The organism is Nonomuraea polychroma (assembly GCF_004011505.1).
Classification (GTDB): Bacteria; Actinomycetota; Actinomycetes; order Streptosporangiales; family Streptosporangiaceae; genus Nonomuraea; species Nonomuraea polychroma.
This window is the reverse complement of sequence record NZ_SAUN01000001.1, coordinates 1,999,396-2,114,738: the sequence shown is the minus strand read 5'-3', so window position 1 is coordinate 2,114,738 and position 115,343 is coordinate 1,999,396. Positions and strand designations below refer to the sequence as shown.

102 protein-coding genes, 3 pseudogenes and 1 riboswitch (2 of these 106 only partly in view) are annotated in these 115,343 nt (G+C 71.2%); of the genes and pseudogenes, 28 read left to right on the top strand and 77 right to left on the bottom strand.

Annotation, left to right across the window (positions count from 1 at the left end):
- Nucleotides 1–862: the 3' portion of a trypsin-like serine peptidase gene (locus EDD27_RS09370; RefSeq protein ID WP_127932041.1), read on the top strand. The gene continues 566 nt to the left of window position 1, outside the view; only the last 862 of its 1,428 coding nucleotides appear in the window; the start codon falls outside the window, past its left edge; the stop codon is at nt 860–862.
- Between the two features lie 63 nt (nt 863–925).
- Here EDD27_RS09370 and EDD27_RS09365 read toward each other — a convergent pair whose 3' ends face one another.
- A complete protein-coding gene (locus tag EDD27_RS09365; RefSeq protein ID WP_241563938.1) occupies nt 926–2,053 on the bottom strand; it encodes an MFS transporter in 1,128 nt (375 codons plus the stop codon).
- Nucleotides 2,054–2,106: 53 nt separating this feature from the next.
- Here EDD27_RS09365 and EDD27_RS09360 point away from each other — a divergent pair, with 53 nt between their 5' ends.
- The 3 genes from EDD27_RS09360 (at nt 2,107) to EDD27_RS09350 (ending at nt 4,909) form a co-directional block, all read left to right on the top strand.
- A complete protein-coding gene (locus EDD27_RS09360) occupies nt 2,107–2,901 on the top strand; it encodes an AraC family transcriptional regulator (RefSeq protein WP_127932040.1) in 795 nt (264 codons plus the stop codon).
- 62 nt (nt 2,902–2,963) lie between these two features.
- On the top strand, nt 2,964–3,419 hold the full coding sequence (ybaK, locus tag EDD27_RS09355; protein ID WP_127940580.1) for a Cys-tRNA(Pro) deacylase: 456 nt from the start codon (nt 2,964–2,966) through the stop codon (nt 3,417–3,419).
- Between the two features lie 119 nt (nt 3,420–3,538).
- Nucleotides 3,539–4,909, top strand: a complete 1,371-nt coding sequence (locus EDD27_RS09350) for an amidase (protein WP_127932039.1) — start codon at nt 3,539–3,541, stop codon at nt 4,907–4,909.
- On the opposite strand, the gene EDD27_RS09345 is transcribed toward EDD27_RS09350, so the two are convergent.
- Nucleotides 4,906–5,367: a hypothetical protein gene (locus EDD27_RS09345; protein ID WP_241563937.1), complete on the bottom strand. Its 462-nt coding sequence runs from the start codon at nt 5,365–5,367 to the stop codon at nt 4,906–4,908. The two genes, EDD27_RS09350 and EDD27_RS09345, sit on opposite strands and share 4 nt — an antisense overlap.
- A gap of 117 nt (nt 5,368–5,484) precedes the next feature.
- On the opposite strand from EDD27_RS09345, the gene murA reads away from it, so the two are divergent.
- A complete protein-coding gene (gene murA, locus EDD27_RS09340; RefSeq protein WP_127940579.1) occupies nt 5,485–6,792 on the top strand; it encodes a UDP-N-acetylglucosamine 1-carboxyvinyltransferase in 1,308 nt (435 codons plus the stop codon).
- Between the two features lie 52 nt (nt 6,793–6,844).
- Nucleotides 6,845–9,067: a transglycosylase domain-containing protein gene (locus tag EDD27_RS09335; protein ID WP_241563936.1), complete on the top strand. Its 2,223-nt coding sequence runs from the start codon at nt 6,845–6,847 to the stop codon at nt 9,065–9,067.
- 93 nt (nt 9,068–9,160) lie between these two features.
- Here the strand turns inward: EDD27_RS09335 and dnaE are convergent, their stop codons facing one another.
- On the bottom strand, nt 9,161–12,685 hold the full coding sequence (dnaE, locus tag EDD27_RS09330) for a DNA polymerase III subunit alpha (protein WP_127932037.1): 3,525 nt from the start codon (nt 12,683–12,685) through the stop codon (nt 9,161–9,163).
- Between the two features lie 171 nt (nt 12,686–12,856).
- On the opposite strand from dnaE, the gene EDD27_RS09325 reads away from it, so the two are divergent.
- Both EDD27_RS09325 and EDD27_RS09320 read left to right on the top strand, forming a co-directional pair.
- Complete coding sequence (locus EDD27_RS09325) at nt 12,857–14,209, top strand: amino acid permease (RefSeq protein ID WP_127932036.1); 1,353 nt, start codon at nt 12,857–12,859, stop codon at nt 14,207–14,209.
- A complete protein-coding gene (locus EDD27_RS09320; protein ID WP_127932035.1) occupies nt 14,206–15,306 on the top strand; it encodes an SGNH/GDSL hydrolase family protein in 1,101 nt (366 codons plus the stop codon). Before EDD27_RS09325 ends, EDD27_RS09320 begins: the two co-directional genes overlap by 4 nt.
- 14 nt (nt 15,307–15,320) lie before the next feature.
- Here EDD27_RS09320 and EDD27_RS09315 read toward each other — a convergent pair whose 3' ends face one another.
- Both EDD27_RS09315 and EDD27_RS58250 read right to left on the bottom strand, forming a co-directional pair.
- A complete protein-coding gene (locus EDD27_RS09315) occupies nt 15,321–15,833 on the bottom strand; it encodes a type II toxin-antitoxin system PemK/MazF family toxin (RefSeq protein ID WP_127940577.1) in 513 nt (170 codons plus the stop codon).
- A gap of 15 nt (nt 15,834–15,848) precedes the next feature.
- The gene (locus tag EDD27_RS58250) at nt 15,849–16,745 is read right to left on the bottom strand and encodes a chorismate mutase (RefSeq protein WP_127932034.1); all 897 of its coding nucleotides are present in this window, start codon (nt 16,743–16,745) and stop codon (nt 15,849–15,851) included.
- Nucleotides 16,746–17,033: 288 nt separating this feature from the next.
- Here EDD27_RS58250 and EDD27_RS09305 point away from each other — a divergent pair, with 288 nt between their 5' ends.
- Genes EDD27_RS09305 through EDD27_RS09280 form a run of 6 tightly spaced genes read left to right on the top strand, consistent with a single transcriptional unit; the run spans nt 17,034 to nt 23,642 of the window.
- A complete protein-coding gene (locus tag EDD27_RS09305; protein WP_127932033.1) occupies nt 17,034–18,863 on the top strand; it encodes a serine/threonine-protein kinase in 1,830 nt (609 codons plus the stop codon).
- Nucleotides 18,864–18,872: 9 nt separating this feature from the next.
- Nucleotides 18,873–20,483, top strand: a complete 1,611-nt coding sequence (locus tag EDD27_RS09300) for a serine/threonine-protein kinase (protein ID WP_127932032.1) — start codon at nt 18,873–18,875, stop codon at nt 20,481–20,483.
- Nucleotides 20,480–21,322, top strand: coding sequence for an AraC family transcriptional regulator (locus tag EDD27_RS09295; protein WP_241563935.1), 843 nt, complete (start codon nt 20,480–20,482; stop codon nt 21,320–21,322). Before EDD27_RS09300 ends, EDD27_RS09295 begins: the two co-directional genes overlap by 4 nt.
- A gap of 11 nt (nt 21,323–21,333) precedes the next feature.
- Entirely contained in the window at nt 21,334–21,996 is a 663-nt protein-coding gene (locus EDD27_RS09290; RefSeq protein WP_127932031.1) for an AzlC family ABC transporter permease, read from the top strand.
- Nucleotides 21,993–22,304 carry an AzlD domain-containing protein gene (locus EDD27_RS09285; protein ID WP_127932030.1) on the top strand — a complete coding sequence of 104 codons (312 nt, stop codon included), beginning with the start codon at nt 21,993–21,995 and terminating at the stop codon, nt 22,302–22,304. The genes EDD27_RS09290 and EDD27_RS09285 overlap by 4 nt, the downstream gene beginning before the upstream one ends.
- 9 nt (nt 22,305–22,313) lie before the next feature.
- A complete protein-coding gene (locus tag EDD27_RS09280) occupies nt 22,314–23,642 on the top strand; it encodes a serine/threonine-protein kinase (protein WP_127932029.1) in 1,329 nt (442 codons plus the stop codon).
- Nucleotides 23,643–23,663: 21 nt separating this feature from the next.
- Here the strand turns inward: EDD27_RS09280 and EDD27_RS09275 are convergent, their stop codons facing one another.
- The 3 genes from EDD27_RS09275 to EDD27_RS09265 are packed head-to-tail and all read right to left on the bottom strand — an operon-like array spanning nt 23,664 to nt 25,529.
- On the bottom strand, nt 23,664–24,593 hold the full coding sequence (locus EDD27_RS09275; RefSeq protein WP_127932028.1) for an RluA family pseudouridine synthase: 930 nt from the start codon (nt 24,591–24,593) through the stop codon (nt 23,664–23,666).
- The gene (lspA, locus tag EDD27_RS09270) at nt 24,586–25,104 is read right to left on the bottom strand and encodes a signal peptidase II (RefSeq protein WP_206641321.1); all 519 of its coding nucleotides are present in this window, start codon (nt 25,102–25,104) and stop codon (nt 24,586–24,588) included. The genes EDD27_RS09275 and lspA overlap by 8 nt, the downstream gene beginning before the upstream one ends.
- Before the next feature lie 35 nt (nt 25,105–25,139).
- Nucleotides 25,140–25,529, bottom strand: coding sequence for a TraR/DksA family transcriptional regulator (locus EDD27_RS09265; protein ID WP_127932027.1), 390 nt, complete (start codon nt 25,527–25,529; stop codon nt 25,140–25,142).
- A gap of 480 nt (nt 25,530–26,009) precedes the next feature.
- Between EDD27_RS09265 and ileS the strand changes: the two genes are divergently transcribed.
- Nucleotides 26,010–29,156: an isoleucine--tRNA ligase gene (gene ileS, locus EDD27_RS09260; RefSeq protein WP_127932026.1), complete on the top strand. Its 3,147-nt coding sequence runs from the start codon at nt 26,010–26,012 to the stop codon at nt 29,154–29,156.
- Nucleotides 29,157–29,314: 158 nt separating this feature from the next.
- Here the strand turns inward: ileS and EDD27_RS09255 are convergent, their stop codons facing one another.
- The 19 genes and pseudogenes from EDD27_RS09255 to EDD27_RS09170 all read right to left on the bottom strand — a co-directional run bounded on the left by EDD27_RS09255 (nt 29,315) and on the right by EDD27_RS09170 (nt 49,306).
- Complete coding sequence (locus EDD27_RS09255; protein WP_241563934.1) at nt 29,315–29,611, bottom strand: VOC family protein; 297 nt, start codon at nt 29,609–29,611, stop codon at nt 29,315–29,317.
- Nucleotides 29,545–29,754, bottom strand: coding sequence for a VOC family protein (locus EDD27_RS56370; RefSeq protein WP_421917260.1), 210 nt, complete (start codon nt 29,752–29,754; stop codon nt 29,545–29,547). The genes EDD27_RS09255 and EDD27_RS56370 overlap by 67 nt, the downstream gene beginning before the upstream one ends.
- Nucleotides 29,755–29,909: 155 nt before the next feature.
- Nucleotides 29,910–30,395, bottom strand: coding sequence for an NmrA family NAD(P)-binding protein (locus EDD27_RS09250; RefSeq protein ID WP_206641320.1), 486 nt, complete (start codon nt 30,393–30,395; stop codon nt 29,910–29,912).
- A 35-nt stretch (nt 30,396–30,430) separates the two neighbouring features.
- Nucleotides 30,431–30,625 (bottom strand): annotated as a pseudogene (locus EDD27_RS58575) (NAD(P)H-binding protein); the annotation flags it as partial.
- A gap of 136 nt (nt 30,626–30,761) precedes the next feature.
- A complete protein-coding gene (locus EDD27_RS09245; protein ID WP_127932025.1) occupies nt 30,762–32,624 on the bottom strand; it encodes a hypothetical protein in 1,863 nt (620 codons plus the stop codon).
- 41 nt (nt 32,625–32,665) lie between these two features.
- Nucleotides 32,666–33,538, bottom strand: a complete 873-nt coding sequence (locus EDD27_RS09240; protein ID WP_127932024.1) for a DivIVA domain-containing protein — start codon at nt 33,536–33,538, stop codon at nt 32,666–32,668.
- A gap of 104 nt (nt 33,539–33,642) precedes the next feature.
- Nucleotides 33,643–33,930, bottom strand: a complete 288-nt coding sequence (locus tag EDD27_RS09235; protein WP_127932023.1) for a YggT family protein — start codon at nt 33,928–33,930, stop codon at nt 33,643–33,645.
- Nucleotides 33,931–34,010: 80 nt separating this feature from the next.
- The gene (locus tag EDD27_RS09230; protein WP_127932022.1) at nt 34,011–34,511 is read right to left on the bottom strand and encodes a cell division protein SepF; all 501 of its coding nucleotides are present in this window, start codon (nt 34,509–34,511) and stop codon (nt 34,011–34,013) included.
- Between the two features lie 142 nt (nt 34,512–34,653).
- Nucleotides 34,654–35,382 (bottom strand): YggS family pyridoxal phosphate-dependent enzyme, encoded by a 729-nt coding sequence (locus EDD27_RS09225; protein WP_127932021.1) that lies wholly within the window; start codon nt 35,380–35,382, stop codon nt 34,654–34,656.
- A gap of 49 nt (nt 35,383–35,431) precedes the next feature.
- On the bottom strand, nt 35,432–36,895 hold the full coding sequence (gene ftsZ / locus EDD27_RS09220; protein ID WP_206641319.1) for a cell division protein FtsZ: 1,464 nt from the start codon (nt 36,893–36,895) through the stop codon (nt 35,432–35,434).
- Nucleotides 36,896–37,230: 335 nt separating this feature from the next.
- On the bottom strand, nt 37,231–37,896 hold the full coding sequence (locus tag EDD27_RS09215) for a cell division protein FtsQ/DivIB (protein WP_127932020.1): 666 nt from the start codon (nt 37,894–37,896) through the stop codon (nt 37,231–37,233).
- 252 nt (nt 37,897–38,148) lie between these two features.
- Nucleotides 38,149–39,546 carry a UDP-N-acetylmuramate--L-alanine ligase gene (gene murC, locus EDD27_RS09210; RefSeq protein WP_127932019.1) on the bottom strand — a complete coding sequence of 466 codons (1,398 nt, stop codon included), beginning with the start codon at nt 39,544–39,546 and terminating at the stop codon, nt 38,149–38,151.
- Nucleotides 39,543–40,619, bottom strand: coding sequence for an undecaprenyldiphospho-muramoylpentapeptide beta-N-acetylglucosaminyltransferase (gene murG / locus EDD27_RS09205; RefSeq protein ID WP_127932018.1), 1,077 nt, complete (start codon nt 40,617–40,619; stop codon nt 39,543–39,545). Before murG ends, murC begins: the two co-directional genes overlap by 4 nt.
- Before the next feature lie 12 nt (nt 40,620–40,631).
- Nucleotides 40,632–41,927: a putative lipid II flippase FtsW gene (gene ftsW, locus EDD27_RS09200; RefSeq protein WP_421914984.1), complete on the bottom strand. Its 1,296-nt coding sequence runs from the start codon at nt 41,925–41,927 to the stop codon at nt 40,632–40,634.
- Entirely contained in the window at nt 41,911–43,287 is a 1,377-nt protein-coding gene (murD, locus tag EDD27_RS09195) for a UDP-N-acetylmuramoyl-L-alanine--D-glutamate ligase (protein WP_127932017.1), read from the bottom strand. Before murD ends, ftsW begins: the two co-directional genes overlap by 17 nt.
- Nucleotides 43,284–44,342, bottom strand: a complete 1,059-nt coding sequence (mraY, locus tag EDD27_RS09190; RefSeq protein ID WP_127932016.1) for a phospho-N-acetylmuramoyl-pentapeptide-transferase — start codon at nt 44,340–44,342, stop codon at nt 43,284–43,286. The genes murD and mraY overlap by 4 nt, the downstream gene beginning before the upstream one ends.
- 401 nt (nt 44,343–44,743) lie before the next feature.
- A pseudogene (locus EDD27_RS09180) lies at nt 44,744–46,006 on the bottom strand (UDP-N-acetylmuramoyl-tripeptide--D-alanyl-D-alanine ligase); the annotation flags it as partial.
- Nucleotides 46,006–47,535 (bottom strand): UDP-N-acetylmuramoyl-L-alanyl-D-glutamate--2,6-diaminopimelate ligase, encoded by a 1,530-nt coding sequence (locus EDD27_RS09175; protein WP_127932015.1) that lies wholly within the window; start codon nt 47,533–47,535, stop codon nt 46,006–46,008. The pseudogene EDD27_RS09180 and the gene EDD27_RS09175, both read right to left, overlap by 1 nt.
- A gap of 40 nt (nt 47,536–47,575) precedes the next feature.
- Nucleotides 47,576–49,306 carry a peptidoglycan D,D-transpeptidase FtsI family protein gene (locus EDD27_RS09170; protein WP_479680941.1) on the bottom strand — a complete coding sequence of 577 codons (1,731 nt, stop codon included), beginning with the start codon at nt 49,304–49,306 and terminating at the stop codon, nt 47,576–47,578.
- A 159-nt stretch (nt 49,307–49,465) separates the two neighbouring features.
- Between EDD27_RS09170 and EDD27_RS09165 the strand changes: the two genes are divergently transcribed.
- Entirely contained in the window at nt 49,466–50,401 is a 936-nt protein-coding gene (locus tag EDD27_RS09165; protein ID WP_127932014.1) for a hypothetical protein, read from the top strand.
- A gap of 131 nt (nt 50,402–50,532) precedes the next feature.
- Here the strand turns inward: EDD27_RS09165 and EDD27_RS09160 are convergent, their stop codons facing one another.
- From EDD27_RS09160 to mraZ, 3 genes are all read right to left on the bottom strand, one after another.
- Nucleotides 50,533–51,078 carry a hypothetical protein gene (locus EDD27_RS09160; protein ID WP_127932013.1) on the bottom strand — a complete coding sequence of 182 codons (546 nt, stop codon included), beginning with the start codon at nt 51,076–51,078 and terminating at the stop codon, nt 50,533–50,535.
- On the bottom strand, nt 51,068–52,033 hold the full coding sequence (gene rsmH / locus EDD27_RS09155) for a 16S rRNA (cytosine(1402)-N(4))-methyltransferase RsmH (protein WP_127932012.1): 966 nt from the start codon (nt 52,031–52,033) through the stop codon (nt 51,068–51,070). The genes EDD27_RS09160 and rsmH overlap by 11 nt, the downstream gene beginning before the upstream one ends.
- A 221-nt stretch (nt 52,034–52,254) precedes the next feature.
- Nucleotides 52,255–52,686: a division/cell wall cluster transcriptional repressor MraZ gene (gene mraZ, locus EDD27_RS09150; protein ID WP_127932011.1), complete on the bottom strand. Its 432-nt coding sequence runs from the start codon at nt 52,684–52,686 to the stop codon at nt 52,255–52,257.
- Nucleotides 52,687–53,150: 464 nt separating this feature from the next.
- Between mraZ and EDD27_RS09145 the strand changes: the two genes are divergently transcribed.
- Genes EDD27_RS09145 through EDD27_RS09135 form a run of 3 tightly spaced genes read left to right on the top strand, consistent with a single transcriptional unit; the run spans nt 53,151 to nt 57,890 of the window.
- Nucleotides 53,151–54,128, top strand: a complete 978-nt coding sequence (locus EDD27_RS09145; RefSeq protein WP_127932010.1) for an AAA family ATPase — start codon at nt 53,151–53,153, stop codon at nt 54,126–54,128.
- 55 nt (nt 54,129–54,183) lie between these two features.
- On the top strand, nt 54,184–55,446 hold the full coding sequence (locus EDD27_RS09140) for a DUF58 domain-containing protein (protein ID WP_127932009.1): 1,263 nt from the start codon (nt 54,184–54,186) through the stop codon (nt 55,444–55,446).
- Nucleotides 55,443–57,890: a transglutaminase TgpA family protein gene (locus EDD27_RS09135; RefSeq protein ID WP_127932008.1), complete on the top strand. Its 2,448-nt coding sequence runs from the start codon at nt 55,443–55,445 to the stop codon at nt 57,888–57,890. The genes EDD27_RS09140 and EDD27_RS09135 overlap by 4 nt, the downstream gene beginning before the upstream one ends.
- 704 nt (nt 57,891–58,594) lie before the next feature.
- Here the strand turns inward: EDD27_RS09135 and EDD27_RS09130 are convergent.
- The 9 genes from EDD27_RS09130 to EDD27_RS09090 all read right to left on the bottom strand — a co-directional run bounded on the left by EDD27_RS09130 (nt 58,595) and on the right by EDD27_RS09090 (nt 66,990).
- Nucleotides 58,595–59,011 carry a DUF3040 domain-containing protein gene (locus EDD27_RS09130; protein WP_127940572.1) on the bottom strand — a complete coding sequence of 139 codons (417 nt, stop codon included), beginning with the start codon at nt 59,009–59,011 and terminating at the stop codon, nt 58,595–58,597.
- A 228-nt stretch (nt 59,012–59,239) separates the two neighbouring features.
- Nucleotides 59,240–60,481 (bottom strand): DNA polymerase IV, encoded by a 1,242-nt coding sequence (gene dinB / locus EDD27_RS09125; RefSeq protein WP_127932007.1) that lies wholly within the window; start codon nt 60,479–60,481, stop codon nt 59,240–59,242.
- Nucleotides 60,482–60,523: 42 nt separating this feature from the next.
- Nucleotides 60,524–61,243: a methyltransferase domain-containing protein gene (locus EDD27_RS09120; protein ID WP_241563930.1), complete on the bottom strand. Its 720-nt coding sequence runs from the start codon at nt 61,241–61,243 to the stop codon at nt 60,524–60,526.
- 149 nt (nt 61,244–61,392) lie between these two features.
- Nucleotides 61,393–61,731, bottom strand: coding sequence for an MmcQ/YjbR family DNA-binding protein (locus EDD27_RS09115; protein WP_127932005.1), 339 nt, complete (start codon nt 61,729–61,731; stop codon nt 61,393–61,395).
- Between the two features lie 222 nt (nt 61,732–61,953).
- Nucleotides 61,954–62,364, bottom strand: a complete 411-nt coding sequence (gene nusB, locus EDD27_RS09110) for a transcription antitermination factor NusB (protein ID WP_127932004.1) — start codon at nt 62,362–62,364, stop codon at nt 61,954–61,956.
- Between the two features lies 1 nt (nt 62,365).
- The gene (efp, locus tag EDD27_RS09105) at nt 62,366–62,926 is read right to left on the bottom strand and encodes an elongation factor P (RefSeq protein WP_127932003.1); all 561 of its coding nucleotides are present in this window, start codon (nt 62,924–62,926) and stop codon (nt 62,366–62,368) included.
- A gap of 26 nt (nt 62,927–62,952) precedes the next feature.
- A complete protein-coding gene (locus tag EDD27_RS09100; protein WP_127932002.1) occupies nt 62,953–63,990 on the bottom strand; it encodes a M24 family metallopeptidase in 1,038 nt (345 codons plus the stop codon).
- 27 nt (nt 63,991–64,017) lie between these two features.
- Complete coding sequence (locus EDD27_RS09095; protein ID WP_127932001.1) at nt 64,018–65,736, bottom strand: serine/threonine-protein kinase; 1,719 nt, start codon at nt 65,734–65,736, stop codon at nt 64,018–64,020.
- Nucleotides 65,737–65,949: 213 nt separating this feature from the next.
- Nucleotides 65,950–66,990 (bottom strand): LLM class F420-dependent oxidoreductase, encoded by a 1,041-nt coding sequence (locus EDD27_RS09090; RefSeq protein ID WP_127932000.1) that lies wholly within the window; start codon nt 66,988–66,990, stop codon nt 65,950–65,952.
- A gap of 93 nt (nt 66,991–67,083) precedes the next feature.
- Between EDD27_RS09090 and EDD27_RS09085 the strand changes: the two genes are divergently transcribed.
- Entirely contained in the window at nt 67,084–67,971 is an 888-nt protein-coding gene (locus EDD27_RS09085; protein WP_241563929.1) for an endonuclease/exonuclease/phosphatase family protein, read from the top strand.
- Here the strand turns inward: EDD27_RS09085 and EDD27_RS09080 are convergent.
- From EDD27_RS09080 to pyrR, 35 genes and pseudogenes are all read right to left on the bottom strand, one after another.
- Complete coding sequence (locus tag EDD27_RS09080; protein ID WP_127931999.1) at nt 67,957–68,523, bottom strand: nucleotidyltransferase family protein; 567 nt, start codon at nt 68,521–68,523, stop codon at nt 67,957–67,959. The genes EDD27_RS09085 and EDD27_RS09080 overlap by 15 nt on opposite strands.
- A gap of 5 nt (nt 68,524–68,528) precedes the next feature.
- Nucleotides 68,529–69,632, bottom strand: coding sequence for an XdhC family protein (locus EDD27_RS09075; RefSeq protein ID WP_127931998.1), 1,104 nt, complete (start codon nt 69,630–69,632; stop codon nt 68,529–68,531).
- Nucleotides 69,625–70,710: a vWA domain-containing protein gene (locus EDD27_RS09070; protein ID WP_127931997.1), complete on the bottom strand. Its 1,086-nt coding sequence runs from the start codon at nt 70,708–70,710 to the stop codon at nt 69,625–69,627. Before EDD27_RS09070 ends, EDD27_RS09075 begins: the two co-directional genes overlap by 8 nt.
- Nucleotides 70,703–71,569, bottom strand: a complete 867-nt coding sequence (locus EDD27_RS09065) for an AAA family ATPase (protein WP_127931996.1) — start codon at nt 71,567–71,569, stop codon at nt 70,703–70,705. Before EDD27_RS09065 ends, EDD27_RS09070 begins: the two co-directional genes overlap by 8 nt.
- Nucleotides 71,570–71,666: 97 nt before the next feature.
- A complete protein-coding gene (locus tag EDD27_RS09060; protein ID WP_127931995.1) occupies nt 71,667–72,119 on the bottom strand; it encodes a PH domain-containing protein in 453 nt (150 codons plus the stop codon).
- A 19-nt stretch (nt 72,120–72,138) separates the two neighbouring features.
- Nucleotides 72,139–72,606, bottom strand: coding sequence for a 6,7-dimethyl-8-ribityllumazine synthase (gene ribH / locus EDD27_RS09055; protein ID WP_127931994.1), 468 nt, complete (start codon nt 72,604–72,606; stop codon nt 72,139–72,141).
- A 138-nt stretch (nt 72,607–72,744) separates the two neighbouring features.
- Entirely contained in the window at nt 72,745–73,962 is a 1,218-nt protein-coding gene (locus EDD27_RS09050; RefSeq protein WP_127931993.1) for a bifunctional 3,4-dihydroxy-2-butanone-4-phosphate synthase/GTP cyclohydrolase II, read from the bottom strand.
- Nucleotides 73,959–74,624, bottom strand: a complete 666-nt coding sequence (locus EDD27_RS09045; RefSeq protein ID WP_127931992.1) for a nicotinamide mononucleotide transporter family protein — start codon at nt 74,622–74,624, stop codon at nt 73,959–73,961. The genes EDD27_RS09050 and EDD27_RS09045 overlap by 4 nt, the downstream gene beginning before the upstream one ends.
- Nucleotides 74,621–75,211, bottom strand: coding sequence for a riboflavin synthase (locus EDD27_RS09040; RefSeq protein WP_127931991.1), 591 nt, complete (start codon nt 75,209–75,211; stop codon nt 74,621–74,623). The genes EDD27_RS09045 and EDD27_RS09040 overlap by 4 nt, the downstream gene beginning before the upstream one ends.
- The gene (ribD, locus tag EDD27_RS56365; RefSeq protein ID WP_127931990.1) at nt 75,211–76,713 is read right to left on the bottom strand and encodes a bifunctional diaminohydroxyphosphoribosylaminopyrimidine deaminase/5-amino-6-(5-phosphoribosylamino)uracil reductase RibD; all 1,503 of its coding nucleotides are present in this window, start codon (nt 76,711–76,713) and stop codon (nt 75,211–75,213) included. Before ribD ends, EDD27_RS09040 begins: the two co-directional genes overlap by 1 nt.
- Nucleotides 76,714–76,818: 105 nt before the next feature.
- Nucleotides 76,819–76,949: riboswitch (FMN riboswitch) on the bottom strand.
- A gap of 77 nt (nt 76,950–77,026) precedes the next feature.
- Nucleotides 77,027–77,836, bottom strand: coding sequence for an oxygenase MpaB family protein (locus tag EDD27_RS09030; RefSeq protein ID WP_127931989.1), 810 nt, complete (start codon nt 77,834–77,836; stop codon nt 77,027–77,029).
- A 42-nt stretch (nt 77,837–77,878) separates the two neighbouring features.
- Nucleotides 77,879–79,075 carry a TolB-like translocation protein gene (locus EDD27_RS09025; RefSeq protein WP_127931988.1) on the bottom strand — a complete coding sequence of 399 codons (1,197 nt, stop codon included), beginning with the start codon at nt 79,073–79,075 and terminating at the stop codon, nt 77,879–77,881.
- Nucleotides 79,072–79,578, bottom strand: a complete 507-nt coding sequence (locus EDD27_RS09020) for a SigE family RNA polymerase sigma factor (protein ID WP_127931987.1) — start codon at nt 79,576–79,578, stop codon at nt 79,072–79,074. Before EDD27_RS09020 ends, EDD27_RS09025 begins: the two co-directional genes overlap by 4 nt.
- Nucleotides 79,579–79,682: 104 nt before the next feature.
- Nucleotides 79,683–80,345 carry a ribulose-phosphate 3-epimerase gene (gene rpe / locus EDD27_RS09015; RefSeq protein ID WP_127931986.1) on the bottom strand — a complete coding sequence of 221 codons (663 nt, stop codon included), beginning with the start codon at nt 80,343–80,345 and terminating at the stop codon, nt 79,683–79,685.
- Between the two features lie 13 nt (nt 80,346–80,358).
- Nucleotides 80,359–81,336, bottom strand: coding sequence for a phosphatase PAP2 family protein (locus EDD27_RS09010; protein ID WP_127931985.1), 978 nt, complete (start codon nt 81,334–81,336; stop codon nt 80,359–80,361).
- 80 nt (nt 81,337–81,416) lie between these two features.
- Nucleotides 81,417–82,811: pseudogene (locus EDD27_RS09005) on the bottom strand (RsmB/NOP family class I SAM-dependent RNA methyltransferase); the annotation flags it as partial.
- A gap of 176 nt (nt 82,812–82,987) precedes the next feature.
- Entirely contained in the window at nt 82,988–83,914 is a 927-nt protein-coding gene (fmt, locus tag EDD27_RS09000; RefSeq protein ID WP_127931983.1) for a methionyl-tRNA formyltransferase, read from the bottom strand.
- A 4-nt stretch (nt 83,915–83,918) separates the two neighbouring features.
- Nucleotides 83,919–84,467 carry a peptide deformylase gene (gene def / locus EDD27_RS08995; RefSeq protein ID WP_127931982.1) on the bottom strand — a complete coding sequence of 183 codons (549 nt, stop codon included), beginning with the start codon at nt 84,465–84,467 and terminating at the stop codon, nt 83,919–83,921.
- Nucleotides 84,468–84,519: 52 nt separating this feature from the next.
- A complete protein-coding gene (locus EDD27_RS08990) occupies nt 84,520–85,857 on the bottom strand; it encodes a hypothetical protein (RefSeq protein ID WP_127931981.1) in 1,338 nt (445 codons plus the stop codon).
- 37 nt (nt 85,858–85,894) lie between these two features.
- Entirely contained in the window at nt 85,895–87,364 is a 1,470-nt protein-coding gene (locus EDD27_RS08985) for a hypothetical protein (protein WP_127931980.1), read from the bottom strand.
- A 49-nt stretch (nt 87,365–87,413) separates the two neighbouring features.
- Entirely contained in the window at nt 87,414–89,789 is a 2,376-nt protein-coding gene (locus tag EDD27_RS08980) for a primosomal protein N' (protein WP_127931979.1), read from the bottom strand.
- Between the two features lie 223 nt (nt 89,790–90,012).
- Nucleotides 90,013–91,200, bottom strand: coding sequence for a methionine adenosyltransferase (gene metK / locus EDD27_RS08975; protein WP_127931978.1), 1,188 nt, complete (start codon nt 91,198–91,200; stop codon nt 90,013–90,015).
- A 129-nt stretch (nt 91,201–91,329) separates the two neighbouring features.
- Nucleotides 91,330–91,653 carry a hypothetical protein gene (locus EDD27_RS08970; RefSeq protein ID WP_127931977.1) on the bottom strand — a complete coding sequence of 108 codons (324 nt, stop codon included), beginning with the start codon at nt 91,651–91,653 and terminating at the stop codon, nt 91,330–91,332.
- Between the two features lie 169 nt (nt 91,654–91,822).
- Nucleotides 91,823–93,031 carry a bifunctional phosphopantothenoylcysteine decarboxylase/phosphopantothenate--cysteine ligase CoaBC gene (coaBC, locus tag EDD27_RS08965; RefSeq protein WP_127931976.1) on the bottom strand — a complete coding sequence of 403 codons (1,209 nt, stop codon included), beginning with the start codon at nt 93,029–93,031 and terminating at the stop codon, nt 91,823–91,825.
- A gap of 8 nt (nt 93,032–93,039) precedes the next feature.
- The gene (rpoZ, locus tag EDD27_RS08960; RefSeq protein WP_127931975.1) at nt 93,040–93,309 is read right to left on the bottom strand and encodes a DNA-directed RNA polymerase subunit omega; all 270 of its coding nucleotides are present in this window, start codon (nt 93,307–93,309) and stop codon (nt 93,040–93,042) included.
- A gap of 5 nt (nt 93,310–93,314) precedes the next feature.
- Complete coding sequence (gmk, locus tag EDD27_RS08955) at nt 93,315–93,923, bottom strand: guanylate kinase (protein ID WP_127940570.1); 609 nt, start codon at nt 93,921–93,923, stop codon at nt 93,315–93,317.
- 101 nt (nt 93,924–94,024) lie between these two features.
- Complete coding sequence (gene mihF, locus EDD27_RS08950) at nt 94,025–94,348, bottom strand: integration host factor, actinobacterial type (protein ID WP_020541698.1); 324 nt, start codon at nt 94,346–94,348, stop codon at nt 94,025–94,027.
- Nucleotides 94,349–95,159: 811 nt separating this feature from the next.
- Complete coding sequence (pyrF, locus tag EDD27_RS08945) at nt 95,160–95,852, bottom strand: orotidine-5'-phosphate decarboxylase (RefSeq protein WP_127931974.1); 693 nt, start codon at nt 95,850–95,852, stop codon at nt 95,160–95,162.
- Between the two features lie 268 nt (nt 95,853–96,120).
- On the bottom strand, nt 96,121–97,098 hold the full coding sequence (locus tag EDD27_RS08940; protein WP_127931973.1) for a dihydroorotate dehydrogenase: 978 nt from the start codon (nt 97,096–97,098) through the stop codon (nt 96,121–96,123).
- Entirely contained in the window at nt 97,088–97,954 is an 867-nt protein-coding gene (locus EDD27_RS08935) for a dihydroorotate dehydrogenase electron transfer subunit (RefSeq protein WP_127931972.1), read from the bottom strand. Before EDD27_RS08935 ends, EDD27_RS08940 begins: the two co-directional genes overlap by 11 nt.
- A gap of 23 nt (nt 97,955–97,977) precedes the next feature.
- A complete protein-coding gene (gene carB / locus EDD27_RS08930) occupies nt 97,978–101,265 on the bottom strand; it encodes a carbamoyl-phosphate synthase large subunit (RefSeq protein ID WP_127931971.1) in 3,288 nt (1,095 codons plus the stop codon).
- Nucleotides 101,252–102,358, bottom strand: a complete 1,107-nt coding sequence (gene carA, locus EDD27_RS08925; RefSeq protein ID WP_127931970.1) for a glutamine-hydrolyzing carbamoyl-phosphate synthase small subunit — start codon at nt 102,356–102,358, stop codon at nt 101,252–101,254. Before carA ends, carB begins: the two co-directional genes overlap by 14 nt.
- Nucleotides 102,355–103,695, bottom strand: coding sequence for a dihydroorotase (locus EDD27_RS08920; protein WP_127931969.1), 1,341 nt, complete (start codon nt 103,693–103,695; stop codon nt 102,355–102,357). The genes carA and EDD27_RS08920 overlap by 4 nt, the downstream gene beginning before the upstream one ends.
- Nucleotides 103,695–104,612 carry an aspartate carbamoyltransferase catalytic subunit gene (locus EDD27_RS08915; protein ID WP_127931968.1) on the bottom strand — a complete coding sequence of 306 codons (918 nt, stop codon included), beginning with the start codon at nt 104,610–104,612 and terminating at the stop codon, nt 103,695–103,697. The genes EDD27_RS08920 and EDD27_RS08915 overlap by 1 nt, the downstream gene beginning before the upstream one ends.
- Entirely contained in the window at nt 104,609–105,154 is a 546-nt protein-coding gene (pyrR, locus tag EDD27_RS08910; protein ID WP_127931967.1) for a bifunctional pyr operon transcriptional regulator/uracil phosphoribosyltransferase PyrR, read from the bottom strand. Before pyrR ends, EDD27_RS08915 begins: the two co-directional genes overlap by 4 nt.
- A gap of 160 nt (nt 105,155–105,314) precedes the next feature.
- Between pyrR and EDD27_RS08905 the strand changes: the two genes are divergently transcribed.
- From EDD27_RS08905 to bldD, 5 genes are all read left to right on the top strand, one after another.
- Nucleotides 105,315–106,559 (top strand): arginine deiminase, encoded by a 1,245-nt coding sequence (locus EDD27_RS08905; protein WP_127931966.1) that lies wholly within the window; start codon nt 105,315–105,317, stop codon nt 106,557–106,559.
- 1 nt (nt 106,560) lies between these two features.
- Entirely contained in the window at nt 106,561–107,496 is a 936-nt protein-coding gene (gene arcC, locus EDD27_RS08900; RefSeq protein WP_127931965.1) for a carbamate kinase, read from the top strand.
- A gap of 13 nt (nt 107,497–107,509) precedes the next feature.
- A complete protein-coding gene (locus EDD27_RS08895; protein WP_127931964.1) occupies nt 107,510–108,931 on the top strand; it encodes an amino acid permease in 1,422 nt (473 codons plus the stop codon).
- Nucleotides 108,932–109,798 carry a universal stress protein gene (locus EDD27_RS08890; protein WP_127931963.1) on the top strand — a complete coding sequence of 289 codons (867 nt, stop codon included), beginning with the start codon at nt 108,932–108,934 and terminating at the stop codon, nt 109,796–109,798.
- A gap of 300 nt (nt 109,799–110,098) precedes the next feature.
- Nucleotides 110,099–110,593, top strand: a complete 495-nt coding sequence (gene bldD / locus EDD27_RS08885) for a transcriptional regulator BldD (protein ID WP_026214021.1) — start codon at nt 110,099–110,101, stop codon at nt 110,591–110,593.
- 867 nt (nt 110,594–111,460) lie between these two features.
- On the opposite strand, the gene EDD27_RS08880 is transcribed toward bldD, so the two are convergent.
- From EDD27_RS08880 to EDD27_RS08870, 3 genes are all read right to left on the bottom strand, one after another.
- On the bottom strand, nt 111,461–111,907 hold the full coding sequence (locus tag EDD27_RS08880) for an SAV_6107 family HEPN domain-containing protein (protein WP_127931962.1): 447 nt from the start codon (nt 111,905–111,907) through the stop codon (nt 111,461–111,463).
- An 867-nt stretch (nt 111,908–112,774) separates the two neighbouring features.
- On the bottom strand, nt 112,775–112,966 hold the full coding sequence (locus EDD27_RS08875) for a ferredoxin (RefSeq protein WP_127931961.1): 192 nt from the start codon (nt 112,964–112,966) through the stop codon (nt 112,775–112,777).
- 6 nt (nt 112,967–112,972) lie between these two features.
- Nucleotides 112,973–114,163 (bottom strand): cytochrome P450, encoded by a 1,191-nt coding sequence (locus EDD27_RS08870; RefSeq protein WP_127931960.1) that lies wholly within the window; start codon nt 114,161–114,163, stop codon nt 112,973–112,975.
- 97 nt (nt 114,164–114,260) lie between these two features.
- On the opposite strand from EDD27_RS08870, the gene EDD27_RS08865 reads away from it, so the two are divergent.
- From EDD27_RS08865 to EDD27_RS54035, 3 genes are all read left to right on the top strand, one after another.
- Entirely contained in the window at nt 114,261–114,914 is a 654-nt protein-coding gene (locus EDD27_RS08865) for a TetR/AcrR family transcriptional regulator (RefSeq protein ID WP_127931959.1), read from the top strand.
- Nucleotides 114,915–114,938: 24 nt separating this feature from the next.
- The gene (locus tag EDD27_RS54040; RefSeq protein WP_164903543.1) at nt 114,939–115,088 is read left to right on the top strand and encodes a hypothetical protein; all 150 of its coding nucleotides are present in this window, start codon (nt 114,939–114,941) and stop codon (nt 115,086–115,088) included.
- Between the two features lie 123 nt (nt 115,089–115,211).
- Nucleotides 115,212–115,343 carry the 5' portion of a hypothetical protein gene (locus EDD27_RS54035; protein ID WP_164903542.1) on the top strand. 144 nt of this gene lie beyond the right edge of the window, so the window shows 132 of its 276 coding nt (coding positions 1–132); it begins with the start codon at nt 115,212–115,214; its stop codon lies off the right edge, out of view.

The window sequence follows — 115,343 nt, the reverse complement described above, 5'->3', positions numbered from 1 at the left end:
CGAACCGTACGGGCGATGGGGCGGGCGGCGCGCCTGGAAACCCGACGGCTACACCGGGACCACCGGCGGCGACTGGAACTCCATCTATGACGTCGCGCTCATCGAGGTGGGCAAGAAGGCCCGCACCCTCCAGGACGCCGTCGGCGCCTTCACGCCGATGCGCAACCAGGGCGGCCGGCACACCATCGTCACCTCGGGCTACCCGGGGCTGCTCGGCAGGAAGCCGTACGACGGCAGAGATCAGCTCTGGTGCCTGGCCAGGACGCGGCCGGCCCGCATGCTCGGCGCCGCGCACGCGAAGCTGGAGACCGGCAACTGCCACCTGTCCAAAGGGCACAGCGGCGGGCCATGGGTGCTCCAGGGCACCAACGACCTGATCGGCGTGTTGTCGGCGGGCACGGAGAACAGCGAGGCCGACGGCTTCTCCGTCGCCAACACCCTCACCACCGACAGCTACGGCGCCATCGTCACGAAAGCCGACCCGGGCGGCGTCTACGACGCGCTGTCGGTCAAGGTGGCGGGGCCGGCACGGCCGGTCCGCCGCGGCGACGCCACCACCGTCACCGCCACCGTCACCATGAGCGGCCTGATGGCGGCGGCCCAGGTGCCCCTCACCCTCACGGTGCCGCCCGGGACGAGCCTCGGCGCGCTCAACGGGGCCGCGTGCCGGCCCGCCGAACGGACGGCCACCTGCGTGATCGACGCCGTCCGGCCGGGCCGGCCGGTCACGGTCTCGGCCCAGGTGCACGTCGCCCGCGACGCCAAGCCGTGGCTGCCCATCAGCGCCCACGTCACCTCCACCCCCCTCGACCCGAGCCAACGCGACAACACGTCCGTTTCCAGCATCGCCACCCAGCGATAAGGCATCCCGGACGGGAACGCGGCTGGGGGCCGCAGACGCCGCTTCCCGGTCGCGCGCGGGTGGTCACGAGGCGGGCTCGAGAGCGGGTTCCTTCAGCGTGCGGGCCAGCAGCCAGGCCAGCAACGGGAACACGATCAGGCAGGCCAGTGCCGTCCTGAGCGTGGCCGCCTCCGCGACCGCGCCCACCAGCGGGCTGGCCAGGCCGCCCACACTCACCGCCAGCCCCAGCGTCACCCCGCTGGCCGTGCCCACCCGGCGCGGCAGGAAGTCCTGGCCCAGCGTCACGTGCAGGGAGAACGGGGCGTACAGGGCGATCGAGGAAGCGGCGATGAAAACGTAAGCGGCGGGCCCGGGCGCGAGAACCACACCCGCGACCGCCGGGACGGCCGCCGCATAGGCCAGACGCATCGTGCGCACCCGGCCCCAACGGCCCGCCAGCCTGCCGCCCAGGACGGTCCCGACGGCCCCGCCGGCGAACAACACGAACAACGCCACCGCGCCCGAAGCCCCGCCACCCATGTAGAGGGCCACGAACGCGCTCAGCCCGACGTACACGACCGAACGGAAGACGATCACCAGCGTCAGCCTGGTGAACGACGGCCAGTCGTCGCGGCCCGGCACCGGTGCCGCGGCGCCGGCCTCCGGCCCGGGCCCGGCGGCCGACGCGCGGATCGCCGGGAGCGTCACCAGCGCCCCCAGCACGGCCGGGAGCACCAGGAACGGCGAGGCCTCCAGACCCCACAGCGCCAGCAGCGGCGTCACCAGTACGGGAGCGGAGGCGAAGCCCAGCGTCCCGCCGAGCGAGAACCAGCTCATCCGCACATGACTGCCCGCGCTGGCGATCCTGGCCAGCCGCGCCGACTCCGGATGGTAGGCGGCCACCCCCAGCCCGGACAGCGCCACGGCCAGCCAGGTCAGCACATAGGAGTCGGCGACGCCGCCGGCCGCCACCCCCGCCCCGGCCACCACCATGCTCACCGGGATCAGCCACGGCATCCGCCACCTGTCGGTCAAAACGCCGAACACCGGCTGCACGATCGACGACGACAACGTCGCCGCCAGGACCACGCCCGAGACGGCGACGTAGCCGTAGCCGCGCTCGGCCACCAGGAACGGCACGAGTGCCGGCACCGCGCCCTGGTAGAGATCGACGGTGGCATGGCCGGCGGCGAGCATGGGGATCCGGTTCACCCCTCGATCTTTTCCCGTGCCCCGCTGGCCCGCTTCCGATAAAATGCCAATCTATGCCGGAAATCCGCCATCTACCCGAGGCGCCCACCGGGCGGCGGCCGCTCGCGCCCGGCGCCGGCATCGACGCGCACCGGCACGACACCCACCAGATCGTGTACGCCTGCCGCGGCGTGCTCTCCGTCACCACGAACGCGGGCACGTGGGTGGCCCCGGCGAACCGGGCGATCTGGGTGCCCGCCGGCACCGTCCACGAGCACCGCGCCCACGGCGACACCGACCTGCGCCTGGTGGGCCTCACCGGCAACCCGCTCGCCCTCGACCGGCCGGCCGTCCTCGCCGTCGACCCGCTGCTCCGCGAATTGATCATCGCTTACACGGACGACGCACCCCCTACGGACAGCGCCGACCACGCCGACGGGACCTCCCCCGCCGGCACGGCGCCTGCGGCTGACGGCGGGGAGCGCGGGCGGCTGCTGGCCGTCCTGCTCGACCGGCTCAACCGCGCCCCCGAGCAGCCCTTGCACCTGCCGGCCCCGGAAGATCCGAGGCTGGCGGCCGTCTGCGCGATCCTGCACCGCGACCCCGCCGACGGCAGCACCCTCGCACGGCTGGCCGCGCACGCCGGCACCAGCGAGCGCACGCTCGCCCGGCTGTGCCGCCGCGAGCTCGGCATGAGCTTCCCCCAGTGGCGCACCCAGCTCCGCCTGCATCACGCGCTGCTGCTGCTCGCCGACGGCGTCCCGGTGACCGCCGTCGCGCACCGGTGCGGGTGGGCGTCGGCGAGCGCGTTCATCGACGTCTTCAGGCGGGCGTTCGGGTACACCCCTGGCCGCGCCTTTACATTGTAGATTCGCTACAATCGTTCGTCGTGAGCAAATCGAAAGGCAAAGGGGGCGGCACCCCGGCCACCATGGCTCTGACCAAGGCCAAGGCCGAGTTCACGCTCCACCCCTATGAGCACGACGCCTCCGCCCAGGCCTACGGCGAGGAGGCGGCGGACGCGCTCGGGGTGCCCTACGAGCGGATCTTCAAGACGCTGGTGGCGGAGGTCGAGAGCGGGCTGGCCGTGGCGGTGGTGCCGGTGGCGGGCAAGCTGGATCTCAAGGCGCTGGCGAGCGCGCTCAACAGCAAGCGCGCGGCGATGGCCGACGCGGCGAAGGTGGAGCGGGTGACCGGCTACGTCGTGGGCGGCATCAGCCCTCTGGGACAGCGCAAGCAGCTCCCGACGGTGGTCGACTCCTCGGCGCTCGACTTCGAGACGATCTACTTCTCGGCCGGCAAACGCGGCCTGCAGATCGAGACCGCACCCGACAACCTCATCACGCTCACCCGGGCGGTCACCGCCCCGATCGGCAAGAGCGCCTAGGCCCGCGGGGCAGCGCAGGATCCCGGTCCGTACCCCAGGAGGAGTTGTCCAGCTCAGGGGCCCGCGACTGGCAACCCTCGCCATCGCTCCTCCCGGATGGGTGCGGCAGGATCGCAGAGGTGAGCACGTTGCACTATCTCAGCGCGACCGAGTTGACACACCTGATCAGGACCAGGCAGGTGAGCGCCGTCGAGGTCGTCCAGGCCTGCCTCGACCGCATCGAAGAGGTCAACCCCCGCATCAACGCCATCGTGACCCTGGTCGCCGAGCAGGCTCTGGCGGCGGCCAAGAGCGCGGACGCGCGTGAGCCGGACGGGCCGCTGCACGGCCTGCCGGTCGCGCACAAGGACCTCGTCGACACCGCCGGCATCCGCACCACCTACGGTTCGCCGCTCTTCGCCGGCAACGTTCCCGGCCAGGACGATCTGATCGTGCGGCGGCTGCGGGCCGCGGGCGCCATCACCATCGGCAAGACCAACACCCCGGAGTTCGGCACCGGCTCCCACACCGTCAACGAGGTCTTCGGCGCCACCAGGAACCCCTACGACCTCACCAAGTCGGCCGGGGGCAGCAGCGGTGGAGCCGCCGCGGCCCTGGCCACCGGCATGGTGCCGCTGGCCGACGGCTCCGACATGGGCGGCTCGCTGCGTAATCCGGCCTCCTTCTGCAACGTCGTGGGCCTGCGCCCCACCCCCGGACGGGTGCCTGTCGTCTCCGACGCCAACGCCTGGTACACGCTGTCCGTCCTCGGGCCGATGGCCAGGACGGTCGAGGACGTCACGCTGATGTTCGGGGCCATCGCCGGGTTCGACCGCCGCTCCCCGCACGCGATCAAGGAGGTCTTCACCCCGGAGCCGGAGGAGGGGGTGGCCGGCCTGCGCATCGCCTGGAGCCCGGATCTGGGCGGGCTGCCCGTGGACCCGCGGACGGCCGCGGTCACCGCCACCGCGCCGGCCGTGTTCGAGCGGCTCGGGGCGCACGTCGATGAGGTCGAGCTGGACCTGTCGGAAGCCGAGGACGCCTTCCGCACCTACCGGGCCTGGAACTACGTGCTGTCCTTCGGGGACCTGGAGGGGCTCGGGCCCAACACCGCCTGGAACGTCGAGCAGGGCCGCAAGGTCACCGGGACCGACCTGGCCCGGGCCGAGCAGGCGCGCAGCCGGCTCTACCAGCGCATGGCCGCCTTTTTCGACACCTACGACGTGCTGATCACGGTGGTCAGCCAGGTGCCGCCGTTCCCGGTCGAGCAGCCCCACGTCAGCGAGATCAACGGGGAGCGGCTGCCGGACTACCTCGCGTGGATGCGCTCGGCGTACTGGATCAGCGTCCTGCACGCGCCCGCCGCCTCGGTCCCCGCCGGGTTCACGCCGGACGGGCTGCCCGTCGGGGTGCAGATCGTCGGCAGGCCGTTCGACGACGCCAGGGTCCTGCGCGTGGCGCGGGCGTTCGAGCAGGCCACCCAGCACGGCCTGCGCCGCCCGCCACTCTAGAGCGACCCCCCGTACGGTTGCCGCAGCGGCGACTCCCGGTACCCGTGCATGCCCTCCAGCAGCCCGAAGAAGCCCACCGCGACCAGCGGCCAGGACACCAGCACGCCGGAGGCGGTCAACCGCAGCGCCCCGGGGACGATCGTCACCCCGGGCGCCGCCGCGGCCTCCACCGCGACCGCCCCGATCGTGAACGTCGACCCGACCCACAACGTCAGCCACCCGGCCAGCACCCCGCCCGCGCACAACCCGAGCAGCACCGCCAACATCCACTGCCGCCCGGCGAACCACGCGACGCCGCCGCAGAGCAGCCCCAGCCCGCCCGTGATCACCGCGAACCAGCCGTCGGCCGCGATCAGCGCCTGCGTGGACGGGTCGGCCAGCACCAGCCCTTGCTCGGTGACCTGGTACGGAGCCCGCGGCGACACGCCCGACCAGAGCAGCCCGGCCCCGAGCCCCAAAGTGGCGATTGTGAGGACAGTTACCGCAAATGCGCGTACTTCCCTCGTCACGCCACTCCCCTTCACAAGTACGTCCGAATCAGCTTGATGGTATCCCCCGGTTAGGCTCGCTTCGTGATGCAAGAAGAGGTCTGGTTGATAGAGCCCTCCGGCCCGCTCCGGGGGGACGTCGAGGTGCGCGGTTCCAAGAACGGCGTGTCCAAGCACATGGTCGCCGCCATGCTCGGCAGTGGAGAGAGCAGCATCCACAACGCCCCTGAGGTGGGCGAGGTCGGCATCACCGCCGCCATGCTGGAAGCGCTCGGCATCCACGTTCGGATCTCCGGATCGGAGATCCGGATCGAGCGCGGCCCTGAGATCGAGCCGCGGGTGCCCGACGCGTTCACGGGGCTCAACCGCATCCCCATCCTCATGCTCGGGCCGCTGCTCCACCTGGCGGGGGAGGCGTTCGTCCCGCTGGTCGGCGGCGACCCGATCGGGCGGCGGCCGGTGAACTTCCATGTGGAGGCCCTGCGCTCGATGGGCGCCGAGGTGGAGGTGGGCGACACCGGCATCTACGCCAAGGCCAAACGCCTCAACGGCACCAGGCTCGAGCTGCCCTACCCGAGCGTGGGCGCCACCGAGACGGTGCTGATGTCGGCGGTGCTGGCCGAGGGCAAGACGGTGCTGAAGAACGCCGCCATGGAGCCCGAGGTGGTGGAGCTGGCGTTGTTCCTGCAGCGGATGGGGGCCAGGATCGAGCTCTCGCCCGACCGCAGGATCGTCATCGAGGGCGTCGAACGGCTCCGCGGCGCCTCCACCTGGCTGAACGGCGACCGCATCGAGGCGTTCTCGTACCTGGCGGCGGGCCTGGTCACCGGCGGAGAGGTGCGGGTGCACGGCTGCCCGCAGGACCGCCTGGTCACCGCGATCACCACGCTGGCCAGGATGGGCGCCCAGTTCGACATCAACGACGAATACCTGTGCGCGACGGCCCCGCCCGAGGGGCTGCGCGCGGCGGCCGTGCAGACCGACACCCACCCCGGGTTCATGACGGACTGGCAGACGCCGCTCATGGTGCTGTTCACGCAGAGCCAGGGCATGTCCGTCCTGCACGAGACGGTCTTCGAGAACCGTCTGGTGTACGTGCCCGCGCTGCAGAAGATGGGCTGCGAGATCGAGGTGTTCGACCAGTGCCTGGGCGGCCCCGCGTGCCGCTACCACGACACCAACGCCCGGCACTCGGCGGTCGTGCGTGGCGTGTCCAGGCTCCAGGGCGCCGACGTGACGCTGCCCGACATCAGGGCCGGGTTCTCGGCCGTGCTGGCGGCCGCGGTGGCCGACGGGCCGTCCACGCTGCGCGGCGTGCACCACATCGAGCGCGGCTACCACCGGCCGTTCCAGCAGTTCGCGTCCCTCGGTCTGAACATTCGCAGGCACAAGTAAAGACGTAGGAACCGGGCGTTTGTCGGCGTTCGGGCGGTTGCAGATTTTCTACGTGACCGTACTCAAATCCGTCGCGGGGCTCGGGCTGGCCGGAGCGGTCGGCGGGGTGCTCGCGGCGGGGCTGGCCGCACCCGTGGTGGGCGGCGGCGGCCTCGCGGCCAAGGACGTCGCGAACACCTTCGTCCACCTGCCGCCCGCCCCGCGCGAGGAGCCGCTCGCGCAGGTGACCAGGCTGCTGGACAAGGACGGCCGGCCGTTCGCCCAGTTCTACGAGGCGAACCGGACGGCCGTCCGGCTTCGTGCGGTCGCGCCTGTGATGCGCAAGGCGATCGTGGCCATCGAGGACGCCCGCTTCTACGAGCACGGCGGCCTGGACGTCAGGGGCACGCTCCGCGCGTTGCTCACCAACACCCAGGCAGGCGGCATCCGGCAGGGCGGCTCGTCCCTGACGCAGCAGCTCGTCAAGAACATCCTGGTGGAGAGCGCCCGCAGCGAAGCCGAACGGGACCGGGCCCGCGCGCCCAACCTGGCCCGCAAGATCACCGAGCTGCGGTACGCCCTGGCGCTCGAACGCAAGTACCGCAAGGACGAGATCCTGGAGCGGTACCTGAACATCGCCTACTTCGGCGCCGGCGCGCACGGCGTGGAGGCGGCCGCCCGCCGCTTCTTCTCCACGCCGGCCTCCCACCTGACCCTCACCCAGGCGGCCACGCTGGCGGGCGCGGTGCGGATGCCGTACTCGACCGACCCCTCGCTCGGCGCCGCCCAGCGGGCGCGGCTGCGGGAGCGGCGGGACCTCGTGCTGGACCGCATGGCCGGGCTCAAGATGATCACCCAGCAGGAGGCGGCGAGCGCCAAAGGCTCCCCCCTCGACCTCAAGCTCAGGCCCGAGCCCGGCGGCTGCGAGCAGAGCGCCTACCCGTTCTACTGCCTGTACGTCAAACACGAGCTCCTGTCCAACCCGGCGTTCGGCAACACCGCGGCCCAGCGGCGGGCCAGGCTGTCCAGGGGCGGGCTGGTGATCAGGACCAGTCTCGACCCGATCGCGCAGCAGGCCGCCGAGCGGGCCATCCGCCGCCACGTGCACCCCGAGGACACCGAGGTGGCCGCCGAGGCCATGGTGGAGCCGGGGACCGGACGGATCAAGGCGATGGCGGCCAGCAAACGGTTCGGCCGCAACCCGGGCAACCGCAAGAACGGTCCCAAGACCACGTTCAACCTGCCCGCCGACGTGGCGCACGGCGGCGGGCAGGGTTTCCAGGCCGGGTCCACGTTCAAGGTGTTCACCCTGGCCACCGCGTTGAAGCAGGGGTGGAAGTTCGGCGACGGCTTCCAGACACCCGGGGCGCTCGTGCCCAGCCAGGGTTATCGCAACTGCGCGGGCCGGCCGGTCAACGACCCCAACACCCGCGTGCTGAACGCCAGTGGCGAGGGCGAGGGCGGTCCGCAGAGCATCGAGACCGGCACCTGGAAGTCGGTGAACATCTTCTACATGATGCTGGAGCGCAAGGTCGGGCTCTGCAACGTGGTGAAGACGGCCAAGGCGCTCGGCGTCGTACGCGCCGACGGCAAGCCGTTGCGCGAGGTGCCGACGTTCACGCTGGGCGTCAACGAGATGGACCCGGTGACGGTGGCGGCGTCGTTCGCGGCGTTCGCCGCCCGCGGGATCTATTGCCGGCCGCTGGCCATCGTGGAGATCACCGGCAGGGACGGGCGGCGCACCCACGTGCCGCCGGTCTGCGAGCGGGCCATCCAACGGCCGGTCGCCGACGCGGTCAACCACGTCCTGCAGGGGGTGTTCGACAAGGGCACCATGAAAGGGCAGGGCCTCGGCCGGCCCGCCGCCGGCAAGACGGGCACCAACAACGGCTACACCTCGGCCTGGTTCGCCGGCTACACGCCGCAACTGGCGGCGGCCGTCAGCGTCGGCGACATCCGCGGCTCGTACCGGTTCCCGCTGCAGGGGGTGCAGATCGGAGACCAGTACTACGGGTCGGTGCAGGGAGCGTCGCTGCCCGGCCCGATCTGGGTGGAGTCGATGGGGCCCGCCCTGCGCCGCGTCGAGCCCCGAGGCTTCCCCGGGCCGGACATGTCACGCTTCGGCGGCGGCCACACGCCCGGGCTGAAGGAGGCTCAGGCCGAGCAGGAACGGCGCGAGATGCGGCGCGGCGACCGCGCCTTCGCCAAGCGCCACCGCAGGTTCATGCGGTGGCTGCTCGGCCGGGCCCCGGCCGCCCCATCCCCCGAGTGGCCTCACCGTCGCCGCCGCCACTAGCCCGTCAACGGCCGGTGCGTGCCAGGGCCGGCGGGCGTTCCCGGACGTCGCCGGCTCCTCGTGTGAGGGATGATGAGGCCGGGTCCGGCCCGTTCAGGCTCCCAGGCAGGCGGGCCCGAGCAGTTGCTTCAGATCGCCCATGAGCGCCGGTGACGGTGTGACCCGCAGGCGGTCGTCCACGCGCATCACGGTCGTCTTGGGCCCGTTGTGGACCTGCAGGTGCACCTCGGACGTGCCCGGATGGGTGGTGAGGATCTCCTTCAGCCGGCCCACGACCGGCGGTGTGCAGCGGGTCAGCGGCAGGCTCACCAGCAGCGGCCCGCCCGCCTCCTGCGTCAGGTCCGGCGCCGTCACCTCCATGGCGATGATCTTGGCGACGTCCTCCCGCTTGTCGATCCGCCCCTTGACGAACACGATCGCGTCCTCGGCCAGGAGCGTCGAGCACAGCTGGTATGCCGACGGGAAGACCATCACCTCGATCGCGCCTTCGAGGTCCTCCAGCTGGGTGAGCACCCACGTGTCGCCCTTCTTGGTGACCTTGCGCTGCACCCCGCTGAGGATGCCACCCACGGTCACGATCTGACCGTCGGGCCGGCTGTCGTCCTGGAGGGCGGCGATCGAGCAGTCCGCACCGGACGACAGGATGTGCTCGACGCCGAACAGCGGATGGTCGGACACGTAGAGGCCGAGCATCTCCCGCTCGAACTGCAGCAGCGTCGTCTTGTCCCACTCCCCCGGCGGGATCTGCACGTCGAACGTCTGGTCCTCGCCGCCCTCGATCGCGCCGAACAGCGAGTCCTGGCCGATGGCCTCGTTCTTCTTGATGTCGATGATCGCGTCGACGGCCTGCTCGTGCACCATGACCAGGCCCTTGCGCACATGCCCCAGCGAGTCGAACGCGCCCGCCTTGATCAGCGACTCGATCACGCGCTTGTTGCAGACGAGCGCCGGCACCTTGCGCAGGAAGTCCTTGAAGTCGGCGAAGCGGCCCTTCTCCTTGCGGGCCGCGATGATGCCGTCCACGACGTTGGCGCCGACGTTGCGGATGGCCGACAGGCCGAAGCGGATGTCGGTGCCGCGCGGGGTGAAGTCGAAGTCGGAGTCGTTGACGTCCGGCGGGAACACCTTGATGCCCATGCGGCGGCACTCGTTGAGGTAGAGGGCCGACTTGTCCTTGTCGTCCTTCACCGACGACAGCAGCGCGGCCATGTAGGCGGCCGGGTGGTTGGCCTTGAGGTACGCCGTCCAGTAGGACACCAGGCCGTAGCCGGCGGTGTGGGCCTTGTTGAAGGCGTAGTCGGAGAACGGCAGCAGGATGTCCCACAGCGCCTTGATGGCGGCGGCCGAGAAGCCGTTGTCCTGCATACCCTTCTCGAAGAACTCGAACTGCTTGTCCAGCTCGGACTTCTTCTTCTTGCCCATCGCGCGGCGCAGCAGGTCGGCGCCGCCCAGCGAGTAGCCGGCGACCTTCTGCGCGATGGCCATGACCTGCTCCTGATAGACGATCAGGCCGTAGGTCGTGTCGAGGATGTCCTTCAGCGGCTCTTCGAGCTCGGGATGGATCGGGACGATCTCCTGCTGGCCGTTCTTGCGCAGCGCGTAGTTGGTGTGGGAGTTGGCGCCCATCGGGCCGGGACGGTAGAGCGCGAGGGCGGCGGAGATGTCCTCGAAGTTGTCGGGGCGCATGAGCCGCAGCAGCGAGCGCATGCCGCCGCCGTCCAGCTGGAAGATGCCGAGCGTGTCGCCCCTGGCCAGCAGCTCGTAGGACTTGCGGTCGTCCAGCGGCAGCTTCAGCAGGTCGATCTGCTCGCCGCTGGTGGCCTCGATCATCTTCAGGCAGTCGTCGATGATCGTGAGGTTGCGCAGGCCCAGGAAGTCCATCTTCAGCAGGCCGAGCGTCTCGCAGGTCGGGTAGTCGAACTGCGTGATGATCGCGCCGTCGGAGTCGCGGCGCATGATCGGGATGTAGTCGGTCAGCACCTCGGCCGACATGATCACGCCGGCGGCGTGCACGCCTGTCTGCCTGATCAGGCCTTCGAGACCCTTGCCGAGGTCCATCGTCGCCTTGACGTCGACGTCCTCTTCGTAGAGCCTGCGCAGCTCGCCGGCCTCGGCGTAACGCGGGTGGTCCTTGTCGAAGATGCCCGACAGCGGGATGTCCTTGCCCATGACGGCGGGCGGGAACGCCTTGGAGACCTTGTCGCCCAGCGCATAGGGGTAGCCCAGGACGCGGCCCGCGTCCTTGATGGCGGCCTTGGCCTTGATGGTGCCGAACGTGGCGATCATGGCGACCTTGTCGGCGCCCCACTTCTCGGTGACGTATCTGATCACGTCACCGCGCCTGCGCTCGTCGAAGTCGATGTCGACGTCGGGCATGGACACGCGCTCGGGGTTGAGGAAGCGCTCGAAGATCAGGCCGTGCGGGATGGGGTCGAGGTCGGTGATGCCCAGCGCGTACGCCACCAGCGAGCCGGCCGCGGAGCCACGGCCGGGGCCGACGCGGATGCCGTTGTTCTTGGCCCACATGATGAAGTCGGCGACCACGAGGAAGTAGCTCGGGAACCCCATCTGGACGATGACCCGCAGCTCTTTTTCCGCCCACTCACGGTGCTCCTCGTCCACCCCCTCGGGGAAGCGCCGCTCGAGTCCCTTCCAGACCTCCTGGCGGAAGAATTGCTCCTCGGTCATGCCGTCCGGGACGGGGAAGGTCGGCATGAGGTTTTTGTGCTCGAAGAAACCGGTCGGGTCGACCTTCTCCGCCACCAGCAGCGTGTTGCGGCAGCCCTCCGCCCACAGGTCGGAGGAGTCGACCGCGCGCATCTCGTCGGCGTCCTTGATGTAGTAGCCGGTGCCGTCGAAGCGGAACCTGTCGGGGTCCGACAGTTGCTTGCCGGTCTGGATGCACAGGAGGGCGTCGTGGGAGGCGGCGTCGGACTCGTAGGTGTAGTGAGAGTCGTTGGTGACCAGCGGCGGGATGTTCAGCTCCTTGCTGATCCTGGTCAGCCCGTCGCGGACGCGGCGCTCGATGTCGAGGCCGTGGTCCATGATCTCCAGGTAGAAGTTGTCCTTGCCGAAGATCTCCTGATATTTGGCGGCGGCCTTGAGCGCCTCGTCGTAGTGGCCCAGGCGCAGCCGCGTCTGCACCTCGCCCGACGGGCAGCCGGTCGTGGCCATCAGGCCGTCGGCGTGCTCGGCGAGGATCTCGTCGTCCATGCGCGCCCACTTGCGGACGAAGCCCTCGGTGTAGGCGCGCGAGCTGAGCTTCATCAGGTTGTGCAGGCCCGTCTTGTTGCGGGCCCAGATCGTCATGTGGGTGTAGTAGCCGCCGGCCGAGACGTCGTCCCTCTTCTGGTGCGGCTCGCCCCAGAGCACCGGGCGCTTGTTGTGGCGGTTTTCCGGCGCGACGTAGGCCTCGATGCCGATGATCGGCTTGATGCCGGCGCCGGTCGCCTGCTTGTAGAAGTCGTAAGCGCCGTGCATGTTGCCGTGGTCGGTGATCGCGATCGCGGGCATGCCCAGCTCGCCGACCTGTTTGAACATCTGCTTCAGACGGGCGGCACCGTCGAGCATCGAATACTCCGTATGCACATGCAGATGCACGAACGAGTCGGACGACATGGAGCGGCGCCTCCCGGTCTGAAGATGTGTTTGGTGCGCTCTGACTCTAGTCGCCCGGACCGACATTCCGGGGTCGCACGGCGCGATCAGCGGGACCGGCGTGCCGGGCGACGGCGCGATGACCAGCACCGATATCGTCTCAGTTACGGAAAGTAGTGGAGGAGACACTCGGTGCGCACGCAAACGGACGAAGGCTACACACACGCGCTGGGCAACCGGCAGGTCCAGATGATCGCGATCGGCGGGGCCATCGGGGTGGGCCTGTTCCTCGGCGCCGGGGGCCGGCTGGCCGCCACGGGACCCGCCCTGGTGCTCTCGTACGCCGCGGCCGGGCTCGCCGCGTTCTTCGTCATGCGGGCGCTCGGCGAGCTGGTGCTCTACCGGCCGGTGTCGGGGTCGTTCGTCGAGTACGCGAACGAGTTCATCGGCCCGTGGGCGGCGTTCGCCAGCGGGTGGATGTACTGGGTCAACTGGGCGTTCACCGGCATCGCCGAGCTGACCGCGATCGCCGCGTACATCCACTACTGGGCGCCGGCGTTCCCCCAATGGATGACGGCGCTGATCGCGCTGGCGTTCGTGCTGACGGTCAACCTGCTGTCGGTGCGGCTGTTCGGCGAGCTGGAGTTCTGGTTCGCCATGCTGAAGGTCCTGGCGATCACCGTCTTCCTCGTGGTGGGGCTGGTGCTCGTGGTGTTCGCCGTCGGCGAGGCGGGGCCGCACAACCTGGTCGCGCACGGCGGCTTCACCCCGACCGGGTTCCCGCTCGTGCTGATGAGCCTGCAGTCGGTGGTGTTCGCGTACGCGTCGATCGAGCTGGTGGGCATCACGGCGGGCGAGACGGCGAACCCGCGGGAGGTCATGCCGAAGGCGATCAACGGCGTGGTCTGGCGGATCGCGATCTTTTACGTGGGGTCGGTGGCGCTGCTGGCCATGGTGCTGCCGTGGACGGCGTACCGGGCGGGCGTCTCACCGTTCGTGACCGTCTTCTCCGGCATGGGCGTCCCGTGGGCGGCGGACGCCATGAACCTCGTCGTGATCACGGCGGCGATGTCGTCCTGCAACTCGGGCCTGTACGCCACGGGCCGCATCCTGCGCTCGATGGCCATGAAGAGCGAGGCGCCGGGCTTCGCCGGGACGCTCAGCTCCCGTCATGTGCCGATCGGGGGCATCGTGTTCACCGCGGTCACGTTCCTGGCGGGGGTGGCGCTGTTCTACTTCCTGCCGGAGCGGGCGTTCAACATCGCCACGGCGGTCGCCTCGCTCGGCGTGATCACCACCTGGGGCGTGCTGGTCTACTGCCAGACCCGGCTGCGGCGGTCGGGGCACCGCTCGGCGTTCCCCATGCCGGGCTCGCCGTACACGAACTGGCTGACGCTCGGCTTCCTGGCGCTGGTGGTGCTGCTGATGCCGTTCGCCGACCGCGATCAGCAGGTCGCGTTCTTCCTCATCCCCGCGCTGGTCGTGGCCATCGCGCTGGGCTGGCTGGCCGTCAAGCGGAGGCGCGTGGCGAACGCGGCGCGGTGATCTCCGGGTTACCCTCGACGGGCAGGGAGTCGCCGTTCCGGGGGGAGGCCGCTCTGGAGGAGTCGAGACGGCGCAGCATCGTCCACATCGTGGCCGCCGCGGCCGTCGGCGTGGCGCTCGCCTTGGCGTGCGTGCCCCTGGGGGTCTACCCGAAGCTGGCCTGCGCCATCCTGGACGCGGGCTGCCCCGACGGCGTGTCGCCGCGCGGCCGGTTACCCCAGGTGGTCCGCCTGACGCCGGTGCAGGTCGCCCAGAGCGGCATGTATGTCGCGCTCGGCGACTCCTTCTCCTCCGGCGAGGGCGTCTACGAGCTGGACAAGCAGCCGATCAACGACGGCGCCGACCGGTGTCACCGCGCCACGGGATCCTACGTGCCGCTGGTCGCCCAGGCCTACCGCTTCAACGGCGGCACCGCCTTCTACGCCTGCAGCGGCGCCACCACGGGCCAGCTCATCTCCGGCCAGTGGGGCCACCGGCCCCAGATCACCCGCGTGGGCCCGTCCGCGAGCCTGGTGACGCTGAGCATCGGCGGCAACGACGCCGGCTTCACCAAGGTCCTGACCGCCTGCATCGCCAAGCTGCCGTGGTCGTCGGCCTGCGTCGACCAGGACACGGCCGTCACCCGCCGCATCGAGCGGCTGCGTACCGACATGTCGAAGGTCCTGCGCGAGCTGCGCGTCCGCGCGCCGAACGCGCGGATCGTCGTGCTCGGCTACCCGCGGCCGTTCCCCCGGGATCCAGTGGCTTCCGTGGACAACCTCACGGTGGAGGACCAGCGGTGGCTCAACGGGGTGACGCGGCGGCTCAACGACACGGTGGGGTCGGTGGTGGCCGAGTTCGACCGGGCGATCGCGGCGTTCGAGGGGCCGGGGAGCGTCGAGTACGTGGACGCCTACGAGGCGTTCGCCGGGCATGAGGTGGGGCGGCCGCAACCGTACCTGAACGGGCTGCACGTCGACATGGAGCAGCTCAAGGTCAATGCCCGCAGCTACCACCCGACGGGCGACGGCTACCGCCGCTTCGCCGACCTGATCACCAAGCAGATCGCCGCCGGCCCGGGCCGCCCCATGAACAACTTCCACCTCGCCAGCCCATGACCGCGGGGCGCCGCCTAGACGTAGACCCAACCGGTACGGTGCCGTCTCGTCACAGCCGACCACGTCATCGCGTCGCACGATCCTGCGATGTTGCCGACCGCGTCGTCGAAGAGCAGATAAGTCTGTCCCAGGTCGAGCCAGCTGTTCTTTCGCGACCGCTTGTCCCAGCCTTTCGTGGGTATCGCCACGCAATCACGCCGGCCGGATTTGTCCTGACTCGTGATCTTGAGAACCTCGATGGCCCGCTCATGAGTCCGTATCACCAGACAAGGGCGGACCTTGGATCCCGAGCCATCGGAGAACGGCACGTCAGCCCACCAGATCTGTCCCGGACGAGGGCGTGAGTTCCACGACGGATCTGGAGGGCCCGCATGGATTGAGGGGCGTGACTCATGCCATTTTCTCCAGAGCCACCGGATGACGACGAAGAACCCTAAGAAGAACAGCAGCCACGCCAGGCCGAGGGATATCCGCGACGCCCACGTCAGTGTGTCCTGGGCAGCGGCCATACCGGACGCGAGCGACATGATCACGAGCTGACCCTACTGGGCGGCACGTTCCTCGGCCAGGTGAAGGCCCGCTTCGATCACGGCGTTCATGATGGGGGCGAGACGGGCCTCGCCCAGCGCGGGCGCGCGCAAGGCCATCCGCGCCACCAGGGCACGCTCCCGGGCCATGTCCCGTCCCGCGAACCCGCCGACCGGCTTGATGCGCTGCACGATGCCCGCCAGCTCGGCGCGGTGTTCGAGGAGCGTGGCGAGGGCGGCGTCCACGCGGTCGATCGCCGCACGGCACTCCGGCAACGTGGCAGGCGTCTCTGGGCGCAACAGCGCGCCGACGACGGTCACGGCCTCCTCCGCCACGCGCAGGGCCGTCAGCGGGTCTGTCTCCTGTTCGAGGCCCGCACTCTCGACGATCAGTCCGTCGGCACCGGCCGCCACCGCGGCGGCCGACAACCCGATGTCATGGGAGACGTCGGCCAGCACCGGGCGGCCCGAGGCGGCCCAGGCCGCCCGCATCAGCCCGAGGTCGGGCCAGCCGCCCTGAGCTCGACCGGGCCGGCCACCCTCGCAGAGGATCACCCGCCCGTCGCCCTCGACCGCGCAGTAGTCGGCCAGGCCCAGCCATTCCTCCACCGACGCCGACGCCCGCCGCTCGACCACCACCGGCAGCCCCAGCCCGGCCGCCGCGCGGACCAGCGGGATGTCGCGCGTCCACGAGGCCCCCACCACCACGGCGTCCGCCAGCTCGGCGATCGCCGGCAAGTCCGCCGCCGAGTACGGCTCCGCCAGCGTGGCACGCCCCCGCAGCACCTCGTACGGGTCCGCCCGCCCGCCATGAGCCCGCAGGCTCACCCTGCTGCCGATCACCACGGCGGGCCCGTCGCCCACGAGCAGGTCTCCGACGGCGACCGCGTGCCGTTCCATCGTCGATGACATCCGCGACTCCACATTCGGGCCGGCTCCCTGAAGCCGGCGAGGAAAAACCAAAAAGGCAGAGACGGGCGTCTCTGCCTTGTGCCGACTCCAGGTGGTCGCTAGCGGACGACCGGCTCTCCCGGAGCCGGCTCGGTAAACGCATGGCGACAAGTCATATTCAGCACCCTACCCCACCCTCCACCTGCTGGACGGTCGTTCTCACATGGCGGACTGACCTTCAGGCGAGTCGCCGTTGATCCCTCGCTATGGGAGTATTTCTTGGCCTAGAGGGAGGGTTTGAGGCCGTTGATGTCGGATCGCAAGCAGGACGGACGCCGCATCGCCGGCCGCTACCAGCTGCAGGAACCCATCGGCAAGGGCGGGATGGGCATCGTCTGGCGAGCCCACGACGAACTCCTCGACCGCACGGTCGCGGTCAAGGAGGTCAGGTACGCGGCCGCCCTGGGCGAGGAAGTGCAGCTCCTGAACCGGCGCACGATGCGCGAGGCGAGGGCGGCGGCCAGATTCGAGCATCCCAACGTGATCGTCGTGCACGACGTGATCGAGGAGGACGGCCGACCCTGGATCGTCATGCAGCTCGTCCAGTCACGGTCGCTCGGCGCCGTGATCAAGCAGGACGGGCCACTGCCGCCCAAGCGGGTGGCCGAGATCGGCCTGGCGGTGCTGGACGCGCTGTACCGCGCCCACGAGGCGGGCGTGCTGCACCGCGACGTCAAGCCGGAGAACGTCCTGCTGGCCGACGACGGCAGGGTCGTGCTCACCGACTTCGGCATCGCCACCCTGGAGACCGAGACGCAGCTGACCGTGACGGGGCTGGCGGGCACGCCGGCGTTCATCGCCCCCGAGCGGCTCAAGGGCCTGCCCGCGCGGCGCGAGTCCGACCTGTGGTCGCTGGGCGCCACGCTCTACACGGCCGTGGAGGGCCGCTCGCCGCACGAGCGCGGCATGGCCCTGGCCACCATGCACGCCGTGCTGACCGACGAGCCGGATCCCGCCAGGAACGCCGGCCCGCTGGCCGAGGTGATCAGCGGGTTGCTGCGCAAGGAGCCGGTGCAGCGGCTCACGTACGAGGAGACCGCGCGGATGTTGCGCGCGGCCATCGCGGAGTCGAGCGCACCGCCGACCGCGCAGTTCCCGGCGGCACAGCGGCTGGAAGCTCCGGGGCCCACCAAGCCGCACAAGGCGGCCGGGCTGGGCAAGCCGCGCAAGCCGCCCTACCAGCCCGCCCAGCCTGCCCCGCCCGCCGCGCACCAGGCGCCGGCCGAGGACGACACGCCGACGGACCCGAATCTCGCGCCCGTCCCGGTGGACGTGCCCGAGACCGGTGCGCGGCTCACCCCGGCGACCTCCGGCCCGAAGCCGCCCGCCGAGTCCACGATCGACGCGGGCAGGCCCGATCCCCGTCGGCCGGGGCCGATCATCGCGGCGGCCGTGGCGGTCCTGCTGGTCGCCGGCATGGGCGGCTACCTCGGCCTGAGCTCGGCTCCCGAGGACAGCACGCCGGACCCCGACAGGTCGCAGCAGGCCGCCTGGGTCACCGCGACGCCCCCGCAGGCCTCGCCGGACGCCTCGCAGTCGCCCTCGGCGGAGCCGTCCGCGTCGCCGTCGCCGAGCCCGTCCGCCACCTCCAGCCCCAGCCCGAGTCCGAGCCCCACCAAGTCGGCTGACGCGCTGCCGGCAGGCTGGAAGATGTACAAGGACAAGAAGATGGGCTTCTCCATCGGGCTGCCCAAGGGCTGGGACGTGTTGACCCGCAGCGGCAGGCAGGTCAGGTTCAGGGGCCCGGGGGCGGCTCCGAACGCGTACCTCATGATCGAGGAGGCCGCGAACCCGGGCACGGACCCGTACAAGGACTGGAAGAAGCAGGAACCGTCCCTCAAGCACAACTTCGGCGGCTACAAGTTGCTCGACATCAAGAAGGTCGACTACATGAAGGCCGCCGCGGACTGGGACTTCACCTGGAACACCAACACGGGCAAGACCCGGGTGCGCAACCGGGGCTTCGTCACCGACAACGGGCGGGCGTACGCCATCTACTGGCACACGCTCGACAGCCACTGGAAGAAGGACTACGACCTCTTCGAGGGGTTCTGCGCGACGTTCAAACCGGCCAAGTAAGCTTTCGACGTGCAGCTCAGCAAGCGTTACAGGCTCATCGAGCCGCTCGGCGAGGGCGGCATGGGCGTGGTCTGGCGTGCCTATGACGAGCTGCTCGACCGCACGGTGGCGATCAAGGAGGTTCGCTACGCGGGCGTCGGCGAGGCCAAGCGGGCCGAGCTCAACCGCCGGACCATCAGGGAGGCCAGGGCGGCGGGCCGCCTCGACCACCCCTCGGTGGTCGTCGTCCACGACGTCGTCGAGGAGGACGGCCGCCCGTGGATCGTCATGCAGCTCGTGCGCTCCCGCTCGCTGGCGCAGGTGGTGCGCGAGCAGGGGCCGCTGCGGCCCGCGCAGGCCGCGCTGATCGGCGGGCGGGTGCTGGACGCGCTGCGGGCCGCGCACGCCACCGGAGTGCTGCACCGCGACGTGAAGCCGGAGAACGTCCTGCTGGCCGACGACGGCAGGGTCGTGCTGACCGACTTCGGCATCGCCTCGCTGGAGGCCGAGGTGGGGCTGACGGCGAGCGGCGGGCTGGTGGGCACGCCCGCGTACATGCCGCCCGAGCGGCTCAACGGCGAGCAGGCCAGGCCGGAGTCCGACCTGTGGTCGCTGGGCGCGACGTTGTACGCGGCGGTCGAGGGCGAGCCGCCGTTCAAGCGTGAGTCGTGGGCGGCGACGATGGCGGCCGTGCTGCGGGACGAGCCGGAGCCGCCGGCGCGGGCCGGTGCGCTGACGCCGGTCATCATGGGGTTGCTGCGGCGCGACCCGGGCGCGCGGATGCCGGCCGAGGAGGCCGCCCGGCTCCTCCACGAGGCCGCGATCAACGCCCCCGGCGACCCGCGCCAGGCGACCGCCGCGCAGGACCCACGCCAGGCAACGGCCACGCGGGATCCGCGCCAGGCGGTCACGGGGGAGGATCCGCGCCAGACGGCCACCGGCGCCACGGGGCTGCCGACGAGCGACGGCCAGGCGTACCCGACCGCGGGCGAGCCGCGCACGACCGCCCGGCAGCGGCCGCGCCGCGGGAAGACGCTGTGGATCACGCTGCCCGCCGTGGCGGTGGCGGCCGCCCTGGGCACGGGCGGCACGCTGCTCTACACCAACCGGACGGCCCCGACCCCGAGTCCGACACCCACTCCCTCCACGGGCACGACGAGCCCTGCGCCCACGCCCGCCCGGACGGTGCCCGCCGGATGGCGGACGTTCACCAGCCCGGCCGGCCGGTTCTCGATCGCGATGCCCGCGGGGTGGCAGGCCACGAAGAGCCCCACCAGGGACAGCATCTCGATCAAGGGCCCGGACTCCCCCGGGACGATGAAGGTGGAGTGGACCACTCCCGAGGTTCGCTGGAAGCGACCGGAGCAGGCCTGGTTCGCCCTGGAGAAGGAGATCCGGGCCAAGGGCGAGTTCCAGGACTACACCCGTATCGGCATCACCCCGGTGCGCTACCGCGGCCGCGCGGCCGCGGACTGGGAGTTCACCCGGATGCGCGGCGGGCAGCTGATCCACGTGATCAACCGCGGGTTCCACACCGCCGACGGCCGCCCCTTCGCCCTCTACTGGGAGACGACGGAATCCCGCTGGGATCAGGACAGGCACTACTTCGACAAATTCGCCAGGACGTTCAGACCGCTGTGAAAGAGCAGGCGCATTTCTTCCGGCACCCGGCGGTGCCGGAGACGGACCTGCTCAAGGCCCGCTACGTCACCCACCGCTTCTCGCGGCACGTGCACGACGGCTACGCCATCGGCCTCATCGTCACGGGCGTCGAGGAGTTCGACTACCGCGGCGTCACCCACCGGGCGGGCGCGGGCGAGCTGGTGCTGGTCAACCCGGACGCCGTGCACACCGGTCAGGCCGGCGTGCCCGGCGGGTGGTCGTACCGCATGCTCTACCCGTCCATCGACGCGCTGGCCGGGATCGCGGCCGAGCTGGGCGCGCCGTACGGGACGCCGCACTTCCCCGAGCAGGTGGTGCGCGACGACCCGGTGGCGGCGCTGCTCGGCAGGGCGCACCAGGCGGCCGAGCGCGGCGACGCGCTGGCCGCCTCGACGCTGAGCCGCACGTTGTTCGCCCGGCTGCTGATCCGCCACGGCGCGCCGCGGCCGCCCGCGGCGCTGCTCGGCGAGGGCGGGCGGGCCGTGCGGGAGGCACGCGACCTGCTGCACGAAAGCCTGGTGGACCCGCCGACGCTGGACGATCTGGCCGGCGCGGTGGGGGCTCGGCCGTTCGCGCTGCTGCGGGCGTTCAAGGAGGCGACGGGGCTGCCGCCGCACGCCTACCTGACGTCGCTGCGGGTCCGCCGGGCGCGCCACCTCCTCGAGTCGGGGATGCGGCCGGCGCGGGTGGCCGCCGAGGTGGGCTTCACCGACCAGGCCCACCTGACCCGTCATTTCCGCCGCATTGTGGGCGTGCCACCCGCTGCGTACCAGCGCGCTGCAGGAACGTACAAGACTGGTGATTCCTCCACCGCCTAGCCTCTCGCCCCATGGATCGGACAACACATCGTTCCGCCGCCGTGCGGGACGGTCTGGGCGTGGGCGTGGCGGTGGGGCTGTCGGGGCTCGCCTTCGGGGCCGCCGCGATCATCGCCGGCTTGACCGTACCGCAGGCGTGCGTGCTGAGCCTGCTGACGTTCACGGGCGCCTCGCAGTTCGCCCTGACGGGGGCCGTGGGCGCGGGCGGCGACCTGGTGGCCGCCACCGCGGGGGCGCTGCTGCTCGGCGGCCGCAACACGTTGTACGGCCTGCGCCTGGCCGACCTGCTCCAGGTACGCGGCCCGCGCCGGCTGCTGGCCGCCCACGGCGTGATCGACGAGACCACGGCCGTGGCGCTCGCCCAGCCGGACGAGCGGGCGGCGCGCGCCGGGTTCACGGCCACGTTCGCCAGCCTCTACATCACCTGGAACCTCTGCACCCTGGCGGGAGCCTACGGCACGTCCTTCCTGGGCGACCCGGGGGTGCTGGGGCTGGACGCGGTGGGCCCGGCCGCCTTCCTGGCCATCCTGTGGCCCCGGCTGGCGGCGAGCAAGGAGCTGCGTCTGCTGGCCGCGGTCGCGGCGGTGATCGCGCTGTGCGCCACGCCGTTCCTGCCGCCCGGCGTGCCGGTGCTGCTGTCGGCGGCCGCGGTGCTGGTGGTGATGGCGCGATGACGCTGTGGTGGGCGATCGCCGCGGTCTGCGCCGGCTGCTACGCGCTCAAGCTGGCCGGGCTGGCGGCGCCGCGGCGGGTGCTGGACCATCCGGCGGTGCGCAGGTTCGCCGAACTGGTGCCGGTGGCGCTGCTGGCGGCGCTGATCGCGGTGCAGGTGTTCACGGAGGCGGGCGGGCTGCGCTTCGACCCGGCCCGCACGGCGGGGCTCGGGGCGGCCGCCGTGGCGCTGCTGCTCCGGGCGCCGTTCCTCGTCGTCCTGGCCGCGGCCGCGGTCGTCACCGCGCTTGCCCGGATGCTTCTGGGGTAGTCGCCGTGCATGTCCGATTCAGAAGGGACGATCGGCGGGAGATATCGCCTGCTCAGAACGATCGGCAAGGGCGGCATGGGCACCGTGTGGCAGGCGCACGACGAGGTGCTGGGCCGCGACGTGGCCGTGAAGGAGGTGCTGCCGCCTCCTGATCTGACGGGGCCGGAGCGCGAGGTGTTCTCGGTGCGCACGTTCCGCGAGGCCAGGGCGGCCGGCCGCGTGGCGCACCCCGGCGTGGCGACCGTCTATGACGTGCTGGAGGAGCGCGGCCACCCGTGGATCATCATGCAACTCGTGCAATCGCGCACCTTAGGCGAGCTGATCCGCGAGGACGGTCCGATGCCCCCTCTCGAGGCCGCGAACGTCGGGCTGCAACTGCTGGAGGCGCTACGCGCCGCGCACGCGGCCGGGGTGCTGCACCGCGACGTCAAACCGGACAACGTGCTGCTCACCGAGGACGGCCGGGCGGTGCTCACCGACTTCGGCATCGCCACCACGGAGGACGAGGCTCCCGTCACCAGGACGGGCGTCCTGATCGGCACCCCCGCCTTCATGGCGCCCGAACGTGCGGCGGGCGGCTCGGCCAGGCCCGCGTCGGATCTGTGGTCGCTGGGCGTGACGCTGTACATGGCGGTCGAGGGACACTCGCCCTTCCAGCGGGACAACCCGCTGGCCACGCTCGGCGCGGTCATGCATGCCGAGCCGGAGCCGCTGGCCCGGGCGGGCGTGCTCGCCCCCGTGCTGTACGGGCTGCTGCGCAAGGACCCGGGGGAGCGCATGACGCTGGAGGAGGCCGAGCGGCGGCTGACCGCGATCGTGGCGGGCGGTGTCCCCGCGCAGACGGGTCCCGTGCCCCTGGCCGTCACGGCCGGCGCCGCGGGGCGGCCGCGGCGCAGGTTGCCGCTGGCCGCGATCGGCGCGGGCGCGCTGCTCGTGGGCCTGGTCACGGGCGGCGCGGCCTGGTGGTCCAGCCGGCCCGCCGACACACCCCGCCCGCCTCCGCCCACGCCCGTCGTGGTGACCACGTCCCTGACCCCGTCGTCCTCCCCGTCGTCGCCCTCGGAGACGGTCCCGCAGTCCTCCCCCGAGTCGGCGTACCAGCCGCCGGCGTCGCAGAGCTCCCCGCCTCCCACCAGGGAGCAGCCCAGGACGCCGGACCGCGAGAAGCGAACCCCGTCCGAGGAGCCGACGCCGACCAAGTCCAAGGAGGACAAAGACGATAAGGGCGATAAGGAGGACAAGGAGGAGACGCCGGCCGAGTCACCCGACATGGTCGAGGGCTCCGGCAACGGCAGGGCGTCGGATGTGGACAAGAAGGAGTCCGAGAAGGACGACTGACCGCGCGACCGCCGGATGGGGTCAGGACTCGTCGCGGACGATGTCGAGCGCCTTCTGCAGGTCCTGCGGATAGTCGGTGCTGAACGACATCCACTCACCCGTCGACGGGTGCTCGAAGCCGAGTGCGACCGCGTGCAGCCACTGCCGGGTGATCCCCAGCCGGGCGGCGAGCGTCGGGTCGGCGCCGTAGAGCAGGTCGCCGACGCACGGGTGGCGCAGCGCCGCCATGTGCACCCTGATCTGGTGCGTACGCCCGGTCTCCAGCTTGATGTCCAGCAGCGAGGCCGCGCGGAACGCCTCGACGGTGTCGTAGTGGGTGATGGAGGGCTTGCCGCCGGCCACCACCGCGAAGCGGCCGTCGCCTGACGGATGCCGGTCGATGGGCGCGTCCACGGTGCCCCTGAACGGGTCGGGATGCCCCTGGACCAGCGCGTGGTAACGCTTGTCGACCGTGCGTTCCTTGAAGGCGCGCTTGAGCCGCGAGTACGCGTGCTCGCTCTTGGCCACGACCATCGCCCCGGTGGTGTTGGCGTCCAGGCGGTGCACGATGCCCTGGCGCTCGGCGGCCCCGCTGGTGGCGATCGTGTGCCCGGCCCCGAGCAGCCCGCCGATCACCGTGGGCCCCGTCCAGCCGACGGTCGGGTGGGCCGCCACCCCGATCGGCTTGTTGACCACCACGAAGTCGTCGTCCTCGTAGACGACCGTCATGCCGGGCACCGGCTCGGCCACCGGCATGGGCGTGGTCACGGGCGGGGGCAAGGTCACGTCCAGCCACGCGCCCGCGTGCACGCGGTCGGACTTGGCCGGCTGCCGGCCGTCGACCAGCACCTCCCCCGCGCCGATCAGCTCGGCCGCGCGGGTGCGGGAGAAGCCGAACAGCCGCGAGAGCGCGGCGTCGAGCCGCTCGCCCTCCAGCCCGTCGGGCACCGGCAGGCTGCGCTGCTCAGTCATCCTTCGTCTCCTCCCTGGTCTCCCTGGAGCCGTCGATCTGCACGTTGCGCCAGGCGAGGATGACCGCGAGGATGCCGCCGCAGACGATCGCCGAGTCGGCGATGTTGAAGACCGGGAAGTAGTCGATGATGGGGAAATGCCCCGGCAGCACCTCGATGAAGTCCACGACGTGCCCCTGGAGCTGCGTGGGCCGGCCGATGCCCGACGGGTAGCGCAGCAGCCGGTCGGTGAGGTTGCCGAGCGCCCCGCCGAGCAGCAGGCCGAGCGTGATCGCCCACGCCCGGCTGCCCAGCTTGCGTGCGGTGCGCACGATGGCGACCACGACCGCGGCGGCGATCAGTGTGAAGACGAAGGTCATCCCGGTGCCGATGCTGAACGCGGCACCGGAATTGAAGATCACCCGGAACTGCAGGACGTCCTGGATGACGACCAGCGGCGGCTCGCCTTCAAGCGTCCGCAGCACCACCGTCTTGGTGATGAGGTCGGCCGCGTAGACCACGGCCGCCAGCACGATGAGGACGGCGAACAGACGACCCCGAGGTCTGCCTACCGGCGCTCCTCCTTCTGCTTGCAGGCCACGCACAGCGTCGCCCTCGGGAACGCCTGAAGGCGTTCCTTGCCGATCGGCTTGTGGCACGATTCGCACACTCCATAAGTCCCCGCGTCGATCCTGGCGATCGCACGTTCGTTCTGCGCGACCAGATCGCGCGCATTCAGGGTAAGGGCGATCTCGCGTTCGCGCTCGTACGTCTTGGCACCGGCGTCGGCCTGGTCGTCGCCGGCGCCCTGGGTGACGTCTCCAGAGGCTATCTCCGTCTCGTGGCGGAGGATGTCCGCCTCGAGCTCGTCGATCTCCGTCTGGAGCATGCCGCGTACCTCGGCCAGCTCCTCCTCCGACCACATCGACGGTGTAGCGGTCTGCGTTACTGCCGCCATGGCGTGCCTCCATTGCTGATCAAGGCCGTAAAGGGTGCGGGCAGCTTAGGATCCAGATAACGGAACGGCAAACGACCCGCCGGACGGTTTACCTCCTGCGTACTATCCCGCCTCGCGCATTCAACTCCTCCTCAGCGGCGTCCATTCCCACAACTTTGTTGCCGTTTACGCCCCCCGTACCGATGTTGTGGCCATAGCGGTGACGCCGCAGAGCCTCACCAGGGAAACCTGGAAGCCTTCCCGTCCACTGTGCGTTATCGTTTGAGACTGCAAGGCGTTGATGGGGCCCGACTGTGAGGGATATCACCCCGGAGCCGCCGGAAGAACGGCTCTCACGAGCTCATTAGAACCGGCTGCAACCAAATGAAGAGGGCTTCGCCCCCGCGGGCGAGGTCAAGAAGGGTGGTACCGCGGAGCCGATCGGCTTCGTCCCTTCGCGCTTGTCCTGCCGTATTGACCAAGCGTGGAGGCCCGCCCGAAATGTCTTCCCCAACCTTCCGCCCTCTTCCCGCGCAGGTCGACCTGCCCGCGCTCGAGCGCGAGGTCCTCGACCGCTGGCGGGACGGGAAGATCTTCGAGCGTTCCATCGAGCAGAACGCTGGCAACCCCGCCTGGGTCTTCTACGAGGGCCCGCCCACCGCCAACGGCCTGCCCGGCGTGCACCACGTCGAGGCGCGCGTGTTCAAGGACCTGTTCCCGCGTTTCAAGTCCATGCGCGGATTCAGCGTCCCGCGTAAGGCCGGATGGGACTGCCACGGCCTGCCCGTCGAGGTGGGCGTGGAGAAGGAACTGGGTCTGTCCGGCAAGAAGGACATCGAGACGTACGGCATCGCCGAGTTCAACGCCAAGTGCCGCGAGTCGGTGCTGCGGCACGTGGACGCGTTCGAGCAGATGACCGAGCGCATGGGCTACTGGATCGACCTGTCGCAGGCGTACCGGACCATGGACCCGTCCTACATCGAGTCGGTGTGGTGGTCGCTGAAGGTCGTCTTCGACAAGGGGCTGCTGTTCCGCGACTTCCGGATCACGCCGTACTGCCCGCGCTGCGGCACCGGCCTGTCCGACCACGAGCTGGGCCAGCCCGGAGGCTACGAGAACGTCTCCAGCCCGTCGGTCTACGTCCGCATGCCGGTGACCTCGGGGCCGCTGGCCGAGTTGGGCGCGTCGCTGCTGGTGTGGACGACGACGCCGTGGACGCTGGTGTCCAACACGGCGGTGGCGGTGCACCCCGACGTGACGTACGTCGCGGCGCGCACCGCGGACGGCGAGGTGCTCGTCGTCGCCGAGCCGCTGCTGCCGGTCCTGGGCGAGGGCGTCACCGAGGTGGCCCGCCACAGCGGCCGCGACCTGGAGCGCACCGCCTACTCACGGCCGTTCGACCTGGTCGACATCCCGGACGCCCACTATGTGGTGCTCGGCGACTACGTCACGGTCGAGGACGGCACCGGCCTGGTCCACCAGGCGCCGGCCTTCGGCGCCGACGACCTGGCCGTGATCAGGCGCTACGACATGCCGGTCGTCAACCCGATCGGCCCCGACGGCCGCTTCCTCGACGACGTGCCCATGGTCGGCGGGACGTTCTTCAAGGACGCCGACGAGGAGCTGACCGAGGACCTGCGCGCCCGCGGCCTGCTGTTCCGCGGCGGCCACTTCGAGCACAGCTACCCGCACTGCTGGCGCTGCCACACGCCGCTGCTCTACTACGCGCTCCCGTCCTGGTACATCAGGACCACCGCGGTCAAGGACCAGATGCTGGCCGAGAACGCCGACACCAACTGGTACCCGGACACGATCAAGTGGGGCCGCTTCGGCGAGTGGCTGCGCAACAACGTCGACTGGTCGTTGTCGCGCTCCCGCTACTGGGGCACGCCGCTGCCGCTGTGGGTGTGCTCGGCGGACGAGTCGCACGTCACGTGCGTCGGATCGCTGGAGGAGCTGGGCTCGCTGGCCGGCCAGGACGTCTCCTCGCTCGACCCGCACCGCCCGTACGTCGACGACGTGACCTTCGACTGCCCGACGTGCGGCGCCGAGGCCCGCCGCGTGCCGGACGTCATCGACGCCTGGTACGACTCCGGCTCGATGCCGTTCGCGCAGTGGGGCGAGCGCGGCAAGCCCGAGGGCGTCTACCCGGCGCAGTTCATCTGCGAGGCCACGGACCAGACCCGCGGCTGGTTCTACTCGCTGATGGCCGTCGGCACGCTGGTCTTCGGCCAGTCCTCCTACGAGAACGTGCTCTGCCTGGGCCTGATCCTGGCCGAGGACGGCCGCAAGATGAGCAAGCACCTGGGCAACGTCCTGGAGCCGATCCCGCTGATGGACCAGCACGGGGCCGACGCGCTGCGCTGGTTCATGGCCTGCTCCGGCTCGCCGTGGGCGGCCCGCCGGGTGGGGCACAACGCCCTGGAAGAGATCGTCCGCAAGGTCCTGCTGACGCTCTGGAACACCTCGTCGTTCTTCACCCTCTACGCCAACGCCGAGTCGTGGTCGCCGGCCAGGCTCGCCGAGGCCACGCCGCCGGCCGAGCGTCCGCTGCTCGACCGCTGGGCGCTCGCCGAGCTGCACCGCACGGTGGCCGAGGTCACGGCGTCGCTGGATGAATACGACACCCAGCGCGCCGGCCGCCGCCTGGCCGACTTCCTCGACGACCTGTCCAACTGGTACGTGCGCCGCTCGCGTCGCCGGTTCTGGCAGGGCGAGGAGGACGCGTTCGCCACCCTGTACGAGTGCCTGGAGACGGTGCTGCGGCTGATGGCGCCGGTCACGCCGTTCGTCACCGACTACCTCTGGGACGTGCTGCGCTCGGCGGAGGCGCCCTCGTCGGTGCACCTGGCGTCCTGGCCGGAGGTGCGCGAGGACCTGCTGAACCCGGTGTTGTCCGACCAGATGGCGCTGGTGCGGCGCCTGGTGGAGCTGGGCCGCTCGGCCCGGGCGTCGTCAGGCGTCAAGACCCGGCAGCCGCTCGGGCGGGCCCTGGTGGGCGCGCACGGGTGGCCGTCGCTGGCGGGTGAGCTGCGCGGGCTGGTCGCCGACGAGCTCAACGTCCAGAGCATCGAGGACATGTCCGGCTTCAGCGCCGATCTCGTGTCCTACACGATCAAGCCCAACTTCCGGGCGCTGGGCAAGCGTTTCGGCCCCCAGACCAAGCTCGTGGCCGCCGCGGTGGGCGCTGCCGACCCGACCCGGGTGGCGCGTGCTCTCCGCTCCGGTGGCACGGTCATGGTGGAGGCGGACGAGCTGGGCGAGATCATGCTCGGCCCGGACGACGTGATCGTCAACGAGCAGCCCCGGGCGGGCTGGGCGGTGGAGACGGGCGCGATCGGCACCGGCACCGGCGAGACCGTGGCCCTGGACCTGGAGCTCACGGACGACCTGCGCCGCGCGGGGCTGCTGCGCGAGGTCATCCGCCTCGTCCAGGAGGCCCGCAAGGCGACGGGCCTGTCCATCACGGACCGTATCGAGCTGTGGTGGACCACCTCGTCACCGGACCTCGCCGCGGCCCTGCGCGCCGAGCCGCACGTGGTGGCCGAGGAGGTGCTGGCGACGACGGTCACGGAGGGCACGGCGCCCGGCCTGCCGTCCCACACGGACGACGATCTGGCCCTGACCTTCCAGCTCCGCCGGGCCTGACTCCATCGGGGGCACGCCCATCTCCGGGCATGCCCCCGCCTGACCCATCGGGGGCGCGCCCATCTTTGGGGGCGCCTCTGAGGCCTGCGCGGCGTTCCGCAACCGGACGCGGCGGCCTTCTCCCGAAGGCGCCCCGGCCACCATGCTCCGGCTCCGGCTCACAGCCGGCCCGGAAGACGGGTGGTGACCTCCTGGAGCATCCAGCCGTTGCCGTCAGGGTCGCTGAACGGGGCATAAGAGCCGTAACTCTGGCGTTCCGGAGCCGGGCCGGGCACCCGTCCCACGGTCCCGGCGTGGTGCCACACCCCGCCCTCGTCATGGAACACCTCACCCACGTCGGCCCCGCGGTCGATGAGCTCCGATCGTGCCGCCTCGATGTCGTCGACGATCAGGTACAGGCCCTGCATCGAGCCCGGCGCGGCCGAGGTGACCCGCTGCCGAAGATGATCGAGCACCCTGAGCCGGGTGGGGTGAACTGCACCACCCGGAAGCCGTCACCGACGGCGAAGTCGCCGTCCTCCCGCCACCCGAGGGCCTTGTAGAAGTTCTTGGACCGATCCACGTCGGCGACCGGCAGCACCACGACCTCGAGCTTCATGTCCACGGCCTGGCTCCTCTCCCGTTCGGTTCCGGCGGCCTGTCCAGGCCACCGGGCTGCTGTTGTGCGACGGGGGGATGCCTGCCTTCCACACTCGCGCCCCTCGCCGTCGAAGTCCAGCACCCGGACCTTCGCCCGCCTGGCTCCCGGAACGGCTAGCCCAGGTAGAAGTCCCTGCGAGCGGGCACGAACTCCTCGATCGTCTGGGCGGGAAGGCCCGTCACACGTTCGACGTCGTCGGAGGCGCGGTCGTAGCGGTTCTCACGGTGCAGCCGGGCCATGGTGGCGATGTGCTGTTCGGTGTGCGGCGGCAGGCCCGCCTTCGCGAGCACCTCGGCCCGCCACCGGTCCAGCGGCACGTCCACATAGGACACCGGACGCCCCAGCGCCTGTGAGAACTCCTCGGCCATCTCGGTCATGTCGACCGCACGTGGCCCGGTCAGCTCGTAGACGTGCCCGATGTGCGGAGCCGGGTCTCGCTGCACGGTGGCGACCACCCGAGCGACGTCGTCCACGGCAACCGGCGACGTGCGCCCGGTACCGAACGGCAGCGCGATCGTGCCGTTCCCCCGGATCGACTGCGCCGCCAGCGTGGTGAACAGCGGATTGTCCAGGAACGACGTCGGCCGGATGTACACCACCGGCAGGCCCGGTACATCCGCCCGGCACCTTCCAGCGCGGCCACGACGCTCTCGGGCCGGGTCAGATCGCCGATGACCACCTCCGCGCCGAGCGCACGCAACTGGGCCGCACGCTCGTCGTCGCGGCCGGCCATCGCCCGCACCGGCACGTCCTGCGCAGGCAGCCGGTCGAGGACCGCGCGGCCCACGTCACCGGCCCCGGCAATGAGAACAAGATCACTGGCAACCATCGATCGGTCTCCTTCCGGGTGCGGATGTACCCGCGCTCAAGCATCGCGACCAGGGCGAACAACGTCCTGTTCGGGTATCGGAGCCTCGTGAAGGAGTTTGGGGAGCGTGGGCTCGGCTACGACGGCGATCGCCGGCTCAGCTGACGGTTTCCCGGTCGTGCTGGCAGACCGAGCAGCTCGTCAGCCCGGCCGCCTCCGCCGCGGCGAGCGTCATCGTCTCCACGCCGGTCTCACCCGCACCCTTGATCAACGGGCAGGCGGCGCTGTGGTAACGGCGGGTGCCGACGATGACCTTCACCGTGCCAGGACGCTCGCTCTTGGCACCGGCGGCAGGCTCCTCGCCGCCCTTGGAACCCGTGGCCTCGATCTTGGGTCCTGAGGCCTGCGGTTTCGCGGGAGCGCCGGTCCTGGGCGGGTCGGCCTTCGCACCGGACGCGCCTGGCCCGGCGCCCGTGCCTGACGGCCGCTCCTTCGAAGGCCTGGCGAAGGTCGCGGATCCCGGGGGCAGCGGCCCCTTGGGCTTGGCCTCCGACTCGGCCGAGGAGGCGGGCCGCTCCAGCACCGCCGCCTCCTCCGGCTCCGCCTGTCCGAACGTCCTGGCGGCCCCAGAAGGACGCTGAGACGGCCCGGCGGACCCTCCCGACGCTCCTGGACGGGGAGGCGCCGCGGAAGAAGGCACACGCGGCTGTGGGGCCGTGGACGGCCCCGGGTCGTCGTCCTCGGCGGCAGCGCTCTCGGGCCGCACGGGCCTTCCGGGTTGCCTGAGCGTGGCGACCGTCTCTCCTGATCCACCCCCGGGCGTGCCAGGCTTGCCGGCGGACGGCGCCGGCGGGCCCGGGCGGCGGAGGGAGGGCTCGGTCTTGCCGTCGGGTGCCGCGGCCTTGCCGGCGCCCTGTCCAGGACGGTCCGCCGAGCGCTCCGTCTTGTCCTCAGGCCTCTCCCCCTTGCCCGTGGACGGGCCACCCCCGGCGGCAGGAGTCCCTGTCTTGCCGGCGGCGGATGTGCCGGGCTTGTCAGCAGAAGTCCCGGCCTCGCCCGCCGGCCGGGAGGGCTCACCGGAGGATTGCGACGGCTTGCCGGACGGCTCGGAAGTCCCGCCGGCGGGCGGCGTCGTGGCGGACGAAGACGGCCTGCCGGAGGCCTGTGACGGCTCGCCGGACGACGGGCGGCTGGCGGCGCCGGAAGACGGCGACTCGGGCCTGAGCGCGTACGGCGGCGGCCTGAAAATGGACGTTTGCGTCTCCGCCTGCTCGTCCTCGGATTCCGGGGCGGCGGCGGAGGGGGTCTGGCCGGCGGATGCGGCGGCCGGCCTGCCGAACCACCCGGCGGCGCCTTCCTCGTGGGAGGCGGCGGGCTCCGGGCTCGGGGTGGAAGCCTTGGTGTCGGGCTTCGGCGGCGCGACCGGCGGACGCAGGTCGCGAGTCTCCGCGGCGGTCTCGGCCCGGCTCTCCGCGGCGAACGCGGAGGGGGATGCCGCAGCGGGGTCGGCGGCAGGCGGCAGCTGCCGTCCCGCTGCGTCAGGAAGACACGTCGTGCAGGGCGTGAAGCCCTCTTCGCGTGCCTCCTCGTGAGTGAGCTCCTCATGCTCCCGTCCGGCCAGCTGACGACAGCCGGCCATGTGGTAGCGCTTGCGTCCGGGGATCACCAGCACGATCGCGTCGGGCGCGAGGCCACCTGCCGGGGGGCGGCGCGGGGCGGCGGCCGGGACGGTCACCGTCCGCTGCGGCGGCTGAGGAGGCGGCTGGTGAGCCACAGGACCGGTCTGGTTGTACGGCAAGCCGGGAGGCATGAGCCCCGCCGGAGGGGTGGCCGGCGCAGCGGCCCGCCCACCACCGGGGAAGAGCTCGTGACGCCGCAGGAAGGCTCCGATCACCAGGAACAGCGCGGACAGCACGCTGACCACGATGGACCACATGATCAGGAACGGCTTCGCCAGTACGAAGCCCGCGATCAGCAGCACGACCGCCGCGAGCACCAAACCAGCACTGATAAGGATCACAGAGGGCTCTTTCGAGTGACAGGTCCTAGTGACCCGTTACTTTACCGGCGGTCGTTGTGCGGACCGTCACCGCCGGGGAAAGCGCCCTGAGGAGCCTCACCGCCGAACGGGTTGGGGCTGCCGGGAAGGGGCTGCTGTCCGCCACCCTGCACGGCGTGCGACATGGCGGGAGCCTGACCCTGCGGACCACCGGACATGACCGGGAACCCACCGCTGCCCTCGGCAGAGACGTTGAGCTCGGCGAGCTGGTTTTCCAGGTAGAGCTTGAGCCTGCTGCGGTATTCGCGCTCGAAGCTGCGCAGCTCCTCGACCTTGCGCTCGAGCTCGTCACGGGTCTGCACCAGCGAGCCCATCGCTTGGCGGTGGCGCTCCTGCGCGTCGCGCTCGAGCGTCTCGGCGCGGGCGCGGGCGTCGCCGATGACCTGCTCGGCCTGGCGGCGCGCCTTGGTGAGGATCTCGTCGGCCTCGCGGCGGGCGCGGGTCACCGTCTCGTCCGCCTCCCGGCGGGCGTCGGCGATCGCCTGGTCGGCGGTCTGCTGGGCGAGCGCGAGCACGCGGGCCGCGGTGTCCATGTTGTCCTCGGCGGGAGGCATGTTCATGGCCACGGGGACCGGCTGCTGCACCGGCGGCGGCTCGGGGGCCCGCATGGGCTCCGGCTGCGGCGGCGCCATCATCTCGGGCTTGGGCTGCTCCTGGACCGGGGCGGATGCCATGGGCATGTTCATGCCGCCCGGCACCTTCCCACGCAGGCACTCGGCCAGCTTCGCGCGGAGCTCCTCGTTCTCTTGGATCAGGCGGTCGAGCTCAGCCTCCACCTCGTCGAGGAAGGCGTCGACCTCTTCCTCGTCGTAGCCCGGCCGCAGCCGGGTGGTACTGAACTGCTTGTTCCGCACATCAGCGGGCGTCAGCGGCATTTTTTGGTCTCCTTGGCGCGCTTGGGGAGTCTGTCCGGAGGACGGTAACCCGAATCACTTCAGCGCGGACACGAGTTGGATCACGACCGGCGCGACACGGTCCGTCATCGCAGCGACCCCGCGATCTGAATCAAGATCAGGACCACGATGAACAGGACAGTGAAGCTTAGGTCAAAGGCCACCGTACCCAACCGGAGCGGAGGAATGAAACGGCGGAGGAACTTGAGTGGTGGGTCTGTTGCGGTGTATGTGGCCTCCGCGACCACCAGGACGACGCCTGAAGGACTCCACTGGCGGGCGAAAGCCTGCACCGTCTCAAAGATCATCCTGCCGATGAGCAACACCAAGTAGAGAGACAGGACAACGACCAAGATCTGACCTATGATCCCCACGGCCTGGCCGCGCCTCCACTTCTGATGAGCCCTCTGGGTCTCGGCGAGACCCGGTTGGGTGCGATAGACATACAGAGACTCTAACTCTGATTGAAGAACCCGCGTTCCGCGATTCGGGCCTTGTCCTCGGCAGTCACCTCGACATTGGCAGGGGACAACAGGAACACCTTGTTGGTAACACGTTCAATGCTGCCGTGTAGGCCAAAGACGAGACCTGCCGCGAAATCGACGAGCCGCTTTGCGTCACTGTCAACCATCTCGGTCAGATTCATGATGACCGGGGTGCCGTCGCGGAAGTGCTCTCCGATGGTGCGCGCCTCGTTGTACGTCCGCGGGTGCAGCGTCGTGATCCGGGCCAGATCCGTCGTGCGGCGCTCCAGGATCGTCGTGGCGGGTCTGGGCGCGGGCACCCCGGCGTCGGGTTCGTCGTCGCGGTCCTGGACCGCGACAGCCCGCTCCTCGCCGGTCCGCTGCACCTCGTCCTCGTAGGCGTAGTCGTCCGGGTAGGTCTCGTATCTCTCGTAGCGGTCGTCCTCCACGAGACCGAGGTAGACCGCCATCTTGCGCATCGCGCCGGCCATCGCTACGTCGTCCTCCTGCTCATGGTCGCCCTCGCTCGGAGGCCCGTCACCGGGCTTCCGAGGCGGTGGCCGTACCCCCTTGGAGCTCACCGCCGATCGACCTCTACCTGATCATGGACCTGAAGACCCACTTGAGGGGACATTACCTGACGAAGGGCTTGCGACGACCGAGCAACGCCGTACCGACCCGCACGTGTGTCGCGCCGTAGGCGATCGCCTCCACGAGATCCTCGCTCATCCCCGCGGAGACCATCGTGGCGCGGGGGTGCTGCTCCTGCACGCGGGTGGCGATGTCGCGCAGCCTGGCGAAAGCCTTCGCGGGCTCCTCGCCCAGCGGCGCCACCGCCATGACGCCGCCCAGCCACACGCCCTCGGCGAGCGCCACCTCGTCGGCGAGCTCCAGCACGTCGGCGGGCCGCGCGCCGCCCCTGGCCGGGTCGTCGTCGAGCGCGACCTGCAGCAGGCAGCCGACCCTGCGGCCCTGCCGCACCGCCTCCCTGCTGATCGCCTCCACCAGCCTGAGGCGGTCGACGGAGTGCACCACGTCGGCGTACCCGACGACGGACCGGACCTTATTGGTCTGGAGCTGGCCCACGAAGTGCCAGGTCAGCGGAAGGTCGGCGAGCTCGGCGGCCTTGGGCGCGGCCTCCTGGTCGCGGTTCTCGCCGATGTCGCGCACGCCCAGCTCGGCCAGGATGCGCACGTCCTCGGCCGGCCGGGTCTTGGTGACGGCGATCAGCGTGACCTCGCCGCGGTCGCGGCCCACCGCGCGGCAGGCCGCCGCGATACGCGCGTCGACCTCGGCGAGACCGGCCGCGATCTCGTCCCTTCTCACGTGAGTCTCCTCCCCGGTACGGCACTCGGCGCACATGACGGCGCCGCTCCCGTGTCCCTGAGGGAGCGGCGTTGAGTTCCCCGAGTTACTTGAGGAAGTCGGGAACGTCGAGCTCCTCTTCCTGTTCCTCGAAGATCACGCGCGGACGTTTGGCGGGCTCCGACATGCGGGAGGTGATGGGCGTGGGCGGGTTGGCGGGCTCGGGAGCGGGCCGGGGGATCGAGACGGGGCCGGACGGCCCGTCGGCCGCGGGCTCGTCGCCAGGCTCGGCGGCCACCTGCACCGGCTCCACGGGACGCACGGGCTCGGGACGCGGCTCGGGCCTGAACTCGGCCCTGGGCTCCGGACGCGGCTCAGGACGGGCCTCAGGGCGCGGTTCAGGGCGGAAGTCGGGGCGCGGCTCCGAACGCACCTCAGCAGCGCGCGCATGGGACTCGGAACGCATCTCAGCACGCGGCTCAGGGCGCAGCGCGGGCGGTTCGGACTTCACGCTGGGGGACGGCGGGGCGCTCGGCCGCACGGGCGAGGACACGGGCGGCGCGGGAGGCGGCGACGCGGCGGGGCGGCTGCCCGGCCGCGGCACCTCCTTGGCCGTCGGTCCCGGCACGTCGTCGAAGCCGGCGGCGATCACGGTCACGCGCACCTCGTCGCCGAGCGCGTCGTCGATGACCGTGCCGAAGATGATGTTGGCGTCGGGCGCGGCGGCCATCGACACGAGCTGGGCCGCCTCGTTGATCTCGAACAGGCCCAGGTCCGAGCCGCCCGCGATGGACAGCAGCACGCCGTGCGCGCCGTCGATGCTGGCCTCCAGCAGCGGGCTGGAGACCGCCATCTCGGCGGCCGCCACCGAGCGGTCGTCGCCGCGGGCATGGCCGATGCCCATGAGCGCCGAGCCGGCGCCGGACATGACCGACTTGACGTCGGCGAAGTCCAGGTTGATCAGACCGGGGGTGGTGATGAGGTCGGTGATGCCCTGCACACCGGACAGCAGCACCTGGTCGGCCGCCTTGAACGCGTCGAGCACGCTCACCTGCCGGTCGGAGATCGACAGCAGCCGGTCATTGGGGATCACGATCAGCGTGTCGACCTCGTCGCGCAGCGTCTCGATGCCCGCCTCGGCCTGCATGGCCCTGCGGCGGCCCTCGAAGCTGAACGGCCTGGTCACCACTCCTATGGTGAGCGCGCCGAGCGACCTGGCGATGTTGGCCACGACGGGCGCGCCGCCGGTGCCGGTGCCGCCGCCCTCGCCGGCCGTGACGAAGACCATGTCGGCCCCCTTGAGGACCTCCTCGATCTCCTCACGGTGGTCCTCGGCCGCCTTGCGCCCGACGTCGGGATTGGCGCCGGCGCCAAGTCCGCGCGTGAGCTCACGGCCCACGTCGAGTTTCACATCGGCGTCACTCATCAGCAGCGCCTGGGCGTCGGTGTTGATGGCGATGAACTCGACGCCCTTGAGTCCCTCCTCGATCATCCGGTTGACGGCGTTCACTCCGCCGCCGCCGATGCCGACGACCTTGATGACCGCGAGGTAGTTCTGCGGTGCTGCCACGACGAGGGGCCTTTCCGCTCGTTGACTTGCCATTTCGGTGCGGATTGTCTCCGCTTTTTGTCAGTTCGGGTAACTCTCAACCTCAGGTTGAGATTTAGATTTATGTCAACCTGAGGATTGATACGGACAGTAGGAGCCCCCTACCTGGCGGGTCAACTAACCGCGCCGCAAGCACGTCCGGCGTGTCGCGGGCTGTCCGTTTCGCTCCGAAGTCGCGCCTGGTCGGGGCACTCCCCTGCCGAAGTTCAGACTTTAGGCTCTCACGTCGCGACCCCCACCTCGCACAGGCTCGGCGATGCCCTTGCCGCGGACTTGCCAGACCCTGACACTCTTGATCACTTCAGGGTCACCACGTCGGGGGAGCTGACGTCATAGATGGCCGCCTTCTCGCGTCTGAGAAGCGAGGCCAGAATGCGGGCCTTCTCCTTGGGACGGTCGGGCCCGCCCCACACGACGGTACGTCCGTCCGACAGCGCCAGGGTCACGCCCTCGGCGGTTCCCGCGCGTACCTCCCTGACCTTCGAGGCCACCTGGTCGGGGAGCGCCTGGATGACCTGCAGCGCCGCCATCATGGCCGGGTCTCCCTCGGCGGGTCGGTCCACCTTGAGCAGCGGCAGCAGGGGCGGGAGCGCAGACTTGATCTCGATCACCACGCCCTGCTTGTCCACGACGGCGAACTTGCCTCCGGCGGCGATGGCGGCGAGGGGCTCCCGCTCGACCACCTCGATCTTGAGCGTGCCGGGCCAGACCCGGTCGACCTTCGCGCTGGCGAGCTGCCTGATGCCCAGGACGCGGCTCTGGACGCCGGCGAGGTCCACCGTGGCGAGCGGGTGGAGGTCCGCCACCCCGGCCTGCTGCTTGATCCGCTCGCTCGGGACTGTGAGATTTCCCACGATCTCGATCGAGCGCACGCCGAGCACGGGCGAGAAGAACACGAGCCATGCGGCAGTGCCCACCACTCCCGCCGTCAGCAGCACCAGGAACGCCGTCCGCGCCTTCATCGCCCTCCTCGCCATGTCGGCACCGAACCTACTCCCCAGTACGGCGTGACGCCGCGCGCCACGCCCAAACACCTCGCCACCTGGTGCACGTCCGCCCCCTTCTCCACCGGGCGAAGATGTGGCCACCCGAACACACCTGGAGGAGAACGCGCCGGCGAGCGCCGCGAGCCGCACACCCCCGGTGCGGGACGACCCTGTGCCCGGGCATGGCAGGGCCCCCGCGCCTCAGGCCCGGGGCGGCGGGATGAGGTCTCAGGACAGCTGGGCGACGATCTGCGGGCCGAGCTCCGTGACGTCGCCCGCCCCCATCGTGAGCACGATGTCGCCCGGCCGAGCCCGCTCGGCCACCAGCGCGGGCACCGTCGCCCGGTCCGGTGCGTACGCCACCCGCTCGGGCGGCAGCGGCACCCGCGAGGCCACCATCGCCCCGGACACCCCGGGCTCGGGGTCCTCCCTGGCGCCGTAGACGTCGAGCACGATGGCCTCGTCGGCCAGCCCGAGCGCCGCGCCGAACTCGTCGGCGAAGAACCGGGTGCGCGAGTAAAGATGCGGCTGGAAGACCGCGATGACCCGCCCGGTGCCGGAGTAGGAGGCGACCACGTCGCGGGCGGCCCGCAGGTCGGCGGACAACTCAGTCGGATGGTGGGCATAGCTGTCGAACACGGCCACGCCGCCCGCCTCGCCCTTGGCCTCGAAACGCCGCTTGGCCCCCGTGAAGGCCCCCAGCCCCTCTCTGATCTCCTCGAAGGGCAACCCCAGCTCATCGGCCACGGCGAGCGCCGCGGCGGCGTTGAGCGCGTTGTGCGCCCCGGGAACGGCCAGCCGCACGGCCCCCCGGCCCTCGATCTCGAACACGGTCCCGAACCCGTCAGGCCGCACGCCGCTCACGCGGTAGTCCTCGCCCTCGAGGCCGTAGGTCTTGACCCGCAACCCCCGCGCCCTCGCCGTGCGCGCCAGCTCGGCCGCGCCGGGGTCGTCGGCGCAGGCGATGAGCAGCGAGCCGACCCGGTCGGCGAACCTGGCGAAGCTGTCGTGCACGGCCCGCGGGTCGCCGTAGTTGTCCAGGTGGTCGGCCTCGACGTTGGTCACCACCGCGATGTCGGGCGCCAGCATGAGGAACGACCCGTCGCTCTCGTCGGCCTCGGCCACGAACACCGTGCCCTGCCCGTCGTCGGCGCCGAGCCCGGTGGTGACGAGCTGGCCGCCCACGCAGTAGGACGGGTCGGCGCCGCACTTCTGCAGCGCCACGGTCAGCATCGAGGTCGTGGTGGTCTTGCCGTGGGTGCCCGCGATGGCCACGGCGGTGCGCCCGGCCATCACCGAGGCCAGCGCGGCCGCCCGCGGGATGATCCGCAGCCCCTGCTTGAGCGCCTCGCCCAGCTCCGGGTTGGAGTCGCGGATCGCGGTCGAGACGACCACGGTGTCGACGTCCCTGATGTGGGAGGCGGCGTGGCCGATGTGCACGGTGGCGCCCAGCTCGCGCAGCTCGGTGACGAGCTCGGAGCTGCGCGCGTCGCTGCCCGACACCCGCACGCCGCGTTTGAGCAGGATGCGGGCGATGCCGGACATGCCCGCGCCGCCGACGCCGATGAAATGCACACGTCCCAGATCTTCGACGCGTACGGGATCGACCAGCTTGACGAGACTCATCGGGCTATCTCCAACACTTTCCTGGCAAGCATGATATCGGCGTCCTTGCGCCCCAGCCGGGAGGCGGCCTCCGACATGGCGGCGACCCGCTCGGGGTCGTGGAGCATGGGCAGCACGTTCTGAATGATCCAATCGGGTGACAGGTCGGCGTCATCGACCATCAGGCCGCCGCCGCCCCTGGCGATGCGTTCGGCGTTGATGCGCTGCTCCCCGTTGCCGTGCGGCAGCGGCACGTACGCGGCCGGCAGGCCCACCGCGGTCAGCTCGGCGCACGTCAGCGCCCCGCTGCGGCACAGCGCCACGTCCGCGGCCGCGTAGGCGAGGTCCATGCGGTCGACGTAGGGCAGCAGGACGTATTGCGGGTCGCCGGGCGGCGGCTCCTGCTCGACGGTGTTCTTCGGTCCGAGCACGTGCAGCACCTGCACGCCGGCCCGGCGCAGGACCGGGGCGGCGGCCAGCGCGGCCTGGTTGAGCGACCTGGCCCCCTGCGAGCCGCCGAACACCAGCAGCGTGGGCCGGTCGTTCTCCAGCCCGAACCAGGAGCGGGCCTTGTCGCCCATCGACAGCCGGTCGAGATTGACGATCTCGCGGCGCAGCGGGGTGCCGATGAACTCGGCCTTGGGCAGCGCGGAGTCGGGGAAGCCGGTGAACACGTGCTCGGTGAGCCGGGCGCCCAGGCGGTTGGCGAGACCGGGCCGCGGGTTGGCCTCGTGGACGACGATCGGCAGCCCACGCCGCTTGGCGGCCAGGTAGGCTGGAGTTGCGACGTAACCGCCGAAGCCGACCAGGACGTCGGCTTTGACGCGGTCGAGTATGCCGGCCGTGGCGTTGATCGCGCCTGCGAGCCTGCCAGGGACAGTGAGCAGGCTCGGGGTGATCGCCCTTGGAAGCGGCACGGCCGGCACCAGCTCCAGCTCATAACCCCGCGCGGGCACGAGCCGCGTCTCCAAGCCGCGCTCGGTGCCCACGCAGGTGATGCCGATGCTGGGGTCTAGATGGCGCAGTGCGTCCGCAAGGGCGAGCGCGGGCTCGATGTGCCCGGCCGTCCCCCCACCGGCGAGGACCACCCTCATCTCGGTCACTCCCTAACGTGTCACTCGGCGTCTGGTCGTACCTCCCAGGCCAAGCCAGCTTAGGGCCCGGGCGGCGGGTCCGGGGCCACGGGCCGCCAACGCCTCCCGCGCCCCCGGCTCGCGCTTGGCGAACGACAACAGCATGCCGAGCGCGGCGAGCGTGGGCAGCAGCGCGGATCCCCCGTACGAGACCAGCGGGAGGGGGATGCCGGTGATCGGCAGCACGCCGAGCACCGCGCCCATGTTGACGGTGGCCTGCCCGACGATCCAGGCCACCATGGCGGCGGCCGCCAGCCTGATGAAGGGATCGTTGACCCGCACCGCGACCCGCAACCCGGCATAGCCCAGCAGCCCGAACAGCGCCACCACCATCAGCGTGCCCATCAGCCCGAGCTCCTCACCGACGATGGCGAAGATGAAGTCGCTCTCGCCGTGCGGCAGCCAGCTCCACTTCTGCCGGCTGCTGCCGAGCCCGAGCCCGAACCAGCTGCCCGAGCCCATCGCGATCTGTCCCTGCACGGCCTGGTAGCCGGCGCCCTGCGCGTCGGCCCACGGGTCGAGGAAGGCGCCGATGCGCGCCATCCGGTACGGCTCCACCTTGATCATGATGATCGCGGCCAGCATCGCCAGCGCCATGATGCCGCCGAACAGCTTGACCGGCGCGCCCACCACCCACAGCAGGGCCAGGAAGATCATGAACAGCACCAGCGTGGTGCCCAGGTCGCGGCCCAGCATGACGAGGACGGCCAGGATCGCGGTGCCCGGCATGAGCGGGATCAGCAGCTGCCGCCACTCGATCCGGCCCTGCCGCGCCCGTCTGGCCAGCAGGTCGGCGCCCCACAGCACGAGCCCGAGCTTGGCGGGCTCCGACGGCTGGATGGTCAGCGGGCCGATGTAGATCCACCGTTGCGCGCCCAGCTCGGACGAGCCGATGAACAGCACCATGACGAGCGCGAGGATCGACAGTGCCATCACCGGGTAGCCCGCCCAGCGGAAGAACTTGACCGGCAGGCGCGAGCAGGCGTACATGAGGGGCAGGCCGATCGCGGCCGACAGCGACTGCTTGATGAACCACGAGAACGGGCTGCCGGTCTTCTGCAGCGCCTCGATGCTGGAGGCCGACAACACCATCATCAGGCCCAGCGCGAGCAGCAGCGCGCTGCACATGATGATCAGGTAGTAGGTGGTCAGCGGCTTTTCGAGCAGTTCCTTCAGCGTGGCCAGTTGCTCGGGGAACGGGCTGCCCGGCCTCTTCGCGGCGCCCGGCCTCTTCGCGGCGCCCGGCCGCTCCTCAGCGGTCGTGCTCACGCCGCCGCCTCAGCTCGCGTACGGCACGGGCGAAGGCCTCCCCTCGCGCGGGATAGCCGGCGAACATGTCCAGGGAGGCCGCCGACGGGGAGAGGAGCACCGTGTCGCCTGGGGATGCCAGGCGGGCGGCTTCGGTGACGACTCTGTCCATCGCACCAGTGTCCCGATCGGAGATGTCCACGACGGGGACATTCGGGGCGTGTCGCGCGATGGCTTCGGCGATCATGGCCCGATCGACGCCGAGCAGCACCGCGCCGCGCAGCCGGGGGGCGGCCTGGCGTACCAGGTCGTCGACGTCGGCGCCTTTGAGCTGGCCGCCCGCCACCCACACGATCGACGGGTACGACGCCAGCGCCGCGGCGGCGGCGTGCGGGTTGGTGGCCTTGGAGTCGTCGACGTAGTCCACCTCGCCGATCCTGTCGACGTGGGACAGGCGGTGCGGGTCGGGCGTGAAGTCCCGCAGGCCGCGCGCCACCGCCTCCGACGGCACGCCGAGCGAGCGGGCCAGGGCGGCGGCGGCCAGCGCGTTGGCCACGTTGTGCGGCGCGAACGGCCGCACGTCCTCGAGCGTCGCCAGCTCCTCGGCCGCCTCCACCGGGTCGGCCACGAACGCCCGGTCCACCAGCAGGTCCTCGACCACGCCGATCTCGCCGCTCTTGGGCACCCTGAGCGTGAACCCGACGGCCCCCGGGTAGGGCGCGGCCAGCCGGGTCGCCTCGGGGTCGTCGGCGTTGAAGATCACGGTGCCGGCGCGCTCGTAGATGCGGCCCTTGGCGGCGGCGTACGCCTCCATGGAGCCGTGCCAGTCGAGGTGGTCGGGGGCGACGTTCAGGATGGCCGCGGCGTGCGGTGCCAGCGTGCTCGACCAGTGCAGCTGGAAGCTGGACAGCTCGACCGCCAGCACGTCGTACGGCTCGCAGACGGCCCGCACCACGGGAACGCCCACGTTGCCCACGGCCAGGGCCTTGTGCCCGGCGGCGAGGAGGATGGAGGTGAGCATGCGGACGGCGGTGGTCTTGCCGTTGGTGCCGGTCAGCGCCAGCCACGGGGCGGCCTGGGCCGGGCGCAGCCGCCAGGCCAGCTCCACCTCGCCCACGACGTCGACCCCGGCCTCCGCGGCCGCGGCGATGAGCGGATGGTGCGGCGCCCAGCCGGTGGTGACCAGCCGGGCGGCGCCCTCGGGCAGCGTCATCTCCCCGAACCGGGTCTCGACGCCGAGCCTGGCCAGCTCGGCCGCGGCGGCCAGCTGCGGCTCCCCCGCCACGGACTCCACGACCACGACCCGCTCGCCGCGCTCGGCCAGCGCCCTGGCCACGGCGGTGCCGGACACACCGAGCCCGGCGACGCAGGTCACGCTCATCTGGGCATCCATTCGACATAGAACAGCCCGAGCCCGAGCGCCGCGCAGAGCATCGCGATGAGCCAGAAGCGGACCACGATCGTGGTCTCCGCCCAGCCCTTCAGCTCGAAGTGGTGCTGCAGCGGCGCCATCCTGAACACCCGTTTGCCGGTCATCTTGAAGAACCCGACCTGAATGATCACCGACATCGTGATGATCACGCACAGGCCGGCGAGGATGATCAGCAGCAGCTGGGTGCGTGTGGCGATGGCCAGCCCCGCCAGCACGCCGCCCAGGGCCAGCGAGCCGGTGTCACCCATGAAGATCCGGGCGGGCGGGGCGTTCCACCACAGGAAGCCGATGAGCGCCCCGAGCACGGCGGCGGCCACCACGGCGAGGTCGAGCGGATCTCGTACCCAGTAGCAGTTGGGGCCGAGCTGGTCGATGCAGTTGTTGCGCAGCTGCCAGTTGCCGATCAGCACGTACGCTCCCAGCACCACCCCGGCCGCGCCGCTGGCCAGGCCGTCCAGGCCGTCGGTGAGGTTGACCGCGTTGGAGAAGCCGACGATCATGATGAGTACCCAGATGGTGAACCCGGCCAGGCCGATCGACGGGGGGCCGAAGTCGCGAAGGAACGACAGACGGGTCTCGGCGGGGGTGATGCCGTAGACGTTCGGCTGGCGGACCACCAGGAACGCGAAGACCGCGCCGACGATGAGCTGGCCGAGCGCCTTGGCGCCGCTGCGCAGGCCGAGGCTGCGCTGCTTGTAGATCTTGATGAAGTCGTCGAGGAACCCGACCGCGCCGAGCCCCGTCATGAGGAACAGCACCAGCATGCCCGACACGGTCGGCGGGGTGAGCGTGGCCGCGTGGGAAGCGCCGTAGGCGAACAGCGCGGCCAGCACGAACACCGTGCCACCCATGGTGGGGGTGCCCCGCTTGCCGTGGTGGGCCTGAACGCCCTCCTCGCGGATCTGCTGGCCGTAGCCGCGCCGCGAGAACAGCCTGATCGCCAGCGGGGTGCCCAGCATCGACAGGACCAGCCCGATCGCGCCGGCGATGACAATGTTGATCACTGGGCGGCACCCCCGAGCAGGAGCTCGGCGGTCCGCTCCAGGCCCATCGCCCTCGGCCCCTTGATCAGCACCGCGTCACCGGGGCGCAGCCACCGGTTCAGCTCGGCCGCGGCCGCCTCGGCGTCGGGCACGTGCACGATCCGCGTCGGATGCGCCCCTCCCCCACCAAGCGGCCCTCCGAACGGTCCTGCACCACCCGAAGGCGGCTGCCACGCCTGCTGCGGCTCCTGCCCGCCCTGCGGCTGCTGCGGCACACCGGCGTCGGGTGCCTGCCAGACGTCCTGGGCACCCTCCTGCGGGCCGGGCGCCTGCGCGCCCGGCGGGGGCGCCACCGGCGAAGGGGCTCCGGGTCCCTGAGGGCCGGGAACGGGCTGCGGGCCCGAGACCGGGGTGACGGGGCCGTGCGGCACGCCTGGCGCGGTGGTGGCGGCCTGGGCGGCGGCGTGGGCCCCCTGCAGGACCGGTTCGGCGTCCGGGCCGGCCACGATGAGACCGGCAAGACCGGCGCTGCCGGCCAGGCGGCCCAGTTCGGCGTTCAGCGCGGGCCCTTCGTCGCCCAGCTCCCGGAGCGCCGCGATGACGGCGAAGCGCCGCCGCCCGCGGCCCAGCACCTCGAACGTCTCGAACGCGGCCCGCATGGAGTCCGGATTGGCGTTGTACGCGTCATTGATCACCGTCACCCCGTCGGCCCGGTCGGTGACCTCCATCCGCCACCGGCTGCGCGGCGTGGCCTGCGACAGCTCCTCGGCGATGGTGGCGACGGGCAGCCCGAGCTCATATCCGGCCGCCGCGGCCGCAAGCGCGTTCTCGACCGCGTGCGCCCCGTACAGCTTCAGGGACACGTGCGCGGACCCCGACGGGGTGCGCAGCGTGAACGAGGCCCGCCCGCGGACGTCCACCACGACGTTCTCGGCCCGGATCGCCGCGTCCTCGCCCCGCCCGAAGTACGTGACCCGCGCGTCGGTGCGCGAGGCCATCTCCCGCACGTACGGGTCGTCGGCGTTGAGCACGGCCACGCCGGTGCGCGGCAGCGCCTCCACCAGCTCGCCCTTGGCCTTGGCGATGGCCTCCTTGCCGCCGAACACGCCCAGGTGCGCGGTGCCGACGTTGAGCACCACGCCGATCTGCGGCGGCGCGATGCGGGTCAGGTCCTTGATGTGGCCGAGGTTGCGCGCGGCCAGCTCCAGCACCATGAACCGGGTGCCGGCGTCGGCGCGCAGCACGGTCAGCGGGTGGCCGAGCTCGTTGTTGAAGCTGCCCATGGGGGCGATGGTGGGTCCGATCCGGCCGGTGATCCTGGCCAGCAGGTCCTTGGTCGTGGTCTTGCCCGCCGAGCCGGTCACGCCGATCACGGTGGCGTCGGGCAGCGCGGCGACCTGGGCGGCGGCCAGCTCGGCCAGCGCGGCGGCGGCGTCGGGCACGATCACCGCGGGCGCCTCGACCGGCCGGGTGGCCAGGATGGCGACGGCTCCGGCCCGGATCGCCTGCGCGGCGTAGTCGTGACCGTCGACCCGCGCGCCCCTGAAGGCGACGAACAGCGATCCCGGTTCTACGGCCCGCGAGTCGATCACGACGGGCCCGCGCACCACCGCGCGGGGATCGGCCATGCCCGACAGGGCGCCCGATGTTATCTCGGCGATCCTGGCCAGAGGCAACGGGATCATTAGTGCTTCCTGCTTTCCTTGCGTGCGTCGATCGCCTCGGCGACCATCTCCCGGTCGTCGAAGGGGATCACCTCGCCTGATATGTATTGGCCCTGCTCGTGACCCTTGCCTGCCACGACGATCACGTCGCCGCGCCCGGCGCCGGCGATCGCCAGGCCGATGGCGGCCGCGCGGTCGGGCTCAATGATCACATGAGCGCGGTCGTGCTGCGGAACGCGGAGCGCTCCCTCCATCATCGTCGCGAGGATGGCGAGCGGATCCTCCGAGCGGGGATTGTCGCTCGTGAAAATGGCCACATCTGCCAACTGCGCGGCGATCTCACCCATGATGGGCCTTTTGCCCTTGTCGCGGTCGCCGCCGCAGCCGAGCACGATCACGAGCCTGCCCGCGGTGACGGTACGCAGCGACCGCAGCACCGACTCCACGGCACCCGGCTTGTGGGAGTAGTCCACGATCGCCTGGAACTCGTCGTCGGCGGTCGTGATGCGCTGCATGCGCCCCGGCACGCCGGTGAGCGTGCCGACGCCGTGCACGGCGGTCTGGAGCGGCACCCCGGCCTCGACCAGCGTGACGATGGCTCCGAGCGCGTTGGCGACGTTGAACGGCCCCGGCAGCGCGATCTGCGCGTCGGCCTCGACCCCGCCCGGCCCGACCACCCGGAACGCGCTGCCGTCGGCGCCGAGCCTGACCTCCAGCGCCCGCCAGGCGGCCTCCGGGTCGCCCTGCGCCGAGAACGTCGTCATCGGCACCTTCGCCAGGTCCAGCAGCTCGCGGCCGTAGCGGTCGTCGATGTTGGTCACGCCGATCCGGCTCAGCTCCGGCTGGAACAGCCGCACCTTGGTGGCGAAGTAGTCCTCGAAGTCCTTGTGGAAGTCGAGGTGGTCCTGGGACAGGTTGGTGAACAGGGCCACGTCGTAGTAGACGCCGTCGATCCTGCCGAGGGCGAGCGCGTGGCTGGAGACCTCCATGGCGGCCGCGCCGACGCCCTCCTCGCGCATCAGCGCGAACAGGCCGTGCAGCACCGACGCCTCCGGCGTGGTCAGCGTCGGCTGGAAGCGCAGGTCGCCCGCGTGGATCTCGACGCCGCCCACCAGGCCCGTCCGGTGCCCGGCGGCCCGCAGGCCCGCATCCAGCATGAACGTGGTGGTGGACTTGCCGCTGGTGCCGGTCACGCCGAGGATCTGGATGTCGTGGGCCGGCTGCCCGTACACCCAGGCGGAGATCTGTCCGAGCAGGGCGCGCGGGTCGGGCACGATCAGCACGGGCAGCCCGGTGGCGACGGCCGCCTCGCGGCCCTCCCTATCGGTGAGGACGGCCACCGCGCCGCCGGCCATCGCCTCGGGGGCGAAAGCCGCGCCGTGGGCGCGGCTGCCGGGCAGCGCCACGTAGAGATCCCCGCGTCTGACGTCGCGGGAGTCGATGGTGACGCCGGTCAGAGCGGCGTGTGGCGAGCGCGAGCTGCCCGAATCGGCATCGAGCATGGTCGCCAGCCCGGTCAGCGGGCGGGGCGGATTGGTCGTTGGACGCATAGACGACGGGGGACGCACGGCGGCAGCGTACCTTCCCTGGTCACTGTCCCGCGCGCGTACGCACCGGCGCCGCGACGGAGCCTGTGGGAGGAATCTTCTTGCTCTTGATGGCGAACGTCATCACATCCTTGAACACCGGGGCCGCCAACTGCCCGCCGAAGTGGCCGTTCTTCGGGTTCTGCAGCACCGACAGCACCACCAGCCTGGGCTTGTCCGCGGGGCTGAACCCCGCGAAGGAGGCAGTGTAGCCGTCGTAACGACCCAGTTCGGCGTCGTAACGGTTGGCCGTGCCCGTCTTGCCCGCCACCCGGTAGCCGGGAATGGCGGCCAGGTGGCCGGTGCCCTCCTCGCCCACCGCGCTCTCCAGCATCGTCGCGATCTCCTTCGCCGTCGTCTGGCTCACCACTCTGGTGTGCTTACCAGCGGGAGCGGGCACGAACCTCCCCGAGCTGTCCGTGGTCCCCGCGACGATCTGCGGCTCGACCTTGACGCCTCCGTTGGCGATGGTCTGGTAGACGCTGGCCATCTGCAACGCCGTCACCGACACGCCCTGGCCGTAGGCGACGGTGCAGCTCTGGCTGCCCGACCACTTCCTGTAGTCGGGCAGCAGACCCGCCTCGGCGCCGGGCACGCCGCCGCCCGGCGCGGTGCCGAAGCCGAACGCCTTCAGCATCTGGTACAGGCGCGCGCTGCCGACCTTGCGCGCGGCCATGATCGTGGCCACGTTGCTGGACTGGGCCATCGCCTGGCGGAACGTCATCGACTCCGCCGCGTGCGCGTGGGCGTCCTTCAGCACCTGGTCGGCGCACCTGATCCGGTCGGGCACATGGAACACGGTGTCGGGGGTCACGGCACGGGCCTCGAGCGCGGCGGCGGCGGTGATCACCTTGTTGGTGCTGCCGGGCTCGAACACGTCGGCGGCGGCCTTGTTGATCTGGCTGGACTGCGGGGACTTGCGCCAGTTGTTCAGGTCGAGCTCGGGGGCGTTGGCCATGGCGACGATCTGGGCGGTCTGGACGTCCATGACGATCACGCTGCCGCTGTCCGCGCCGGACTTCTGGACCTGCTCGCGGATCGACTTCTGGGCGGCCCATTGGATGTCACGGTCGATGGTCAGCCGTATGTCCTGGCCGTCCATGGGGGCGGTGCGCTGGCTGCTGGTCATCGGGATGCGCTGGCCATCGCGGCCGGTCTCGACACGTTGCTTGCCGTCCCGGCCGGCCAGCACCGTGTTCCTGGCCTGCTCCATGCCGGCCAGGCCGCTGCCCTCGTCGCCGACGAAGCCGATGAGGCTGCCCGCCAAGTCGCCCGCCGGGTAGAGCCTGCGGTAGGTCTTCTTGGCCGACAACGCCGGCACGCCCGCCTGCAGCAGGCGGGTGGCCACGACAGGGTCGACGTCCGTGGCCAGGCGCTGGTAGCGGGTATCCGTTCTGGCCAGTTTGGCGGCCATGTCCTGCTCGCTCTTGCCGAGTTGCCTGGCCAGGATCGTGGCGACCTTCCCGCGAACGTCGGCGCTGATCTTGGACGGGTCGATCGACAACTCCCGGGCCTCGACGGTCACGGCCAGATCGTGGCCGTTGACGTCGGTGATCGAGCCACGTTTGGCGGGGATGGTCTCGGTGTGCTGGCGCTGGTCCGCGGCGGCGGCCTCGTAGACCTTGGAGTCCAGGCCCTGCATCTGGATCAGCCGGCCGGCGAAGATCGACAGCACGAACGTCATGCCGATCAGGCCGATGTTGATGCGCCTGCGCGGGCTGCCCAGCCGCAGCACCAGGGGTGGCCTCGGCGGGCGCGGCGGCGTGGGGGGCCGCCGCCCCGGGCCGCTGGGTGGCGGTACGTCTCCGCCGCGGCGCACCGCCACCCGCTCACGACCGCGCACCTGCTCGGACCGGGAACCCCCGGTCTGCGCCCGGCGCAGCGGCCCGTCTCCATGCCTGTCACGACCGCGCAGGCCGTCCTCCGGCCCGCCCCGGCGCCGGAGTCCGTCATCTTGCGGAGACCGGCTCCGCGGGTCGTCATCCTGCCGGGACCGGCTCCGCGGGTCGTCATCCTGCCGGGACCGGCTCCGCGGGTCGTCGTCACGTATGTCGCGGCGGCGGGGGTCTTCGGCGTCCGGCCGCGTGCCGGCGCGGCGGGCCCGGGGACGGCCCGCCGTCGTGTCGGACGGCGGGCCGTCCCCGCGTCCGCGCACCCGCTCGTCGCCCCCTTGAACGCGGCCTCGGAGCCGGTCGTCCCGTCCAGGGGACGGAGGACGGGGACGGCCGCCTGCGTCGCGGCTCCTCGCGCGATCGCCCTCTTCGCGCGGCCGCCTGCGTACGCCTCCGTCGTCGCCGGCGGCACCGCGGGGGCGCGCTCGAGGCCCGTCGTCTCCCGCCCGGCCGCGCGCGCCGTCCCTCTGGACGCGCGCGCTCTCACCCGGAGCACGTGTGCCGTCGCGCCGGACACGCGTGCCGTCACCTCGGGCACGTGTGCCATCACGCCGGTCAGGTGTGCCATCACGCCGAGCACGCGTGCCATCGCCCCGGTCAGGTGTGCCATCACGCCGGGCACGCGTGCCGTCGCCCCGGGCGCGTGTGCCGTCACCGCGCATGCGGGTGCCGTCGTCCTGGGAGCGGGGTCGGTCGTCGTCCCGGCGGGCGCGCCCGGAACCGCCGGTCCCGTCCCGCCGGGCCCGGTCGGAGCCCGCCGAGCGGGGGCGGCCGGCGTCGGGGCGGCGAGCGTCCCCGGATTCGCCGTCCGCCGGGTCCTGCGGGGAGCGGCCGCGGAAGGCGTCGTCGTGCCCGAACGGCAGGTCCAGGGGATCGGGCCGCTTGCGTGGCTGGCGCGGCGGGTTCTCCGGCGACGCCGGGCGGCCCGCCCCCTCTGAACGGGCAGAGCCGCCTTGGCGCCCTGCCCGTCCCGGGCCGCCCGGCGTACGGCGAACGGCGCCGGGCCCTCCTTGAGAGCCGGCGCCGCCAGCACCGCGGCCGGGACCCTGTCCCCTGCCGCCTGAGTCCCTCACCGCTCCGTGTCCACCTGGCCGACCCGGTCACCGGCGCTGGTCCAGCCGTTGACGTTGTCCCAGTCGGGCTGCTGCCCCTGCTGCTCGGCCAGCTTGGCGATCGCGTCGGGCTGCGTCTTGAGCTGATATTCCTGCTCGAGCTTCTCGTTCTCCCGCCGCGCCACTGCGATCTCCTCGCGCAGGGTCGCGTCAGTGATGGTGTCCTGGGCCAGCATGGTGTTGAGCAGCAGCAGGCTGACCAGGCCGCCGGACATCAGCCCGACGACGAGCAGCACGAACGGCGTGCGCTGGCGGCGCGCGGGACGCGGCCGCGGCACGGGACGGGCGCTCGCCCGCGCCTCGCGCGCGCTCTCCGCGCCGGTCCGCAGCTCTTCCGCGGCGCTCTGCCCGCCGACGGGGGCGCGCTTGGCGCCGGTGTCGGGGCGCGTGTCAGGACGGGGCCGCGGCTTGGACTGGTGCGGCGCCGCGTACCGGCGCGTGCCCGTCTTGGGCACCGCGCGACGGGCGGCCGCACCCCGGCCGGTCTCCTGCTCAGTCGTCAACACGGATCCTCTCTGCCGCCCGTAGCCGGGCAGAGGCCGCCCGCGGGTTGCGGGCGAGCTCTTCTTCGCTTGGGAGCTCTGCTCCCCTCGTCAGCATGCGGAACCTGGGCTGATGAGCCTCCAGCGGGACGGGCAGCCCGGGGGGGCTGGTGTCCCTGGTTCGCGCCGTGAGGGCCTGCTTGGTGAGCCGGTCCTCGAGTGAGTGGTACGAGAGCACGACGACCCGCCCACCCAGCGCCAGTGCGTCGAGCGCCGCCGGAAGCGCCACCTCCAGGGCGGTCAGCTCCGCGTTCACCTCGATGCGCAGCGCCTGAAAAGTCCTCTTGGCGGGGTTTCCCCCGGTGCGCCGAGTTGCGGCGGGAATCGCCTCGCGAACGATGTCCGCTAGCCGCTTCGTCGAGGTTATTGCCTCTTTAGCCCGTTCCTTGATGATCAGGTTCGCGACACGCGGAGCGAATCGTTCCTCGCCGTAGTCGCGCAGGATCCGGGTCAGCTCCGCGTGCGAGTAGGTGTTGACCACCGTCTCCGCCGTCAGCTCCTGCTCCGTGTCCATCCGCATGTCGAGAGGCGCGTCGTAGGAATAGGCGAACCCGCGCTCGGCCTCGTCCAGTTGCGGCGAGGAGACCCCCAGGTCGAACAGCACTCCGTTGACCGTCCTGTGCCCCGATCGGGCGAGGATCTCGGCCATCTCACCGGAGGAGGCGTGGACCAGGGTGATCCGTCCTGCGTACGGGCTCAGCCTGCGGGCCGAGAACTCGATCGCGAACGGGTCGCGGTCGATCCCGATCAGGTGCAGCGCCGGGTAGGCGGCGAGCAGGGCCTCCGAGTGGCCGCCGAGGCCGAGGTTGGCGTCGACGACGACCGGCGCCGGCCCGGACAGCGCGGGACCGAGCAGCTCCAGAACGCGCTCGAGCATCACCGGAACGTGACCGCCGGTGCCGACGTTGTCGTCCATCTCCAAACCCCCCTCTCGCGCCCTTGCTCGCGGATGACGCGGTTATCGGTCGATCGTGGTCATTCCTGGGTCCCCACCCGGCGCCGCCCGGCCAGGTCCCCATCCGCACCCTCTTCGTGGACGTCTGCCCTCTGACACCGGGGAAGGTGCATCAGTTGGCGGACAGTGGTTGCGGGTGGAGACCTCGCCGAACGACATCACCGACGGATCGACCGTGACTCCTACAAGATCCCTGGCAGCACCTCCTCCGACAGATCGGCGAACGCCTGCTCCTGTTGGCTGAGGTAGGTGTCCCAAGCCCCCGCGTCCCAGATCTCCAGCCGGGTGTTGGCCCCGATGACAACGCAGTCACGCTCCAGACCGGCGTATTGACGCAGGCTCTGCGGGATCGTGATGCGTCCTTGTTTGTCTGGCTTCTCGTCGGACGCGCTGGCGAAGAAGACGCGGCTGTAGTCACGCACCGCCTTGGCGGTGACCGGGGCGGTGCTGAGAGCCTCGGTAATGCGCTGGAACTCCTCCACGGGAAAGACGTAGAGGCATCGCTCCTGGCCTTTGGTGATCACAAGACCCTCCGCCAGCTCCTCACGGTACTTAGCCGGCAGGAACAGCCGTCCCTTGTCGTCCAGACGCGGTTGATGGGTGCCGAGGAACACCGGCCCCACCTCCCGTGCCTTGCGAAGCGCTCAGCGCTGGCGCACCGGGCTCTCCACTGCGCACCACCATACTCCACTTCTCCCCACCGTCAACTGATTCGAACCGTCTTCATCACTGGTTTCCGTTGCGTTACCGCAGGTCAGCGCGATGGAGGAGAGTGGAGGGCGGCGGGGGTGCGGTCAACCCTCATGGGCGTGTCGAGGGTTCAAAAGATCGAAGAAATAGGGGCCCCGGCCCTTCGCGGTGGTGCCGGTGGAGGAAAGTGGAGCGGATCGAGGGAGCTCTGTCACAGGATTCGCACGGGGATGCGACAAGAACGGGAACATCGCCCAGGTTCGCTGGAATATCCACAAATGTCGCTCGAGAACCCACAGCGTCGTAGGGTCGTAACCACAATGAAAAGGAATGGCATGGCTCCCGCAATGCAGCCCGGGACAGCCGTCGCACTTCTGATGGAGGCCTGGTGGCAGTAACCCATGACGTCCCTCCCCAGCTCGACGAGCTGGTCACCACAGCCCACCGGATCCGGGAAGCGATCGAATCGGTGATCGAGGGCAAGAGTGACGCCGTCCGCCTCACGCTGACCGTCCTGCTCGCCGAGGGCCACCTCCTGATCGAGGACGTCCCAGGAGTGGGCAAGACCATGCTGGCCAAGGCGCTGGCTCGTTCCATCGATTGTCCGGTCCGCCGGGTTCAGTTCACCCCCGACCTGCTGCCGAGCGACATCACCGGCGTGAGCGCGTACAACCAGCAGACCCGGGAGTTCGAGTTCAAGCCGGGACCCGTCTTCGCGAACATCGTCGTGGGCGACGAGATCAACCGCGCCTCCCCCAAGACCCAGTCCGCGCTGCTGGAGTGCATGGAGGAGCACCAGGTCACGGTGGACGGGGTGACGTACCAGCTCGACTCGCCGTTCATGGTGATCGCCACCCAGAACCCGATCGAGATGGAAGGCACCTATCCCCTGCCCGAGGCGCAGCGCGACCGCTTCACCGCCAGGGTCGCCATGGGCTACCCGGAGCCGACGGCCGAGCTGGAGATGCTCGACGTGCACGGCGGGACCTCGCCGCTGGACAAGCTGCAGCCGGTGGCCACCACGTCGGAGGTGCGCACGCTGATCGAGGCCGTACGCGGCGTCTATGTCTCGCAGGCGGTCAAGAAATACGCCATCGACCTGGTCGTGGCCACCCGGCACTCCCCCGACCTGCGGCTGGGCGCCTCGCCCCGGTCCACGCTGCAGCTGGTCAGGGCGGCCAGGGCGCACGCGGCACTGGCGGGACGCGACTACGTCATTCCCGACGACCTGCAGGACCTGGCCGTCCCCGTGCTGGCGCACCGGCTGCTGCCCAGCGTCGAGGCCCAGGGCCAGCGCCGCCTGCCGGAGCAGGTGGTGACCGACCTGATCAGGCGCGTGCCGGTGCCGGAGACCAGAGGCCGTTGATGGATCCGCAGCGAAGCGAGGACATCCATCAACGGCACGGGTTGAGCGAGGCGCGGTGAGGGCCGGGCTGCGGGCGCTGACCAGCAGGGGCAGATCGTTCCTCGCCTCCGGGATCGCGGCGCTGGTGATGGCGGTCTTCCTTGGCGAGAACGACCTGTTCAGGATCGGGGTGCTGGTGACGGCGCTGCCGCTGCTGGCCGCGATGGTGGTGGCGCGGACCCGCTACCGGCTCAGCTGCGCCAGGCGGCTCGACCCGCCCAGGGCCGAAGTGGGTGGCGAGTCCACCGTGACCCTGCGGCTGGAGAACGTCACCAGGCTGCCGACCGGACTGCTGCTCATCGAGGACACCGTCCCGTACGCGCTGGGCGTGCGGCCCAGGTTCGTCCTGGACCGGGTCGAGCCGCGGGGCGTGCGGGAGATCGACTACCGGGTGCGCTCGGACCTGCGCGGCCGCTACACGATCGGTCCGCTGTCGATCCGCATCGCCGACCCGTTCGGGCTGGTGGAGCTGACCCGCTCGTTCACGATCAGCGACACGCTCGTGGTGACGCCGCACGTGGCGGCGCTGCCGCACGTACGGCTGTCGGGCGAGTGGACGGGCGGCGGCGACAGCCGTACCAGGAGCGTGGCCGCCGCGGGCGACGACGACGTGGCGCCGCGCGAGTACCGGCAGGGCGACGACCTGCGGCGGGTGCACTGGCGCTCGACGGCCCGCCGCGGCGAGCTGATGGTGCGCCGCGAGGAGCAGCAGTGGCAGAGCCGCGGCGCGCTCCTGCTCGACACCCGCAGGCACGCGCACCGCGGCGAGGGGCCGCGCTCGTCGTTCGAGGTGGCGGTCTCGGCCGCGGCCTCCATCGGCGTGCACCTCGCCCGTGAGGGCCTGGGCCTGCGGCTGGTGACCGACCAGGGCCCTGAGCACCTGACGGACACCGGCCTGAGCTACTCGCTGCTCGACACCCTGGCCGTGGTACGGCACAGCCCGGCCCGCTCCCTGGAGATGGGCGTGTCCGCCCTGCGCCAGGGCGGCGGCGACGGGCTGATCGTGGCCGTGCTCGGCGCGCTGGACGCGGAGGAGGCAAGGGAACTGGCACGGCTGCGGCACAGCGGCATCACCGGGGTGGCGGTCCTGCTCGACGTGGGCACGTGGGACGGCGGCGACGCGGAGACGGCGGAGAACCACCAGGCCGCGCAGACCGTTCTGGCCGGATACGGCTGGCGCATCGTCCGGCTGCCCGCCGGCACCTCGATCGCGTCGGTCTGGCAGGACGCCGCCAACCGCGGCAGGTACGTGGTCAATCCCGCGGGAGGTGCCGCATGAGACTGACGATCGCCTCGGGCGTGGCCGCGTTCACCGCGGCCCTGCTGCTCTACCCGCTCTTCGAGGGCGGGACGTGGTTCTGGTCGTCGCTGGGCGCCGTGCTCGCGGTGGTGGCGGCGGGCCTGGTGAGCAGCCGGCTGTCGCTGCCGGCGTGGGCGGCGACACTCCTGGGCGTGGCCGCGACGTGGATCTACCTGACCGCGTCGTTCGCCGCCGAGAAGGCGTGGGCGGTGTTCGTGCCGACCAAGGGGTCGGTGGTGGAGCTGGGCCGGCTGCTCGGCGTCGGGTGGACCGACATCCAGCGGTTCGCCGCGCCCGTGCCCACGACGGACGGCATCACGCTGCTGACCGCCGGCGGGGTGGCGCTCATCGCGATCGCCGTGGACCTGTTCGCCGCGCGGCTGCGGCGGGCGGCGCTGGCCGGGCTGCCGCTGCTGGCGCTGGCCACGGTCCCGGCGACGATTCTGCCCGATCCGATCAGCTGGCCGGCGTTCATCATCGCCGCGCTCGGCTTCGTCGGCCTGCTGATCGCCGACGGGCGCGAGCGGGTGGGCCACTGGGGCCGGGCGGTGCTGGTGCGCCGCACGCGCATCGCGGCCGCGCCGTCCGCGAACGGTCCGCGGGCCTCCGCCGACACCAGCGGTCTGCGGCTGTCCGGCAAGCGGATCGGGTTCGCCGCGATCGTGCTGGCCGTGCTGGTGCCGGCGCTGCTGCCGGCGATGGAGCCGGTGTCGTTCTTCCAGTTCGGCGTGGGCGGCAGCGGTACGGGGGGCCGGGGCAACTCGATCAGCATCCCCAACCCGATCGCGCACCTGAAGGGTCAGCTGGACCTGCCGGAGCGGCAGACGGTCCTCACCTACGCCAACAACGACGACAAACCACGTTATCTGCGGATCTACGCGCTGGACACGTTCGACGGCCAGCAGTTCGGCATGACGCAGCCGAAGGGGTCTCCCGACAACAGGACGGACAACGGCCCCCTGCCGCCGCCGCCCGGGCTCACCGGGAATCCGAAGATCAACAATGTGCAGACCAACATCCAGATCAGCGACGAGGTCGATGACCTGAAGTTCCTGCCGCTGCCGTACCCGCCCAGGGAGATCCGGGTGGACGGCGACTGGCGGGCCGACGTCAGCTCGCTGATGGTCTTCTCCACCCGCGACGAGGCCGCGGGGCTGGAGTACGACGTGGCCACCAGCGAGCCGGAGCCGACCGCGGACCTGCTGGAGACGCTGGACGGCAACGCGGACGCGGTGGACCAGCGTTATCTGAGGCTGCCCGAGAACATCGATCCCGAGATCAAGGACCTGGCCGGCAAGGAGACCGCGGGCGCCACGTCGGATTACGACGCGGCGGTGAAGCTCCAGCAGTTCTTCACCAAGACCGGAGGCTTCACCTACACCCTGCGCACGCAGGGGCACGGCAGCTCGGCGCTGCGGGACTTCCTGCTGCGTGACCGGGCGGGCTACTGCGAGCAGTTCGCCGCGTCGATGGCGGTGCTGGCCAGGCTGGTCGGCATCCCGTCGCGGGTGGTGATCGGCTACACCGGCGGCACGAAGATCGGCAACCGGTGGGAGGTCAGCACGAGCGACTCCCACTCCTGGCCCGAACTGTACTTCGAGGGCGTGGGCTGGCTGCCGTTCGAGCCGACTCCGGCGGGGGTGCTCGGCCAGGGCAGCGCGCGGGTGCCCGCGTACACGCAGCCCGCGCCCACCCCGACGAACTCGTCCTCGGCGCCGACGCCGGGAGCCACCAGCTCCACGGCCACCGACGACGCGCTCGACCCGGCGGAGCGGCAGAACCCCCGCGCGCTCGACCGGGAGGCCCAGCTCAACTCGGGCACCCTGCCGGAGGAGGAGTCGATGCCGCTGATCGCCAAGATCGGCATCGGCGCCGGAGCGCTGCTCCTCGTCCTGCTGATCCCCGCGGGCGTGCGGCTGATCACCAGGAACCGGCGCGTGCGCACGCTGGGCTGGAAGGTGTCGCAGCCGTCGGACGAGCTGACGGCCAGGATCGTGTCGGGCGAGGGGACGGTGGGCCGGCATCCGTCGGTCGCCGCGGCCTGGGCCGAACTGGACGACATCCTGTACGACTACGGCATGGCCCGCGAGCCCAGCGAGACCCCGCGGGCGCTCGCACGGCGGCTGACCCAGCAGTACGAGTTCGACGCCGCGTCGGCGGCGGCCGTGTCCGCCATCGCGTCGTCGGTCGAGCGGGTGTTGTTCGCCCGTGACCCCGGCCGGATCGGGCCCTTGAAGAAGGACCTGCGTACGGTGCGGCAGGCGCTGGCGGCCACGGTGTCGCGCGGGCGGCGGGTGCGGGCGGTGCTGCTGCCCCCGTCGACGTTGCGCGGGCTGCGGGGTGTCGGGGAGCGCCTGCTCGACGGGTTCGACCTGCTGGAGACCATCAGGCTGCGGCGGACGGCGGCCCAGAAGGGCTCCTGAGGGGCGCAGCGAAAGGAGCGTGCGTCCGTCCCCGAGGGGGATGGACGCACGCTCCGTCGTTTCCGGGACGCCACGGTGCCGGTGCCCGATCGCCGCGTCCCTCGCGGCCGCGGCGGCGCGTTGACCAGGACGCCCTGTCCGGGACGCCTCCGCTTCAGGAACCCGCTTCCGGGGGGCTCACCACCCCCGAGCGGTGCCGGTCGTCCGTGGCCCTGGCCCGCGTAGGACGTCACCGACGCCGCCGGGTCCTCCCGACAGGAACACGACGCTCCCGCCCTCGGGCTCGCGGATGCGGGGAGTCCAGGGCGGTCTCCGGGCTCACGGTTGCGAGACGCCGAGGGCGGTCTCCAGGATCACGGTTGCGAGACACCGCGGGCGGTCTCCAGGATCACGGTTGCGAGACACCGCGGGCGGTCTCCAGGCCCACGGATGCGAAACGGCCAGGGGCCCGGCTCGGGTCGCCAGAAACGGATGCGCCCCCGAACCGTCTCCGGGTCCAGGGACGCGAACGCGACGCCTGGGCCCGTCCGGGGACGGCGAGCCTCGGCGTCGCGAGTCGTCGTTAGACCCAGGCACGCCGGCCTGGGTCTAATCTCTCTATCCGGGCATGGCGCCCGCGGGTCGTCCCTAGGGGGACCCGGCCCGGTGTCCCGCCGGTGGGGCGGGACGCCGTCGCGGCCGGGCCGGCCGTCGGAGCGGCCCGCTCAGCGTTCGTCGTGGCGGCGGCGCCAGCGCTCTTCCATGCGTTCCATGAAGGTGCCCCGGTTGCCCCGGTTGCCCCGGCGGGCCTGCTTGCCCGGTGGGGCCGCCGTGCCGGGGGCCGGCGCGGAGTCGCCGAACCCATTCATGCGTTTCCAACTGGACAGGCCCCACAGACACGCGGCGAGCATGACCACGAAACCGCCGACGCCGAGCGGGATCAGAGCGCTGCCGCTCATCACGACGCCGACCATCATGACGACGACGCCCAGAGCAAAGCCGATGATGGCCTTGATCAGACGACGCTTGTAATGGCTGCGCGGATCACTGATCCTTACGGTGTTGGCCCACTTCGGGTCCTCGGCGTAGAGGGCCTGCTCGATCTGGTCGAGCAAGCGCTGCTCGTGCTCAGAGAGCGGCACGGCGCCTCCCAAGGACGGCCCCAGGACGGGGAAGACGGCAACGGACGACACGGGGTGTCCGAACCTCGCGGTCGGTTATCCCCAGAATACGAGGCTGTAGACGTAGGCGAAAGCAAACGTCCAACGCAGACCAAACCGGAGGTGACGTCATGGCTCCATTGTGGCCCATCTCGCCCCCCTTCCCCCAAAATCGTGACACCGACGCGCCACAAAGTCCGGACATCAGCGTTATGTCTCTATTTCATCAAGCTTGCCACGTACAAGCGACGCCGGGAGCACCGCATCGGGACCGAATCTTCGGATCGCCTTGTCCATGGCCTGCTCGGCCTCGCGCCAGCCGGTCTCCCGCTCGCCCAAGCCCAGCTGATGGGTGGCCTCCTCGGCGGGCCGCAGGTTCTCCATCCTGACCCCCACCAGGCGCAGCCGCACCCGCTCCAGTCCCGCGGCCCGGTAGAGCTCACAGGCCGTGGCGTAAATCACCTGGGCCACGTCCGTCGCCTCGCGTAGCGTCCGCGAGCGGGTGATCGTGGTGAAATCGGCTCGGCGTAGCTTCACACTTACAGTTCTTCCCACGTGTCCGCCCTTACGCATCCTGGCGGCCACCCGCTCGGACAGGCGCAGCAGCTCCCGCCTGATCATCTCGGGGTCGTCGACATCTGTGGCGAACGTCTCCTCGTTGCCGATGCTCTTGTCGGGCACGTGGGAGCTGACGGGCCGCTCGTCGCGCCCCCACGCCAGCGCCGCCAGGTGACCGCCCGCGGCGTGGCCCAGCTCGCGCTGGAGCGTCGCGGGAGGCACTCTGGCCAGATCGCCCACGGTGCGGATGCCGAGGCGTACGAGGGACTGCTCGGTGCGCTCACCGACCCCCCACAGGGCCGACACGGGCAGCGGATGGAGGAAGTCCACGACCTGATCGGCGGGCACCACCAGCAGCCCGTCGGGCTTGCACTGCTTCGAGGCGAGCTTTGCCACGAATTTGCTGCTGGCCACGCCCACGGAGCAAGTGATGCCGTAACGGTCGAGAACCTGCTCCCTGATCATGGCGGCGACGGCCGCGGGCGGGCCGAGCCGCCGCCTGGCGCCGCCGACGTCGAGGAACGCCTCGTCGGACGCGATCGGCTCGACCAGCGGGGTGATCGCGTGGAAGATCTCCATGACGCCCTTGGAGACCTCGGAGTATTTCCCGTGACCGGGCGGGATGATCGTGGCCTGCGGGCACAGCCGGCGTGCCCTGCTCATCGGCATCGCGGAATGCACGCCGAAGGCCCTGGCCTCGTAGGTGGCGCTGAGCACGACGCCGCGCCCGGCGGGCGAGCCCACGATCACCGGGCGGCCGCGCAGCTCCGGGCGCTCGAGCAGCTCGACGCTGGCGAAGAAGGCGTCCATGTCGACGTGCAGGATCGGGCAGCCGCTGTCATCGACCCCGGTCCGCGGAGCGGGGCCGATGCCGGTGATCTGCTTGCGAGACACGCCGCCAATTCTATCCGAACATGAATTCGATAACGAGGGGGGTCAGGCCCTGTGCCCGAGGACGTGCAGCTGCGTCGCGATGTCCCTGAGCACGGGATGGGTCGCGGCGGCCTGCTCCAGCGCCACGAGAGCCTCGGCGGCGCCGGGCTCCCCGTCCACGAGCCTGCTCGGCACCAGGTCGGCGAAGACCCGCACCCCGTGGATGGCGCCGACGGCGAACCCGGTCGCGATCAGCAACTCCTCGAGGGTCTCGGCCGTGAACCGCCGGGGCGTGGGGTCACGGTCGCCCCAGCTGCCGGCCGGGTCGTCCAGCACCGCGCGTGCCTCGTCGAAGTGGCCGACCAGAGCCCGGTGGATGGCGCTGGCGACCGGGTTGGCGGCCAGGACACTGACCGCGCCACCCCTGCGCAGCACGCCCGCGACGGCGGTCAGCGCGCTGATGGGGTCCTCGACGTATTCCAGCACGCTGTGGCACAACACCAGATCGGTGCTGTCGCGGTTGAGCAGCTCGCCCAGGTCGGCGGCGTCGCCCTGCAGGGCGCTGACGCCCACGCCCTTCTCCTTGGCCCGGCGCTCCAGCGCGGCCAGCGAGTCGGGGCTGGGGTCGACGACGGTGACGGTGTGGCCGCGCGCGGCCAGCGGCACGGCGAACCCGCCGGTGCCGCCGCCGGCGTCGACGATGTCGAGCGTCTCGCGGCCCGTGGCCGCCGTCCGCTCGGCCAGCACCGACCGCAGCGCGTCCCAGACGACGGCGGTCCGCACCGCCGGGGTCCTCGTGACGCCTTCAGCACGCAACGTCGGCTCGCCTCCCTCTCCCCCGCGAACTGCTGCTTCGCGGACGGCTCCTTCGCGGACGTGGCCCAGCCTACGCCGTGGACATGATCCCCCGCTCCCCGCCGGCGGCAGTGCACCTAGCCGTCGTAGTCGGCCGCCAGCCGTTTCGGGGCGCGCAGCCGCCACGCGTCCGCCAGCAGCTCGCCCAGCTCCTCGGCGTCCACCGCGCCGAGCCGCACCAGCACGACGGCGTACCCGTCGTAGTGCGGAGTGGTGCAGAACGTGGCGGGCTCGGCCGCGAGCAGTCCGGCCTTCTCCTCCTCGCTCGCCACCGGCAGCACCAGGAGGTCGCCGTCTTCCCCCATCCTGGCGAACCACTTGCCGCGCACGTAGAAGGCGGGGGTGCCGTACATGGTCTTCTCGCCCGTCTCGGGCAGCGCCAGGGCGATCCGGCGGACGTCGTCTTCGGTCACCATGGGGTGGATGCTCGCACAAACAGAAAAGGGGCGCGTCGCGGCTGGTGACGCGCCACTTCTCCGTGCGGCTCGGACTTCCTCATCACACGGCCAGGCTCCGCCGTGACGGCGCCGGACGCCTGACCGCGTGACGGTACACGTCCCTCGCCTGCGCAAGCCGTGCAGGCCGGCGTGGTTGGAACGTACCCCGAACGCGCGGCTCTGGCCCGCCCAAAAGGGTGTCTAAAGGGTGAGGCTTGGCTTGAGTTGCTTGAACCGGGCCAGCAGTCCGTTGACGAACTGCGGGGACTCGTCGGTCGAGAGCTCCCCCGCCAGGTGCACCCACTCGCTGATGACCACGCCCTCGGGCACGCCGGGCATCCACAACAGCTCGTACGTGCCCCCGCGCAGCAAGTTGCGGTCGACGGCGGGCATGCGGTCGAGCGTCCACCCCTCGGCGTAGGTGGTGAGCAGCTCGTCGATGCGCGCGTGGTGCCTGGCGACGCCCTCGACGATGGTCGAGGTGTATTCGTTCACCGGGGGTTCCTGCCGCTCCACGCGCTCGGCGAGGATCTTCAGCGGATCCTCGCCGCGCAGCTCGGCCTCGAAGAGGATGTCGAGTGCCCGCCTGCGTGCTTTGCCGCGTGCCGACACCTCAGGCCCGGCCGAGGTATTCGCCGCTGCGGGTGTCGACCTTGACCTTTTCGCCGGTGGTGATGAACAGCGGGACCTTGATCTCGGCGCCGGTCTCCAGCGTGGCGGGCTTGGTGCCGCCGGTGGAGCGGTCGCCCTGCAGGCCCGGCTCGGTGTTGGCGATGGTCAGCTCGACGGCGGCGGGCAGGTCCACGTAGAGCGCGGCGCCCTCGTTGAAGGCCACCGTGGCCAGGGTGTTCTCCAGCATGTAGTTGGCGGCGGTGCCGACCGTGGCGCTGGGCACGTTGACCATGTCGTAGGTCTCGGTGTCCATGAACACGAAGTCGTCGCCGTCCTTGTACGAATACTGCATCTCGCGCTTGTCGACGTTGGCCACGTCGACCTTGACGCCGGCGTTGAAGGTCTTGTCGACGACCTTGCCGGAGAGCACGTTCTTGAGCTTGGTGCGCACGAACGCGCCGCCCTTGCCCGGCTTGACGTGCTGGAACTCCACAACGGCCCAGAGCTCACCGCCGTCGAGCTTCAGCACCATGCCGTTCTTGAGGTCGTTGGTCGTCGCCACTCGTTCTTCTCCCACGTGTGGCCGCTCTAAAGGACGAGCAGCTCCTTGGTCGTCTTCGTGAAAAGTTCCGGTCCGCCCTCACGTGTCACGAGGGTGTCCTCGATGCGAACCCCTCCCCGGCCTGGAAGGTAGACCCCAGGCTCGACGGTGATCGGAACTCGATCCTCAAGTCTACCGGTCCGCGCGGGGCCCAGGAACGGCTCCTCGTGGATCTCCAAGCCGACGCCGTGACCCAGACCGTGCCTGAAGCGGTCGCCGTAGCCCGCGTCCTCGATGACGGTGCGGGCGGCCGCGTCCACGTCCCTGGACTCGGCGCCGGGGGCGAGCGCCTGCCGGCCCGCGCGCTGCGCCTGGGCGACCAGGTCGTAGACCTCGCGCTGCCAGGCGGCGGGCGGGCCGAGGCTGACGGTCCTCGTCATGTCGGCGTGGTAGCCCTGGTATCGGGCGCCGAAGTCCATGGTCACCAGGTCGCCGGCGCGCAACGGCCGGTCCGTGGGGGCGTGGTGCGGTGTCGCGCCGTTCTCGCCCGCGGCGACGATCGTGTCGAACGCGGGCTTGTCGGCGCCCAGCTCGATCATGCGGTTCTCGAGGAGCCGGGCGAGGTCGCGTTCGGTGATGCCAGGGATGATTTTTCCTGATATATCGGCGAATGCCTGGTCGGTGATCGCGCAGGCCGTACGGAGCAGCTCCAGCTCACCGTCGTCCTTGGCCGCCCGCAGCACCTCCACCACCGGGCCCAGCGGCACCAGCCCTTCGCCCAGCCGCCGGTACGTGGCCACGCTCATGATCGCCGCCTCGATCCCGGCGCCCGGCTCGGCGAGCGTGCCCGCCACGTCCGGCGCCTCGACCACCGGCACGTCCAGCGTCCTGGCCTTGTCGATGTAGCGGTTGTCGGTCGCCAGGAGCGCCGACCCGTCGGCCCTGACCAGCACCGCCGCGTTCGAGCTGGCCAGGCCCGTCAGGTACTGGACGTTGACCGGCGAGGTGACGAGCAGGGCGTGGACCTCGTGGTCGGGCAGGAGCGCGGCCAGCCGGGCCCGGCGCGCCGGGTAGTCAAAGGACACTTCGCCAATGTACGCCCGCAATGGCGCTCACCTCTCCGGCAGCCGCCATTCGTTCATGAACTCCGCCAACGGCCCGAACGGCTCCATGTCCCCCTTCTGCTGGGCGCGCTGCAGGTCGCGGTACACCTCCGCGATCTGGTCGAGCGTCGCGTCCGGCTTTCCCTCGTCGAGTTTCCTGTTGGCCTTCAGGATCTTCTCGCGGGCCTTGGCGGCGACCTGTGGGTTGATCCCGCCGGAGCCCTCCTGCAGCGACACCGCCTCATCGAATCTCCCCAGCCACGTACGCCATCCGCCCGGCGGGATCTCCGTCCCGAGGGTCGCCTTGGCGGGCGGCGTCTCGCGAAGGGAGCCGGGCGGGTCGGTGTCAGGCAGGGTTGTGATCACCGTGCCGGGGGACGGGCCGGTGTCCAGGTCCGGGGTCTCGCTGGGCTGCGAGGACACGGTGGGCGCGGCGCTCGGCGTGGTCACCGCAACGGGGTTCTCCGGGCCTCCGGCCCACATGACCATGGCCACCGTCACCGCCACGATGGCCGCCACGGCCACGCCGAGCTGCACGAAGAGCTTCCGGTTGGACGGCCGCTCCGCCTCCAGGTCCCCGGCCTGGTATACGGCGGTGTCACCGGCCCGCGCCGCACCATCCCGCCCGGTGCCGAACGGCCCACCGGCATCCGGCCCGGTGCCACCTGACCCGAGCCCGCCTGGTCCGGCCAGCGGGTATACCTCGGTGGCCCCGTGCCCCGCGACGGCTCCCGGCCCGGGCGCCACCGGCCCGCCGCCGTGCGCGGCACCCGCCGCCCCTGCACCGCCCGCGGACCGCGCGGGCCCGGTCACCACGCCGTCGCGGAAGGCGGCGCCGGTGACAGGCGTCGCGCCGGGGTGGACGCGCGGCCGGGCGATGGCGGCCAGCGACCGCCGGATCGCCTCACCACTGGACGGCCGTGCCGCCGGATCCTCTGCGATCATGGCCAGCACGAGCCGATCCAGCTCGGCGGGCACCTCGGCCCGGTACGCGCTAGGCGGCACAGGCGTTCCATCCCCCGCAGCGGCGCCACCATCGGCCTCCGTGGAAACGCCATCGGCCGCCCCGGCGCCCCCGTGGGGAGTGGTCCCGGCAGCGCGCTCCCGCGCTTCGAAAGGCGGACGGCCGGCGAGCAGCTCATAGCAGACGCACCCGAGCGCGTACACGTCCCCGGCAGCCTGCGCCTTCCCCCCGGCGGCCCGCTCGGGTGCCGTGTACCGGCCGTCGATCGCGGACGGCTCCTCGTCACCGAGCCCGAACCCGACGACCTTGAGCACCCCGCTCCCGGCCCTCCGGAAGCTGTCGGGATCGATCTCCCCGTGCACCACCCCGGCCCGGTGCGCGGCGTCGAGCCCGGCCGACGCCTGCCCGATGAGATCACACACGTCGACGATCTTCATGGGCCCGCCCGCGGCCAGTTCCTCCCCCAGCGAGAGCCCGGTGAGGTACTCCATCACCAGGAACGGCGCCCCATCGTGCTCGCCGACGTCCAGCACCATGGCCACGTTCGGATGGATCACCTTGGCCACGGCCTGAGCATGCCGCCTGAGCCGCTCCCGCGTGGCGGCACCGGCCGCCTTGCCGCCGAGCACCTTCACGGCCACGACCCAGTCGGCCCGCGTGTCGTACCCCCGCCATACCTCGCCGATGGGCCCGCTGCCGATGAGCTCGTCAAGCCGGTACCGGTCGGCGACCAAGGACGGCGCGCGCTCCGTCGCGTCGGACATATCCCCGCCAATTACTCGAACATCAGGATTTCCGACCCACCATAGGCCCCCACAGCCCCCTCCGCCGCATAACCGGCCTCGGCACCACGGTTTGCCCAGCGAAGCGTGTCCCTGCCCGAAAAGGCCGAGGCCACCATCTGACGGGTGAGCGCGCCACCAGGACGGGCACGACCATCTGCCCCGTCACGTTCACCGCGGTGCAACCGCAGCACGCTACCCGGCGATCTCCTTGATGGTCTCGATCAGCCGCACCCGGTCCTCGTGCGTTCTGCCGAGCGGCGTCACGTTGAGCGTGGTCACTCCCGACTCCTTCAGCGCCTGCACCCGGTCGCGGACGAAGGCCTCGTCGCCGATCAGCGACATCTTCTCCAGCAGCTCGGCGGGCACGTGCGCGGCGGCCTCCTCCTTCTTGCCTTGCAGATAGAGGTCCTGGATCAGCTCGGCCTCCTTCTCATAGCCGTAGCGCCGGGCGAGGTCGTTGTAGAAGTTCTTGCCCTTGGCGCCCATGCCGCCGATGTAAAGAGCCGCCATCGGCCGCCCGAACTCCAGCAACCCCGCCACGTCGTCGCCGATCGCCAGCGGCGCCTGCGCGATCACGTCCAGCTCGCCCAGCTCAGGGTCCCGCTTGGCCTTGCCCGCGGCCAGCGACGGGCCCCACACCGCGCCGGCCTTCTCGGGTACGTAGAAGATCGGCTCCCAGCCCTCGGCCAGCTCGGCGGCCAGCTCGACGTTCTTGGGCCCGATGGCGGCGATCACGATGGGGATGCGGGGACGTACCGGATGGTTGATGATCTTCAGGGCCTTGCCGAGGCCCGTCCCCTGGTCCGGCGGGAGCGGCACCGTGTAGTTCTTGCCTTCGTGCTGCAGGCGCTCGCGCCGCCACACCTTGCGGCAGATCTCGATGACCTCTCTGGTACGCCCGAGCGGCGCGGTGTACGGCACCCCGTGGAAGCCCTCGATCACCTGCGGCCCCGACGCTCCGAGCCCGAGCGTGAACCGGCCGTCGGAGACGTAGTCCATGCCCGCGGCCGTCATGGCCAGCAGCGTCGGCGTCCGCGAGTAGATCGGCAGGATGCCTGAAGCGATCTCCAGCCGCTCGGTCTTCGCCGCGATGTAGCCCATCTGGCTGACGGCGTCGAAGCTGTAGGCCTCGGCCACGAACACGATGTCCAGTCCGGCCTGCTCGTAGTCGGCCAGTTCGGCCACCGACTCCTTGAAGCCGCCCGAGTAGTTGAGTGCCATACCGATCCGCATGCCGGGCTCCCGATGAACCGAATGTTGTTCCGTTTCGACCGGAACAGGCTACCGCGTCGGCATCTCGGCCAGGGAGCGGCTAGCCTGGTTCGGGTGCTGAGACGGGTTGTAGTGGTGGTGTCGCTCGTCGTGGCCGCGGCCCTGGCGGGGCATCGGCTGATCCCCGCGCTCGGCGGGTTCACGCCGGTGCTGGAGAGCCTGCTGCCCTGGATCGGACTGTCCGTGCCGTTGCTGATCGTGGGCGCCGCGCTGGCACGTTCCACGGTGGCCGCCGCGGCGGCGCTGGTGCCGGGCCTGGTGTGGACGGTGATGTTCGGCTCCACGTTGTTCCGCACGCCGCCGGGCGGCCCCAGCGACCTGGCCGTGGGCACGGTCAATGTGGGGGTGCGCAACAACGCCTCCGGCGAGGCCGTTCGCGCGATAGCCAAGGACCTCGACCTGCTGGCCGCCCAGGAGCTGACCAGCGGCGGGCCCGCGGCCAAGCAGCTCAACAAGATGTTCAAGTACCACTACCCGGTCAGCACGGTGGGACTGTGGAGCCGCTACCCGATCAGCGAGACCAAGCCGCTGGATGTCGGCCTGGGCTGGCCGCGCGCCCTGCGCGCGGTGGTCGTCACGCCGAAGGGCAAGGTCACCGTCTACGTCATGCACCTGGCCTCGGCCCGGCCCGGCTACACCGCCTCGCGCGACGCCTCGCTGGCGCACGCGCGCAAGCTCGTCGACGCCGACCCCAGCAAGCGGATCCTGCTGCTCGGCGACCTCAACACCGCCACCACCGACCGGGGCATGCGCGGGCTGACCCCGCCGCTGAGCGACGCGCAGACCGTGGCGGGCGAGGGGTTCGGGTTCACGTGGCCGTCGGAGTTCCCGATCACGCGGCCGGATCACATCCTGTTCAAGGGGATGAAGGCGACCGAGGCGGGCGTGGCCCCGGCGACCGGCAGCGATCATCGCGCGGCCATCGCCTCATTCCGCCTGTAGCAGGTCCAGATCTTCGGGCGTGTCGATGTCGGCGGGATCGCCGTGCTCGTCACACGGCACCTCGATGATCAGCTCGGGATGCGCCTTCAGGAACGGACGGGCGCCGACGTCGCCCACGGCCCGCTCGGCCACCTCGGCGAAGTGCTCCCGGCCGATCAGCACCGGGTTCCTGCGCTTTCCCCCGTACGTGGCGACGGCCACGCTCGCGCCCGCGCCGATCAGCGCGCGCACCGCGCCCGGCCTGATCAGCGGCTGGTCGACCAGCGCGATCACGACGGCTTCCGCCTCCTCCGGCAGCGCGGCGAGGCCGACGCGCAGGGAGGAGCCCATGCCCGACGCCCAGTCCGGATTGCGTACGGTGACCGCGCCGCGCACCTGCACGGTGGCCGCGCCCAGCACGACCACGACGGGGTGGCAGCCGCCCTCCTCCAGCAGCCGCACGCCACGGTCGACCAGGCGCTCGCCCGCGTACTCCACCAGCGCCTTCGGCCTGCCGAGCCGGGCGCCCTGGCCGGCGGCCAGCAGCAGCCCCGCGACCTTGCCTGACTTCATGGGCCTCATGGGGCCTCGTGGTGTATGCGGCCCTTCGTGGTGGACAGCGGACGGCCCGTACCGCCCCAGCGCAGCTGGATCAGCTCGGCGGCGATCGACACGGCCGTCTCCTCGGGCGTACGCGCGCCGAGGTCGAGCCCGATCGGGGACCGCAGCCGGGCCAGCTCCTCATCGGTGAGGCCGGACTCGCGCAGCCGGTCGAGCCGGTCCTCGTGCGTGCGGCGCGAGCCCATGGCTCCGACGTAGCCGGCGTCGGTACGCAGCGCCACCTCCAGCAGCGGCACGTCGAACTTGGGGTCGTGGGTGAGCACGCAGATCACCGTACGCTCGTCCACCTGCACGGACGCCAGGTAGTCGTGCGGCCACTTGACCACGACCTCGTCGGCCTCGGGGAACCGTTTGGACGTGGCGAAGATCGGCCGGGCGTCGCAGACCGTGACGTGGTAGCCGAGGAACTTGCCCACTCTGGCCACCGCGGCGGCGAAGTCGATGGCGCCGAAAACCAGCATGCGCGGCGGCGGCGCGAACGAGTTCACGAACACCGCCAGATCGTCCAGCCGTCGTTCGCCCTGGCCGCCGTAGTGCCGGATGCCGGTCAGGCCCTGGGCGAGCATGCCGCGGGCGTCGTCGTCCACGGCGTCGTCCAGGCGTTCGAGGCCGAGGGTGCCCGAGGAGCGGTCCGGCCAGATGACCCTGCGGGCACCGACATGGCCGGGGCCCGAGACGACAGTGGCCACGGCGACAGGCTCATGCGCGTCCACGGACGCCGCGATCTCCCCCAGCTCCGGAAATGTCTCCATCGAAATGGGCTCGACCAGGATGTCGATGATGCCGCCGCAGGTGAGCCCGACGGAGAACGCGTCGTCGTCGCTCACCCCGTACCGCTGCAGAACCGGCGCGTCGGCCACCGTGGTCACCTCTGTGGCCAGCTCGAACACCGCGCCCTCGACACACCCGCCGGACACGCTGCCGACCACCTCGTCGCCGCGCACCGCCATGGCCGCGCCCGGCGGCCGCGGCGCGCTGCTGAACGTGTTCACCACCGTCGCCAGCCCGAACCTGAGCCCCGACCTCCACCACGGCAGGATGTCCCGCAGCACGTCACGCATGGGCGAGCCTTTCGCTGAGTTCCTCGTACGCGGCCAGGCTATGTCCGGCCACCAGGTCGTCGAGGTACGGCAGGGCGGCCCGCATGCCGCCGGTGAGCGGCTGGTAGTCCTCGTACCCCTTGTGTGGGTTGACCCAGATCACCCGGTATGCCTGCCTGGCCAGCCTGGCCATCTGCGTGCCCAGCAGTTCAGGATCACCGCGTTCCCACCCGTCCGAGGCGATCACCGCGATCGCCCCTCGTGCGCTGGACCGGGCGAGATACTCCTTGAGCTCCTCCCCCAGCCGCGTTCCGCCGCTCCAGTCCGGTATGACCTTCGACACCTCGTTGAGCGCGGTGCCCGGGTCGCGGTGCCGCAGCTCGGCGGTGATCGGGGTGAGCCTGGTGCCGACCGAGTAGACCCTGGTCGCCCGGGGCTCGCTCCTCACCAGCGCGTGGGCGAAGCGCAGCAGCGTCTCGGCGTACGGGGCCATGGAGCCGCTGACGTCCACGAACAACACCACCGTGCGGGGCCTCGTGGTGTGCCTCTTGTGGCGGAGCCTGGCCACCTCGCCTTTCCTGAGCGCGTCGCGGATGGTGCGGCGCTGGTCCAGGGCGCCCCGGTGCGCGCTCTCGAAACGGCGCGAACGCCGCCGCGCCCGGCCGTTCCTCAGCATGGCGAGCATCCGGTGCACCTCGGCCCGCTCGGCCTCGGTCAGTCTGGCCACATCGCGGTGACGCAGGATCTCGGCCCGGCTGGCGGTCGCCGGCGCCGCCGTGCCGTCGTCCCGGCCCTCCTCCGCGTCCTCCCGCGTGGCCAGATGCCTGGTGACGCTGGTCGTGCTGGTGCGGGCCATCGCCGCCCGCTGCCCGCCGAAGTACGCGGCGAAGCAGCGGTCGTACCTGGGCAGGTCGTCGGGCGTGGCGCAGAGGGTGAGCCGCCCGGCCCAGTAGACCTCGCCCTGGTCGGTCACGTCGAGGTGGTCGAGCGCCTGCAACATGCTCCGCGTGCGGTCGTGATCGGCCCCGACCCCCGCCGCCCGCAGCGTCCTGACGAACCCCGTCACAGTGGCGACGAGGTCACCTATCGGATCACGCATGGGAGAGCAGCCCGTTGCCGAGCACGTGCGCGACGTCCTCCCGATACTTGAGCGCCGCGCCGAGCGTGGCCGCGGCCAGCCCGGGGTCGAGCTCCTTGGCTCCCAGCGTCAGCAGCGCCTCCGTCCAGTCCAGCGTCTCGGCCACCCCGGGCGGCTTGACCAGGTCGGCCTGCCGCAGCCGCTCGGCCGTCCGCGCCACCTGCGTGGCCAGCGTCTCGGTGCAGTCAGGCAGGCGCCGCAGCAGAATGGCGACCTCCCGGTCGAAGCTGGGGTGCTCCAGCCAGTGGTAGAGGCAGCGCCGCTTGAGCGCGTCGTGCACCTCTCGCGTCCGGTTGGAGGTCACCACGACCACCGGCGGTGTCTTGGCGCTGACCGTGCCCAGCTCCGGAATCGAGATCGTGAAGTCGGACAGGACCTCGAGCAGGAACGCCTCGAACTCGTCGTCGGCCCGGTCGATCTCGTCCACGAGCAGCACGCTCGGCTGCGTCTCGATGGCCTTCAGCAACGGCCGCGCGATCAGGAACCGCCGATCGTAGATTTCCCCCTCCAGCCTGCTCACATCCGTGATTCCCGCGGCCTCGGCGGCCTTGAGATGGAGCAACTGCCGGGCGAAGTCCCAGTCGTACAGCGCCTGGGCGGCGTCCAGCCCCTCGTAACACTGGAGCCTGATGAGCGGCGCTTTGAGCAGCGTCGCGAGGGTCTTGGCCAGTTCGGTCTTCCCGACCCCCGCCTCCCCTTCGAGGAACAGCGGCCGCCCCATCTTCAGCGCCAGGAAGGCGGCCGTGGCCAGCCCTTCGTCGGCCAGATAGGCGTGCCGGTCGAGAAGCTCGATGAGCTTCTCGGGCGACTCGATGTCCATTGCCTTGATTGTCCGCCGCAGCACGCCTTCAGGCTACGTCGGCACCCGGCTCGACGATATTCCCGCCCGCCGTCAATCGCGCGCGGCGGGCGGCGCGTCAGCGCTCCCGTGCCTCCCCGCGCTCCCGGATCAAGGCCTCCAGTTCGGCCGTGGACCGGCGGGCGCGGGATTTCTCGGAGCCCTGGATGCCCATGGCGCTGATGGTGCGCCCGTCCGAGAAGTCGATCTTCGGCCACGGGTCCCCCACCAGCAGCGTGACCTCCAGGATCTCCGGCCACGTATACCGATGCGTGCGGACGGCGTTGACGATCGTGATGCCCTCCTCGTCGGCCTCCACCCGCACCCGCCCCAGCAAATGCAGCACGAACGCCACCGCGCACCCGAACGCCACGATCGCCACCCGGTCGGGCAGTTTGAACGGCTCGGCGATGAAGACGGCCATGACCACCGCCCCGAGCACGATCAGCGCGGCGAAACCGTAGGCGACGATCCTGGGCCGGCGCGGACGCCAGGTGACGGGCAAGGCTGGAGGCGGGACGGGCTCGGGCACGAGGGAAACCTACCGCAGCTCAGCCGAGGTTCCGCAGCAGGAGGGCGGTCTCGAGCGCGGCCACGGTGGACTCGTAACCCTTGTCCTCCTTGCTCCCCGGCAGGCCGGACCGATCAAGGGCCTGGTCCAGGGTGTCGCAGGTGAGGACGCCGTTGCCGACCGGGGTCTCCTCGTCCAGCGAGATCCGGGTCAGGCCAGACGTCACCGAGTCGCAGACATAGTCGAAGTGGGCGGTCTCGCCCCGGATGACCGCGCCCAGCGCCACGACCGCGTCGCAGCGGCGGGCCAGCGCCTGCGCGACCACCGGGATCTCCAGCGAGCCCGCCACCCGGACCACGGTCGCCCTGGCGCCGCTGTCGTCGCAGGCCTGCACGGCCCGCGCCACCAGCTGGTCGGTGATCTTGGCGTGCCAGCTGGCCGCCACCACCCCCACCGTCAGCCCTGAGGCGTCGGGCGCCGTGGCGCTCGGCCGCCCTTCTCCGCTCATGCGGCCTCCTCCGCCGGCCACATGAGCGGAGCCCGGCTGTGTCTATTTGATCGCTCGCTACGCTCGCTCATGCGGCCTCCTCCGCCGGCCACATGAGCGGAGCCCGGCTGTGACCATGTGATCGCTCGCTAAGCTCCCTCATGACGCCTCCGAGATGTCGTGGCCGAGGCGGTCGCGCTTGGCCATCAGGTAACGCTCGTTGAAGGGGTTCATGGCCACGGGCATGGGCTCGCGGCCGAGGACCTTGATGCCGTACCCGTCCATGCCCTTGAGCTTGGCCGGGTTGTTGGTGAGCAGCCGTACCGACTTGATCCCGAGGTCGGCGAGAATCTGCCCGGCGTTGGAGAACTCCCGCGCGTCCACCGGCAGCCCCAGCTCCACGTTCGCGTCGACGGTGTCGCTGCCGTTGTCCTGCAGGCTGTACGCCTTGAGCTTGGCCAGCAGGCCGATCCCCCGGCCCTCGTGGCCGCGCAGGTAGACGATCACGCCGCGGCCCTCCTGGGCGACGGCGGACATGGCGTTGTCGAGCTGCACGCCGCAGTCGCAGCGCAGCGAGCCGAACACGTCACCGGTCAGGCACTCGGAGTGGGCCCGGACCAGGACGTTCTCGCCGTCGCCCAGGTCGCCGAAGACGAGCGCGACGTGCTCGCCGCCGTCCAGGGCGCTGGCGTAGCCGTAGGCCCGCCACATCCCGTACACGTTCGGCAGGCGGGTCTCCGCGACCCTGGTGACCATGCTCTCGGCCCGCCGCCGGTAGTCGACGAGCTGCTCGATGGAGACCAGGGCCAGATCGTGCTCGTCGGCGAAGCGGCGCAGCTCGGGCAGCCTGGCCATGGTGCCGTCGTCGTTGACGACCTCGGCCAGCGCGCCCGCCGCCGACAGCCCGGCCAGCCTGGCCAGGTCCACGGCCGCCTCGGTGTGCCCGCGCCGGGCCAGCACGCCGCCCTCCTGGTAACGCAGCGGGAAGATGTGCCCGGGGCGGACGAGTTCGTTGGGCTCGGTGGCCGAGTCGGCCAGCGTGCGGATGGTCTTGGCCCGGTCGGCGGCCGAGATGCCGGTGGTGACGCCGTCGCGGGCGTCCACGGTGATCGTGTACGCCGTGCGCATGCGCTCCTTGTTCTGGAACACCATGAGCGGCAGCCCCAGCCGGTCGAGCTCCTTGCCCTCCATGGCCACGCAGATCATCCCGCTGGTATGCCTGATCGTGAACGTGCACAACTCCGGCGTGGCCTTCGCGGCGGCGAAGATGAGGTCGCCCTCGTTCTCGCGGTTCTCGTCGTCGACGACCACGACGGCCTTGCCGTTGCGGATGTCCTCGATCGCGCGCTCGATCGGGTCGAGCGTGATGTCGCTCATGGCGTCACCGCCTCGGCCACGGCCAGCGGGGAGGACCGGTATTCGCGCAGCCACTTCACGAACCCGATGAGGACCAGGACGAAGAAGACAGCGTAGACGGCTCCGGAGACCACCAGGCCCGAGCTGAACGCCAGCGGCACCCCGACCAGGTCAACGGCCACCCACACGATCCAGAAGTCCACCAGCGCCCGGCCCTGGGCCCAGGTGGCGAGGGCGCTGCCGACGAAGATGTAGGCGTCGGCGGCCACCAGGAAGGCGCCCTTCGGCAGGGGCTCGTGGGCGCCCCACGACAGGCCGGTGACGAAGAACAACAACCCGACCACCACCGTGCCCAGCAGCATGAGGCCGATCAGCAGCAACCGCTCCCTCCGCTCGGCGGGCCTGATCGGCAGCTGCTTGCCGTCCTGCGTGCCGCGCCGCCACGCCCACCAGCCGTAGACCGCCAGACCCGCGAACATGGCCTGCTTGAGCGCGTTGCCGGTGATGTGCGCGTTGATGGAGGCGATGAACAGCAGCACCGAGCCGGTGAACTGCACCGGCCACGTCCATATCGATTTCCGCATGGCGAGCAGGACCGTGGACAGCGCGGCGATGTTGCCGATCAGGTCCGTCCAGAGCACGTGTGTGCCGAATACGGTGAATCCGGCGTTAGCCCAGTTCACTGCCTGGCCACCAGCCTTTCCACATACTTCGCGATCACGTCGACCTCGATGTTCACCACGTCGCCCACCTGGCGTTCGCCCATGGTGGTGAGCTTCAGCGTGGTCGGGATGAGACTCACGCCGAAGCTTTCGTCGTCAACCGCCGTGACCGTCAGGCTGATTCCGTCGATCGCGATCGAGCCCTTCTCCGCGACGTACCGGCCCAGCGGCTCAGGCAGGGAGAACCGCAGGTCGTCCCAGCTGTCGCCGGGGTGGCGGGACAGCAGCACGGCGGTGCCGTCCACGTGGCCCTGCACGATGTGGCCGCCGAGGCGCTGGTCGGCGCGGACGGCCCGCTCCAGGTTCACCGCCGAGCCCTCGGTGAGGCCGCCCAGGGAGCTGCGGTCGAGCGACTCCTTGATCACGTCGACCGTGAAGACGTCCCCCTCGGTCTTCACGACGGTGAGGCACACGCCGTTGACCGCGATCGAGTCGCCGTGCTTGGCATCGGAGGTGACGATCGGGCCGCGTACGGACAGCAGGGCGCCGCCGCCGGCCCGGTCGATGGCCACGACCTCGCCCTTTTCCTCAATGATTCCGGTGAACATCACTGCTCCCTGCCTGGTTGTGCGATGGGCCGGGCGATTAGCCGTACATCCGGCCCGATGGGGGAAATTTCGTCAAATGTCAGGCGGTGCATGAGGCTGATCGTCTCCACCCCGGCCGCGCCGAGCGCGGCCCGCCCTGAGCCCAGCAGCGCGGGCGCGATGTACGCGACCACCCGGTCGACCAGGCCTTCGCGCAGGAACGCGCCGGCCAGCGTGGGGCCGCCTTCCACGAACACGCTGACGACCTCACGCGCGGCCAGCTCGAGCAGGAGGGCGTGCAGGTCCAGGCCGTCTCCGTGGCGAGGCAGGCGCAGGAGCTCGGCTTTGAGATCGGTGGTGACGTCGTCGGCGACCGCGATCAGCGTCGGCGCCTCGTCGTCGAGGACCCTGGCGTCCGGCGGTGTCCTGCCCTCGGTGTCGACGACGACCCGCAGCGGAGCCCGGACACCTGCGACCCCGCCGGCACCCGCCGCGGCCGCCGGCTCCTCCTCGGGGACCAGATCGTTCACCAGCCTGACGGCCGCCACACCGCCGACGCCCGTCACGCGCCCGTCGGCCGCCGCCGAGTGCCCGGCATCCGCTCCGTCGCCGCGCTCGGCGTTGTGATGGACGCCTGCGGTGCGGTGACCGGCGAGGGGTTCCACGGCGCCGTCCGCGCGCACCGTGCCCGCCACGCGCCCGCTTGCCGCGGCACGTGCGGCGGCTGCCGTCGCGGCATGCTCACCGCCACCGCCGTCGCCGGCGTGCGAGCCGCCCCAGGAATCGGCATGTGCGCCAGAGCCGACGTCCAAGCCGGAGCCCACCCCGGCCGCATGGCCGAGGTCGGCAGTGGAGCCGTCGTTCGCGGCGAGAGGGGGGTCGGCGGCGGGGCGGGCGGTGAGGCGGGGGTCGTCGGACAGGACCGTGCCGATGCCCGCCACGATCGCGTCCGCGGCCGCCCGCCACCGGTGCACGTCGGCCCGCGCCTCCGGCGAGGTGATCCACTGGCTGGTCCCGTCCTCGGCGGCCGACCTGCCGTCGAGGGTGGCGGCGAACTTCCAGGTCACATGTGAGCGCCCGAGCCGCGCATAGGTGAGCCACTCCTCGTTGACCCGCTCGGCCGCGCCCGTCAGAACCCCCATCGTCACGGCGACCCCGCCGGCCCGCAGCCGCGCGGCGCCGCCCGCCGCCTTCGGGCTGGGGTCGGCGACCGCGACCACCACCCGCGCGATCCCCGCGTCGAGCAGCGCGCGGCTGCACGGACCCGTCCGCCCGGTGTGGTCGCAGGGCTCCAGCGTCACGTACGCGGTGCCGCCTCTGGCCCGCTCTCCCGCCTGCGCCAGCGCCACGACCTCGGCGTGCGGTCCGCCCGCGTACACGTGGAACCCCTCGCCGGCCACCACACCGCCGGAGTCGACCACGACGCAGCCCACGACGGGGTTGGGGCTGGTGGTGCCGTGTCCGTGCCCGGCCAGCTCGACGGCGCGCGCCATGTGCGCGACGTCCTGCTCGGGTATCTCCACCCGGGTCTCCTACTCGCCAGTAGCTCCAAGCCACGGCGGGCCCCGGGGGACTCGAGTGATGCACGCATGCACCACAGAAGGCATCCGGCAGGTATGCCGGACACCTCGCGCGCTACCTCCCATCCGGACTTTAACCGTCGGTCCCGGAATTTCACCGAGTCAACCGGCCGATGGCATCGGCCGGGTCGCGGACTATCACCGCCGGTTCGGAGTTTCACCGACCCCGGAGCACGCTAGCTTTCTTCCGCTATCAGTGTGCCATGCCCGAAACAACGGGCGCGACCACCCCCACCGTTTTGACCAAGCGTCCGCTTCAGGCCGCCGTCAGCCGGTGCGCGCGGCGAGCCGCCGGTGAGTAGCGGACCTGGGCGGGGACCAGTCCGAGCCCGGTGTGCAGGGTGCGCAGCGTCGCGGTCGCCCACAGGTCGCCGACGGGCGTGGCGGGCAGCCCGTACAGTCTCCTCGCCCAGCGCGGCAGCGTGGCGAAGGCGAGGATCATCAGCGCGGGCACGGCGGGCTTGAGCGGGAACAGCAGACGCGGGAGCGGCGCGTTGAGCGACAGGCGCAGCGGGTGGGCGGCCTCGGGCACGAAACGCAGCCCGGGACGGGCGGCCTCGATGTAGTCGTGCAGCTCGGCCACCGAACCGGGCACCTCCGCGCCGTCCAGCCCGACGACCTCGGCGGCCCGCCGCCACTCGTGGACGAACGTGTCCGCCTCGTCGTCCGTCAGCCGCACGCCCGCCCGGCGGGCGACGGACAGGTAGGAGTCGACCTCGCCGACGTGTACCCAGCGCAGCGCCTCCGGCTCGTCCAGGCGGAACGTGGCGCCGGTGTCCGGGTCGTAGGCGGTCAGCCTGGCGTGGATCTTGCGGACCCGGCGGCCGGCCTTTGCGACCTCGGCGCAGGTGCCGTACGTGCGGACGCGGACGAACTCGGTGGTGCGCACGAAGCGCGACCACGCCTCGTCCGGATCCATGAGCGCGGAGTTCTGCAGCACTCCGCGCATCGCCCGCGGATGCAGCCCCTGCATGAGCAGAGCCCGGATGCCGCCGACCAGGAGGATGGGTTCCCCCATCACCCGCCACGTCACCGAACCGGGGCCGAAGATCCCATGGTCGCCCATAAGTGGATAGTTACCCAGCCCGGGGATGACGTTAACGAATTGCTACTTGATCCTGATGAGGTCGATCATGTAGAGGTCGTCCCCGATCGTGTAGCTGAGGAGCCGGCCTGTCGGGTCCGTGGACGGCAATCTGATGGAGTTGCCCTCCCCCCGGATGCCCAGATAGCCCGACTTGCCGCTGTCCAGGTCGTACAGCCCCACGCCCACAGGCATCCTGTCGCCGTACGCCGAAACGTAGAAGCGGTCCTGGGTCGGCGGCATGGCTGTGCTCACGTCGCCGGGCACGTTCTTCTGCGTCGAGCCGTCCCGTTGCCGGAAGAAGACCTCGCCCTCCGCGCTCCTGCCCAGGCAGATGGTCACGCCGCAGGTGCGTAGTTGTTCGCCGGGGTGAGTGACGGCCGTTCTGGTCTCGCCGGTCTCCAGGTTCTGGATCCGGCCGAACCGGGTGCCGGTCGGCTCCCCGCCCATCCCCGGCGTGCCGGCCCACGGCCAGGTCAGCAGATGCATCCCCGCACCCGCCTCGACCGGCTCCACCATGCCGCCCTCGAGGGGGACGGTGAAGACGCCGCCCACATACAGAGAAAAAACGATCTTGTCGTTGACGACGGCGAGCCCGTCGATCCCGCTGCCGTCGTCGCCCTCCGGGATGCGCTGATCGGCGACGATCTCGGCCTTGCCGCCCTCCAGCGGCACGGCCCAGAGATGCGCGACGGAGTCGTCCGTCGCCGTCCACCAGACCACGTGACCGCCGCCCACGGCGAAGCCGTTGGCGAAGCCTGTCGTGCCTTCAGGCACCGGCACGGTGACGATCTTGCGATGCGCGTTGCTGCCGAGGTCGTAAGCGTAGATGGCGCCGGTTCCCTCGGAATCTGCCTCCATGAGCAGCGTGTGGTCGTCGATGAACGTGGCCGGGCGCCACGCCTCTCCGTCGGGCCCCTTCGCCGGGAGCTTCCGCACCGCCTCCGGCCAGACCTTCTCCACATGCTCGGACGGCGCCGCGGAGCGCGGCCCCGACGCGGCCTCGCCCTGGACGACCGTCGTGATGTCGCCACCGCGCAGCACGGCCGCGGTCCCGCCCGCCACGAGGATGACGGCCGCGGCGGCCAGCGCCGTCCGGGCCCGTCGCCTTCTCCGCGAGTGAATGCGTTCGAGCCGGGCGGGCAGCAGGCCCGGCAGCCGGGGTGCCTGGTCGGCCGCTTGGCCGAGCGTCCTGCGCAGGATCTCCTCGACGTCGCTCATCGTACGTTCCCCCTGGTCATCGGGCTGTCCTCGCTTGGCATGGCGAACCGGAGCTTGTCCAGCGCCCGGGAGGCCTGGCTGCGGACCGTTCCGCGGGAGATCCCGAGCACGGTGGCGATCTCGGCGTCGTCGAGTTGCTCGTAGTAACGCAGCACCAGCACGGCGCGCTGCTTGCGGGGCAGCCCGGCCAGCGCCTGCCACATCCTCTGCTCGTCGCCACTGGGCAACGCGTCGTGGTGCTCCCGCTCAGGCGGGTCCCAGGCGAGCTGCTCGCGCCTGCGCAACCGCCAGCCGGCGATGTGCAGCCTGGCCATCGTGGTGCGCGCGTAGCTCTCCGGGTTGTCCTTCAGACGCAATCGATGCCAGGCGCCGCGCAGCTTGAGCAGCGCCTCCTGGACCAGGTCCGCCGCATCGTGCGGATTGCCGGCCAGCACGTAGCCGTAGCGCAGGAGCGCGTCGCCGCGTTCGGCGACGAACTCCGCGAAACGGGGATCGCCTTCCAACAGTTCTCGCCCTTCGTCGTTCCTTCTCCTCCGAGAGGAACAGGCCGCGGAAACTGTTGCACGCCCGTCGAAAAGGCCCCGCCAGACGGATTAAGGGGGATATTTCACGCCATGGCGCGGGTGGCGGCGGCGCGCAGCTCGTCAACGGCGGCCACCGGGTCGGAGGCGCCGTAGACGGCGCTGCCGGCCACGAACACGTCGGCGCCCGCCTCGGCGCACCGCCCGATGGTCTCGGCGTCCACTCCCCCGTCGACCTGCAGCCAGATGGCCCCGCCGTGCCGCTGGACGAGCGCCCGCGCGCGGCGGATCTTCGGCAGCACCACGTCGAGGAACTTCTGCCCGCCGAACCCGGGCTCGACGGTCATCAGCAGCAGCATGTCGATCTCGCCGAGCAGATCCTCGTAAGGCTCGACCGCGGTGGCCGGATTGAGCGCGAGCCCGGCCCGCGCGCCGAGGGAGCGGATCTCGCGCAGCGTGCGGATCGGGGCCCTGGCCGCCTCCGCGTGGATGGTCACGCTGCCCGCCCCGGCCTCGGCGTACTGCGGCGCCCAGCGGTCGGGATCAGCGATCATGAGGTGGCAGTCGAGCGGCGTCGCGGTCGCCTTGCGCAGCGCCTCGACCACGGGCAGCCCGAGGGTGAGGTTGGGCACGAAGTGGTAGTCCATGACGTCGACGTGCAGCCAGTCGGCGTTGGGCACGGCGGCGGCCTCGTCGGCGAGCCTGGCGAAGTCGGCGGCGAGGATGCTGGGCGAGATCTGTACGGCCATGATTTTCCCCAGTCTAGTGAACGGGCTGGGCCTGCCTCGCCGGGGACATCAGCCCGAGCCTGATGAACGTCACCGGTGCCCCCAGCTGCACCCAGAGCGCCAGCACCGCGTATCCGGCGTACGCGACCACGCCGGTCCTGGGCAGCAGCTCGCCCTGGACGTACCAGATGAGCACGGCCACGGCGGTGCCGAGCAGCCAGCGGGCGACGCGCAGGCCGAGCGGGCCGCCCGCGTCGAACCAGCCGATCCTGTGCATGATCGACGCCCCGGCCAGCGTGCCGAAGAGCACGCCCGCCATGGTGACGACCGTGGTCAGGCTCTCGGGTGCGATCTGGCCTGCCGAGCTCCAGGCCGCGGGCGGGGACCAGCCGGCGTACGGCGCATTGGCCAGCGCGGCCGCGCCGATCAGCGCCACGGACAGCGCGGCCGAGGCCGCCAGCTGCGCCCAGAGCTCCAGCCCTCGCCACCACGCCGTCAGCGGGCGTTCCAGCTTCAGCACGAGGAGCAGCACGGCCGCGCCGAGCAGCACCCCGGCCACCACGTCGGAGACGAAGTGCACGCCCAGATAGACGCGGCTCAGGCAGACCAGCGTCACGAGCCCGCCGGCCGTCCACCATGCCCCGGGCCTGGCCGCCGTCACGGCCAGCCGGCCCAGGCCGGCGGTGCCGTTCTGGGCGTGACCCGACGGCAGGCCGAAGGCGCCTTCGACGGAGAGCGGGCGCACCCGGGGGTCGATCCAGTAAGGCCTGGGCTGGTGTGCGGCCAGCTTGGCGACGGCGTTGGCCGCCGCGGAGACCATGACCGTGAAGGCCAGCCGGAGGGCGAGCCTGGGATCGACGCACCAGTAGAGGAGGGGCAGGCACAGCAGGAAGAACGTGTCCGTGCCGAACACGGACACGAGCTCCATCACCGGCCGCACCGAGTCCGGCCACTGCTGGAGCCAGACGATCGGCTCCAGCTCCGCTCTATGAAGGTCGTCTAGGAAGTCCACGGCATCGATCCGACCACACCTGCCCCTGAGAACAACAAATCAACCGATCGCGGCGATTCGTTCGGCGTCCCCGGCGGCACTCAGGGCCGCTTGCGGAACAGGGCCAGGAACATGGCGTCGGTGCCGTGCCGGTGCGGCCAGAACTGGGCGTGCGGGCCGTCTCCCAGCCCCTCCACCTCGGGCAGGTAGTCGCGGGCGTCGAGCTGCTCGACGTCGTCCCTGCGCCCGGCCACGTCCCCGACCACGACGTGGGTCTCGGCGAGGTGCGGCGAGCAGGTGACGTACGCCACGACGCCGCCCGGCCGCACCGCGTCCAGCGCCGTGCCGAGCAGCCGCCGCTGCAGCCTGCCGAGCTCGGCGATGCCGGACGGATCGCGCCGCCACCGCGCCTCGGGCCGCCGTCGCAGCGCGCCGAGCCCGGTGCACGGCGCATCGAGCATGACCCGGTCGAACACGCCCGGCCGCCACGCGGGCTCGGTCCCGTCCGCCGTCACCACGGACGCGTGCCGGGTGGTCTGCCAGACGAGCCGCGCCCGGTGGTACTGCACGTCGGCGGCCAGCAGCCGGGCCCCGCCGGGGAATCCGGAGGGATCGCCGTGGGTGGCGACGGCGTCCAGCAGCCCGCTCTTGCCACCGGGCCCGGCGCACATGTCGAGCCACAGCTCCTCGCCCTCCCGCTGGACCGGTACGCGGGTGAGGGCGAGCGTCACCAGCTGGCTGGCCTCGTCCTGGACGGCGGCCCTCGTCCCGGCCACGGCCTCGATCCGCCCGGGATCGCCTTCAGGCAGGTATGCGGCGTAGGGCGAGTAGCGTCCCGGGGTGGCGCCCGCGTCCTCGAGCTCCTTGACCGAGCTGCGCCCGGGCCGGGCGACCAGCGTCACCAGGGGACGGGCGTTGTCGGCGTCGAGCAGGTCGGACAGCTCGTCGTCACCGCCCAGCGCGTCGCGGAAGGCCGAGACGATCCACCGCGGATGGGCGTAGGCGACGGAGAGGTGGCCGACGGGGTCGTCGGCCGGGTCCGGTGCCACGATGGGCAGCCATTCCTCGATCGTCCTGGACGCGATCTTGCGTAGGACCGCGTTGGCGAACTTGGCGGCGCCGGGGCCGATGCGCAGGCGTACGAGGTCGACGGTGGTGCCGACGGCCGCGTGCGGCGGGACGCGCATGCGCAGGAGCTGGTGCGCGCCGAGCCGCAGGGCGTCGCGCACGCCGGGGTCGGGCATGCGGTCGCTGCACAGCTCGATGATCGCGTCGTAGGTGCCGAGACCGCGCAGCGTGCCGTACGTGAGCTCGGTGGCCAGCGCGGCGTCGCGGCCCTTGATGCCGCGCTCGCGCAGGAGGCGAGGGAGAAGCAGGTTGGCGTAGGCGTCGCGCTCGTCCACGGCGCGTACGACGTCGAAGGCCGCGTTGCGTGCCGGGTCGCGCGGCGCCCCCCGGGGCCCGCGCCCCCGACCAGGACCACCCCCGGCCCCTCGGCCCGCGCCACCGCCGGACTGCCCAGCCCCGCGGCCCGCGCCACCGCCGGACTGCCCAGCCCCGCGGCCCGCGCCACTGCCACGCTGGCCCGCGCCACCTCCGGCCCCGCGACCTGCGCCGCCACCGGCTCCTTGGTCCCTCCTGGCCCTCATGCCGTCAGACCTTCCCCTTCGGGTCACTCGAAGGTCTCTTTGCCGTCGGGGCGGACGCCGCGAGCCCACTCGACGGCCTCCATCAGGCGCTTGCCCTGCGGCTGCACCTCGCTCAGCAGAACGGCGTCGGTGGCGGTGCCGACCAGCACGGTCGTCTTCGTGGCGGCGATCTCGCCGGGCGCCAGCCGCTCGCCGGGAGCCGGCCGCACCGGCCCGAGCTTGATCCGCTGGCCCCTGAACTCGGTCCAGGCCCCAGGGCTGGGCGTGCAGGCCCGGATCAGCCGGTCCACGTGCATGGCGGGCTTGGCCCAGTCCACCCGGGCGTCGTCGACGTTGATCTTGGGGGCGATGGTCACGCCGTCGGCCGGCTGGGGCCGGGCCTCCAGGACGCCGTCCTCGACGCCGTCGAGGGTGGCCGCGAGCAGCCCCGCGCCGGAGACCGACAGCCGCTCCAGCAGCGTCCCGCTGGTGTCGGTGGTGCGGATCTCCTCGGTGACCACGCCGTAGACGGGCCCCGCGTCCAGCTCCTTGACGATCTGGAACGTGGTCGCGCCGGTGATCTCGTCGCCGTGCAGGATCGCGTGCTGGACGGGCGCGGCACCACGCCAGGCGGGCAGGATCGAGAAGTGCAGGTTGATCCACCCGTGGCGGGGCACGTCGAGCGCGGACTGCGGCAGGAGGGCGCCGTAGGCCACCACCGGGCAGCAGTCAGGCTCCAGCTCGCGCAGCCGGTCGAGGAAGGCTGGGTCACCCGCCTTGGGCGGACGCAGCACCTCGATGCCCGACTCCTCGGCCAGGGCGGCCACCGGCGACGGGTGGACCTTGCGTCCCCGCCCAGACTGGGCATCCGGACGGGTGACGACCGCCACCACCTCGTGCCGCGGCGAGTCGATCAAGGTGCGCAGCGACGGCAGCGCCGTCTCGGGTGTGCCCGCGAAGACCAGACGCATGCCCTCAGAGCGCCTTTCCGCCGGTCGCGTGCGGCGAGTATTTGACCACCGGGGCGGACAGGCCGCTCCACTCGGCCTCGCGGACCGCCTTCATGGCCAGCTTGCGCTGCTTGGGGTCCATGCGGTCGATGAAGAGGATGCCGTCGAGGTGGTCGGTCTCGTGCTGGAAGCAGCGTGCCATGAGGTCGGTGCCCTCCAGCACGACGGGCTCCCCGTGCATGTTGAAGCCCTTGGCGACGGCGCGGATCGCGCGCGGCGTCGGGAACGACAGACCGGGGAAGGACAGGCAGCCCTCCTCGCCCTCCTCGTCGAGCTCCGAGGACAGGTCGAGGTCGGGGTTGATCAGGTGGCCGAGCTGGTCGTCCACGTAGTAGGTGAACACCCGCAGGCCGACGCCGATCTGCGGGGCCGCGAGGCCCGCGCCGGGCGCGTCCATCATCGTGTCGGTGAGGTCTTTGACCAGCTTGCGAAGCTCCTTGTCGAAGTCGACGACGGGGGCCGCCGGGGTGCGCAACACCGGGTCTCCGAACAGCCGGATCGACTGGATCGCCAAGGGGTCACTCCTGTTTCTCGAGCTCCGCGTCCGCGAGCTCCGCGAGCATTGATCAGCCCAGTTTAGTGTGCTCGAGCGACCGCGCCTTCATCGCGGCTTTGCGGGCCGCCTTGGCCACCGCCTGGTCGTCGTGGGCCGTGGCCAGCATGTCGAGAACGGCGATCGTGTCGGGGTGGCCGACCCCGGGCATCTCGGCGACCAGCTTGATCAGCTCCTCTCCCGGCTCGGGCGGGTCGAGCCGGCCCGCAGCGGGCCCGGACAGGTGCATGAGGGCGGCCAGCGAGTCGACCGCGATCCACGTGTGGTCCTCGGGGCTGAGCGGCGGGGCCTCCAGGTCGCGGATGTGCAGCCAGGAGGCGGCGTAGCGGCGCGTCATCGGGTGGTCGAGCGCCTGCCTGACGGGCGCCTCGGCCTCGGGGCCCAGCTCCTCCAGGATCGCGCCGACCGTGCCGCGCTGGCCGGCCGTGCCGGACGCGGCGATCTCGATCAGGTCGCGGGCGGCCGACTCCGGCGAGCGGCGCTCCAGCCAGCCGGCGACGGCGCTCTGCGTGGCCGAGCCCTTGGCGAGCGCCTCGACCAGCTCGGCCGCCGACAGGTCGGCGAACACCTCCACCTCTTCGGTGGTCGGCGCGTCGTGCCCCTCGCGCAGCAGGTCGCGGCGGATGGCCCAGACGCCGAGCGGGGTGAGCGCGGTGCGGCCCGCGGGGGTCTGCTCGACCAGGCCGCAGTAAGCCAGCAGCGACAGCGCCTCCAGCAGCTCGGCGGGCAGCGCGGCGGCGATCCTGCGCATCTCGACGGGCCCGGGCGCGCAGGCGACCTCGTGGGATTGCAGGATGCCTCTGGCGAGGTTGGCGGTGGCGACGCCGGAGCGCACGGAGTAGATCGTGGCGAGCATCTCGGCCAGGTGGCCGTCGACCACGGCCGACCCGGTCAGGCCCTCGTCGGCGCGGTCGAGCACGTCCATGACCACGCCGTCCCAGAACTCCAGCGTCGCCTCGACCGTCAGCCGCATCGACAGCGGCCCGCGGGAGACGCGGCCGCCGATGATCCGCAGCAGCCCGGTGTTGACGGCGACGATCCAGACGAGCCTGAGCCGGGCGGCGGGCAGGCCGAGCTCCGCGGCGGCGGCCGCCGCGTCACCCTCGCCGAGGTGCCCGTCGGCGCTCACGTCGCGGCTGCCCGTCCAGGCGGCGAGCCTGATGGCGTCGGCCACGAGAGGCACAGCGGGCACCGCCGCGGCCAGCTCGGCGTCGGGCGCCAGCAGGACCGGCGGGAACGTCAGCGCTTCGTGCTCCTCCACGGGAGGCTCCTCGGCCGGACGTGGCGGCACCGCGGCCTGCTCATCGATCAGCTTGCGCAGCTCGGAGAGGTCGAAGACGTTGTTGGCCACCCACGAAACTTACTGCACAGCAGTCACATGAGCGTACTCAACGGATGGCACGGGAACGGGCTTTGAACGCGGCCTTGCGTGCCGCCTTGGCGACCGTGGTGTCGGGGATGGAGCGTCCGAGCAGCTCCAGGACCTCGACGACGTCGGGGTGGTCGACGCGCCACATTTCCTCGATGAGATGGGCGGGCGGTCCGGAGGCGGCCATGTTCTCGGCGAAGATCTCGGGGGCCTCCTCGGCCGCGGGCATGGCCAGCGCGAGCATGTCGACGCTGACCCAGAGCAGCTCCTCCTGCGTGAGCTGGGGCGCGGGCAGGCCGCGGGCGGCCAGCCAGTGGATGGCGTGCGGCCGCAGCTCCTGGTCGTCGAGGTAGTCGCGCACCTGGGGCGCGGCTTCCGCGCCGAGCCGGTCGACGATGGTGATGGCGATGCCGCGGGCCACGGCGGGCGCGCCGGAGGCAGCGGCCAGCAGCTCGCCGGCTGCCTCGCCGGCCGTCCTGCCGGTCAGCCAGCGGCTGATGTCGTCCTCGGCGAGCTCGGCCGGCACGCCTTCGAGCAGGCCCTCGATGAGGCCGCGCGCGTCGGCCTCGGCCAGGTCGGGGGCCTGCGGGGCGTCGAGGCCGAGCGACAGGTAGTGCTCGCGAAGCGCCCAGACGGCCAGCGGGGTGAGCTCCGCGTCGTCGCCGTCCATCGTGACCAGGCCGCACCAGGCCAGCCGGTCGAGCACGGCGGCCAGGCCGGGTCCGCCGTCGCCGGCGATCTCGTCGAGGTAGTCGCCGATCACGGTGACGGGCACGCGCACCTGCAGCCGGTAGAGCATGTCGAACAGGTCGTAGAGGCCCTCGTCGACCTCGGTGGAGCCGGTGATCGCGCCGCGCGTGTCTCGGTCGAGGATGCGGCCGACGGTCTCGGCCCATTCGCGCAGTGGCTCGCCGGTGCTCGGCAGCGGCCGCTCCTTCAGCATTGGCACGGTCCTGAGCGCGGCGAGGAGCTCCTCGGGCGGGGCCAGCCTGGCGGCGGGCAGCGGGGCGCAGCCCGGGCAGTCGCAGGGCGCCTCACCCAGGTCGGGCAGCTCGCCGGACGGGATGGCGATCGACTGCTCGAGTGATTCGGGACCGATGGAGCTGAACAGGCTCTTGGCCATGCCGAAGTTGGCCGGGTCGGCGAGCGCCTCGGGCATGCGCGGCTCGATGTCGTTGAGCCGCTCGCGCATCCGCGCCGCCCGCTCCTCGGGCACCACGCCCGCCTCGCTGAGGTAGTCGACCAGGCTACGGGCGGCAGCGATGGTCTCCGGCGCGCTCTCCGGAGGCGCGATGACCTTGCGCGGATAGATGGAAAGAAGCAGCTCGTCGAAGGTTTCCGGAGCGAAATCACCGAGTTCGTTGACGTTGAGGTAGTCGCTGGCGTAGTCGCAGAGCAGGCGGACCTCGTCCGCATCGACCTCGACTTCCCGCGCGCGCCCCCAGGCACGCAGGTCGTCGATGGCCTGGTTCACCCATTCGATCGACACAGAGGCACGCTAACGGCTGGTCACCAGATGAGCGAATCGGGGAAATGGTCTAAATCAGGTCGAGGGGGTCGACACTGACCCTCACGACATCTGGCGTCTTACGCGCCGCGCGTACCCCACTGGCCCCCTTGAGCGCGGCGGCCAGCGCGCCACCACCGTTCCTGGGCACGCGGATCATGGCGCGTTCCTGGCCGGCGTCGTCGACGGGGACGGGGCCGAGCACCTGGGCGTCGGGCGGGAGGCGCACCTCGTCGAGCATCTGCCGGACCGCACTCGCCGCACCGGTGAGCGTCGCCATCCTGACCGCGGGCGGAAAGCCGAGCTCGGCGCGGTCGGCCAGCTCGCGCTCGGCGTGGGTGACGGGGTCCCACCGCAGCAGGGCCTGTACGGCGGGCAGCGCGGCGTCCGCCAGCACCACCAGCTCGGCGGCGGGGCGGAGGAGCGCGGCGGCGTTCATCCAGCGGCGCACGGCCTCCTCGCCGGCCCGCAGGTCGGCCCGGCCCAGCAGGGCCCACCCGTCGAGCAGCACGGCAGCCGCGTAGCCGCCTTCTGCCACGGGTTCGGCGCCGGGCGTGGCGACGACCAGGGCTCTGGTGGCGGGCACGGAGGCCAGCACACCGTCGCGGCCGGACGTGCGTACCTGGATCGACGGGAAGGCCCTGCCCAGCTCCTCGGCCGTGCGCCGGGCCCCGACGACCACCGCGCGCAGGTGCGGGCTGCCGCAGGAGGGGCAGCGCCAGTCGGCGTCCACCCGCCCGCACCAGCGGCAGTAGGGGGCGGCGTGGCCGCCTCTCAGCGCCAGCGGCCCGTGACAGAACGGCTCCGGCTCGACCTGCACCCCCGGCACCGCGCCACCGCCCAACGGCCCCACGGCCCCCGCACCATCGTCGTGCGGGCCGGCCGTGCCGTGGGACGCCGGTCCACCGAGGGACTCATAGCCGCCAGGCCCTCCCCGGGCGCCTGAGCCGCCCTGGCCCCCGAAGGGAGGCTGCCCGGTGGGGTTGTTCACCGGCGGCGCCGTCGGGCCGTCCAGCCGGAGCGCGCCGAGCGGGCCGGCCAGTGGAAGTGCCGTCGGAGACCCCGCGCCGGGCGCGGCGCTTCCCGGGACGGCCGCGGCCAAGAGCACCGGGGCCATGCGGGTCGGGGGGAGGGTGCAGCGGGCAGGGGTCCGGCAGTGGCGGCAGGCGAGGGCGGGCAGGTAGCCGCGCCTCGGAACCTGGACCAGCACGGGGCCGCTCTCCAGTCCCTGGCGCAGGGCCCGCCAGGCGATGCTGGGCAGCCTGGCCTGGCGGGCGGCCTGGTCCTTGGCCAGCTCGGCGTCCTCTCCGGCGGGCCGCACCCGTGGGGCGAGGCTTCTGATCAGCGTGCGGGTGGCCACGATGGGCCGGGCCCAGCGGCCGGCGATGAGCTGGGTGGCCTCGGCCGTGCGGGCGTATCCGCCGATCAGCATGGCGGCGCCGGTCCTGTGTGCTCTGAGGCCGAGGACCTCGCGCGCGTGGGGGTAGGGGGCCAGGCGTTCGGCGTGCAGGTCGTCGCCGTCGTCCCAGATGGCCACCAGGCCGAGCTCTGCCACGGGGGCGAACATGGCGGCGCGGGTGCCGACGACGGTGCGTACCTGGCCTCTCAGCAGCTTCAGCCACCGTCTGTAGCGCTCGGCGGGACCCAGGTCGGCGGTGAGCGCTACGTGCCTGCCGGGCCCGAGCACGCGCGTGAACTCGCCGTCGGCCAGCGCCACGTCCTTGCCGTCGGGGACCACGACCACGGCCCCCCTGCCGCCGTCCAGCGTCGCCCGCACGGCCTCGGCCATCGCCCCGGCCCACCCTCTGGCGCCGGGCACGGCTGACCAGACGGCCCGGGGCGCACGCCCGTTGCGCAGCGCGTCCAGGAAAGAGGGGCCCGTGGGGTACGCATCCCAGGCGCTCGGGTCCGGCGGCGGCTCCTCCGCCGCCACCACGGCCGGCGGGGCGGCGTCCGAATCGTCCGGCTTGGGGGTCTCCGCCTCGACCCTGGCGTGGCGGGGCGGTATGGCGAGGCGGAGCACGTCGGTGAGGGTGCCGGCGTATCGGTCCGCGACCGCTCTGGCGAGCCCGGCGATCTCCGGCGTCAGCACCCGCTCCGGGGACACGACGCGTTCGAGCGGCGTCAGCCTGCCCTCGTGCTCGCTCTCCTCGACCCGTTCCAGCAGGAATCCGTCGGCGAGCTTGCCCGCGAACCGCACCCGCACCCGCACCCCCGGCTGGGCCGTCTCGTGCATGATCGCGGGAATGAGGTAGTCGAAGAGGCGGTCGAGGTGCGGCAGCGGGCTGTCCACCGCCACTTTCGCCACCGGCCGCTCAGGAGCCGGGACGACGGCGCCCTTGGTGTCCTTCGACGCCGGCGGCCGCACGGCGTCCAGCGGCAGAAGAGCGTCGTCGGAGTGGGTCACGCATAACGTCTACCAGACGCCGCCGACCCGGAACGCCCACACGTCGAGCCCGGAGCCCTGCGGCGGCGCTCTTCCAGAACCCGCGCGGCCTGACCCGCCGCACCGCCAGATCCCTCCGAGCGGGGTCGAGTTCGTGCACGAACATGTGGTCAAGCCGCAAAGCCCAGAGGCGTGCCCTCATGCGAAGGCCACGCCTCTGGGCGTCGGAAGAAAAGGGCGGGCGTCAGAGGCCGGCAGCGGTCCGCAGAGCCTCGGCGCGGTCGGTGGACTCCCAGGAGAAGCCCTCACGGCCGAAGTGGCCGTAGGCGGCGGTCTCCGAGTAGATCGGCCGCAGCAGATCCAGATCCCGGATGATCGCGGCCGGACGCAGGTCGAACACGTCCAGCACAGCCGCCTGGATCTTCTCCACCGGCAGCTTCTCGGTGCCGAAGCACTCCACGAACAGACCCACCGGCTGAGCCTTGCCGATCGCGTACGCCACCTGCACCTCGCACCGGTCAGCCAGACCGGCCGCGACGACGTTCTTGGCGACCCAGCGCATCGCGTAGGCCGCCGAACGGTCCACCTTGGACGGGTCCTTACCGGAGAAGGCGCCGCCACCGTGCCGGGCCATGCCGCCATAAGTGTCGATGATGATCTTCCGGCCGGTCAGGCCGGCATCACCCATCGGGCCGCCGATCTCGAACCGCCCGGTCGGGTTGACCAGCAGCCGGTAACCCTCGGTCTCGATGTCCAGACCCGCCAGCACCGGGTCGACCACGTGCTCCTTGATGTCCGGCGCCAGCATCTCCTTGAGGTCGATCTCGGCCGCGTGCTGCGTCGAGACCACCACCGTGTCGAGGCGGACCGGCCGATCACCGTCGTACTCGATCGTGACCTGCGTCTTGCCGTCAGGACGCAGGTAAGGCACCGTGCCCGACTTGCGCACCTGCGACAGCCGCTGCGCCAGACGGTGCGCCAGCGTGATCGGCAACGGCATCAGCTCAGGAGTCTCCCGGCAGGCATAACCGAACATGAGGCCCTGGTCACCGGCCCCCTGCCGGTCCAGCTCATCGCCATCGCCGTCCACCCGGTGCTCATAGGCGTCGTCCACGCCCTGGGCGATGTCGGGCGACTGCGCGCCGATGGACACCGACACACCGCACGAGGCGCCGTCGAAGCCCTTGTGGGAAGCGTCGTAGCCGATCTCCAGGATCTTCTCCCGGATGACGCCCGGAATGTCGACGTAGGTCTCGGTCGTGACCTCGCCTGCGACGTGAACCTGGCCGGTAGTGATCATCGTCTCGACGGCGACCCGGCTCTTCGGGTCGTCCTTGAGCATGGCGTCGAGAATCGCGTCACTGATCTGGTCGGCGATCTTGTCCGGGTGGCCTTCGGTGACCGACTCGGAGGTGAACAGGCGACGTGACAACTCAGTGGCTCCTCATGCAGCGGCTGCTGACGAATTCAAGGCCCCGGACACAGGGAGATGCCAGGGCCTCGCCGAAGTCTAGCCCTACCCGGTGCCGAGTCGCGAAACCGTACACTATCTGGCCCCCGATCACAGGTCGAGGAAGGGATCGGGTGGCAGGGTCTCCGGCGCGAAGATCTCCGCGTCGGCCGCCGACACCACCGCGACGTATTCCTCGTCGAACTCGAACGCCATCGAGCCTAGCCTGATGATCGGCCCAGGCAGGATAGGACCGAGCCGGGTGTGTCGCGGGAATTCGGCGAACACCGAGACCGGACGGTCACTCCTGAGCGTCCTGGTGGCCAGCACGGCTATGGACGCGTCCGTGACCACGATCAGGAAATGCCCCGTACCCGCCGGATCCGCGGATAATGCCGGGAAGACGTAGTGGATCTCTCCCTGGTCTCCGAGCACTGTTCTACAACGATCCCTGACAGCGGAACCCACCGGCATTCTGTCCCCCTTTGCCCCAAGTATCCGTAGGCGTCCGGGGGCGTGGCAACAGCTGATCGGGTAATCGGTCTTGCACGATTTGTACGGTCTTCGCCCCGCGCCTCACACGCCGTCCGCGTACCGCCAGGTCTCAGGCGAGGCGCGTGGCGACCAGGTCCCAGACGGCGTCGGCGAGGTCCTCCTTGGGCCCGAGCGGCACCTCGACCGGCTCCCCGCCCGCGACGAGCACGGTGGCGGCGTTGTCGGGGGTCCCGAAGGCCAGGCCCTCCCCCACGCGGTTGACGACCAGCAGGTCGCAACCCTTGCGTGCGAGCTTGGCCTGCCCGTTGGCGAGCACGTCGTGCGTCTCGGCCGCGAACCCCACGATCACGTGCGGGCACGCCCCACCGGCCCCGTCCGGCGCCTCGCGGCGGCGCTCGCCCAGCTCGGCCAGGATGTCGGGGTTCTTCGTCAGGCGGATGGGCTCCGGTTCCGCATCCGTCTTCTTGATCTTCGCCTCGTGCCGCGCCGCTGGCCGGAAGTCGGCCACGGCCGCGGCCATCACGACCACGTCGGCGTCGCCGGAGGCGGCCAGCACCGCCTCACGCAACTGCGCCGCCGACTCCACCCGCACCACAGTGGCTCCGGCCGGATCGGGCAGCGCGACGTTGGCGGCCACGAGCGTCACCTCGGCGCCCCGCGCGACCGCCGTGCGGGCCAGCGCGTATCCCTGCAGGCCGGAGGATCGGTTGCCGATGTAGCGAACCGGGTCGATCGGCTCGCGGGTGCCGCCGGCGGACACCACGATCTTGCGCCCGGCCAGGTCGCGCGGCCGGCCGCGCAGCACACGCAGGCAGACCTGGAAGATCTCGGCCGGGTCGGGCAGGCGGCCGGGTCCTGTGTCGGCGCCGGTGAGCCGCCCGACGGCCGGGTCGATCACGACGGCGCCGCGCTCGCGCAGAGTCGCGACGTTGGCGCGGGTGGCGGGGTGCTGCCACATCTCGGTGTGCATCGCGGGCGCGAACACGACGGGGCACGTCGCGGTCAGCAACGTGTTGGTGAGCAGATCGCCGGCCAGCCCGTGCGCGGCCCTGGCCAGCACGTCGGCGGTCGCGGGCGCCACCACGACGAGGTCGGCCTGCTTGCCGATCCGCACGTGGGGCACCTCGTGAACGTCGTCCCACACCTCCGCCGACACGGGGTTGCCCGACAGGGCGGCCCAGGTGGGCGCGCCCACGAACTTGAGGGCTTCGCGGGTCGGGACGACCCGCACCTCGTGCCCGGACTCGGTGAACAGGCGCAGCAGCTCACATGCCTTGTACGCGGCGATGCCGCCGCTGACGCCCAGGACGACCTTCATCGAAGGGGTCAGACCGCGCCTTCGATGGGCTCGGCGTTGAGCAGGCCCTCGGAGACCTCGCGCAGCGCGATGGACAGCGGCTTCTCCTGGGCGTGCGTCTCGACCAGCGGGCCGACGTATTCCAGCAGACCCTCGCCGAGCTGGGAGTAGTAGGCGTTGATCTGACGAGCGCGCTTGGCGCCCATGATCACCAGGGAGTATTTGCTGTCGACGATGTCGAGCAGCGCGTCGATCGGCGGGTTGGTGATGCCCTCCGCGGCCGCGGTGGTGCCTGCCACGATTGTCAGACCTCTCGTTTGGTGGTTGTGGTGACCCCCTGAGGGTCAGTCATCAAGGCTATCAGCCGGTGACACACATCCTGGACGCTCGTGTTGACCAGCGTCAGGTCGAACTCCGACTCGGCCGCCATCTCGACCCGCCCGGCCTCCAGGCGCCGCGCGATGACGTCCTCAGGCTCGGTGCCGCGCCCGCGCAGCCGCTTCTCCAGCTCCTCCCAGGAAGGAGGAGCCAGGAACACCAGCAGGGCGTCCGGCATGGACCTGCGCACCTGCCTGGCGCCCTCGAGATCGATCTCGAGCAGCGTGGGCACGCCTTCGGCGAGCTTCTTCAGCACGGGCTCGCGCGGTGTGCCGTAGCGATTGCCCGCGAACTCCGCCCACTCGAGCAGGTCGCCGGCCTCCACCAGCCGGTCGAACTCCTCGCCGTCGACGAAGAAGTAGTGCACCCCGTTGACCTCGCCGGGCCGGGGACGCCTGGTGGTCACCGAGACCGACAGCCACACCTCAGGGTGTGCCCGCCGGAACTCGGCGACGACCGTGGACTTGCCGACGCCCGACGGCCCTGAAAGGACCGTCAGCCGCCGTTCGCTCGTGGGCAGGAATCCGACCTCCATCTCCGGTCCGATCGCCTCGTGGGCACTGACCTCGCCGGACCAGGACCTGTCGGTCACTTTCCTACCCCCCGTTGAACCTGCGCTTTCGTGTGGAACAGAGATTAGCTCTCGTTGCCACCGAACTCGCGCTCGAGGGAGGCCCTCTGGTTCGCGCCGAGACCCCGCACGCGGCGGGACTCGGCGATGGCAAGCCGCTCCATGAGCTGCTTGGCGCGGACCTTGCCCACGCCGGGGAGCGATTCCAACAAAGCCGACACCTTCATCTTGCCGATGACGTCGTCGGTCTGCCCATCCTTGAGCACCTCAGCCAGAGAAACCGCGCCATGCTTGAGCCGGTTCTTGACCTCGGCACGCTCTTTACGGGCCTTGGCAGCCTTCTCCAGGGCTGCGGCGCGCTGCTCAGGGGTCAGGGGAGGAAGAGCCACGCCGGGTCACCTCGAATTTCTGTCGATGTACTCGGACGGGAAGGGAAACTAGCTGGTCATCGCCCCCTAAGCAACGTCAAGCGCGGTTTCTCTCCCTACAAAATCCACTTCATCACTTTGCGTGATTGCAAAATAACGCAGTGCTGATCAAATCGCCCTCACTTCCCAGTTCAGGCGTCGGCACGCGACGATGTCGCGAAACGCAACGATGATCACATTCCCGCCATCCCTCGATGTCCGAAACCCGCCTCGGACCAGGCCCGAAATCCCGATCATGGCGCGCGTCAACGCTATGTGGATCTTGCCTCCGGGACCCGCTATGATCTTGTACGCGTCCCTGCGGCAACCCCGCGGCCGGGGCGCCCGCTCACCACGGCGTCGGTCAAGCACGCGTTCGTCACGGCGAGCACCCCGTGAGCCTTCACCACCGGCCATGACAGACGGCAACGGGGTACGGCGCGTGCGGTCAAGGCGGCTTGCCGTAAAGGATCTTGCTGAGTACGGCGGGCACCCGCCAGCGAACCTCAGCACGCACGACCGCGCCTTCGAGGCGCGGAACACCGCTTGCCATGGGAATGATCGACGCGCGGATGAAGGCCCGGACGCGAGCCGGCGTCTGGCCGATGCGGGCGAATCCGGCGCCGGGTCAGAACGCGCGCCCAGACCGGCGTCCGGCTGATGAGGGCGAAGCCGGCGCGGGCCCAGAACGCGCGCCCGGACCGGCGTCCGGCTGATGAGGGCGAAGCCGGCGCGGGCCCAGAACGCGCGCCCGGACCGGCGTCCGGCTGATGAGGGCGAAGCCGGTGCCGGGTCAGGATGCGCGGCGGAGGGAGGCGGCAATGGCGGCGGCGGTCGCCCCCGGGTCCGCGGAGCCCGTGATGGGGCGGCCGATGACGAGCAGGTCGGCGCCGTCCGCCAGCGCCTGCTCAGGCGTGGCCACCCGCATCTGATCCTGCGTGGCCGCGCCCTGAGGCCGCACGCCCGGCGTGATGAGTGTGATGCCGTCCCCCACCTCGGCCCGCACCGCCGACACCTCGTTGGGCGAGCACACCAGCGCCGTGGCGCCCGCCTCCACCGACAGGACGGCTAGACGGCGCACCGCTTCGTCGGCGGGTCCCATGAGCCCGATGCGGCCGAGGTCGGCCTCCGTGAGCGAGGTCAGGATCGTCACCGCGGCGATCTTGGTGTGGGGCGCGGACTCCACGGCGGCCCGGATCATGGCGGGTCCGCCCGCCGCGTGGACCGTGAGGATGGAGGGCCGCAGCCGGGCGACGGCGCGGGCGGCGCCGGCGACGGTGTTCGGGATGTCGTGCAGCTTGAGGTCGAGGAACACCTGGACGCCACTGGCGCCCCGGACGGAGGCGATCACGTCGGGCCCGTAGCGGAGGTAGAGCTCCAAGCCCACCTTGACCGTGCTGACGTGGGGTGTCACGAGGGCCGCCCAGTGGGCGGCGGTCTCCAGGTCAGGAGCATCGAGGGCGACGGCGATCGGTGCGGGAGTCAAGAGGTGCTCTCCTCGGTTTCTGAAGTCAAGACGTGCGATCCTCGAAGCCGAGGAGTCAAGCGGTGCTCGGCCCGGCAAGCCGCGAGGCACCCTCGCCCGAACCCAGCAGGTTCGAGGCACCCTCCCACAACGGCCCCCCGCCGAAGCCGGGGAGCCACAACGAATCCCCCGGCCCGAGGATGCTCACGTCTGTGCGGTGCTGGTCGATAGGAGGCGGCGGGCCGTTGTGTCCTGGGTCGAGGAGGCACAAGGAAGGCTCGTCGGTGCGTCAAGGCGCGCTCTCCTCGGTGTCGACGAGAAGGTGCCGGGGGGCGCTCCCCGGCGGCCGGTGCGCCAGCCCGACGGCGTCGGCGAGCCGCTGCAGCCCGCGGGCCCTCAGCAGGTCCTCGAGCTCCCGTTCGATGCGCAGGCACGCGTACGGGTCGTGGAAGAGCGCGGTGCCCACACCGACCGCGCAGGCCCCCGCCAGCACGAGCTGGAAGGCGTCCCGGCCGCTCATCACCCCGCCGATGCCGATCAGCGGCACCCCGGGCAGCGCCGCGTGGACCTGCCACACGCACCGTACGGCCAGCGGCAGGACGGCCGGCCCGGACAGCCCGCCGGTGACGGCGGCGAGCGAGGGCCGCAGCGTCTCGGTGTCGATGGCCATGCCCAGCGGATTGTTGATCATGGAAAGGGCGTCCGCCCCCGCGTCAACGCAGGCCCGCGCCACGGCCACGATGTCCGCCACGTCGGGCGCGAGCTTGGCCACGACCGGCACGTCGTACCGCATGATCGACCGCACGGAGGCGATCACCTCGGCCGCCGCGCTGCCCTCGCGGGCGAAGACCCGCCCGCGGTCCTCCATGTTCGGGCAGGAGAGGTTGACCTCCAGTGCGGTCACCCCGGGCGCGTCGGCGAGCCTGCGGGCCAGCTCGGAGTATTCGGCGACGGTGCCGCCGCCGATGGACACGATGGTCTTGATGCCCCGCTGGGCCAGCCAGGGCAGCTCCCGCTCCAGGAACACGTCGATGCCCGGTCCCTGCAGCCCCACGGCGTTGAGCATGCCCGAGGGCGTCTCGGCCATGCGCGGCGTGGGCCGCCCCGCGCGCGGCGCCATGGTGATCGAGCGGGTGGTGAGCGCCCCGAGCCGATGCAGGTCGAAGAACTGGGCCAGCTCCCGCCCGGAAGAGGCGCACCCGGCGGCCGTGGTGATCGGGTTCGCCAGCTCCACATGCGCCAGAAATGTCCGCATATCAACTGACATGTCGTGCACCGCCTCCGGGGGCGCCGAGCGCGTCGAACGGGATCGTTCCCACGTCCTCGAAGCGCACCCGCTCCCCCCGGAACACCGGCCCCTCAGCGCAGGCCCGGACCATCCGGGTGGCCCCGTCGTCCCCGATGACCGGTATCACGCAGGTCATGCACACCCCGATGCCACAGGCCATCTGCTCCTCGACCGCCACCTGCACCGGGATGTCGAACTCCATCGCCACCGCCGTCACGGCCCGCAGCGTCTCCATGGGCGCGCAGGCGTAGACGACGTCGGCCCGCGTGTCGGCGATCACCGAGGGCAGCGCGTCGGTGACCTTGCCGCGCAGCCCGAGGGAGCCGTCCTCGGTGGTCAGCGTGGTGGTCTGGGCGATCCTGCGGGCCCGCATGGCGCCGAAGACCCGCTCGGCCCCGGCCCCGCCCAGCACGAAGTCCACCCGGCAGGCCCGCGCCAGCAGCGCGTCGGCCAGCGGGAAGAGCACGGCGGAGCCGTACTCGGAGCCGACCAGCACGCAGTGCACGGGGTCACGCGGCAGCGGGAAGGGCCGGCCGAGCGGCCCGACGAGGTCGAGCGTGTCGCGGGCGCGACGCTCGGCCAGCCAGGCCGTGCCGCGCCCGCCGGTGGTGAAGACGAGCTCGACCGTCCCGCCGTAGTCGGACTTGACGTCGTGGATGGAGAACGCCCGGCGCGTCACCATCGACGTGTGAGCCCCGCCGACGGCCACGGAGACGAAGTGACCGGGGCGGAAGCCCTCGGCGATCCCGGGCGCCACCACCGTCAGCGCATGGTAGGCGTCGACCCGGCGCGTCGTCAGCACCGTGCCCGTCACCTGCACCGGAGTGCCGGCCAGTCGTCTTCACCTCCCGTGCGGTGTCAGCCCCGGAGAGCCTGCGCGTGCTCCTGGAGAGACCGTACGCCGACGTCGCCCCGCACGATGGCCTGGATGCCCGCCGCGGCCGCGGCGAGTCCTGCCACCGTGGTGATGCACGGGATGCCGCGCAGCACGGCCGCGGTGCGGATGTCGTAGCCGTCGAGCCGCGGCCCCGACTGTCCCGGGCTGCCGAACGGCGTGTTGACGATCAGGTCGACCTCGCCGTCGAGGATGGCTTGCACGCTCGTACGCTCACCTCCGGGCCCGGGCCCCTCGCTGTGCTTTCGCACGATCTTGGCATGGACGCCGTTGCGGCGCAGCACCTCGGCCGTGCCCTCGGTGGCGAGGATCTCGAAGCCGAGATCCGCCAGTGCCTTCACTGGGAAGATCATCGCACGCTTGTCCCTGTTGGCCACGGACACGAACGCGCGTCCCTTGGTGGGAAGTTCGCCGTAGGCGCCGGCCTGCGACTTGGCGTACGCGATCCCGAAGAACTCGTCGATGCCCATGACCTCGCCCGTGGAGCGCATCTCGGGCCCCAGGACGATGTCCACGCCGCGGAACCGGTTGAACGGCAGCACGGCCTCCTTGACCGCGATGGACGCGTCCAGGGGCAACGTGCCGCCGTCGCCGGTGGCCGGCAGCATGCCCTCCTCGCGCAGTTCGGCGATCGTGGTGCCGAGCATCACCCGGGCCGCCGCCTTGGCCAGCGGCACCGCCGTGGCCTTGGACACGAACGGCACGGTGCGGGAGGCACGCGGGTTGGCCTCCAGGACGTAGAGGACGCCGGCGGACATGGCGTACTGGACGTTGAGCAGCCCGCGCACGCCCACCCCGCGGGCGATGGCCTCGGTGGCGGCGCGGATGCGCTTGATGTCGTGGCTGCCGAGCGTGATGGGCGGCAGCGCGCACGCCGAGTCGCCGGAGTGGATCCCGGCCTCCTCGATGTGCTCCATGACGCCGCCGAGATAGAGCTCGGAGCCGTCGTAGAGAGCGTCGACGTCGATCTCGATGGCCTCGTCGAGGAACTTGTCGACCAGCACCGGGTGGCCGCCCTCCTGGGCCGCCATGTAGGTGGTGAGCGTCTCGTCGTCGTAGACGATGGCCATGCCGGCTCCGCCGAGCACGTACGAGGGGCGCACGAGGACGGGGTAGCCGATCTCGTCGGCGATCTCCCGCGCCTCGGCCACGGTCAGCGCGGTGCCGTGCTTGGGCGCGGGCAGGCCCGCCTCGGCCAGCACCCGCCCGAACGCGCCGCGCTCCTCGGCCAGGTGGATGGACTCCGGCGACGTGCCCACGACGGGCACGCCCGCGTCCTTGAGCGCCTGCGCCAGGCCCAGCGGCGTCTGGCCGCCGAGCTGCACGATCACGCCCGCGACCGGCCCGGTCTGCTGCTCGGCGTGCACCACCTCCAGCACGTCCTCCAGCGTGAGCGGCTCGAAGTAGAGCCGGTCGGAGGTGTCGTAGTCGGTGGAGACGGTCTCCGGGTTGCAGTTGACCATGACGGTCTCGAACCCGGCCCTGGACAGCTCGAACGAGGCGTGCACGCACGCGTAGTCGAACTCGATGCCCTGCCCGATGCGGTTGGGCCCGGAGCCGAGGATGATGACCTTCTGCCGTTCCCCGGAGGGGACCTCGCTCTCCTCGTCGTAGGTCGAGTAGAGGTAGGGGGTCTTGGCGGCGAACTCGGCGGCGCACGTGTCCACGGTGTTGTAGACCGGCCGCAGGCCGAGCGCGTGCCGCAGGTCGCGCACCCGGGCCTCGTCGATGCCGCGGATCTCGCCGATCTGCGCGTCGCTGAATCCGTGGTGCTTGGCCCGCAGGAGGACCTCGGCGGTCAGCTCGACCGCCCCTGCGATCTCCTGCGCCTCCTCGTCGAGCAGGAAGAGCTGGTCGATGAACCACGGGTCGACATTCGTCGCCGCGAACAGTTCCTCGGGCGTGGCGCCGGCGCGGATGGCCTGCTGCATGGTGCGCAGCCGCCCGTCGTGCGGCGTGCGGCACGCCTCCAGCAGCTCGTCCTTCTCCCCGGGCGCGCCGGCCCAGGTGAAGGAGGAGTCCTTCTTCTCCAGCGACCGCAGCGCCTTCTGCAGCGCCTCGGGGAAGGACCGGCCGATGGCCATGGCCTCGCCGACCGACTTCATGTGCGTGGTGAGCGTCTGGTCGGCCCCGCGGAACTTCTCGAACGCGAAGCGCGGCACCTTGACCACGATGTAGTCGAGCGTCGGCTCGAAGGAGGCCGGGGTCTCCTTGGTGATGTCGTTGGGGATCTCGTCGAGCGTGTAGCCGATGGCCAGCTTGGCCGCGATCTTCGCGATCGGGAACCCGGTGGCCTTGGAGGCCAGGGCGCTCGACCGGGACACGCGCGGGTTCATCTCGATGACGATCATGCGGCCGGTGCTCGGATCCACAGCGAACTGGATGTTGCAGCCGCCGGTGTCCACGCCGACCTCGCGGATGACCGCGATGGCGACGTCGCGCATGTTCTGGTATTCGCGGTCGGTCAGGGTCAGCGCGGGCGCGACGGTGACGCTGTCGCCGGTGTGCACGCCCATCGGGTCGATGTTCTCGATGGAGCACACGATGACGACGTTGTCGTGCTTGTCGCGCATGACCTCGAGCTCGTATTCCTTCCACCCGAGGATCGACTCCTCCAGGAGCACCTCGGTGGTCGGCGAGGCGTCGAGCCCGGACCCGGCGATGCGCCGAAGGTCCGTCTCGTCGTAGGCGAACCCGGAGCCGGCGCCGCCCATGGTGAACGACGGCCGGACGACGAGCGGGTAGCCCAGCTCGCCGGCGGCGGCCAGGACCTCGTCCATCGAGTGGCAGATGACCGACCTGGCCGACTCGGCGTTGAGCCCGTGCTCGCGGGCCACCTTGGCGACGATCTCCTTGAACCGCTCGCGGTTCTCGCCCGCCTGGATGGCGTCGAAGTCGGCGCCGATCAGCTCGACCTCGTACTTCTCCAGCACCCCCGACTCGTGCAGCGCGACCGCCGTGTTGAGCGCGGTCTGGCCGCCCAGCGTCGGCAGCAGCGCGTCCGGCCGCTCCTTGGCGATGATCTTCTCGACGAACTCGGGAGTGATCGGCTCGACGTAGGTGGCGTCGGCGAACTCGGGATCCGTCATGATCGTCGCCGGGTTGCTGTTGACCAGGATGACGCGGAAGCCCTCGGCCCGCAGCACCCGGCACGCCTGGGTGCCCGAGTAGTCGAACTCGCACGCCTGGCCGATCACGATCGGTCCCGACCCGATCACCAGGACGGACCTGATGTCTTCACGCTTGGGCACGGCTCATGACCTCGCAGAACTCGTCGAAAAGGTAGGCAGCGTCGTGCGGCCCGGCCGCGGCCTCTGGGTGGTATTGGACGCTGAAGGCCCGCCCGTCGAGCAGGCGCAGCCCCTCCACGCAGCGGTCGTTGAGGTTGACGTGGCTGACCTCGGCCGGCCCGTACGGGGTGTCGAACGGCCCGTCGAGCGGCGCGTCCACCGCGAACCCGTGGTTGTGCGCCGAGATCTCCACCTTCCCGGTCCGCACGTCCTGCACCGGCTGGTTGACACCGCGGTGCCCGTAACGCAGCTTGTAGGTGGACAGGCCCAGGGCCCTGCCGAAGACCTGGTTGCCGAAGCAGATCCCGAAGAACGGCACCCTGGCCTCCAGGACCTTCTGGAGGGCGGAGACGTCCACGGTGGCCGGGTCGCCCGGGCCGTTGGACAGGAACACCCCGTCCGGCTCGACCGCCATGATCTGCTCGAACGTGGCGTCCGCGGGCAGCACGTGCACCTCGCAGCCGCGCTCGGCCATCCGGTGCGGCGTCATGCCCTTGATGCCGAGGTCCACGGCGGCGACGGTGAACTTCTTCTCCCCGATCGCCGGGACGACGTACGGCTCGGTGGTGGACACCTCGGGAGCCAGGGCGGCGCCCTCCATGCGGGGCGACTGCCGCACCCGCTCGACGAGTTCCTCGACCGGCTCGCTGGGCGCGGTGAAGATGCCGGCGCGCATGGCGCCGCGCTCGCGCAGGTGGCGGGTGAGCGCGCGGGTGCCGGAGATGGCGATCCCGACGACGCCCTGCTCCTTGAGGTAGTCGTCCAGCGAGCGGTTGGCCCGCCAGTTGGAGACGATCCTGGACGGCTCGCGCACGACGTAGCCGGCGACCCAGACCTGCCGGGACTCGGGGTCCTCGTCGTTGACGCCCGTGTTGCCGATGTGCGGCGCCGTCATGGCGACGATCTGCCGGTGGTAGGAGGGGTCGGTGAGGGTCTCCTGGTAGCCGGTCATGCCGGTGTTGAAGACCATCTCGCCGAACGTCTCGCCTTCGGCGCCGTATGGAGATCCGTGGAAGACGCGGCCGTCTTCCAGGACGAGCACCGCTGTGTTCAAACCAGCTTCCCTTCGAGTACGGTCGGCCTGCCGCGCAGGAACGTGGCCACCACCCTGCCGGGCAGAGTCATCCCCTCGTACGGGGTGTTCCTGCTCTTCGACGCGAAGGCGGAGGGGTCCACCTCGGTGCGTACGGACGGGTCGTAGAGCGTGATGTTGGCCGGGGCCCCGGCCTCCAGCGGCTGCCCCTGCCCGGCGAGGCGGCCGATACGCGCCGGCGTGACGGACATGCGCTGGGCGACGCCCGCCCAGTCCAGCAGCCCGGTCTCGACCATGGCCTCCTGGACGACGCTGAGCGCGGTCTCGAGGCCCACCATGCCCATCGCCGCGGCCGACCACTCGGTCTCCTTGTCCTCGACCGGGTGGGGCGCGTGGTCGGTGGCGACGACGTCGATCGTGCCGTCGGCCAGCGCGGCGCGCAGCGCCTCGACGTCGGCGCGGGTGCGCAGCGGCGGGTTGACCTTGTAGATCGGGTTGTACGCGCCCACCGGCGACTCCTCGACGAGGTCGTCGGTGAGCAGCAGGTGGTGCGGGGTGACCTCGGCGGTGACGTTCCAGCCCTTGGACTTGGCCCAGCGGATGATCTCGACAGAGCCGGCGGTGGACAGGTGGCAGACGTGCAGCCGGGAGCCGACGTGGGCGGCCAGGAGGCAGTCGCGGGCGATGATCGCCTCCTCGGCGACCGCGGGCCAGCCGGTCAGGCCGAGCCTGCCGGAGACGACCCCCTCGTTCATCTGGGCGCCCTCGGTCAGCCGGGGCTCCTGGGCGTGCTGGGCGACGACGCCGTCGAACGCTTTGACGTATTCCAGGGCGCGGCGCATCAGCACCGCGTCGTCGACGCACTTGCCGTCGTCGGAGAAGACCCGCACGCGGGCGGCCGAGTCGGCCATCGCGCCCAGCTCGGCCAGGTGCCTGCCCTGCAGCCCGACGGTGACGGCTCCGACCGGGTGCACGTCGCAGTGCCCGAACTCGCGCCCGAGTCGCCACACCTGCTCGACGACGCCGGCGGTGTCGGCGACGGGCGAGGTGTTGGCCATGGCGTGCACGGCGGTGTAGCCGCCGCGGGCCGCCGACTGGGTGCCGGTCTGCACGGTCTCGGCGTCCTCACGCCCGGGCTCGCGCAGGTGCGTGTGCAGGTCGACCAGCCCCGGCAGCGCGATGGCACCCCGGCCGTCGACCACGAGCTCCTCTGCGCCCCCGTCTTCTCCCAAGGGACGGCCACCACTGACCACGTCCGCCTGGGGGCCGGCGGGCGTGATGGCGGCGATCACGCCATGAGCGACCCGGATGTCGGCGAGCTCCCCGCCCAGAATCCTGACGTTGCGAATGATGGTCATCAGGCGCTCTCTCCCCCGAGCAGCAGGTACAGGACGGCCATGCGGATGGTCACGCCGTTGGCGACCTGCTCCACGATCGTCGACCGCGCCGAGTCGGCCACCTCGGCGGCGATCTCCATCCCACGGTTCATCGGCCCGGGGTGCATGACGATCGCGTCGTCCGGCATCTTGGCGAACCGGTCCCGGTCCAGCCCGTACCGGCGGGAGTATTCACGCTCGCTCGGGAAGTACGCGGCGTTCATCCGCTCCTTCTGCACCCGCAGCATCATCACCACGTCCGACTTGGGCAACACCGCGTCGAGGTCGTAGGACACCTCGCACGGCCAGGTCCCGACGGACACCGGCACCAGCGTCGGCGGGGCCACCAGCGTGACCTCGGCGCCGAGCGTGTGGAGCAGCAGCACGTTGGAGCGGGCGACCCGGCTGTGCAGGACGTCGCCGACGATCGTGACCTTGCGCCCTTCGAGCCCGCCCAGGCGGCGGCGCATGGAGAAGGCGTCGAGCAGCGCCTGTGTGGGGTGCTCGTGGGTGCCGTCGCCAGCGTTGACGACGCTGCCGCGCACCCAGGTGGCCAGGCGGTGCGGCGCGCCGGAGGCGCTGTGGCGGATGACGACCGCGTCGGCGCCCATGGCCTCGAGGGTGAGCGCGGTGTCCTTGAGCGACTCGCCCTTGGACACGCTCGACCCCTTGGCCGAGAAGTTGATCACATCGGCGGACAGCCGCTTGGCCGCCGCCTCGAACGAGATGCGCGTCCGCGTGGAGTCCTCGAAGAACAGGTTGACCACGGTGCGGCCGCGCAGCGTCGGCAGCTTCTTGATGGACCGTTCCGTCACCCTCGCCAGCTCCTCGGCCGTGTCGAGGATGAGCAGCGCGTCGTCCTTGGCGAGGTCGCCCGCGGAGATCAGATGGCGGTTCACCTGGCGTCCCCCTTCATGAGCAGCACGGCGTCGCGCCCGTCGATCTCCTGCACGTAGACCCTGACCTTCTCGCTCTTGGCCGTCGGGAGGTTCTTGCCGACGTAGTCGGCGCGGATGGGCAGCTCGCGGTGGCCGCGGTCGACCAGGGTGGCGAGCTGGACGGCGGTGGGGCGGCCGAGGTCGTTGAGCGCGTCGAGCGCGGCCCGCACGGTGCGGCCGGAGTAGAGGACGTCGTCGACGAGGACGACGATCTTGCCGTCTATGCCGTCGGCCGGCAGCTCGGTGCGGCCGAGCGGACGGGCCGGCTTGAGCCGCAGGTCGTCGCGGTACATCGTGATGTCGATCGAGCCGACGGGGATCTTGACGCCTTCGAACTGCTCGATGCGGTCGCCGAGGCGGCGGGCCAGCGTGGCGCCGCGGGTCGGGATGCCGAGGAGGACGACGTCGCCGGCGCCCTTGGTGCGTTCGAGGATCTCGTGCGCGATGCGCGTCAGCGCCCGGTGGACGTCCGGGGCTTCCAGGACTGCCCTGGAATCGGACATAGCGAAGCTCACCACCTTTCCCGCCTCACGGGACGGGTCTTAAAAGGGTGTTGGTCGGGACTCACAGTACCAGGGGCTACCAGCAACAACGTGGGTGCCCTCCCGCGCCGCTACGCGGTGTCCCGGGTACATCACGCCTTATGAAGGGGATATCGCAAGGATGACATTCCATGTCGATTCAGAGGTCGGGCGGCTGCGGCAGGTCCTGCTGCACAAGCCCGACCTGGCGCTCAAGCGGCTCACCCCGGCGAACAAGGACGCGTTCCTGTTCGACGACGTGCTGTGGGTGCAGCGCGCGATGGAGGAGCACGAGGAGTTCCAGCAGGTGCTGCGCGGGCGGGGCATCACGGTCCACCTGCTGGACGAGCTGCTGCGGGAGACGGTGGACATCCCCGAGGCCCGCAAGCACATCCTGGACGCGGTCGTCGACGAGCGGTGGCTGGGCCCGGTGGCGATCGACGACGTCCGCAACACGCTCGACGCCATGGACGCGGCCACGCTCCAGCTCTACCTGACCGGCGGCATCACCAAGGGGGAGCTGGTCGAGCTCGGCTGCGACCCTCAATCTGTGACATTCCACACCATGGGGGACGACGACTTCATCCTGCCGCCGCTGCCCAACCACCTCTTCACCCGCGACACATCCTGCTGGGTGTACGACGGCGTGTCGATCAACGCCATGAAGAAGAAGGCCCGCATGCGGGAGACGGTCAACATGGAGGCCGTCTACATGTATCACCCGACGTTCGCCGCCGGCTTCAACCGGCCGGACCAGGGCGGCTTCCACTGCTGGATGCCGGGCCATCACGCGGCCCCGGCGACCATGGAGGGCGGCGACGTGCTCGTCATCGGGCGCGGCGCGGTGCTGATCGGGATCAGCGAGCGCACCCAGCCGCAGGCGGTGGAGATGTTCGCGCAGCGGCTGTTCCAGGCCGGCTCGGCACGCAGGATCGTGGCGCTGGACATGCCGAAGGCGCGCGCGTTCATGCACCTCGACACGGTGATGACGATGCTGGACGTGGGCGTGTTCACCAAGTACGCGGGCCTGGGCATGCTGCCGGCGTACACGATCGAGCCCGGCGGCACCCACAAGGAGCTCAAGTTCACCGACCACCCGCCGCAGGACATGCACAAGGCCATCGCCCACGCCCTGGACCTGCCCGGCATCACGGTCCTCACCCCGAAGCAGGACGTGCGGGCCGCGGCGCGCGAGCAGTGGGACGACGGCTGCAACGGGCTGGCGCTGGAGCCCGGCGTGGTCGTCGCGTACGAGCGCAACACCACCACGAACAACTACCTGCGCGACAACGGCATCGAGGTCATCACGATCAGGGGCAGCGAGCTCGGCCGGGGCCGCGGCGGGCCGCGCTGCATGAGCTGCCCGCTCGAACGGGACGGGATCTGAGATGCGGGTCATCGTCGCGCTGGGCGGCAACGCGGTGCTCAAGCGCGGCCAGCAGCCGGACGCCGACGTGCAGATCGCCAACGTGCGGGCGGCCGTCAAGACGCTCGCCCGGCTGGCGGTCGAGCACGAGCTGGTCATCACCCACGGCAACGGCCCTCAGGTGGGCCTCCTGGCGCTGCAGAGCGCCGCCGATCCGAACCTGTCCAGGCCCTACCCGTTCGACACGCTAGGCGCGCAGACGCAGGGCATGATCGGCTACTGGATGCAGCAGGCCCTGCAGAACGCGCTGCCCGGCCGGCAGGTCCTCGCCGTGGTCACGCAGACGCTGGTGACGGCCGTGGACCCGGCCTTCGAGGACCCGGCCAAGTTCGTCGGCCCGGTGTACGACCGCGAGGAGGCCGAGAAGCTGGCCGCCGAGCACGGCTGGACGGTCAAGCAGGACGGCGGGCACTGGCGGCGGGTGGTGCCCTCCCCCGCGCCGCGCCGCATCGTGGAGACCCGGCTGATCCACAAGCTCATCCGCGAGGGCGTGATCGTGGTCTGCGCGGGCGGCGGCGGCATCCCCGTGGTCCGCGACGAACGCGGCCGGCTGAGCGGCGTCGAGGCGGTCGTGGACAAGGATCTGACCGCGTCGGTGCTGGCCGAGGCGCTGGAGTGCGACGCGTTCCTCAGCCTGACCGACGTGCCGCGGGTGCTGCGGGGCTTCGGCACGCCGCAGGCGAGCGAGATCGCGCACACCACCCCGCACGAGTTGCGGGCGCTGGAGTTCCCGGCCGGGTCGATGGGGCCGAAGGTGGAGGCGGCGTGCCGGTTCGTGGAGACGACCGGCGACATGGCCGCGATCGGGAGGCTGGACGAGGCCGAGCGCATACTCAGCGGCTCAGCGGGAACGATCGTGACACCTAACGGCAGGTGGCCGCTGACGAGCACGTTGTAGGGGGTGTCGGGGGGTGACACTGGCCCAGCGGCTCCTGCGCACCAAACCCACCGAGCGTCTCGTGGCCGAGGGCGGCCACGGCGAGGGCGGCGATCTGCGGCGCACGATGTCGCTGTGGCAGCTCACGCTGTTCAGCGTCGGCGCCACGCTCGGCACCGGGATCTTCGTCATCCTGGGCCAGGCGGTGCCCAAGGCGGGGCCCGCGGTGGTGCTGTCGTTCGTGCTGGCGGCGATCACGGCGTTGTTCTCCGCCCTGTCGTACGCCGAGCTCGCCGGGACGATCCCGGTGTCCGGCTCGTCCTACTCCTACGCGTACGCGACGCTGGGCGAGCTGGTGGCGTGGATCTGCGGCTGGTGCCTCATGCTCGAGTACGCCGTGTCCGTGGCCGCCGTGGCCGTGGGCTGGGGCGAATACCTCAACTCGTTCCTGCGGTCGCTGTTCGGCTTCACGCTGCCGGAGGCGATCACCCGCTCCCCCGGCCAGGCCGGCGGCGTGGTCAACGTCACGGCGATCCTCATCGTGCTGCTGGCCACCTGGCTGCTGCTGCACGGCGCCTCCGAGAGCGCCGCGGCCAACGCGATCTTCGTGTTGATCAAGGTCGCGGTGCTGCTGTTCTTCTGCGCGGTGGCGTTCACGGCCTTCCGCGTGGGCAACTTCGCGCCGTTCGCGCCCATGGGGGTGGCCGGGATCACGGCGGCGGCCTCGCAGGTGTTCTTCTCCTACATCGGCTTCGACGCGGCCTCCACCGCCGGTGAGGAGGCGAAGAACCCCAGGCGGGACCTGCCCCTGGCGATCATCTTCTCGCTGGCCATCGTGACCGCGATCTACGTGCTCGTCGCGGTGGCCGCCGTCGGCGCCCTGCCGTGGACGGAGTTCGACCCGCGGACCACCGAGGCGAGTCTGTCCTACATCGCGGACCTGGCCACCGGCGCCACCTGGCCGGGCCTGATCGTCTCGTTCGGCGCGGTCATCGCGATCGCCAGCGTCGTGCTCACCGTCATCTTCGGGCAGACGCGCATCCTGTTCGCGATGTCCCGCGACGGGCTCATCCCGCGCGTGTTCCAGCAGGTCAACCCGCGCCGCCAGGTCCCGGTCGCGAACACGCTGATCGTCGCCGCGTTCATCTCGGTGCTGGCCGGGCTGGTGCCGCTCGGGCAGTTGGCGGAGGCGACCAGCATCGGCACGTTGTTCGCCTTCGGCATCGTGAACGTCGGCGTGCTCGTCCTGCGCTATCGCAGCCCCGGCCTGCCGCGGAGCTTCCGGGTCCCGCTCTTCCCCGTCACGCCGGTGCTGGGGGCGGTGTTCTGCGTGCTCGTGATGGCGGGGCTGGCGGGGGTCACCTGGCTGGCGTTCGGGTTGTGGATGCTCGTGGGGCTGGTCTGCTACTTCCTGTACGGCTATAGCCATTCCCGGCTGAATGCCGAGGTGCGCTGAATGAAGCTCGACAACGTGCTGGCCGGGTTCATCCCCGAGCCGCGGGGCAGGGACGGTCTCGCGCTGGCCCTGCTGCTCAAGGAGCAGGCCGGGGCGCACCTGACGGTGGCGTACGTGCAGCCGCCCGCCTGGTCCCCGCCCGGGCCGGCCCGGGCCGAGCAGAGCGAGTGGCGGACGTACCTGAAGGAGCAGTCCGAGGCGACGCTCACGCAGGCGCGGGAGCTGGCGGGGCCGGACGCCGACTACTGGATCCACACCCACAGAGGCAGCGGACGCGGGCTGGTGGAGCTGGCGCGCAAGCGCGGCGGGGACATCGTGGTGATCGGCTCCGCCGTCGGCGGCCGCCGGGGCCGCATCGCCGTCGGCAGCACCGCCGACCAGCTCCTGCACTCCTGCTCCGTTCCCGTCCTGCTCGCCCCGCGCGGTTACGGCGACAAGCCGCCCGCCGCCTTCGACCGCCTCACCGTCGCCTACCGGCGCGGCCCCGGCTGCGACGCGGCGGTCAAGGACGCGGCCGCCACGGCCGTGACCCTCGGCGTCCCGCTGCGGCTGGTCACGCTGGTCGTCCACACCGCCAGACCGGCCAAGATCGAGAAAGATATGCTGGCAGGCCTGCGCGACCAGGCGGCCGCGGATCTTCGGACGGCGGCGCAGGACCAGTCGCAGCGGCTGCGCGTCGAGGTCGAACTGCTGGAGGGCCGCAACGTCGCCCAAGCGCTCGGTGCGACCTCGTGGCGGCCAGGGGAGATGATCATATGCGCGTCGAGCGCCACGGGGCCACTCAGGCGGGTGTTCGTCGGGGACACCTCGCTCAAGATCGTACGGGCCTCGACCTGCCCTGTCATGATTCTCCCCCGCCTTCCCTGACACGGCGGTCCCCTCGGCAAAGTGTGACGAAGTACTGTTACCGGTGGGACATGAGGGGCGTATGTTGCGATCTATACCGGACCGGATTCGGCATCTTTTTTCCAATCAGCTTGACCTTAGGCGTCCGCCCCTTTACCGTCACTGTGCGTAACCACACCTCGTGGCGTACCGGGGTAAACCCAGAGCCATGGCTACCGATGGTGCCGAGTCTCGCACCGTACCCCCGGTGGCCAGGGCATTCGCCGCGAGGGAGCACAATCTACTGAGAGCAATACATACGAGAAGCCGGGGGGCCACACGATGCCGTCTGAGTACGCAAAGTCGCTGGGTGCACGACTCCGCGCCATCCGCACCCAGCAGGGCCTGTCCCTGCATGGAGTCGAGGAGAAGTCGCGTGGCAGGTGGAAAGCCGTGGTCGTGGGCTCTTACGAGCGTGGCGACCGAGCGGTCACGGTGCAGAAGCTTGCCGAGCTTGCCGACTTCTACGGGGTGCCCGTATCCGAGCTGCTACCGGGCGGCGCCGCCCCGAGCCCGCTCGGTCCGACGCCCAAGCTTGTGATCGACCTGGAGCGGCTGGCGACGCTGCCCAAGGAGAAGGCCGGGGCGCTGGCCAGGTATGCCGCCACGATCCAGAGCCAGCGGGGCGACTACAACGGCAAGGTCCTGTCGATCCGCCAGGAGGACCTGCGCTCCCTGGCCGTGATCTACGACAAGTCGCCGAGCGAGCTGACCGAGGAGCTCATCAGCTGGGGCGTCCTCGACGCCGAGGCCCGCCGGGCCGTCGAGTCGTTCTGAGCCCTCCGCCTGACCAGACCGGCTCCCCGGCCCTCGGGGTCGCCGCCTGACCGGGCCGGCTCTCCCGCCTCGGGTCGCTGCCTGGCCTGAGGCCGGTCACTCAGCACGAAGGAGTCCGCCACGCGCCGGCGGGCTCCTTCGTCATGTCCGGACACCACCTGATCCCTGACCACCTGGCCCGCCCCGTCCTCCGCACACCGCCGAGCTTCACAATCCCCTGGACAAGGGGGGACTCACAACGAGCCAGCCCCCCCACGAGGGACAAGTTCACCGCGAAGCCGGAACCCTCGACGGGGGCGAGCTCACCGCGAAGGTGGGGGCACTCATGGCAAAGCGACCCGCACAAGGCGCTCCACCACGGACACCGGCCCGACCAGGTGTCGCTTGGACGCTCAACTGCCCGGCCCGCCCCGCCGACCGGCCCGCACAACCGGCCCGCCCAACCGCCCCGCGCAGCCCGACCGGCCCGCCCAGCCGACCGGCCGGCACAACCTGACCCGCATGAACAGCCGACACAGCCCGACCGGCGGACATACCCTGACCGGCCGACACAACCTGACCGGGCGAGACAGCGCGACCTTGGCACAACCCGATCGGCTGGGCCGTCGCTGACCAAGTGGTGCCCGTCGCCACGCGACCAGGTGGGCCACCTGCTGCCGGCCGGGTCATCGATGGCCCGTAAGCCCGTAACTGCCGACCAGCCACATGTCAGCCCGCTGAGTGACCCGCACGATGTCAGCCGAGCTCGCATCGAGGGCCCGCTGGAGCACGTTGAGCCGCGCCAGCGGCTCATGCGGGGCCGGCGCCGGCGGCTCACCCGGTGCCGGTCGGCCACGCGTCGTCGTCGAGGCCGACCGGGTCAGTCAGTCAACCGGCGAGTGGGACGCCGATCGGTAGCTGGGGCTGGACCGGAACGCCGAGGAGGTCTTCGACCGTGGAGACGAAGGTCTCCGCCTCGGCCATGATTTCCTCGGCGTCGGCCGCGCTGATCCTGCTGACCATGCCCGCTTCCGCAGCGGCGCGCTTGGCGGCGCTCACCGAGAAATATGCGGCCCACTCGGCCAGGTGCGGCTCGGCCTCGGGCAACAACTCCCATGCGCTGCGCAGCCTGCGCCTGCGGCCTTCCATGGGACGGGGACGGGCGGCCAGGATCGCCGCCGCCGCTCGAAGGGCTGCCAGGTGGGCGGCCACATATCGGGATGCCGGGGTGCGAGCGCCGGTCGCCTCCGCCAGGCAGGAACGTGCGTCGGTGAGATGTGCCCGAACCGCAGGCGACAGCCGGGGCCCGGGTGTGTCTCTAGGCCTTGGTGCCATCTTGCGCGCCTCCTTTGGAGTCGTGGGCGGCGGCCGGCGTCTCCGCCGGTGAAGCCAACACTTGCAGACGCCACCGACATTTCCGCCGGGCTGGCCGGACGAGGAGCTTCCCCTCTCCCCGTCCGGCCAGGACACGCCCGCTCGTCTCCGCCGACGACGAGGACGTGCCCTTCGCCCGTGGACCCTGGCCGCGGGGCTCACTTGGGGAAGCGAACGGCCCGCGACCAGGTCCCGGTGACGTTGAGCCGCGAGCCTCACCGTCACTAGGTCGAACATAATTTCGATCACCCTCAAGTGTCAACTATTCCACGAACATAGGTTCGATGACCATGAAGCCACACGATCCACATGCCACTGGCGCCGAGCACGGTTGGCGCGGGGCCGCAGGCACGCCGGGCCAGAGCGACACAGGCACGCAGGCTGCACAGGGCACGGCCGACGAGAGGTGTGGGGCAGTTGCGGGGCGCTTCGGCGCGTCGCGCCGCCCAGCCGGCCGGGGTGTCGCAACATCGGCGGCCGGCATGAGCGAGGCCAGGAGTGAGCCGGAGCAACCTCGCGATCAAGCGCCGCAGCGTGCGTCGCGATAAGGGCGCGTCCGCCACAAAGAGGGTAGCCCGCGCGAAGAGGGCGGGCCGCTGCAAAGAGGATGTCCGCACAGGAACGTGGCGCCTGCCAAGAGCGTGGCCGCTGCAAAGAGCGTGGCCGGCGCAAAGAGCGTGGCCGGCGCAAAGAGCGTGGCCGGCGCAAAGAGCGTCGTGGTGTGTCAGGCTGTGCGGCGCGCCTCGAAGCGCGAGTGAGCCGTCGCCGCAGGGTCGGAGTGCGGCGACGGCGAGTGGTTCAAGGGGGTGTCAGCGTGCCGATCAGCCGTCAGGAGGCGGAGATGGCCCCCGACGGGCACAGGGTCACGGCACGGCGTACGGCGTCCTCGAGCTCAGGCGGCACCTCCCCCCGCAGCACCACCACCGTGCCTTCGTCGTCACTCTGATCGAACACGTCCGGCACCGTCAACGCGCACATGCCCGCCCCGATGCACACGGTCGTGTCTGCCTTGATCTCCATGGTCCCCTACCAAGTGACAGGGAGGCTGTGCACTCCATAGATGCTCATATGCGAGCGCATCGGCACCTCCTCGGGTGTTACGGCCAAGCGTAGGCCAGGCAGGCGCCGCAGCAGCGCAGGGTACGCGATGCGCATTTCGGCCCGGGCGAGCTGCTGTCCCAGGCACTGGTGGATGCCGTGGCCGAAGGTCATGTGACCGCTCGCGGGCCTGGTGACGTCGAGTGTCTCGCCTTCGGGGAAGCGGGACGGGTCGCGGTTGGCGGCAGGCAGGCTGAGGCCGACCATCTCGCCCGCCTTGATGAGATTGCCCTCGATCTCCACGTCCTCGAGCGCGAGCCGGAACGGCCCGAGGTGGATGATCGTGAGGTACCGCAGCAGTTCCTCCACCCCGTTCTCCACCACCGCCGGGTCGTCCCGCATGGCGGCCAGCTGGTCGGGGTTGGCGAGCAGCGCGTACGTCCCGAGCCCCAGCATGTTCGCGGTCGTCTCGTGCCCCGCGAGCAGCAGCAGGAACGCGACCCCGGTGAGCTCCTCGTCGTTGAGGTCCCCGCTCTCGATGAGCCCGCTGAGCAGGTCGTCGCCGGGCTCCTTGCGCTTGCGCTGGATCAGCCCGTGCAGGTACGCCATCGTGCTGCCGAGTGCCGCGAGCGCGTCCTCGGCCTTGGTCTCGAGGTTGACCAGCACCTTGGCGTCCTCGTGGAAACGGGCGCGGTCCTCGTACGGGACACCGAGCAGCTCGCAGATCACCAGCGACGGGATCGGCAGCGCGAACGCCTGCACCAGGTCCACGGGCCCGCCGGCGGCCTCCATGTCGTCCAGGCAGGCGTTGGTGATCTCCTCGATCCTGGGTTCGAGCATCTTCATCCTGCGCACCGTGAACTGCCCGGTAAGCAACTTGCGGTAGCGGGTGTGCTCGGGCGGGTCGGTACGCAGGAACATCCCGGGCGGCATCCGGAACTCGCCATTCTGGGCCAGCGCAGCCCGGGCGGGGAACGCCGGGTGCATCTTCTCGGGCCGGTTGGAGAAGCGCGGATCAGCCAGCACCGCGCGGGCCGCCGCGTAGCCGGTGACGAGCCAGCCCAGATGGCCGTCGGCGTATCTCATGCGGTGCATCGACGCTTGCCGGCTCAGCTCGATGATCTCGTCGGGCGGGTCCAGTGGGCGCTGGCGGTCGATGGGAAGGGTCAGATCGGACATGCCATGGCTCCTTTCCGCGTTCGTCTCTACAGAAAACCTCAATCAGTGCAAATTTTCAATGGATGAAGAAGATAACGCCATGCAGTAAAGTTCGCCCATGGCAGGACTGCGGGAGCGCAAGAAGCAGCGCACGCGCCGGGCGCTGATCGAGGCGGCGCTCCGGCTGTTCGAGGAGAAGGGGTACGCCGAGACCACGCTCGCCGAGATCGCCGCCGAGGCCGAGGTGTCCACGCGGACGTTCTTCAGCTACTTCTCCAGCAAGGAGGACCTGGTCTTCTACGACGGCGACGAGCGGCTGGAGCGGGCGCTGGTGCTGATGGCGACCAGGAGACCCGAGGAGTCGCCCACCGACGTGCTGCTCCGGCTCCTGGACGAGGGCATCGCCACGGCGGTCCAGCATGGGGAGCTCACGTTCGAGGAGGCGGCGCTGCGCACCCGGCTGGTCATGACGGAGCCGGCGTTGCAGGGGCGGGCGCTGCTGCTGCTGTTCGACAGCCAGCTCAAGCTGGCCAAGGCGCTGCGCGACGCCTTCCCCGGCGAGGTGGACATGGTCGAGGCGGCGGCTGCGGTAGGCGCGATGTTCGGCGCGGTGAAACTGGCCGTGATGGCGAACCTGGACAACGACCGTTCGATCGAGCAGATATGGGACACCGCTCGCCGCGCCGGCAAGCTCGCGCTGACCGGACTGCGTGTCCTCGACGAGAAGGCCGCTGCCCGACTCCGCGCGGATCAGCGAGGGATGGCAAGCTGAAGCCTCGAGCGGAGAGGAGCACGCATGGCGCGAACCGGTCTCGTCCTGCTGGCGCTGGGGCCGGTCCTGGCGGCGGCGTACGCGGCCGTCAATCACACGGCCATCCGTGCGGCGGCGAAGGCTCAGGTCGACGGCCGGAGTGGGCGGGCGGCCGGGTCGGCGCCGACGGGCTGACGTCGCTCGGCGTGGATGCCTGGCGGCTGGTCTGGTGGACCGCCCTGCTGGTGGGCGTGGTCGCGGTCGCCTACGCGGTCTTCGGGGTGCTCCTGCGGCGGCCCCGGCGGGGACGCGCGCTGGTTGTCGGGCTTCCTCATCGTGCCGTACGTGCTGGGGTTCGCGGCGGCGTTCCTCAATCCCGTACGGCTCCTCGCGGGCCTCTACGACGCCGCTGATTTCGCGGCGGGCGTGCCGTCCTGGCAGCCGGCCACG

What these genes read in the sequence shown, in the direction of transcription:
- EDD27_RS09360 (WP_127932040.1), top strand. Translation starts at nt 2,107, where the DNA reads ATGCCGGAAATCCGCCATCTACCCGAGGCGCCCACCGGGCGGCGGCCG.
- ybaK (WP_127940580.1), top strand. Translation starts at nt 2,964, where the DNA reads ATGGCTCTGACCAAGGCCAAGGCCGAGTTCACGCTCCACCCCTATGAG.
- murA (WP_127940579.1), top strand. Translation starts at nt 5,485, where the DNA reads ATGCAAGAAGAGGTCTGGTTGATAGAGCCCTCCGGCCCGCTCCGGGGG.
- dnaE (WP_127932037.1), bottom strand. Translation starts at nt 12,685, where the DNA reads ATGTCGTCCGACTCGTTCGTGCATCTGCATGTGCATACGGAGTATTCG.
- EDD27_RS09315 (WP_127940577.1), bottom strand. Translation starts at nt 15,833, where the DNA reads ATGTCGCTCGCGTCCGGTATGGCCGCTGCCCAGGACACACTGACGTGG.
- EDD27_RS58250 (WP_127932034.1), bottom strand. Translation starts at nt 16,745, where the DNA reads ATGTCATCGACGATGGAACGGCACGCGGTCGCCGTCGGAGACCTGCTC.
- EDD27_RS09305 (WP_127932033.1), top strand. Translation starts at nt 17,034, where the DNA reads ATGTCGGATCGCAAGCAGGACGGACGCCGCATCGCCGGCCGCTACCAG.
- EDD27_RS09290 (WP_127932031.1), top strand. Translation starts at nt 21,334, where the DNA reads ATGGATCGGACAACACATCGTTCCGCCGCCGTGCGGGACGGTCTGGGC.
- EDD27_RS09285 (WP_127932030.1), top strand. Translation starts at nt 21,993, where the DNA reads ATGACGCTGTGGTGGGCGATCGCCGCGGTCTGCGCCGGCTGCTACGCG.
- EDD27_RS09280 (WP_127932029.1), top strand. Translation starts at nt 22,314, where the DNA reads ATGTCCGATTCAGAAGGGACGATCGGCGGGAGATATCGCCTGCTCAGA.
- EDD27_RS09275 (WP_127932028.1), bottom strand. Translation starts at nt 24,593, where the DNA reads ATGACTGAGCAGCGCAGCCTGCCGGTGCCCGACGGGCTGGAGGGCGAG.
- EDD27_RS09265 (WP_127932027.1), bottom strand. Translation starts at nt 25,529, where the DNA reads ATGGCGGCAGTAACGCAGACCGCTACACCGTCGATGTGGTCGGAGGAG.
- ileS (WP_127932026.1), top strand. Translation starts at nt 26,010, where the DNA reads ATGTCTTCCCCAACCTTCCGCCCTCTTCCCGCGCAGGTCGACCTGCCC.
- EDD27_RS56370 (WP_421917260.1), bottom strand. Translation starts at nt 29,754, where the DNA reads ATGAAGCTCGAGGTCGTGGTGCTGCCGGTCGCCGACGTGGATCGGTCC.
- EDD27_RS09240 (WP_127932024.1), bottom strand. Translation starts at nt 33,538, where the DNA reads ATGCCGCTGACGCCCGCTGATGTGCGGAACAAGCAGTTCAGTACCACC.
- EDD27_RS09230 (WP_127932022.1), bottom strand. Translation starts at nt 34,511, where the DNA reads ATGGCCGGCGCGATGCGCAAGATGGCGGTCTACCTCGGTCTCGTGGAG.
- EDD27_RS09225 (WP_127932021.1), bottom strand. Translation starts at nt 35,382, where the DNA reads ATGTGCGCCGAGTGCCGTACCGGGGAGGAGACTCACGTGAGAAGGGAC.
- EDD27_RS09215 (WP_127932020.1), bottom strand. Translation starts at nt 37,896, where the DNA reads ATGAAGGCGCGGACGGCGTTCCTGGTGCTGCTGACGGCGGGAGTGGTG.
- murC (WP_127932019.1), bottom strand. Translation starts at nt 39,546, where the DNA reads ATGAGTCTCGTCAAGCTGGTCGATCCCGTACGCGTCGAAGATCTGGGA.
- murG (WP_127932018.1), bottom strand. Translation starts at nt 40,619, where the DNA reads ATGAGGGTGGTCCTCGCCGGTGGGGGGACGGCCGGGCACATCGAGCCC.
- murD (WP_127932017.1), bottom strand. Translation starts at nt 43,287, where the DNA reads ATGAGCGTGACCTGCGTCGCCGGGCTCGGTGTGTCCGGCACCGCCGTG.
- EDD27_RS09175 (WP_127932015.1), bottom strand. Translation starts at nt 47,535, where the DNA reads ATGCGTCCAACGACCAATCCGCCCCGCCCGCTGACCGGGCTGGCGACC.
- EDD27_RS09165 (WP_127932014.1), top strand. Translation starts at nt 49,466, where the DNA reads ATGCCTGTCACGACCGCGCAGGCCGTCCTCCGGCCCGCCCCGGCGCCG.
- rsmH (WP_127932012.1), bottom strand. Translation starts at nt 52,033, where the DNA reads ATGGACGACAACGTCGGCACCGGCGGTCACGTTCCGGTGATGCTCGAG.
- EDD27_RS09135 (WP_127932008.1), top strand. Translation starts at nt 55,443, where the DNA reads ATGAGACTGACGATCGCCTCGGGCGTGGCCGCGTTCACCGCGGCCCTG.
- EDD27_RS09115 (WP_127932005.1), bottom strand. Translation starts at nt 61,731, where the DNA reads ATGGTGACCGAAGACGACGTCCGCCGGATCGCCCTGGCGCTGCCCGAG.
- EDD27_RS09095 (WP_127932001.1), bottom strand. Translation starts at nt 65,736, where the DNA reads ATGTCCGACGCGACGGAGCGCGCGCCGTCCTTGGTCGCCGACCGGTAC.
- EDD27_RS09090 (WP_127932000.1), bottom strand. Translation starts at nt 66,990, where the DNA reads ATGCGGATCGGTATGGCACTCAACTACTCGGGCGGCTTCAAGGAGTCG.
- EDD27_RS09080 (WP_127931999.1), bottom strand. Translation starts at nt 68,523, where the DNA reads ATGAAGTCAGGCAAGGTCGCGGGGCTGCTGCTGGCCGCCGGCCAGGGC.
- EDD27_RS09075 (WP_127931998.1), bottom strand. Translation starts at nt 69,632, where the DNA reads ATGCGTGACGTGCTGCGGGACATCCTGCCGTGGTGGAGGTCGGGGCTC.
- EDD27_RS09070 (WP_127931997.1), bottom strand. Translation starts at nt 70,710, where the DNA reads ATGCGTGATCCGATAGGTGACCTCGTCGCCACTGTGACGGGGTTCGTC.
- EDD27_RS09065 (WP_127931996.1), bottom strand. Translation starts at nt 71,569, where the DNA reads ATGGACATCGAGTCGCCCGAGAAGCTCATCGAGCTTCTCGACCGGCAC.
- ribH (WP_127931994.1), bottom strand. Translation starts at nt 72,606, where the DNA reads ATGAGCGGAGAAGGGCGGCCGAGCGCCACGGCGCCCGACGCCTCAGGG.
- EDD27_RS09050 (WP_127931993.1), bottom strand. Translation starts at nt 73,962, where the DNA reads ATGAGCGACATCACGCTCGACCCGATCGAGCGCGCGATCGAGGACATC.
- EDD27_RS09040 (WP_127931991.1), bottom strand. Translation starts at nt 75,211, where the DNA reads ATGTTCACCGGAATCATTGAGGAAAAGGGCGAGGTCGTGGCCATCGAC.
- EDD27_RS09030 (WP_127931989.1), bottom strand. Translation starts at nt 77,836, where the DNA reads ATGGGCGACCATGGGATCTTCGGCCCCGGTTCGGTGACGTGGCGGGTG.
- EDD27_RS09025 (WP_127931988.1), bottom strand. Translation starts at nt 79,075, where the DNA reads ATGAGCGACGTCGAGGAGATCCTGCGCAGGACGCTCGGCCAAGCGGCC.
- rpe (WP_127931986.1), bottom strand. Translation starts at nt 80,345, where the DNA reads ATGGCCGTACAGATCTCGCCCAGCATCCTCGCCGCCGACTTCGCCAGG.
- fmt (WP_127931983.1), bottom strand. Translation starts at nt 83,914, where the DNA reads ATGCGTCTGGTCTTCGCGGGCACACCCGAGACGGCGCTGCCGTCGCTG.
- coaBC (WP_127931976.1), bottom strand. Translation starts at nt 93,031, where the DNA reads ATGAAGGTCGTCCTGGGCGTCAGCGGCGGCATCGCCGCGTACAAGGCA.
- gmk (WP_127940570.1), bottom strand. Translation starts at nt 93,923, where the DNA reads ATGGAGGTCGGATTCCTGCCCACGAGCGAACGGCGGCTGACGGTCCTT.
- EDD27_RS08940 (WP_127931973.1), bottom strand. Translation starts at nt 97,098, where the DNA reads ATGTCAGTTGATATGCGGACATTTCTGGCGCATGTGGAGCTGGCGAAC.
- EDD27_RS08920 (WP_127931969.1), bottom strand. Translation starts at nt 103,695, where the DNA reads ATGACCATCATTCGCAACGTCAGGATTCTGGGCGGGGAGCTCGCCGAC.
- pyrR (WP_127931967.1), bottom strand. Translation starts at nt 105,154, where the DNA reads ATGTCCGATTCCAGGGCAGTCCTGGAAGCCCCGGACGTCCACCGGGCG.
- EDD27_RS08905 (WP_127931966.1), top strand. Translation starts at nt 105,315, where the DNA reads ATGACATTCCATGTCGATTCAGAGGTCGGGCGGCTGCGGCAGGTCCTG.
- arcC (WP_127931965.1), top strand. Translation starts at nt 106,561, where the DNA reads ATGCGGGTCATCGTCGCGCTGGGCGGCAACGCGGTGCTCAAGCGCGGC.
- EDD27_RS08890 (WP_127931963.1), top strand. Translation starts at nt 108,932, where the DNA reads ATGAAGCTCGACAACGTGCTGGCCGGGTTCATCCCCGAGCCGCGGGGC.
- bldD (WP_026214021.1), top strand. Translation starts at nt 110,099, where the DNA reads ATGCCGTCTGAGTACGCAAAGTCGCTGGGTGCACGACTCCGCGCCATC.
- EDD27_RS08880 (WP_127931962.1), bottom strand. Translation starts at nt 111,907, where the DNA reads ATGGCACCAAGGCCTAGAGACACACCCGGGCCCCGGCTGTCGCCTGCG.
- EDD27_RS08875 (WP_127931961.1), bottom strand. Translation starts at nt 112,966, where the DNA reads ATGGAGATCAAGGCAGACACGACCGTGTGCATCGGGGCGGGCATGTGC.
- EDD27_RS08870 (WP_127931960.1), bottom strand. Translation starts at nt 114,163, where the DNA reads ATGTCCGATCTGACCCTTCCCATCGACCGCCAGCGCCCACTGGACCCG.
- EDD27_RS08865 (WP_127931959.1), top strand. Translation starts at nt 114,261, where the DNA reads ATGGCAGGACTGCGGGAGCGCAAGAAGCAGCGCACGCGCCGGGCGCTG.
- EDD27_RS54040 (WP_164903543.1), top strand. Translation starts at nt 114,939, where the DNA reads ATGGCGCGAACCGGTCTCGTCCTGCTGGCGCTGGGGCCGGTCCTGGCG.